General features: G+C 69.3%; 108 protein-coding genes, 1 tRNA gene and 16 pseudogenes (1 of these 125 cut by a window edge). 72 read left to right on the forward strand and 53 right to left on the reverse strand.

The annotated features are described in order from the left end of the window. Positions 1 to 98 precede the first annotated feature (98 nt). The 5 genes and pseudogenes from ACZ32T_RS31535 to ACZ32T_RS31555 form a co-directional block, all read right to left on the reverse strand. Positions 99 to 619 (reverse strand): annotated as a pseudogene (locus tag ACZ32T_RS31535) (IS5 family transposase); the annotation flags it as partial. Between the two features lies 1 nt (position 620). Further along, positions 621 to 1,123 (reverse strand): annotated as a pseudogene (locus ACZ32T_RS31540) (IS5 family transposase); the annotation flags it as partial. A gap of 65 nt (positions 1,124 to 1,188) precedes the next feature. Beyond that, a pseudogene (locus ACZ32T_RS31545) lies at positions 1,189 to 1,924 on the reverse strand (IS5 family transposase). Beyond that, complete coding sequence (locus tag ACZ32T_RS31550) at positions 1,867 to 2,814, reverse strand: DUF3626 domain-containing protein (RefSeq protein ID WP_467370495.1); 948 nt, start codon at positions 2,812 to 2,814, stop codon at positions 1,867 to 1,869. The pseudogene ACZ32T_RS31545 and the gene ACZ32T_RS31550 overlap by 58 nt, the downstream one beginning before the upstream one ends. A gap of 250 nt (positions 2,815 to 3,064) precedes the next feature. Then, complete coding sequence (locus ACZ32T_RS31555; RefSeq protein ID WP_467370498.1) at positions 3,065 to 3,670, reverse strand: hypothetical protein; 606 nt, start codon at positions 3,668 to 3,670, stop codon at positions 3,065 to 3,067. Between the two features lie 166 nt (positions 3,671 to 3,836). Between ACZ32T_RS31555 and ACZ32T_RS31560 the strand changes: the two genes are divergently transcribed. After that, complete coding sequence (locus tag ACZ32T_RS31560; protein ID WP_467370500.1) at positions 3,837 to 5,078, forward strand: helix-turn-helix domain-containing protein; 1,242 nt, start codon at positions 3,837 to 3,839, stop codon at positions 5,076 to 5,078. 141 nt (positions 5,079 to 5,219) lie between these two features. Here the strand turns inward: ACZ32T_RS31560 and ACZ32T_RS31565 are convergent, their stop codons facing one another. From ACZ32T_RS31565 to ACZ32T_RS31580, 4 genes and pseudogenes are all read right to left on the reverse strand, one after another. Continuing rightward, the gene (locus tag ACZ32T_RS31565; RefSeq protein WP_467370740.1) at positions 5,220 to 5,462 is read right to left on the reverse strand and encodes a hypothetical protein; all 243 of its coding nucleotides are present in this window, start codon (positions 5,460 to 5,462) and stop codon (positions 5,220 to 5,222) included. 61 nt (positions 5,463 to 5,523) lie between these two features. Beyond that, positions 5,524 to 5,790: pseudogene (locus ACZ32T_RS31570) on the reverse strand (SCO4402 family protein); the annotation flags it as partial. Next, positions 5,733 to 6,164 (reverse strand): annotated as a pseudogene (locus tag ACZ32T_RS31575) (transposase); the annotation flags it as partial. The pseudogenes ACZ32T_RS31570 and ACZ32T_RS31575, both read right to left, overlap by 58 nt. A 605-nt stretch (positions 6,165 to 6,769) precedes the next feature. After that, complete coding sequence (locus tag ACZ32T_RS31580; RefSeq protein WP_467370503.1) at positions 6,770 to 6,901, reverse strand: hypothetical protein; 132 nt, start codon at positions 6,899 to 6,901, stop codon at positions 6,770 to 6,772. A 252-nt stretch (positions 6,902 to 7,153) separates the two neighbouring features. On the opposite strand from ACZ32T_RS31580, the pseudogene ACZ32T_RS31585 reads away from it, so the two are divergent. The 6 genes and pseudogenes from ACZ32T_RS31585 to ACZ32T_RS31610 form a co-directional block, all read left to right on the forward strand. Further along, positions 7,154 to 7,522: pseudogene (locus ACZ32T_RS31585) on the forward strand (IS5 family transposase); the annotation flags it as partial. A gap of 2 nt (positions 7,523 to 7,524) precedes the next feature. Further along, positions 7,525 to 7,974, forward strand: coding sequence for a hypothetical protein (locus ACZ32T_RS31590; RefSeq protein ID WP_467370505.1), 450 nt, complete (start codon positions 7,525 to 7,527; stop codon positions 7,972 to 7,974). A 753-nt stretch (positions 7,975 to 8,727) separates the two neighbouring features. Next, positions 8,728 to 9,126: pseudogene (locus ACZ32T_RS31595) on the forward strand (SAM-dependent methyltransferase); the annotation flags it as partial. A gap of 68 nt (positions 9,127 to 9,194) precedes the next feature. Then, a complete protein-coding gene (locus tag ACZ32T_RS31600; protein WP_467370742.1) occupies positions 9,195 to 9,497 on the forward strand; it encodes a hypothetical protein in 303 nt (100 codons plus the stop codon). Between the two features lie 678 nt (positions 9,498 to 10,175). Further along, on the forward strand, positions 10,176 to 11,231 hold the full coding sequence (rsgA, locus tag ACZ32T_RS31605) for a ribosome small subunit-dependent GTPase A (RefSeq protein ID WP_467370717.1): 1,056 nt from the start codon (positions 10,176 to 10,178) through the stop codon (positions 11,229 to 11,231). Positions 11,232 to 11,248: 17 nt separating this feature from the next. Beyond that, positions 11,249 to 11,995: an SAM-dependent methyltransferase gene (locus ACZ32T_RS31610; RefSeq protein ID WP_467370508.1), complete on the forward strand. Its 747-nt coding sequence runs from the start codon at positions 11,249 to 11,251 to the stop codon at positions 11,993 to 11,995. Positions 11,996 to 12,474: 479 nt separating this feature from the next. On the opposite strand, the pseudogene ACZ32T_RS31615 reads toward ACZ32T_RS31610, so the two are convergent. After that, positions 12,475 to 12,820, reverse strand: a pseudogene (locus ACZ32T_RS31615) (helix-turn-helix domain-containing protein); the annotation flags it as partial. 134 nt (positions 12,821 to 12,954) lie between these two features. On the opposite strand from ACZ32T_RS31615, the gene ACZ32T_RS31620 reads away from it, so the two are divergent. From ACZ32T_RS31620 to ACZ32T_RS31630, 3 genes and pseudogenes are all read left to right on the forward strand, one after another. After that, the gene (locus ACZ32T_RS31620; protein ID WP_467370510.1) at positions 12,955 to 13,221 is read left to right on the forward strand and encodes an Atu4866 domain-containing protein; all 267 of its coding nucleotides are present in this window, start codon (positions 12,955 to 12,957) and stop codon (positions 13,219 to 13,221) included. A gap of 112 nt (positions 13,222 to 13,333) precedes the next feature. Further along, a complete protein-coding gene (locus ACZ32T_RS31625) occupies positions 13,334 to 14,092 on the forward strand; it encodes an SDR family NAD(P)-dependent oxidoreductase (protein WP_467370512.1) in 759 nt (252 codons plus the stop codon). 147 nt (positions 14,093 to 14,239) lie between these two features. Beyond that, positions 14,240 to 14,733 (forward strand): annotated as a pseudogene (locus ACZ32T_RS31630) (SDR family NAD(P)-dependent oxidoreductase); the annotation flags it as partial. Between the two features lie 144 nt (positions 14,734 to 14,877). Here ACZ32T_RS31630 and ACZ32T_RS31635 read toward each other — a convergent pair. The 4 genes and pseudogenes from ACZ32T_RS31635 to ACZ32T_RS31650 form a co-directional block, all read right to left on the reverse strand. Beyond that, positions 14,878 to 15,603: an SMI1/KNR4 family protein gene (locus ACZ32T_RS31635; RefSeq protein ID WP_467370514.1), complete on the reverse strand. Its 726-nt coding sequence runs from the start codon at positions 15,601 to 15,603 to the stop codon at positions 14,878 to 14,880. A 199-nt stretch (positions 15,604 to 15,802) separates the two neighbouring features. After that, positions 15,803 to 16,030: a hypothetical protein gene (locus ACZ32T_RS31640; RefSeq protein ID WP_467370516.1), complete on the reverse strand. Its 228-nt coding sequence runs from the start codon at positions 16,028 to 16,030 to the stop codon at positions 15,803 to 15,805. Beyond that, positions 15,994 to 16,434, reverse strand: a complete 441-nt coding sequence (locus tag ACZ32T_RS31645; RefSeq protein WP_467370518.1) for a DUF4241 domain-containing protein — start codon at positions 16,432 to 16,434, stop codon at positions 15,994 to 15,996. The genes ACZ32T_RS31640 and ACZ32T_RS31645 overlap by 37 nt, the downstream gene beginning before the upstream one ends. A 995-nt stretch (positions 16,435 to 17,429) precedes the next feature. After that, positions 17,430 to 17,576 (reverse strand): annotated as a pseudogene (locus ACZ32T_RS31650) (IS30 family transposase); the annotation flags it as partial. 639 nt (positions 17,577 to 18,215) lie between these two features. Here ACZ32T_RS31650 and ACZ32T_RS31655 point away from each other — a divergent pair. Continuing rightward, the gene (locus ACZ32T_RS31655) at positions 18,216 to 18,602 is read left to right on the forward strand and encodes an SdpI family protein (protein WP_467370520.1); all 387 of its coding nucleotides are present in this window, start codon (positions 18,216 to 18,218) and stop codon (positions 18,600 to 18,602) included. Between the two features lie 18 nt (positions 18,603 to 18,620). Beyond that, positions 18,621 to 18,923: a hypothetical protein gene (locus ACZ32T_RS31660; RefSeq protein WP_467370523.1), complete on the forward strand. Its 303-nt coding sequence runs from the start codon at positions 18,621 to 18,623 to the stop codon at positions 18,921 to 18,923. 143 nt (positions 18,924 to 19,066) lie between these two features. Here ACZ32T_RS31660 and ACZ32T_RS31665 read toward each other — a convergent pair whose 3' ends face one another. Then, on the reverse strand, positions 19,067 to 19,414 hold the full coding sequence (locus ACZ32T_RS31665) for a hypothetical protein (RefSeq protein WP_467370526.1): 348 nt from the start codon (positions 19,412 to 19,414) through the stop codon (positions 19,067 to 19,069). Positions 19,415 to 19,502: 88 nt separating this feature from the next. Further along, positions 19,503 to 20,189: pseudogene (locus tag ACZ32T_RS31670) on the reverse strand (GmrSD restriction endonuclease domain-containing protein). A 502-nt stretch (positions 20,190 to 20,691) separates the two neighbouring features. On the opposite strand from ACZ32T_RS31670, the gene ACZ32T_RS31675 reads away from it, so the two are divergent. From ACZ32T_RS31675 to ACZ32T_RS31685, 3 genes and pseudogenes are all read left to right on the forward strand, one after another. Then, complete coding sequence (locus tag ACZ32T_RS31675) at positions 20,692 to 22,083, forward strand: cytochrome P450 (RefSeq protein WP_467370720.1); 1,392 nt, start codon at positions 20,692 to 20,694, stop codon at positions 22,081 to 22,083. A gap of 790 nt (positions 22,084 to 22,873) precedes the next feature. Next, a complete protein-coding gene (locus tag ACZ32T_RS31680; RefSeq protein ID WP_467370528.1) occupies positions 22,874 to 23,374 on the forward strand; it encodes a transposase in 501 nt (166 codons plus the stop codon). A 189-nt stretch (positions 23,375 to 23,563) separates the two neighbouring features. Continuing rightward, a pseudogene (locus ACZ32T_RS31685) lies at positions 23,564 to 24,516 on the forward strand (IS630 family transposase); the annotation flags it as partial. A gap of 61 nt (positions 24,517 to 24,577) precedes the next feature. On the opposite strand, the gene ACZ32T_RS31690 reads toward ACZ32T_RS31685, so the two are convergent. Next, positions 24,578 to 25,012: a MarR family winged helix-turn-helix transcriptional regulator gene (locus ACZ32T_RS31690; RefSeq protein WP_467273281.1), complete on the reverse strand. Its 435-nt coding sequence runs from the start codon at positions 25,010 to 25,012 to the stop codon at positions 24,578 to 24,580. 106 nt (positions 25,013 to 25,118) lie between these two features. On the opposite strand from ACZ32T_RS31690, the gene ACZ32T_RS31695 reads away from it, so the two are divergent. Continuing rightward, a complete protein-coding gene (locus tag ACZ32T_RS31695) occupies positions 25,119 to 26,033 on the forward strand; it encodes an alpha/beta hydrolase (RefSeq protein ID WP_467370530.1) in 915 nt (304 codons plus the stop codon). Between the two features lie 232 nt (positions 26,034 to 26,265). Here the strand turns inward: ACZ32T_RS31695 and ACZ32T_RS31700 are convergent, their stop codons facing one another. Next, on the reverse strand, positions 26,266 to 26,898 hold the full coding sequence (locus ACZ32T_RS31700) for a TetR/AcrR family transcriptional regulator (RefSeq protein ID WP_467370533.1): 633 nt from the start codon (positions 26,896 to 26,898) through the stop codon (positions 26,266 to 26,268). Positions 26,899 to 26,950: 52 nt separating this feature from the next. On the opposite strand from ACZ32T_RS31700, the gene ACZ32T_RS31705 reads away from it, so the two are divergent. Beyond that, on the forward strand, positions 26,951 to 27,715 hold the full coding sequence (locus ACZ32T_RS31705) for an SDR family oxidoreductase (RefSeq protein WP_467370535.1): 765 nt from the start codon (positions 26,951 to 26,953) through the stop codon (positions 27,713 to 27,715). A gap of 979 nt (positions 27,716 to 28,694) precedes the next feature. Here ACZ32T_RS31705 and ACZ32T_RS31710 read toward each other — a convergent pair. Next, the gene (locus ACZ32T_RS31710) at positions 28,695 to 28,997 is read right to left on the reverse strand and encodes a hypothetical protein (RefSeq protein WP_467273276.1); all 303 of its coding nucleotides are present in this window, start codon (positions 28,995 to 28,997) and stop codon (positions 28,695 to 28,697) included. Between the two features lie 21 nt (positions 28,998 to 29,018). Between ACZ32T_RS31710 and ACZ32T_RS31715 the strand changes: the two genes are divergently transcribed. After that, positions 29,019 to 29,219, forward strand: coding sequence for a hypothetical protein (locus tag ACZ32T_RS31715; RefSeq protein WP_467273275.1), 201 nt, complete (start codon positions 29,019 to 29,021; stop codon positions 29,217 to 29,219). A 209-nt stretch (positions 29,220 to 29,428) separates the two neighbouring features. Here ACZ32T_RS31715 and ACZ32T_RS31720 read toward each other — a convergent pair whose 3' ends face one another. Both ACZ32T_RS31720 and ACZ32T_RS31725 read right to left on the reverse strand, forming a co-directional pair. Beyond that, a complete protein-coding gene (locus ACZ32T_RS31720) occupies positions 29,429 to 30,031 on the reverse strand; it encodes a hypothetical protein (protein WP_467370537.1) in 603 nt (200 codons plus the stop codon). An 844-nt stretch (positions 30,032 to 30,875) separates the two neighbouring features. Beyond that, positions 30,876 to 31,451, reverse strand: a complete 576-nt coding sequence (locus tag ACZ32T_RS31725) for a helix-turn-helix domain-containing protein (RefSeq protein WP_467273273.1) — start codon at positions 31,449 to 31,451, stop codon at positions 30,876 to 30,878. Positions 31,452 to 31,569: 118 nt separating this feature from the next. Here ACZ32T_RS31725 and ACZ32T_RS31730 point away from each other — a divergent pair, with 118 nt between their 5' ends. Beyond that, positions 31,570 to 32,406, forward strand: coding sequence for an EamA family transporter (locus ACZ32T_RS31730; RefSeq protein ID WP_467370539.1), 837 nt, complete (start codon positions 31,570 to 31,572; stop codon positions 32,404 to 32,406). A gap of 125 nt (positions 32,407 to 32,531) precedes the next feature. Next, positions 32,532 to 32,951 (forward strand): annotated as a pseudogene (locus ACZ32T_RS31735) (IS110 family transposase); the annotation flags it as partial. A gap of 83 nt (positions 32,952 to 33,034) precedes the next feature. Here ACZ32T_RS31735 and arsB read toward each other — a convergent pair. After that, positions 33,035 to 34,147, reverse strand: coding sequence for an ACR3 family arsenite efflux transporter (gene arsB / locus ACZ32T_RS31740; RefSeq protein ID WP_467273271.1), 1,113 nt, complete (start codon positions 34,145 to 34,147; stop codon positions 33,035 to 33,037). After that, positions 34,144 to 34,452, reverse strand: a complete 309-nt coding sequence (locus ACZ32T_RS31745) for an ArsR/SmtB family transcription factor (protein ID WP_467273270.1) — start codon at positions 34,450 to 34,452, stop codon at positions 34,144 to 34,146. The genes arsB and ACZ32T_RS31745 overlap by 4 nt, the downstream gene beginning before the upstream one ends. Positions 34,453 to 34,547: 95 nt before the next feature. Here ACZ32T_RS31745 and ACZ32T_RS31750 point away from each other — a divergent pair, with 95 nt between their 5' ends. The 6 genes from ACZ32T_RS31750 to ACZ32T_RS31775 all read left to right on the forward strand — a co-directional run bounded on the left by ACZ32T_RS31750 (position 34,548) and on the right by ACZ32T_RS31775 (position 38,070). Then, entirely contained in the window at positions 34,548 to 34,961 is a 414-nt protein-coding gene (locus tag ACZ32T_RS31750) for an arsenate reductase ArsC (protein WP_467273269.1), read from the forward strand. Positions 34,962 to 35,096: 135 nt separating this feature from the next. Next, complete coding sequence (locus tag ACZ32T_RS31755) at positions 35,097 to 35,501, forward strand: DUF6153 family protein (RefSeq protein WP_467370541.1); 405 nt, start codon at positions 35,097 to 35,099, stop codon at positions 35,499 to 35,501. Positions 35,502 to 35,622: 121 nt separating this feature from the next. Beyond that, positions 35,623 to 36,243, forward strand: a complete 621-nt coding sequence (locus ACZ32T_RS31760) for a DUF305 domain-containing protein (RefSeq protein WP_467370543.1) — start codon at positions 35,623 to 35,625, stop codon at positions 36,241 to 36,243. Between the two features lie 149 nt (positions 36,244 to 36,392). Beyond that, positions 36,393 to 36,929, forward strand: a complete 537-nt coding sequence (locus ACZ32T_RS31765; protein WP_467273266.1) for a DUF4396 domain-containing protein — start codon at positions 36,393 to 36,395, stop codon at positions 36,927 to 36,929. 191 nt (positions 36,930 to 37,120) lie between these two features. Continuing rightward, positions 37,121 to 37,660, forward strand: a complete 540-nt coding sequence (locus ACZ32T_RS31770; protein WP_467370723.1) for a TetR/AcrR family transcriptional regulator — start codon at positions 37,121 to 37,123, stop codon at positions 37,658 to 37,660. After that, positions 37,657 to 38,070: a DUF6069 family protein gene (locus tag ACZ32T_RS31775; RefSeq protein WP_467370545.1), complete on the forward strand. Its 414-nt coding sequence runs from the start codon at positions 37,657 to 37,659 to the stop codon at positions 38,068 to 38,070. The genes ACZ32T_RS31770 and ACZ32T_RS31775 overlap by 4 nt, the downstream gene beginning before the upstream one ends. 156 nt (positions 38,071 to 38,226) lie before the next feature. Here ACZ32T_RS31775 and ACZ32T_RS31780 read toward each other — a convergent pair whose 3' ends face one another. Beyond that, positions 38,227 to 38,511: a hypothetical protein gene (locus tag ACZ32T_RS31780; protein WP_467370547.1), complete on the reverse strand. Its 285-nt coding sequence runs from the start codon at positions 38,509 to 38,511 to the stop codon at positions 38,227 to 38,229. A gap of 573 nt (positions 38,512 to 39,084) precedes the next feature. Between ACZ32T_RS31780 and ACZ32T_RS31785 the strand changes: the two are divergent. Next, a pseudogene (locus tag ACZ32T_RS31785) lies at positions 39,085 to 39,312 on the forward strand (MFS transporter); the annotation flags it as partial. A gap of 85 nt (positions 39,313 to 39,397) precedes the next feature. Here the strand turns inward: ACZ32T_RS31785 and ACZ32T_RS31790 are convergent. Beyond that, entirely contained in the window at positions 39,398 to 40,237 is an 840-nt protein-coding gene (locus tag ACZ32T_RS31790; protein ID WP_467370549.1) for a helix-turn-helix transcriptional regulator, read from the reverse strand. Between the two features lie 182 nt (positions 40,238 to 40,419). Between ACZ32T_RS31790 and ACZ32T_RS31795 the strand changes: the two genes are divergently transcribed. Further along, positions 40,420 to 40,656 carry an Atu4866 domain-containing protein gene (locus ACZ32T_RS31795; protein ID WP_467274116.1) on the forward strand — a complete coding sequence of 79 codons (237 nt, stop codon included), beginning with the start codon at positions 40,420 to 40,422 and terminating at the stop codon, positions 40,654 to 40,656. After that, positions 40,653 to 41,513, forward strand: a complete 861-nt coding sequence (locus ACZ32T_RS31800) for an oxidoreductase (protein ID WP_467274113.1) — start codon at positions 40,653 to 40,655, stop codon at positions 41,511 to 41,513. The genes ACZ32T_RS31795 and ACZ32T_RS31800 overlap by 4 nt, the downstream gene beginning before the upstream one ends. 149 nt (positions 41,514 to 41,662) lie before the next feature. On the opposite strand, the gene ACZ32T_RS31805 is transcribed toward ACZ32T_RS31800, so the two are convergent. The 3 genes from ACZ32T_RS31805 to ACZ32T_RS31815 all read right to left on the reverse strand — a co-directional run bounded on the left by ACZ32T_RS31805 (position 41,663) and on the right by ACZ32T_RS31815 (position 43,428). After that, positions 41,663 to 42,544 carry an SDR family NAD(P)-dependent oxidoreductase gene (locus ACZ32T_RS31805; protein ID WP_467370552.1) on the reverse strand — a complete coding sequence of 294 codons (882 nt, stop codon included), beginning with the start codon at positions 42,542 to 42,544 and terminating at the stop codon, positions 41,663 to 41,665. Further along, entirely contained in the window at positions 42,541 to 43,014 is a 474-nt protein-coding gene (locus tag ACZ32T_RS31810) for a MarR family winged helix-turn-helix transcriptional regulator (RefSeq protein ID WP_467274109.1), read from the reverse strand. The genes ACZ32T_RS31805 and ACZ32T_RS31810 overlap by 4 nt, the downstream gene beginning before the upstream one ends. Positions 43,015 to 43,107: 93 nt before the next feature. Further along, the gene (locus ACZ32T_RS31815; protein WP_467370726.1) at positions 43,108 to 43,428 is read right to left on the reverse strand and encodes an SDR family oxidoreductase; all 321 of its coding nucleotides are present in this window, start codon (positions 43,426 to 43,428) and stop codon (positions 43,108 to 43,110) included. 406 nt (positions 43,429 to 43,834) lie between these two features. Here ACZ32T_RS31815 and ACZ32T_RS31820 point away from each other — a divergent pair, with 406 nt between their 5' ends. Both ACZ32T_RS31820 and ACZ32T_RS31825 read left to right on the forward strand, forming a co-directional pair. After that, positions 43,835 to 44,005: a hypothetical protein gene (locus ACZ32T_RS31820; protein ID WP_467274108.1), complete on the forward strand. Its 171-nt coding sequence runs from the start codon at positions 43,835 to 43,837 to the stop codon at positions 44,003 to 44,005. 2 nt (positions 44,006 to 44,007) lie between these two features. Then, entirely contained in the window at positions 44,008 to 44,685 is a 678-nt protein-coding gene (locus ACZ32T_RS31825; RefSeq protein WP_467370555.1) for a GAP family protein, read from the forward strand. Positions 44,686 to 44,782: 97 nt separating this feature from the next. Here the strand turns inward: ACZ32T_RS31825 and ACZ32T_RS31830 are convergent, their stop codons facing one another. Further along, positions 44,783 to 45,463 (reverse strand): TetR/AcrR family transcriptional regulator, encoded by a 681-nt coding sequence (locus ACZ32T_RS31830; protein WP_467370558.1) that lies wholly within the window; start codon positions 45,461 to 45,463, stop codon positions 44,783 to 44,785. Positions 45,464 to 45,555: 92 nt separating this feature from the next. On the opposite strand from ACZ32T_RS31830, the gene ACZ32T_RS31835 reads away from it, so the two are divergent. From ACZ32T_RS31835 to ACZ32T_RS31865, 7 genes are all read left to right on the forward strand, one after another. Next, positions 45,556 to 46,377, forward strand: coding sequence for an arylamine N-acetyltransferase family protein (locus ACZ32T_RS31835; RefSeq protein ID WP_467370728.1), 822 nt, complete (start codon positions 45,556 to 45,558; stop codon positions 46,375 to 46,377). Between the two features lie 780 nt (positions 46,378 to 47,157). Next, on the forward strand, positions 47,158 to 48,486 hold the full coding sequence (locus ACZ32T_RS31840) for a hemolysin family protein (protein ID WP_467370562.1): 1,329 nt from the start codon (positions 47,158 to 47,160) through the stop codon (positions 48,484 to 48,486). Next, entirely contained in the window at positions 48,483 to 49,502 is a 1,020-nt protein-coding gene (locus ACZ32T_RS31845; protein ID WP_467370565.1) for a hemolysin family protein, read from the forward strand. Before ACZ32T_RS31840 ends, ACZ32T_RS31845 begins: the two co-directional genes overlap by 4 nt. A 216-nt stretch (positions 49,503 to 49,718) precedes the next feature. Then, positions 49,719 to 50,060: a CU044_2847 family protein gene (locus ACZ32T_RS31850; protein ID WP_467274096.1), complete on the forward strand. Its 342-nt coding sequence runs from the start codon at positions 49,719 to 49,721 to the stop codon at positions 50,058 to 50,060. A 16-nt stretch (positions 50,061 to 50,076) separates the two neighbouring features. Further along, complete coding sequence (locus ACZ32T_RS31855; RefSeq protein ID WP_467370567.1) at positions 50,077 to 54,333, forward strand: nSTAND1 domain-containing NTPase; 4,257 nt, start codon at positions 50,077 to 50,079, stop codon at positions 54,331 to 54,333. 192 nt (positions 54,334 to 54,525) lie between these two features. After that, positions 54,526 to 55,431 (forward strand): NAD-dependent protein deacetylase, encoded by a 906-nt coding sequence (locus ACZ32T_RS31860; protein WP_467370569.1) that lies wholly within the window; start codon positions 54,526 to 54,528, stop codon positions 55,429 to 55,431. A gap of 231 nt (positions 55,432 to 55,662) precedes the next feature. Beyond that, a complete protein-coding gene (locus tag ACZ32T_RS31865; RefSeq protein ID WP_467370571.1) occupies positions 55,663 to 57,120 on the forward strand; it encodes an amino acid permease in 1,458 nt (485 codons plus the stop codon). A 189-nt stretch (positions 57,121 to 57,309) separates the two neighbouring features. Here ACZ32T_RS31865 and ACZ32T_RS31870 read toward each other — a convergent pair whose 3' ends face one another. Next, positions 57,310 to 57,732 (reverse strand): MarR family winged helix-turn-helix transcriptional regulator, encoded by a 423-nt coding sequence (locus tag ACZ32T_RS31870; RefSeq protein WP_467274088.1) that lies wholly within the window; start codon positions 57,730 to 57,732, stop codon positions 57,310 to 57,312. Between the two features lie 164 nt (positions 57,733 to 57,896). Between ACZ32T_RS31870 and eno the strand changes: the two genes are divergently transcribed. The 3 genes from eno (at position 57,897) to ACZ32T_RS31885 (ending at position 61,592) form a co-directional block, all read left to right on the forward strand. Beyond that, positions 57,897 to 59,198 (forward strand): phosphopyruvate hydratase, encoded by a 1,302-nt coding sequence (gene eno / locus ACZ32T_RS31875; RefSeq protein WP_467370574.1) that lies wholly within the window; start codon positions 57,897 to 57,899, stop codon positions 59,196 to 59,198. Positions 59,199 to 59,397: 199 nt separating this feature from the next. Then, positions 59,398 to 60,009 carry a TetR/AcrR family transcriptional regulator gene (locus tag ACZ32T_RS31880; protein WP_467274084.1) on the forward strand — a complete coding sequence of 204 codons (612 nt, stop codon included), beginning with the start codon at positions 59,398 to 59,400 and terminating at the stop codon, positions 60,007 to 60,009. Positions 60,010 to 60,095: 86 nt separating this feature from the next. Then, positions 60,096 to 61,592, forward strand: a complete 1,497-nt coding sequence (locus ACZ32T_RS31885; protein WP_467370576.1) for an FAD-dependent monooxygenase — start codon at positions 60,096 to 60,098, stop codon at positions 61,590 to 61,592. On the opposite strand, the gene ACZ32T_RS31890 is transcribed toward ACZ32T_RS31885, so the two are convergent. Together ACZ32T_RS31890 and ACZ32T_RS31895 are read right to left on the reverse strand one after the other, a co-directional pair. Next, positions 61,540 to 62,166, reverse strand: coding sequence for a GNAT family N-acetyltransferase (locus tag ACZ32T_RS31890; protein ID WP_467274080.1), 627 nt, complete (start codon positions 62,164 to 62,166; stop codon positions 61,540 to 61,542). The genes ACZ32T_RS31885 and ACZ32T_RS31890 overlap by 53 nt on opposite strands. Before the next feature lie 484 nt (positions 62,167 to 62,650). After that, entirely contained in the window at positions 62,651 to 63,229 is a 579-nt protein-coding gene (locus ACZ32T_RS31895; RefSeq protein WP_467370578.1) for a dihydrofolate reductase family protein, read from the reverse strand. Positions 63,230 to 63,490: 261 nt separating this feature from the next. On the opposite strand from ACZ32T_RS31895, the gene ACZ32T_RS31900 reads away from it, so the two are divergent. Beyond that, complete coding sequence (locus ACZ32T_RS31900) at positions 63,491 to 65,752, forward strand: FUSC family protein (protein ID WP_467370580.1); 2,262 nt, start codon at positions 63,491 to 63,493, stop codon at positions 65,750 to 65,752. Between the two features lie 64 nt (positions 65,753 to 65,816). Here ACZ32T_RS31900 and ACZ32T_RS31905 read toward each other — a convergent pair whose 3' ends face one another. Continuing rightward, positions 65,817 to 66,458, reverse strand: coding sequence for a secreted protein/lipoprotein (locus tag ACZ32T_RS31905; RefSeq protein ID WP_467370583.1), 642 nt, complete (start codon positions 66,456 to 66,458; stop codon positions 65,817 to 65,819). A 183-nt stretch (positions 66,459 to 66,641) separates the two neighbouring features. Between ACZ32T_RS31905 and thpR the strand changes: the two genes are divergently transcribed. Together thpR and ACZ32T_RS31915 are read left to right on the forward strand one after the other, a co-directional pair. After that, entirely contained in the window at positions 66,642 to 67,250 is a 609-nt protein-coding gene (thpR, locus tag ACZ32T_RS31910; RefSeq protein WP_467274075.1) for an RNA 2',3'-cyclic phosphodiesterase, read from the forward strand. 179 nt (positions 67,251 to 67,429) lie between these two features. Further along, positions 67,430 to 67,621 carry a DUF2795 domain-containing protein gene (locus ACZ32T_RS31915; protein WP_356710776.1) on the forward strand — a complete coding sequence of 64 codons (192 nt, stop codon included), beginning with the start codon at positions 67,430 to 67,432 and terminating at the stop codon, positions 67,619 to 67,621. A gap of 181 nt (positions 67,622 to 67,802) precedes the next feature. Here ACZ32T_RS31915 and ACZ32T_RS31920 read toward each other — a convergent pair whose 3' ends face one another. Together ACZ32T_RS31920 and ACZ32T_RS31925 are read right to left on the reverse strand one after the other, a co-directional pair. Continuing rightward, entirely contained in the window at positions 67,803 to 68,306 is a 504-nt protein-coding gene (locus tag ACZ32T_RS31920; RefSeq protein ID WP_467370586.1) for a metallophosphoesterase family protein, read from the reverse strand. Between the two features lie 23 nt (positions 68,307 to 68,329). Then, positions 68,330 to 69,988: a catalase gene (locus ACZ32T_RS31925; RefSeq protein WP_467370588.1), complete on the reverse strand. Its 1,659-nt coding sequence runs from the start codon at positions 69,986 to 69,988 to the stop codon at positions 68,330 to 68,332. 181 nt (positions 69,989 to 70,169) lie between these two features. Here ACZ32T_RS31925 and yhfZ point away from each other — a divergent pair, with 181 nt between their 5' ends. The 8 genes from yhfZ to ACZ32T_RS31965 all read left to right on the forward strand — a co-directional run bounded on the left by yhfZ (position 70,170) and on the right by ACZ32T_RS31965 (position 77,921). Continuing rightward, positions 70,170 to 71,108: a GntR family transcriptional regulator YhfZ gene (gene yhfZ / locus ACZ32T_RS31930; protein ID WP_467370590.1), complete on the forward strand. Its 939-nt coding sequence runs from the start codon at positions 70,170 to 70,172 to the stop codon at positions 71,106 to 71,108. Positions 71,109 to 71,206: 98 nt separating this feature from the next. After that, positions 71,207 to 71,599 (forward strand): transcriptional antiterminator, encoded by a 393-nt coding sequence (locus ACZ32T_RS31935; protein ID WP_467274205.1) that lies wholly within the window; start codon positions 71,207 to 71,209, stop codon positions 71,597 to 71,599. Positions 71,600 to 71,646: 47 nt separating this feature from the next. Then, a complete protein-coding gene (locus tag ACZ32T_RS31940; protein WP_467274206.1) occupies positions 71,647 to 72,003 on the forward strand; it encodes a DUF2620 domain-containing protein in 357 nt (118 codons plus the stop codon). Between the two features lie 42 nt (positions 72,004 to 72,045). After that, positions 72,046 to 73,380: a YhfT family protein gene (locus tag ACZ32T_RS31945; RefSeq protein WP_467370592.1), complete on the forward strand. Its 1,335-nt coding sequence runs from the start codon at positions 72,046 to 72,048 to the stop codon at positions 73,378 to 73,380. Positions 73,381 to 73,426: 46 nt separating this feature from the next. After that, entirely contained in the window at positions 73,427 to 74,383 is a 957-nt protein-coding gene (locus ACZ32T_RS31950) for a phosphotriesterase family protein (RefSeq protein WP_467370594.1), read from the forward strand. A gap of 1 nt (position 74,384) precedes the next feature. Continuing rightward, complete coding sequence (locus ACZ32T_RS31955) at positions 74,385 to 75,500, forward strand: aminotransferase class V-fold PLP-dependent enzyme (protein WP_467370595.1); 1,116 nt, start codon at positions 74,385 to 74,387, stop codon at positions 75,498 to 75,500. Between the two features lie 2 nt (positions 75,501 to 75,502). After that, positions 75,503 to 76,669 (forward strand): YhfX family PLP-dependent enzyme, encoded by a 1,167-nt coding sequence (locus ACZ32T_RS31960; protein WP_467274210.1) that lies wholly within the window; start codon positions 75,503 to 75,505, stop codon positions 76,667 to 76,669. Between the two features lie 10 nt (positions 76,670 to 76,679). Then, the gene (locus ACZ32T_RS31965; RefSeq protein ID WP_467274212.1) at positions 76,680 to 77,921 is read left to right on the forward strand and encodes a phosphopentomutase; all 1,242 of its coding nucleotides are present in this window, start codon (positions 76,680 to 76,682) and stop codon (positions 77,919 to 77,921) included. A gap of 101 nt (positions 77,922 to 78,022) precedes the next feature. Here ACZ32T_RS31965 and ACZ32T_RS31970 read toward each other — a convergent pair whose 3' ends face one another. Further along, positions 78,023 to 78,472 carry a spore-associated protein gene (locus ACZ32T_RS31970; RefSeq protein WP_467274214.1) on the reverse strand — a complete coding sequence of 150 codons (450 nt, stop codon included), beginning with the start codon at positions 78,470 to 78,472 and terminating at the stop codon, positions 78,023 to 78,025. A 262-nt stretch (positions 78,473 to 78,734) separates the two neighbouring features. On the opposite strand from ACZ32T_RS31970, the gene ACZ32T_RS31975 reads away from it, so the two are divergent. Further along, positions 78,735 to 79,283, forward strand: a complete 549-nt coding sequence (locus ACZ32T_RS31975; protein ID WP_467370597.1) for a tellurite resistance TerB family protein — start codon at positions 78,735 to 78,737, stop codon at positions 79,281 to 79,283. A gap of 204 nt (positions 79,284 to 79,487) precedes the next feature. On the opposite strand, the gene ACZ32T_RS31980 is transcribed toward ACZ32T_RS31975, so the two are convergent. Continuing rightward, positions 79,488 to 79,907, reverse strand: coding sequence for a thiol-disulfide oxidoreductase DCC family protein (locus ACZ32T_RS31980; protein ID WP_467274217.1), 420 nt, complete (start codon positions 79,905 to 79,907; stop codon positions 79,488 to 79,490). Between the two features lie 92 nt (positions 79,908 to 79,999). Next, positions 80,000 to 80,656, reverse strand: coding sequence for a class I SAM-dependent methyltransferase (locus tag ACZ32T_RS31985; protein ID WP_467370601.1), 657 nt, complete (start codon positions 80,654 to 80,656; stop codon positions 80,000 to 80,002). Between the two features lie 369 nt (positions 80,657 to 81,025). On the opposite strand from ACZ32T_RS31985, the gene bla reads away from it, so the two are divergent. Further along, a complete protein-coding gene (gene bla, locus ACZ32T_RS31990; RefSeq protein WP_467370603.1) occupies positions 81,026 to 81,955 on the forward strand; it encodes a class A beta-lactamase in 930 nt (309 codons plus the stop codon). 36 nt (positions 81,956 to 81,991) lie between these two features. Here bla and ACZ32T_RS31995 read toward each other — a convergent pair whose 3' ends face one another. After that, positions 81,992 to 82,378, reverse strand: coding sequence for a VOC family protein (locus ACZ32T_RS31995; protein WP_467370606.1), 387 nt, complete (start codon positions 82,376 to 82,378; stop codon positions 81,992 to 81,994). Between the two features lie 74 nt (positions 82,379 to 82,452). Continuing rightward, on the reverse strand, positions 82,453 to 83,388 hold the full coding sequence (gene hemC, locus ACZ32T_RS32000) for a hydroxymethylbilane synthase (RefSeq protein WP_467274225.1): 936 nt from the start codon (positions 83,386 to 83,388) through the stop codon (positions 82,453 to 82,455). Between the two features lie 397 nt (positions 83,389 to 83,785). On the opposite strand from hemC, the gene ACZ32T_RS32005 reads away from it, so the two are divergent. Continuing rightward, complete coding sequence (locus ACZ32T_RS32005) at positions 83,786 to 84,601, forward strand: SAM-dependent methyltransferase (protein WP_467274227.1); 816 nt, start codon at positions 83,786 to 83,788, stop codon at positions 84,599 to 84,601. A gap of 141 nt (positions 84,602 to 84,742) precedes the next feature. After that, positions 84,743 to 85,637, forward strand: a pseudogene (locus ACZ32T_RS32010) (aminoglycoside phosphotransferase family protein). Between the two features lie 18 nt (positions 85,638 to 85,655). On the opposite strand, the gene ACZ32T_RS32015 reads toward ACZ32T_RS32010, so the two are convergent. Both ACZ32T_RS32015 and ACZ32T_RS32020 read right to left on the reverse strand, forming a co-directional pair. After that, positions 85,656 to 86,600 (reverse strand): helix-turn-helix domain-containing protein, encoded by a 945-nt coding sequence (locus ACZ32T_RS32015; RefSeq protein ID WP_467274231.1) that lies wholly within the window; start codon positions 86,598 to 86,600, stop codon positions 85,656 to 85,658. Positions 86,601 to 86,709: 109 nt separating this feature from the next. Next, positions 86,710 to 86,946 carry a DUF397 domain-containing protein gene (locus ACZ32T_RS32020; RefSeq protein WP_356710816.1) on the reverse strand — a complete coding sequence of 79 codons (237 nt, stop codon included), beginning with the start codon at positions 86,944 to 86,946 and terminating at the stop codon, positions 86,710 to 86,712. Positions 86,947 to 87,147: 201 nt separating this feature from the next. Here ACZ32T_RS32020 and ACZ32T_RS32025 point away from each other — a divergent pair. Next, positions 87,148 to 87,621: pseudogene (locus tag ACZ32T_RS32025) on the forward strand (ATP-binding protein); the annotation flags it as partial. A 38-nt stretch (positions 87,622 to 87,659) separates the two neighbouring features. On the opposite strand, the gene ACZ32T_RS32030 reads toward ACZ32T_RS32025, so the two are convergent. Then, positions 87,660 to 88,292, reverse strand: coding sequence for an SGNH/GDSL hydrolase family protein (locus tag ACZ32T_RS32030; protein WP_467370609.1), 633 nt, complete (start codon positions 88,290 to 88,292; stop codon positions 87,660 to 87,662). A 110-nt stretch (positions 88,293 to 88,402) separates the two neighbouring features. Then, complete coding sequence (locus ACZ32T_RS32035) at positions 88,403 to 88,564, reverse strand: hypothetical protein (RefSeq protein WP_187327294.1); 162 nt, start codon at positions 88,562 to 88,564, stop codon at positions 88,403 to 88,405. 163 nt (positions 88,565 to 88,727) lie between these two features. Between ACZ32T_RS32035 and ACZ32T_RS32040 the strand changes: the two genes are divergently transcribed. Next, a tRNA-Trp gene (locus ACZ32T_RS32040) sits at positions 88,728 to 88,800 on the forward strand. Positions 88,801 to 88,847: 47 nt separating this feature from the next. Here ACZ32T_RS32040 and ACZ32T_RS32045 read toward each other — a convergent pair. Next, positions 88,848 to 89,258, reverse strand: coding sequence for an organic hydroperoxide resistance protein (locus ACZ32T_RS32045; RefSeq protein ID WP_467274235.1), 411 nt, complete (start codon positions 89,256 to 89,258; stop codon positions 88,848 to 88,850). Positions 89,259 to 89,368: 110 nt separating this feature from the next. Here ACZ32T_RS32045 and ACZ32T_RS32050 point away from each other — a divergent pair, with 110 nt between their 5' ends. The 3 genes from ACZ32T_RS32050 (at position 89,369) to ACZ32T_RS32060 (ending at position 91,834) form a co-directional block, all read left to right on the forward strand. Continuing rightward, on the forward strand, positions 89,369 to 89,848 hold the full coding sequence (locus ACZ32T_RS32050; RefSeq protein ID WP_467370612.1) for a MarR family winged helix-turn-helix transcriptional regulator: 480 nt from the start codon (positions 89,369 to 89,371) through the stop codon (positions 89,846 to 89,848). A 99-nt stretch (positions 89,849 to 89,947) separates the two neighbouring features. Further along, positions 89,948 to 90,781 (forward strand): PP2C family protein-serine/threonine phosphatase, encoded by an 834-nt coding sequence (locus ACZ32T_RS32055; protein WP_467274238.1) that lies wholly within the window; start codon positions 89,948 to 89,950, stop codon positions 90,779 to 90,781. 63 nt (positions 90,782 to 90,844) lie between these two features. Next, positions 90,845 to 91,834: an MASE1 domain-containing protein gene (locus ACZ32T_RS32060; protein WP_467274240.1), complete on the forward strand. Its 990-nt coding sequence runs from the start codon at positions 90,845 to 90,847 to the stop codon at positions 91,832 to 91,834. Positions 91,835 to 91,910: 76 nt separating this feature from the next. Here the strand turns inward: ACZ32T_RS32060 and ACZ32T_RS32065 are convergent, their stop codons facing one another. Beyond that, complete coding sequence (locus ACZ32T_RS32065; protein ID WP_467370616.1) at positions 91,911 to 93,200, reverse strand: FAD-binding protein; 1,290 nt, start codon at positions 93,198 to 93,200, stop codon at positions 91,911 to 91,913. Between the two features lie 658 nt (positions 93,201 to 93,858). On the opposite strand from ACZ32T_RS32065, the gene ACZ32T_RS32070 reads away from it, so the two are divergent. From ACZ32T_RS32070 to ACZ32T_RS32085, 4 genes are all read left to right on the forward strand, one after another. Beyond that, on the forward strand, positions 93,859 to 94,053 hold the full coding sequence (locus ACZ32T_RS32070) for an antitoxin (RefSeq protein ID WP_356710832.1): 195 nt from the start codon (positions 93,859 to 93,861) through the stop codon (positions 94,051 to 94,053). 206 nt (positions 94,054 to 94,259) lie between these two features. Beyond that, on the forward strand, positions 94,260 to 95,846 hold the full coding sequence (locus tag ACZ32T_RS32075) for a sigma-70 family RNA polymerase sigma factor (RefSeq protein ID WP_467370618.1): 1,587 nt from the start codon (positions 94,260 to 94,262) through the stop codon (positions 95,844 to 95,846). Positions 95,847 to 95,984: 138 nt separating this feature from the next. Further along, positions 95,985 to 97,814: an FUSC family protein gene (locus ACZ32T_RS32080; protein ID WP_467370621.1), complete on the forward strand. Its 1,830-nt coding sequence runs from the start codon at positions 95,985 to 95,987 to the stop codon at positions 97,812 to 97,814. A gap of 24 nt (positions 97,815 to 97,838) precedes the next feature. Then, the gene (locus tag ACZ32T_RS32085; RefSeq protein ID WP_467370624.1) at positions 97,839 to 98,216 is read left to right on the forward strand and encodes a VOC family protein; all 378 of its coding nucleotides are present in this window, start codon (positions 97,839 to 97,841) and stop codon (positions 98,214 to 98,216) included. A gap of 44 nt (positions 98,217 to 98,260) precedes the next feature. On the opposite strand, the gene ACZ32T_RS32090 is transcribed toward ACZ32T_RS32085, so the two are convergent. From ACZ32T_RS32090 to ACZ32T_RS32100, 3 genes are all read right to left on the reverse strand, one after another. Beyond that, positions 98,261 to 98,602, reverse strand: coding sequence for a hypothetical protein (locus ACZ32T_RS32090; RefSeq protein ID WP_467370627.1), 342 nt, complete (start codon positions 98,600 to 98,602; stop codon positions 98,261 to 98,263). Positions 98,603 to 98,637: 35 nt separating this feature from the next. Beyond that, a complete protein-coding gene (ctaD, locus tag ACZ32T_RS32095; RefSeq protein WP_467370630.1) occupies positions 98,638 to 100,368 on the reverse strand; it encodes an aa3-type cytochrome oxidase subunit I in 1,731 nt (576 codons plus the stop codon). A gap of 183 nt (positions 100,369 to 100,551) precedes the next feature. Beyond that, positions 100,552 to 101,103: a glycoside hydrolase family 25 protein gene (locus tag ACZ32T_RS32100; RefSeq protein WP_467274073.1), complete on the reverse strand. Its 552-nt coding sequence runs from the start codon at positions 101,101 to 101,103 to the stop codon at positions 100,552 to 100,554. Between the two features lie 191 nt (positions 101,104 to 101,294). Here ACZ32T_RS32100 and ACZ32T_RS32105 point away from each other — a divergent pair, with 191 nt between their 5' ends. Then, positions 101,295 to 101,954, forward strand: coding sequence for an NADPH-dependent F420 reductase (locus ACZ32T_RS32105; protein ID WP_467370634.1), 660 nt, complete (start codon positions 101,295 to 101,297; stop codon positions 101,952 to 101,954). 79 nt (positions 101,955 to 102,033) lie between these two features. Here the strand turns inward: ACZ32T_RS32105 and ACZ32T_RS32110 are convergent, their stop codons facing one another. Continuing rightward, positions 102,034 to 103,383 (reverse strand): radical SAM protein, encoded by a 1,350-nt coding sequence (locus ACZ32T_RS32110; RefSeq protein WP_467370637.1) that lies wholly within the window; start codon positions 103,381 to 103,383, stop codon positions 102,034 to 102,036. Positions 103,384 to 103,526: 143 nt separating this feature from the next. Between ACZ32T_RS32110 and ACZ32T_RS32115 the strand changes: the two genes are divergently transcribed. Beyond that, a complete protein-coding gene (locus tag ACZ32T_RS32115) occupies positions 103,527 to 104,072 on the forward strand; it encodes an SRPBCC family protein (protein WP_467370640.1) in 546 nt (181 codons plus the stop codon). Positions 104,073 to 104,135: 63 nt separating this feature from the next. Here the strand turns inward: ACZ32T_RS32115 and ACZ32T_RS32120 are convergent, their stop codons facing one another. After that, the gene (locus ACZ32T_RS32120) at positions 104,136 to 104,510 is read right to left on the reverse strand and encodes an STAS domain-containing protein (RefSeq protein WP_467274059.1); all 375 of its coding nucleotides are present in this window, start codon (positions 104,508 to 104,510) and stop codon (positions 104,136 to 104,138) included. A 336-nt stretch (positions 104,511 to 104,846) separates the two neighbouring features. On the opposite strand from ACZ32T_RS32120, the gene ACZ32T_RS32125 reads away from it, so the two are divergent. Continuing rightward, complete coding sequence (locus tag ACZ32T_RS32125; protein ID WP_467274057.1) at positions 104,847 to 105,338, forward strand: MarR family winged helix-turn-helix transcriptional regulator; 492 nt, start codon at positions 104,847 to 104,849, stop codon at positions 105,336 to 105,338. A gap of 36 nt (positions 105,339 to 105,374) precedes the next feature. Here the strand turns inward: ACZ32T_RS32125 and ACZ32T_RS32130 are convergent, their stop codons facing one another. Further along, entirely contained in the window at positions 105,375 to 106,562 is a 1,188-nt protein-coding gene (locus ACZ32T_RS32130; RefSeq protein ID WP_467370642.1) for a PP2C family protein-serine/threonine phosphatase, read from the reverse strand. Positions 106,563 to 106,825: 263 nt separating this feature from the next. Here ACZ32T_RS32130 and ACZ32T_RS32135 point away from each other — a divergent pair, with 263 nt between their 5' ends. Both ACZ32T_RS32135 and ACZ32T_RS32140 read left to right on the forward strand, forming a co-directional pair. Beyond that, complete coding sequence (locus ACZ32T_RS32135; RefSeq protein ID WP_467274054.1) at positions 106,826 to 107,710, forward strand: SigB/SigF/SigG family RNA polymerase sigma factor; 885 nt, start codon at positions 106,826 to 106,828, stop codon at positions 107,708 to 107,710. 111 nt (positions 107,711 to 107,821) lie between these two features. Further along, entirely contained in the window at positions 107,822 to 108,439 is a 618-nt protein-coding gene (locus ACZ32T_RS32140; protein WP_467274052.1) for a TOPRIM nucleotidyl transferase/hydrolase domain-containing protein, read from the forward strand. 52 nt (positions 108,440 to 108,491) lie between these two features. On the opposite strand, the gene ACZ32T_RS32145 is transcribed toward ACZ32T_RS32140, so the two are convergent. Then, positions 108,492 to 109,391: a pentapeptide repeat-containing protein gene (locus ACZ32T_RS32145; protein ID WP_467274050.1), complete on the reverse strand. Its 900-nt coding sequence runs from the start codon at positions 109,389 to 109,391 to the stop codon at positions 108,492 to 108,494. Between the two features lie 128 nt (positions 109,392 to 109,519). Here ACZ32T_RS32145 and ACZ32T_RS32150 point away from each other — a divergent pair, with 128 nt between their 5' ends. Together ACZ32T_RS32150 and ACZ32T_RS32155 are read left to right on the forward strand one after the other, a co-directional pair. Further along, on the forward strand, positions 109,520 to 110,005 hold the full coding sequence (locus ACZ32T_RS32150; RefSeq protein WP_467370644.1) for a hypothetical protein: 486 nt from the start codon (positions 109,520 to 109,522) through the stop codon (positions 110,003 to 110,005). Positions 110,006 to 110,091: 86 nt separating this feature from the next. Next, positions 110,092 to 110,203: the start of a hypothetical protein gene (locus ACZ32T_RS32155; RefSeq protein ID WP_362940567.1), read on the forward strand. 116 nt of this gene lie beyond the right edge of the window; 112 of the gene's 228 nt are visible here — the first part of the coding sequence; it begins with the start codon at positions 110,092 to 110,094; its stop codon lies off the right edge, out of view.

The following is a 110,203-nucleotide window of genomic DNA, read 5'->3' on the forward strand; positions in this document are numbered from 1 at the left end:
CCGCGAGCTGACGGGAGAATCCGCACCAACCTGGCGAATCGAAACGGACATGCCCGTCACACCAGCATGAACGTTGATCAGATGCCCTCTAAGAGGTCCTAACAAAGGCGTTGGACGTGGCGGTGAGTGATGAGGCAGGTGGCGAGGCCGAGAAAGGCTTCGTGAATGTCATCACGTCTCTCCCAGCGGATGCGGAGACGTCGGAAGCCGTGGAACCAGGCGATCGTGCGCTCGACAACCCAGCGGTGAACTCCGAGGCCAGAACCGTGCAGAACACCGCGTCGGGCGATGACCGGTTTGATGCCCCGAGCCCAGACCAGGCGGCGGTACTTGTCGTGGTCGTAGCCGCGGTCACCGAGCAGTACATCGGGCCGTCGACGTGGCCGCCCGACGAGCCCCGGGACCGACGGAATCTTGGCGAGCAACGGCATCAGCTGGGTGACGTCGTTGCGGTTTCCGCCGGTCAGGGACACCGCGAGCGGGATGCCCTGGCCGTCGACGAGGATGTGGTGCTTGCTGCCCGGCCGCGCGCGGTCGACCGGGCTGGGGCCGCTTTTGGGCCGCGCCGAGCGGCCCGGACGTGGGATGAGTCGATCACCGCCCGCGACCAGTCGAGCTGTTTCGGCGACGAGGTGGATCTTGGTGGTGAATCCGCCGCGGGAACGTCCCAGACGCTCGCCGATCTGACCACCTCCTCCAGACGGGCGGCCAGTTTCCGTAGTACCGGATCGACCTGGTTCGTCCCGTGTCCGGCCCCCTTTTGAGGAAGGGTGGCCGGGACCGCTTTCCTCGCGCCGGCGGCGTGCTGGTGGGCTCGAACCGCTGTCGAGTCCACCGCCACGTCCCAGTCGATCCCGCCCGCTGCGTCCTCGGCTGTCTGGATGCGAGACAGCAGCATCTGCCAGGTCCCATCCGCTGACCAGCGGCGATGTCGTTTGTAGACCGTCTCCCACGGCCCGAACCGCTCCGGCAGATCCCGCCACTGCACACCGGTCCGCACCCGGTAGAGCACCCCGTTGATGACCCGGCGGTGGTCGCTCCACCGACCACCACGCGCACCACCAGGAGGCAAGAACGACTCCAGCCGATCCCACTCCGCATTCGTCAGATCACCACGACCCATACAACCAGCCTGGCCCCGACACCCCAGCCCCGTCAGGAGATCCGAGAAACAGTGCCTAGACCATGTCAGTTGGTCAATCTCCGGTAGCAGATGAGGGTGGCGGCGGTGCAGACGACGGCACCCGTTTAGCCAGGCCACCGTCCGCTCCGCGGTCCAGCGGTGACGGCCGAGACGCTGGGAGGATTCGATGCCTCTGCGCGCGATGCGCGGCGTGATGTTCCGCGAAAGGAGCCGTTTCCGCAGGTGGTCGTAGTCGTAGCCCTTGGCTCCGTGCAGTTTGGCCGGACGGCGGCGGGACAGATGGGTGGTATGCCTCGGACGAGGGGTCGAGACCTCGGCTGTCGTGGGTGTTGGCGGCGGAGATGCCGATGGAGAGGGGCAGACCCGTCCGTTCTGTGATCAAGTGGCCTCGAGCCTTCTTGCCACGATCGACAGGATTCGGGCCTGTCAGCTCCCCCCTTTGAGAGCTCGCATGTTCACGGAGTCGATCGCGCACCTCGACCAGTCCAGCTCCCCGCGGGCGCCGAGCTCGTCCAGCACCAGGCGGTGGAGCTTCGCCCACACCCGCGCCGCGGTCCACTCGGAGAACCTCCGGTGGACCGTCTACCATGAGGCACCGAAGACGGGCGGCAGCTGCCGCCAAGTGCACCCTGACGTGGCGACGAAGATGATTGCGGCGAGCACAGCACGATCGTCGACCCGGCGACGGCCTCCGCCTCGCGGCCTCGTGGGGATTCGCGGTCTCACAGCCGGGAACAAGTCCCACAGCCCCTCCGGCACCAGCCCCTCAACGAAGGCCATCGAGTACAGCCCTCTCCATCGGTGCCGGAGCCACCGATCTGTCCGCAGCCTTCCAGGGGGGCCCCGAATCGCGCCAGGTAGTGCCACACTCTCTTGACCGCCTGGGGATCATAGAGGCCGGCACGCGCGGAGTCTCCGATGATCCGAGGATCGAGCATGCCGTCGACCGCGATCTGCGTGCCCAAGTCGATGTATTCCTGACCGCGGTAGTCAGAATGACATCGGAGTTCTTCAACCCCGAGGCGGAAGCCGGGGTGCCACTCCACCGGGCAGCCAAGACGCAGAGCCGCGACCTCGACCGTCGTGCCTCGGTAACAGGGATCCAGCACCAGCGCCTCCACATCGCATTGCAACTGAACCGAGCCGTGAACCTGCGCCTCGATGTAGTCGTCAAGCTCGTCCTGACGATCGGCGCAGGCAAGCTCGATAAGCCCCATGCGGGCTGCGACACCGAAATTCGACGGTTCGAGGTAACTGTCCGGGTAGCAGAACGTGCTCCGCGTCAGCGTCTGGGCCGTCAGCCGGAAGTGGGCCGAGCCGAACCGCAGTGCCCCGCCGACCGGCTTGCGGCGGAAGTTCAACGCCCCGTAAACAGGCCGCTCATGAGCGGTCGCTTCGTCGTACGCCCCGTCGAAGATCCGGCTCTCCCAGCGCCACCGGTCGCCGCCTGGATGCGCGGTCAGACCGCCGTTGCTGGTCCCCGTGACGAACTGCGGGTGGTAGACGCCGGCCTCGCCCATAGCGTCCAGGATCGGCTTGCCGTGCAGCAGACGGTCCGGGTGGAAGTTGAGGGTCACCCGCAATGCCGGGTCCATCGGAGGGCCCGACGCCAGTTCCGCGACATGCCGAAGGGCCCGTTCCTGTGCTGTCTGGGAGGCTGCAGAGCTCATCAGCACAGTGTTCCCCACCCTGATCAACCGGTGCACGCGGATTGTTCACCGACAGCCCGTTCCAGCGTGACGGAGCGTTGATTGATCACCAATCGAGACGATCTCATTTGGCGAGTCTGCGGTAGCAGATGAGGGTGCAGGCGATGGCAGTGAAGGCCAGGAAGCGGTCGCCGTCGGCGGAGCAGGTGGGCACGTCAGCGGCGCGCCCGGTTCCGGCCGCGCCGCTGACGAGCTGTGGTCAGCCCTCGGGTCAGTGGAGCTTGTCGACGGCGGTCTTCGTCGTGGTGCGGAAGGCGGTCAGCGGGGCGTCCTCGAGGTCGCCCATGTGGCCCCAACGGACGAGGGTGACGGTGCGGCCGTCGCGGCCGACGGAGAACAGGTGGATGTCGGAGATGCCGATCTGCGGGTCGGTGGTGTCCAGGCTGTAGACCCAGGCGCCCTCCTCGACGGCGAGCTTGCCGTGGGAGGCGCTGACGGCCTGCAGGCCCGGGTTCTGCTGCTCCAGCAGGGGGCCGCAGCCGGCGAGGGCCCCGCGGAGGGTGTCAACCAGCTTCACGGCGTCGGCCTCGGTGCGGGCGACGGTGGTGACCTGGACACCGTTGGTGTCGAGCTCGGTGCTGAACTCGCGGTAGCGGGTGTTCTGCGCCGGGATCTTGTACGGGGCGCAGAGGACGCCGCCGTTCTCCGGGACGCCGGTGAAGACCTGGGTGGCGGTCCACGACGTCGACGACGGCGGCATCTGGGAAGCGGCGAGGAAGGCGGGCTGGGCAGCGGCCTGCGCTGGGGCTGTGGCGAGGGCCGCGAGGCCCAGCGTGGCAGCGGCTGCGGTGGCAAGAGCGGTTCGGAGCTTGTTCATGGTGGTGGATCCCCGTCGGGTCGTTCGTTCGGTCAGTGCTCAACCAGCGTGGGGCCGGCGCCCGCCGGCTGCAACGATCACGCGCCCACCAGCCGTCCCGGAACCATTCCACCCCCGCTGACGTGCAAGGACGTGAAGGATGAAATGCAGGGTCGAGGGGGATGGAATGCCGAAGGACGCTGCCGTCGAGGAGTTCGCGGGGCTCGTGCGCGCGCTGAAGGCGCGGGACGGGAGAAGTTACGAGGCGCTGGGCCGGCGGCTGAGCGTCAGCGCGTCCACCCTCCACCGCTACTGCTCGGGCGCGACCGTCCCGGAGGAGTTCGCCGTGGTCGACCGCCTCGCCCTGCTGTGCGGGGCGGACGAGGAGGAACGGCGGGCCCTGGAGGCGGCCTGGACGAAGGCGGGCCGCGCCCGCCGTTCCTCCTCGTCCGCGCCCACGCCTGTGCCGGCCGTGTCGGCCGCGCCGGAATCGAACCCGGACCCGTCCGCGCCGGAACCGGGTCCCGGGCCCGCCCCGGACCCGACCGCCCCGGACCCGACCGCCCCGGACCCGACCGCGCCGGACCCGTCCGCCGCGGATCTGTCCGCGCCGGAGGCGCCCCGCGCCCGCCCCCGTCGTGGTGCCCCCGCTCCCCTCCTCCTCGCTGCCGCCGTCGCCCTCGTCGTGTTCGCCCTCGCCGCCGCCCTGCTCGGCCACCCCACCCGTACGGCTTCCGCCCCCGCTCCCGCTTCCACCGCTCCGGGGCAGACCGCGGCCCCCCTCCCCTTCATCTGGAGCATCGGTTCCCAGCTCTGGGAGGGCGGCTGCGGGCACACCTACCTCGTGGACCGGGCCCCCCGTGCGGTCGCCCCGCCGCCGGTCGCGGCCGACTCCGGGGCATGGGCCGGGACGCACGGTGCCGTGCACGGAAGGGAGGCGCTGGTGCGGATCACGGTCCAGGGCCGGTCGCCGTCCGACGCCGTCGTCCTCCATGCCCTGCACGTGCGCGTGGTCGACCGCGCCGCGCCGCTGCCGTGGAACGCGTACCGGATGGACAACGGCTGTGGCGGCGCCGTCACCCCGCGCCACTTCGCCGTGGACCTCGACCGGCCGCGCCCGCTCGCGAGGCCCGTCGACGGCCTTGACGCCTCCGGCGCCGAGGTCCGGAAGATCCCGGCCGTCTCGTTCCCGTACAAGGTCACCTCCGCCGACCCCGAGGAGCTGCTGGTCTCCGCGCGGACGGCGGGTTGCGACTGCCACTGGTACCTGGAGCTGGAGTGGAGCGCCGGGGGCCGTACGGGAACGGTGCGGATCACGGACAGCGGGAAGCCGTTCCGCACGAGCGGGACCAAGGGGAGGCCGGCGTACGTGCACAACTCCGCCGAAGGGCGCTGGATCACAGACTCGGACTCAGGACAGACCGGGTGACCGATGAGTAACTTCGACTGACATAGGCCGAGGCAAGCGAGGCCATCTCATTCGGCGAGTCTGCGGTAGCAGATGAGGGTGCAGGCGATGCTGGTGAAGGCCAGGAAGCCCACCGGTGCGGCCCTGGTCATCTGGCTGCGGTTATGACTCACCGTGCTGGTCATCCGTCCCGAACGCAACCGGCTCGGCGCCGAGCGGCCAGCGATAGCCGGCGTCATGCAGCTTCCTCAACGCCGAGTGATCATTGGACACCATCACCTGGGCCAACCGGGCTGCCGCGGCCACTACGGCAGACCAGCCTGGTGAGTCCAGATAGACCTCGTCGCAGGCAGCGGAGCCGATCGAGTCCTGCACCGCGTTGTAGGCGGTACCAAGACCTGCCATCAAGTTCAACCTCCGTCTCGCTGCGGAGACACTGCCCCAGCCAGGGCGACGGATTGTCCGCATCGCAGAAGTCGTCGAAAAGCACATGCACCGTGTAGTTGAGGTCTTCGAACTGACCCGGATCGAGCCACACCTCTCGCTGCCATGTCGGGCTCGCCAGCGCCACGACGGCAGGCACCACATGGAGACGGTAGTACGGCAGAGCAATACCGCGATCAATCACGAGCCAAGAATCGCATGATCGGCCGGACAGCTCCAAGCGGCAGATAGCTAGCCCACGGCATCGGTCACCGGAGCGCGCAGGCGCCGCCAGCAGATGAGTGCGCATCCGAGGGCGAGGAAGGCTTCGTGGATGTCGTCGCGGGTCTCCCAGCGGATCCGCAGGCGGCGGAACCAGTGCAGGTGTGCGAATGCGCGCTTCTCTACCCAGCGTTGGGTGCCCAGTCCCGAGCCTCATTCGATCCCGCGCCGGGCGATCACCGGCTTCACGCCAAGGTCCCAGACCAGGCGGCGCCACTTGTCGTGGTCGTTGCCGCGGTCACCCAGCACCACGTCCGGGCGGCGCCAGGGCCGGCCATGTTTGCCCCGCACAGACGGCACGGCCTGGAGGAGTGGGATCAGCTGGGTGACGTCGTTGCGGTTGCCGCCGGTCAGGGTGGAGGCGAGCGGAATGCCGGTGGCGTCAGAGATCACGTGATGCTGGAAGCGCTACTGGTCCTGTCGGGGACTGCCGAGGAGTTCCGCCCCTTCTACCGTCGCAGGGGCGGTCCCGCTGTGTGGCTTCTTGTACATGAAGTAGTAACGATTGGTCAACACTTTGGGCAGCAGTTGACGGTCTTGAGTGCCATGAATGTTCACGAGAGATGACGTCCTCCAGCAGTGGGTCTGACCGCAGTTCCGTGCAGGATCTTGGAGCGGCCTGACCCGGCAGTAGGGGCGAGCGGAAAACCTCGGCTTCCACATCTCCCCACGACTACTGTGCTGCTGGTAGATCGTTCCGCCCGACGAAGGGAACTGGGTTGTGCTGAGCCCTACGCACCCGCCGTAGGTACCTCTGGAAAGCCCAGAGGGCCTCACGGAGGCTCCTGATGTCCCGAACTGTCCGCACGACTCCCAGTCGGCTCCGCCGCCGTGAGGGCACGTCGGAGTCCACGTTTCTGTATGACCTGCGCTACGCGAACGCTGAACTGGCCCAAGCCGCCCGTGAAGGCCGTCGCCCTGCCCCGGCGAAGAAGCTGCGCCGGATCACCTCTTGGCAATGGATGGTGCTGTACTGCAGGAGGGGCTCGTTCTCCGGCGAGATCGCTTCAGTTGAGGGCCGCGCCCGGCTCCAGAGGCGTCTCGAGGCCCAGCGGATCCGCGGGCTGCACCGCGCTGGCCACGACCTTGACGACGCAGATATACCGCTGGTCCGCCACCGTCATGGTGTGCTCTGGCATGCCTGGTAGAGGCAAAGCACCCAGGGCTGACCGGTACTCACGAGCGCAGGAAGTGCCTACCGGCGACGGCCCTCTGCGCCGGAGGCGATGAGCGTGACGGCGGGTCAGTCCCGGGGTCTGCTCAACGAAGGTCTGCCGTCCACAGGAGGTGTCCGCGCAGATGAACCGGCGGACCTGCAGGCGCAACCACACGCCTTCCCGCGCTAGGCCGTGTGTCGAAAGTGGATCTTGAGGTGTGAATGATCACAGGTCATGGGTCGGGGAGATCTCACAGACGTGCAGTGGGCAGTGCTGGAGCCGCTGTTGCCGAAGGGTGCCAGGGCAGGGCGGCCGCCTGTCTGGCCTCGGCGGCAGCTGATCGGCGGCATACGGTTCCGGGTCCGAACCGGAATCCCATGGCGGGACATCCCTGCCGAATACGGACCTTGGAACCGGGTCTACGACCTGTTCCGTCGATGGCAGCGGAACGGCACCTGGCAGCAGATTCTCACCCGGCTCCAGTCCCTGGCCGATGTGAAGGGTGCGATCACGTGGGATCCGAGCGTCGACTCCACGGTCTGTCGCGCTCATCAGCAGGCAGTCGGGGCCCGCAAGCAGGGCGTCCCCTTGAAGGAGAAGCCTCCATGACGCGCATGACGCGTCTGACCGCCCGGCTTACTGCCCCCGCGCTCTCTCTGGGAAGTTGGGCGAGCGTTGGTGTACTGGCGCCTTCCGCGGCCTTCGCCGAGGCCGCCTGCGGTGGTTCCATCGATGACTGTAGGGACCTCGATGGGGCGAGCAGCCACAGCGGCACCATAACTCCCAGCGACGGGGGCAGCGGAGCGGCGGAGCGCACCGTTTCGCTGGAGGGTGATACTGCGTGGGTGCCCGGTCAGACCGACAAGGTCGCGTACAAGTTCACGGCCGGCGAGTTGACCTGGTACGTGGGCCACGACAACTACGGCGAGAACTACAGCCTCCGTTCGCCGGAGTGCGGGCAGGGAAACACGCGCGTCACCAGCGCACTGTATGAAGAGGGTGTGGGTGGCGCGGAGGGCGGCAGCAACGGGGAAGGCCGTCTCACCCGGGCATAGGCCCCGACGCCGCACGAGCGCGGTGCCTGTCCGTTCGGGCCCCGCACTGATGATCAGTGCGGGGCCCGAACGCGTCGCCATGACAACAACGCTGCTCCTCCCGAACAGGTCGGCATCGCCGTTCCTGTAACCGGGCGCCTGCTCGCCGGGCAATGTCAGAACGGCGGGACATCAGCTTCGGATGCGTCCAGGCGTAGAGCTGGTACCAGGTACGTATTCCAAGGCTGCGGTATTCGTACGTCAGCGGGGACGAATCACGAACGTAGACGTGTATGCGACGCGAGGCGGACCAAGCTGGCGCCCGGGGGCTGTCCCGCCGATGACGGTCCTGGGTAGGCCGGGAGATGCCGGGGTGTGGACGGCGGCCCGGGGTGGGCGTGCCGAATGTCGTTTGCGCGGCGGCAGGGTCGTGTCCAGCGTTACCGGCATGCGCCAGTAAGCCTGAAGTCCCTCATGCCACCAGCCGTTCGACGGCCCCTTCGCGATGTCCGACACCGGCGTCTGCAGGCCCGGACTGCATGGATCGGCATGTCTGGTGCCAGGCAGGTGCGCTCTCATCGTTCTTGATGACGAACTCCTTTCAGCGAACGTTCTCGACCCTTCCGAACCGGTACGGGCGTCGTCGCTGCCGTGCGCTTGAGATGCCGGTCTCCCATCACTTCGAGAGAACTGTGGAAGTACACCCATGTTCGACGAGCTGTCGTCACTCAACGCCCGTCCCGCCGTCTACTCGCAGGTCACGACCCCGGACCTGTGGACCGACACCCACATGTCCGCGCGCCTGCTCGCAGCGCACCTGGACCCGCACGTCGGCCTCTCCTCCTACCGGGAAAAGTACCTCGAAAGGTCGTCGCCTGGATCATCAGCCGCTTCGAAGTCCGGGCAGGTCTGCGCGTCGCCGATTTCGGGTGCGGCCCCGGCCTCTACACCACCCGCCTCGCCCGCACCGGGGCGGACGTCACCGGGCTGGATCTGTCCTCGCGCTCACTCGATCACGCCAGGTCACTCGCCCGCGTGGACGGACTGTCCGTCCGCCACCTGAAGCAGGACTACCTCTCCTATCAGGACGACGCACGGTACGACCTGATCATCATGGTGATGCGCGACTACTGCGCGCTGACCCCGGACGGGCGACGTCCCCTCCTGCGCACGGTCCGCGCACATCTCGACAGTGGTGGCTCCTTCGTCTTCGACGTCGACTCGAAGTCCGCGCTGCCGACGTGCGCGAGCAGGCGACCTACGCACCGTCCCTCATGGACGGATTCTGGTCCGACCAGCCCTACTTCGACTTCCACAACACCTACCGTTACGAGAGCGATGGGGTGTCACTGGACAAGTTCGAGATCTTCGAGGCCGAGCGGACGAGGGCCTACTTCAACTGGGTACGCTATTTCACCCCGGACGAACTGACCGGTGAACTGCGCGGCGCCGGCTTCGCCGACATCGAGATCCTCGGCGATCTCACCGGAGCCCCCTACAGCAACGAGGCACCACAGTTCGCCGCCATCGCGATCAACCGCTGATGGACGCTGTGGCACAGTCCGTGCCACAGCCGTAGGCCGACCCGTATCCCGCTCTCCAGCTGCCTGTCACGACGGGTGTCGGCGGCTGCGGACCCGTCTGCCAGCATCGATGACAGGGCCCCGCCCGGCTACGAGACGGGCGGGGCGGGTGCGAGCAGTCCGAAGGTGCGTGCACGATCGCCGAACGCGGCCGACGTGTCCGTAGTCGATTTGCGTCTCGCCTCCGCTCGAGCGGAGGCGAGAGGCAAGGTACTGGTTGCCCCGGCCGAGGCGTCTGCTCCTCTTCCGGGGAGTGGTGTCGAACAGCATGAGGACGTAGCGCGCTTCCGCTGTCGCCCGGCGGATGCCGTCGGTGATCTACGTCTCGAACGTGCCGCCCGAGTGGCGGCGATGTCCACGGAGGGTGCTACCGTGGGTGCCAGAGCGATGATCAGTTCGCTCACGGAGATCTAAGGAGGTGTGTTGATGACTGTCGTGGAGACCATCGCTGTGTGCGGTGCCCGGATCATCCTCACCTCCCGGGCCTCGTCCTGACCCTCGCCTGCCTTCCTCCTTCGTAGGGGTGTTTTCGGCATGCCTGTCGTCCGGCGGGGCCCCTGATCAAGGGTCTCCACCTTGTTTCATCAACCCACTTCATACCCACTTGCTCTCACGTCTCGTGAGCGCGTCCTGACTACTCTGGTCGACTACGGCTGGGACACCGAACGCGAGCGCTCCTTCGCCCCGTCGCGGGCCGATGGGCTGGTTCCGGGCCGCGTCGTGCGGGCCGAGCGCGGCCTGTGCGACGTCGTCGCCGAGACCGGACTCATCCGCGCGGTGCTCCTTCCCTCGTCGGGCACCGGTGACCGGCTGACGCCGTGCACCGGCGACTGGTTGGCCGTCCGGCCAGCCGGCGCGGCGACCTCCGCCACCGTGGTGGAGGTGCTGGAGCGCCGGACCACCGTGGTCCGCTCCACCGCCTCGCGCGCCTCCCGAGCCCAGGTCCTGGCCGCGAACGTCGACACCGTCGCGGTGGCCGTCTCCCTCGCCGACCCGCTCAAACTCGGGCGGGTCGAGCGGATGCTCACCCTGGCCTGGGACAGCGGAGCCACACCCGTGGTGGTGCTCACCAAGGCCGACCGGTCCACCGACCCCACCTCGGCGGCCGCCGAGGTGGCCGAGGCGGCCCCGGGGGTGGAGGTGCTGGTCACCAGCGCCGCCACCGGCGAGGGCTTGGACGTCCTGGCTGCCGTCCTGTCGGGCACGGTCGTCCTGCTCGGGCCCTCGGGCGCCGGTAAGTCCACCCTCGGCAACCGCCTGCTCGGCGAGGACCTACTGGCCACCGGCGCGGTGCGCGACAGCGACGGCAAGGGCCGGCACACCACCGCCTGGCGCGAACTGCTGCCGCTGCCCCACGGAGGAGTCCTGCTCGACACCCCGGGCCTGCGCGGCGTCGGCCTGCACGACGCCGACGACGGCCTGGAGCAGACCTTCGCCGAAATCACTGAGCTCGCGCTGGACTGCCGCTTCGCGGACTGCGCCAACACCACCGAGCCGGGCTGCGCGGTGCTGGCCGCCGTCGAGGACGGCCGTCTCACCCGGCGGCGCCTCGACAGCTACCACCGGCTGCAGCGCGAGAACGCCTATGCCGCCTCCCGCACCGACGCGCGACTGCGCGCCGAGCTGGAACGGCCGATGAAGCAGATCGCCCGCCAGGTGCGCGCCCTCAAGCAGTCCCCCCACTTCAAGGCATGACGAAAAGGACTAAGGTCATGGACCTTCCCCGCATGTACACCATCCGCGAGAGCGGCCACCGCATCCACAACCCGCTGACCGCCAACGAGTTCGCCACCCTTGGCGAGTCTCTCCGCCTCCCCGCCGGGACAAGGGTGCTCGACCTGGCCAGCGGCTCGGGCGAGATGCTGTGCACCTGGGCGCGCGACCTGGGCTTCACCGGCACCGGCGTCGACCTCAGCACGCTCTTCACCGAGCAGGCCAAGGCCCGCGCCGCCGAACTCGGCGTCGCCGACCAGGTCGACTTCATCCACGACGATGCCGCCGGCCATGTCGCCGACCAGCCGGTCGATCTGGCCGCCTGCGTCGGGGCCACCTGGATCGGCAACGGCGTCGCTGGAACGGCCGAGCTGCTGCAGCGCAGCCTTCGCCCGGGAGGAATGATGCTGATCGGCGAACCGTTCTGGCGGCGGACCCCTCCGGACGAGGAGACGGCCAAGGCATGTCTCGCCACCTCCATCGCCGACTTCCTGCTCCTCCCCGCTCTGATCGAGCAGTTTCAGGGACTCGGTTACGACGTCGTGGAAATGACGGTGGCCGAGCAGAACGGGTGGGACCGCTACTTCGCGGCCCAGTGGCTCACCATGCGCCGCTGGCTCGATGAGCATCCGGATGACGAATTCGCCCCCCAAGTCCGGGACGAGCTCACTACTGAGCCTGCCCGCTATGCCTGCTATGGGCGTGAATACCTGAACTGGGGCGTCTTTGCCCTCATGAAGCGCTGACACCCCGTCCCGTGCGGGTCCAGACGATATGACGTCTGGGCCCGCACGGGACACGTCGTCATCGCTTCGCTCAAGCCGACGGGATGTGCGGAACGCCAAGGACGGCCGCTGGGGACATCGGTCCATTCGTGCAGCCACATCTCTGCCACAGCCAGGTCCGTGGTCGACGGGCACAGCGTCCAGGGGGTTCCGAGCCGGGGGTCGGCGAACAGCACTTCCAAAACCTCGCGGCCGCCCCACGAACGGGTCGGCCAGCAGTTCCTGGCCATCGATCTGGAAAACGTCGAACGCGATGAAGTGCGCGGGCATCGCCGTGGCCAGAGGCTGAGCATTGCGGCCGGCTGTCGCGCGACGCTGCAGGGCGGTGAAGCTGAGCTGATGGCGCACTCGACCGCGTGCCCTGGCCTTGTAGTCCGCGCGGTCGAAGGCCGGAGGCCGCCCGCCAGCTATTCCCCGGCGCTTGCGGTGGCCGACCTGATCGGGTAGCTGTCCATCAGCTGTCGCAGCTCTGGGCTCACCTGCTCGGTGGCGTGGGCGGTGGGCCGGTCGTTAGGCGTGGCCCCGGCCAGCCGGTACAAGTGCACGCGGGCGTCCGTGTCGAATTGCAGTGCGCGGCTGAGTGCGTCGATCACCTGGGGTGAGGGGTTGCGCTCGCGGCCTTGTTCCAGGCGGGTGTAGTAGTCGGCGTTGACTCCGGCCAGGACGGCGACCTCCTCACGGCGCAGCCGGCGACCCGGCGGGGCCCGTAACTCGCCATGCCGACGGCCTCCGGCCGCAGGTGGCGCGGCGTGCGCGCAGGAAGTCTCCAAGGCGGTTGTCGTCCATGAGGCTAGGCGAAGGCTCGGTGTGCTGCCTGGGTGTGCCATGCCCAGACAGCACACGTCCTGGTTGACGGCCGGTGGCCTGCCCAGACTCGGTGGAGCGGAAGGGACCACATCGTTCGAGGAGAGGAGTCCGCCATGGCCGGGATCGTTGAAGGCGACCAGGTCGAGCTGGCCGGGGTGTGGGTTACCGCGGACGGTCACCTCCGGCAGAAGCTGCACCCGGACTGCCGGCACGGCGAAGCCCGCGGCGAGCAGTCCAGCGCGTACACCGGCCGGTACACGGTGGCCGGCTGCCACCTGGACTACGTCGACGACACCGGCTTCACCACCACGGGCGACATCCGGCAGGGAGTGCTCCATCACGAGCACCTCGTGCTCTACCGGGAGCAGAAGCAGCCATAGAGAAGGTCGGGCCGTAATCGGCCTGCTCCCGGGGTACGACTCCGCCGCCGGCGGACCAGGAAGTCCCGACACCCCAGTCGGTCAACATCAACAGGAGTTAAGGACCACATCCATGCCAGGACAACGGCTCGACGGCAAGGTCGCACTGATCACGGGCGCGAATGGCGGACTCGGCGCAGCGACTGCCGAGCTCTTCGCCGGCGAAGGCGCCCGGCTGGTGATCACCGATATCGCCGAACGCCCCCTGCAGGAGCTCTCCCACCGGATGAAGGCCCGCGGTGCGGAGGTCGTCGCTGCCCGCCTCGATGTCTCCTCCGCCCGGGAGTGGGACGAAGTGATCACCCTTGTACGCGACCGGTTCGGAACGCTGGACGTGCTCGTGAACCTCGCCGGCATCCTGGACTGGCCAGGTATCGAGGACACACGGGAAGAGGCGTGGGACCGCGTCATTGACGTGAACCAGAAAGGCACATGGCTCGGCATGCGGGCGGCGATGCCGCTCCTGCGTGCGAACGGCGACGCGTCGGTGATCAATACGTCGTCAGTCCTCGGCCTGGTGGGAAGCGGTGCGGCTGCGGCCTACCAGGCGTCCAAGGGGGCCGTGCGCCTGTTGAGCAAAACCGCCGCTGTCGAGTACGCCCGGCAGGGAATAAGGATCAACTCGGTGCATCCTGGGGTGATCGCCACGCCGATGATCCAGGACCTCCTGGACGAACAGGGCGACCATCAGCCGGACATCCAGCGCACCCCCATGCGCCGAGCCGGCCGGGCCGACGAAGTCGCTCGCGCGATCCTCTTCCTGGCCTGCGACGACTCCTCGTTCGTCACCGGCTCGGAGCTGGTGGTCGACGGCGGACTCACCGCACACTGAACAGCCCGGGTGTAGACGTCCACGGGGCCTGCCGTGAAAGCGTCAACGGCGCGGCCCACGGGGGCCGCGCATCGCACCACTGCACAGGCACTTCAGGTGCCCTCACCAGGGCCTTCACTCACACTCACCGTCTCCAGGGACCGCACCATGACACCTGCAACCCCATCCAACACAACGTCCGAATCCATCGAGTTCCCTGGGAAGATCGCTCTCGTCACCGGAGCCGCACGAGGAGTGGGCCGGGAGACCGTGGCGCTCCTCCACGCCCACGGCGCCCAGGTCGTCGCCCTCGACCTCCGCCCCGACGTTTCGAATCTGGAGCAGGAGTTTCCTGGTGTCGTCACCACAAACGGTGACATCACCCAGGAGGAGACCACCCACCGCGCGGTGGAAACGGCCTTGGACGCCTTCGGTGGACTGGACGTCCTCGTGAACAATGCCGGGCGCACCCAGAACAGTCCGTCACGGAAACCACGGCCGAGGACTGGGACGAAGTGATGGCGGTCAACGCCCGCGGCTCCTTCTTCCGCGCCCGCGAGGCATTCCGGGCCATGAAGAGCCGCCGCGGCGGCGCCATCGTCAGCACCGGCTCATACGTCCATCGCATCCGCCCCCTGCCTGAATCGAACAGCCAGCAGGCTGTACCGGCCTCCTACGGCCCCCGGCTAGACCGCTTGGCACCGTGAGGTGTCTACCGCCCGGCCACAACCCGCGCACGCGCCGAACAACAGTCCCTGGCCTGGCTCCAACCTGAGCGACTCGGCCGACCGAAGCCTCGGATGTGGTCAGCGATAGGCGTTGAGCCAGTCGCCCGGGATCATGTCTCTAACGCGGTCGAGGTCTTCTGCCGTCCGGCCGCGGGCCAGAATGGCCATGCCGTCGTCCCGCAGAAGGACGTCCTGCCCCAGGAACCACCGGATCGCGTGATCCTCCTCGCGGATCGGATACGCGGGGAACGGCAGCCGGACGGCGTTCTCCTCGAGCAGCTCGATGCTGTCGTCATCCGGGTCGAGGAAGTCGCAGAGCTCCTGATCCGCCTGCAGGGACTCGGAGAGCACGATCTCAACGAAGCAGAGGGAAAGACGCCCCAGCCAGTCCTCCCACCGCTCGGCGTTCTTGTCGGCAAGGTCAGGCCGTATGAACACCGCAGGGTCGTCATCCTGCAGACCGTCGAGGAGGATTCCCCAGGATGCCGCCCCCTGGTTCTCGTGACGGAAGACCAGGGCCTCCTTGACGTCATCCACATACAGCTCGGCCGGGCCCAGCAGCACATCGTGGTTGCTGGTGAGGTCTCGACGGCGCCCGAATAGCAGATACGCCTCACGCAACGCCGTCGGCAGCCGGACGCCCAGCCTTTCCTCGGCAGCGGCCAGATCAGCCTCCTCCCACCCGTCACCGGCCTCCAGGGCACCAGCCCAGTGGGCAGCGAAGCCCTGGATGAAGCTCCATGCACCACGACGGCCTTCGACGCCTCCGGCAAGAGACGCAGCAAGTTCGAACTCTTGTGTCACGTCAGGACGATATCCGTCCCGCTCATCGGGCCCCTCCACACCCAGACACGCCGACGAAGTGTTCTCGGAACTCGACAAGACTCTTGCCCCGCCTGATCAATATCTGTGGGCCGAACTCCGCATCAATCGTTCCCGCAGTAGCAGCGGGCAGCCACGTCCAGCTGCGCGACTTGCAGGACAGGGAGAGACGGCAGCGATGTCATGCTTTGGCATCGGGCATGCCGCTGGTGACGACGATCGCCGCCACGTCGCCGGTCTTCGTGCGGCCCAACCAGACGACGCCGCCCGACTCGGCCCCGAACGTGACGAGATCGGCCTGCTGCGAATCATCGCGTACCCGTTCGCACCCGTCGGCCAGCTGCTCGGTACCGCGCGGTGCAGGGACCCCGTCTACGAACGTGCGAAACGGTGCGGACAAGTCGTCCACGCGCTTGCGTCGGCGAAGCAGCCGACATTGGCATCGGAGAAGAAACAGGGCTCCTCGCCCGGCTGAAGCCGGGCGATGTCGCCCTCGACACTCAGGCCCATCTCCCGTCCGACGACAGGGTCGTCGCTGATACACAGGCGCGTCGCGGCGCACTCAACACCGTCGACGTGCTGGCCCATGAACTGGTACGGGCCCGCCGTCCACGCGATCTTCACCCCGTAGACGCCCGGGGGAATGCGCACCGTCAGTTCCCGCGGGGGCCTGGCCGGCAGCCCCCTCCTGTACTCCCAGACCTGGTCGTCGTGGCATGGCGCATCGACGACGAGGCGGCCGCTCGGTACGCGGATCGTCGTCAGCTCCTCGATGCCCGTCACGACTACCGGCATTGTCGGATCGTCGTACACCGTCCCCAGGTGAGCACCAGGCGAGAAAGCCGTCTCCAAGTACCAGGTGGCCTCGGGCCCGGCTGCCAGCCGCGCGTCCCCGACCCACCCCATGCCTCACTCCCTCCTCGCCGCCCGGCCGCGGTCAACCGAAAGCTACGTGGTCCCGCTTACATCGGCACTCCTTGCATTGTCGCGATCCGTGATCGCTCCCCAAGATCTGTGCCAGAACCCGAAAGTCGTGAACAGAGCCAGACGCCCCGGGGCGGGGCGCGACTCCGGTCACCCGGCGTGGAGTGACCGGCGTGGAGTCGCACCCTGGACAGATGAGCGCGCCGCCAGGGCGGGGTATTAATCTTCCTGACGTGGGTGGAACGGCAGACAGTTCCGCGAAAGCCTGATCCCTGTCGGGGATGACTTCTTCGAAGCTTCTAGACTCTGCGCTGTGGCCCAATGGCGGTGGATATTTGACATTGGCAGGGGACGGATCCATGCAAAACGGGAACCATCGAGCCGCTGAACTAATCCGCCGCGCGGACTACGGTAAAAGTACAGGGCTTGGAGGGATATCGTGAGACACGCCAATCCATATTAGGGGTCGCCAGGTGAATCGATGTACGGCGCAGCGAGTGATCGCGGATCTTTTGACGCAGGGATTCATTGACATTCGCGCAATTGCTCGAATCGATGCTATTCCAACTGCACGCGAAGATGGCGATACGGATCCTGAGGGTCGAATCTACATGATCGCTGACATCTGTCATGGATTCGCAAGTACGCTCGGCGGAAGTGTTTTTACTCGCCAGCGCCGTTCACGGCAGGCGCTGGCTTGGCGTTGGGGTGCACTGGGGGAACCCGGACGTCAGTGGGTCAGCTCAACGCTGGAGGAGCTGGGCCCCGACTATGTTCAGGTCCTGAAGAAGTGCACGACTGGGAGGTGAGAATTGGCCGGTCATTCGATTCACGATCGAATGACGGCGGTTTCTAGGGATCGCCGCAACACGTGGTCGGTTTGATCAGGCTGCTGGGAGTTCATGCAGGCGCTCGGCTGGAGTTTCACAGCCGAGCGATTCGCGTGGGTGGCCGTTGAGCTGGGCGGCGACGGCATCGAGGTGTTCGCGGGTGTGGACTGCGAGGTCGGTGCCCTCGGGGAAGTGTGGCCGGTCAGGCGGCTGCGGACGGCCATGGGGGTGTCGGCGACTGCCTAGCGGCTGGGCAGTTCACCGTACCCACCCACCTAACGGACGCGATCCGCTTCATCGGCAGGGGTGTCAGCCCATGTCCTTCCAGCCGAGCAGGTCCTCCCGCACGGTGTGTTCGCGCTGTCCGTCCGGATCCACTCCACTGGCACCCCTTCTGGTCCACCCCGCGCGGCCGCACGCCTGCGGCCCGGGTGGATCTGCGGCGGCGGACCGGTGGCGGCCGCCGGACGGAGGGCGTGGCGTGATGTGGCGGGCGCGCGCCGGCCCGGAAGACGGCTCCGGCGGCCGCGGGGCAGCCGGTCCGGAGCAGGAAGTCGGGGTCCACGCCCCACGGTGAGGCAGATGGAACCTCAGCGACCGCGCAAACCTCCCGAAATGCGCCACACATCAGTAGAGGATGTCTTGCATCGATCTTCAACCACCCAAAGCAATCACGTTACTATCGCAACACTACAATACCCCGCTTGAGGTCGGCTTATATGTGGGGAACGGGGGTGACTTTTGTGGCATGTTGACTGACAGGCGATTCAATTCCTGCCGGTTGAGGGGAGGCGCATCCGAACAGGGATCGCCGATATCTATGTTCTTGGAGGAAAAGCAATGGACCCGGTCGCGGGATTCGCTTTCGGCACGGGATTAGTGACACTGGGCGCGGTAATTCATTACATGAAGAACCAAGTTGCGAGCGGCAGCATCCAACGTAACTCTGCGATTGGAATTCGGACCAAGGCGACGATGTCCTCCGACCGCGCATGGCAATCAGGGCACGCCTCCGCGGCTCCGATGCTGACGGCAACCTTCCTGACCGCCTATGCCACAGGTGTCATTTCGTTGACACTCGGCCTGGCTTTCACGCTGAGTGATACCGTGAACGCGACTGTCATCATCGTTCCGTCGGCCGGGCTCGTAGGAGTTCTCGCACTCCTCACCGCAGCAGCGATCAAGGCGAATTCGGCTGCACATGCAGTCGGTCATTCAGACAGATAGCTCGGCTCAGGCGCCGGGGTGCCGTTGCTTCGCTTCTCCCTTCCCCCCGATCCCAGGGACACACGGCCGCGGATCTACGGGGCCGACCACGACGCCACCGCCGCCTACACCACCCACCCCGACCACGAACATGTCGAACTGGACGGCGGACCGCTGGACGGGCAACTGCTGGACGTCACCGGCCTCACCGCCGACGAACGCACAGTCGGCGCATACCTGATCACCTTGTACAGCGCATACGACCCCGGCGGACGAGCCTCTTACGCACCCACGTTCAGCCGCCCCGACGGCCCATGGGTCTGGGAAGGCGACGTGCCCTGACGATCGCAGCGCCCGTAACCGCTCCCTGGCACCACCCGTCACCAAGATTCAGGCGATGCTGATCCGCCTCCGCGCGCCGCTCGCCTTCCGAACGCCCCGCCGGTCTTCACGCGCGGGGCGTTCGACGTCCCTCACATGCGGGCTCATCGTCGTGAGGCGGCCCATTCGATGACGTCGCGGGTACGGCGCGGGTGATCGTGGAGGAGCGCGAGGATCGGGGCGGCGAATTCGAGGGCGGTCTCCGGGTCGTCATCACGCAGCCGGTGCCAGACGCTGTGCGCGTTGCGGATGATGCGCAGGGTGTCGATGGTTGGTCTCACGTCGACGGTGAGACGGAGCTCCGCCGTCTGGACCAGGAGTTCCAGGGTCTCGGCGGTGTAGGTGGTGCTGGGGTCGCTGACGGCTTGCCAGGCGCGCACAGTGAGCGCGGGGACGCCGCCTCCCCCACGGAGGTTGTTCTGCACGTCCACGACGTCCCGGCTTCGGCCCATGCCACACGCCTCTCAGGTAGAACTGAGCCAGGGAGCCTTCCGTTTCGGGTGCCGGCACTGTCGGCACCGGCATCCGGAACGGGGACGGCTACGGGGCGGAGTTATAGGAAACGATGCTGTCCTCGCAAGGCCCCTCGGCGAACATCTTCAGCGCCTCGAGCTCTGCAGCATCCGCGGCCAGCTGCCAGCACAGCTTGGTGGACACCCACTCCCCCGCATACCGGCACTGCGCCTCCGAAGCCGGCGGCAGCCACTCCGCCGGGTCCTGGTCTGACTTCTGACGGTACGTACGAGCGGTCACCGCGACCAGCGAGGTCGCCGCGCACGGTTCGTTCGCATAGGCCTCACGCCGGGCTGCCGTCCAGGCCCGAGGCACCGGAATCCCAGGCTTCAGCGAGGGGCACCACGTGGTCGATGTTCTGAGCGCCGGGGTCGGCAACCTCCGGACCGTCGTAGTACGAAAGCCAACTGCCCCCGGTCAGCTTGCACCCGGACGCCACCGCCGGCGCTGTGGTCGCCTCGGCGAGCAGGACCTCGTTGCGGGTGTTGCACCCATCGGCCAGATCGCCGGAGTTCCAGTGCTTGAAGGACGAGCGGGTGTATCCGGTGCGGTTCTCGTCCTTTACCGTGATCAGGCCGACGGTGTCGGCGAGCGTGGTCACCTCAGCAGCCCGCAGCCCCTTGGGAGCCTGGGCGGTTTGGGCGGGGGTGGAAGCGATGAGCGGGCTATCGCGATAGAAAGCGCGCCGAAGCCGCGCACAAGGTTCTTGATCACCCCCGCGTTCTACCGGCCATCCCCTTCCTGGTGGAGCCTCGGTAGCGATCTCTCACCCGCACGGGCGTCGACATTCACCGCAGGAACGATTCGCCGGCGTAACCGCCATGAACAGCAGAACCTCGGAAGGCTAACCGGCGGAGCCACGCACCAAGTCACCCTCTTCGTTTGTCATCCGGGGATGCACTGGGGCCAGACATCGGGTTGGTGAACGACGAGGGGCTACTGCCACGGTGCGCGACCCGACGACGACACCTCCAGCCAGCGGCGGCAATGAGCGCGCCGGCGCCTGCCACTCCAGGCCGGTCCCGGCCCAGGGCCCGGCGGTACTGGCACCGGGCGGGCCGGCTTCGCCGGTGTGGGTACAGGCCTCGCCGCCGGAAGTACTCCGCGACGGACAGGGCCGGCCAACCCGTGACCGCCCCCGGAATCGATCGTTGCCCACCCGTACTGGCGGCCGGAGCCGCGGAAGCCGACGAACGTGAACAGGACAGCGAAGCTGATGAGTGTGGACAGGACAGCATGCCCCGGACAACCGCCCGTGCCGCCCGACCCGGGAGTACTCGCCCACTCCCGCGCCCTGCGGTTCTGGCTGGACCCGGCCAACCTCGACCAAGCGGGCCCGGTCGTCCGGACCAGGACCGGCCCGACGACCGCCTACCAGGTCAACGACCCGGCGCTGCTGCGCAAGGTCGGCAGTGACGAGGACACCTTCCGGTTCTGGGGCCCGGACCCGAGCCTGCGCGACTTCGCAGAGAACGGGGTGGTCGGCCTCGAGGGAGCCGCCCACCGGGAGCGGCGCGCCGTGATGAGGCCCGCGTTCACCGCGTCCCGACTCAGCGCTCTCGGGCCCAGCGTCCAGGCCCGTACCCGGCGGCTTCTTGCTGACCTGCCCGCGGACCGACCGCTCGACATGCGGGTGGAGATGAGCCGGCTCGCCTGCGGCCTCCTCGTCAGCTGTGTCCTCAACAGCGAGCTCACTCCCGACACCCTGTCCAAGATCGCGGCCGCCCGCTCCACCGTGTCCGGCGGCATGTTCTGGCGCTACGCCCTCGCACCCTGGCCCTGGGTGCCCGTGCCACGGCGCCGCGCCTGCCGCCGCGCGCTCGCCGAACTGGACGAGGCCGTCTGCCAGGTGCGCGCCCGCCACCGGCCCGACCCGGACGGAAAAGACCTGCTTTCCTTGCTCGACGCTGCCGCTCCCGGGAATCCCCACGTGGTGCGGCGCGACATTCGCGCTCTGCTGATCGCGGGCATGGAGACCAGCGCCTCGACCCTCGCCTGGGCCTGCTACCGACTCGGCCGCCACCCGCACTACCAGCAGGCGCTCCGGGAAGAAGCCGACGCCGCGCCCGATGCGAGCCGCCTCCAAGCACACCAGCTCCCGCTCGCGACCGCCTTCGTGCAAGAAGTCACCCGCCTCCACGGCATCCCGTTCCTGGTCCGCCGTACCCGCCACCAGACCTGCCAAGGCGGTGTACGGATCCCGGCCGGAGCCGTGGTCACCCTGCCCCTGGGGGCACTGCGCCGCGACAGAAACCGCTATCCCGACCCGGATGTGTTCGACCCGCAGCGCTGGCTCCCCCACGCCGAGCCGCCACCGGCCCCCGCCGCGCTGCTCGCCTACGGCCTGGGCCCCCGGTACTGCCCCGGCGCAGCCGCGGCCGATGCCATGCTGCCCGTCGCTCTGGCGACCCTGGCCAGCTCGCGCACGCTGCGCCAGGCGCGGCCGGGCCGCAAGATCGGCGTGAGCCTGGAACTCACACCGTCGCCCAAGGGCCTGACCATGTACGCCCCACCATGGGAACCTCGACTCGCCGACACCAGGCCGACGCCCGGCACGAACATCCTTTCCGGTCCCGAGGTGACTTCCACCGAAAGTGGACACGCGTGACGCGCCCTCCTGCGCCCCGCCGCTCGTATATGCCGACTTCAGGAAGTGGCGCAGCGATTCCGGCGCGTTGTCGTCCGGAGCAGCGCCGGCTGCCGCGCGCAAGGCCGGACTGATGGACGGGTCGGCGAGGGCGCGTGTGAGGGCGACGCGGTCGTCCTCGGCCTGGGCGAGCCGCTGGAACCAGTCGGCGTGATCGCCCAGGCGGACGTAGCGCGCGCCCGCCGGCCGGTGGATCTGCTGCCTGACCGGGAGGCGTCCAGCCTGGCCGCATGGCTCGCGAAGCGACCCGGTATCGAGATCGCCTGCCGGGACCGCGCACCGTTCTTCGCGAAAGGAGCGACTACCGGGGCACCCCAGGCGACGCAGGTCGCCAACCGCTGGAATCTGTGGCACGACCTCGGGGAGGCCGCTGAGCAGGCTGTAGCCCGACACCGCCAGTGCCTTCGCGTCCTTGTCCCCGATCCCGAGGGGAAGGCCGACGAACCGGCGCCGCCCGAGGAGAAGGCGGACTCCCGGGCAGAGCGAGCGGTGCGCCAACCGCGTCCGAGCCAGACACGTTACGGTCCATGCCCTGCTGGAAGCCGGCCACAGCCGCCTTCCAGCGGGCGTCAGCTCCAGATGACCCACCGCACCGTCAAAAGCCTCGCCGACGCTGCGAAGCCAGAAGACCTTTCGAGGCCAGTGGCAGCACAACAGGACCTCAGTCCTCGACGAGTACAAGCCTTCCCTGGACGAACACTGGGACGAGGGCTGCACCAACGCCTGGAAGCTCTGGGAAGAGATCGCCCCCTTGGGCTATCGAGGCAGCTACGGCCGGGTCAGCGCCTACCTGCGACAGAAGCGCACCTCGCCACGGCCGGTCACCGCGCAACCGCCGGCACCCCGCGTGGTGACGAGATGGATCCTCAGCCGACCCGAGACGCTGACTCAGATCGAACAGCTCCGGCTCAAGGCCGTCCTGGCCAACTGCCCCGAACTCGACGCCCTGACCGGTCACGTCCGGTCCTTCGCCCAGATGCTCACCGAGCGCCAGGGCGAACGGCTGGCGCAGTGGCTCGACGCCATCCGTCAGGACGACCTGCCCAGCCTCCACACTCTCGCGGCCGGCATCGATCGAGACCGCGACGCGCTCATCGCCGGACTCACCCTGCCCTGGAGCTCCGGCATCGTTGAGGGACACCTCGACCGGATCAAGATGTCAAACGCCAGATGTTCGGATCGAGCCAGACAGTGCCATCGCCGAGTGGGACATGTACTTCGAGGAGCCCACGGCCGAGGCCCCGCCGCCTGAACAGGTCTACGCGTGGCGGCCGTGGCGGAGTGGGTCACCGCCCCGTTGAACGACGGCGCTGAGGTCTTCGCATTCCCGCAACGACTGACCCGGGCGTTGGCCAACGCGAGCTCCGCCGAACTGGAAGAGCTTGCAGGTCGCTGGACCACGCGGCTCTGGCCCGAGGACGGGTGAGCTTGTTCAGGCTGAGAGGACACCGTCCGCGACGTGATCCACCGGTTCAACGAGAGACCGGCCTGGCCTGCCTGGACTCTCGCTGGGCGGGGGCCGTTCCCGCCTGCTCATTCCTGATGACGAGGGCTTCGTCGTCCAGACGGCCACCACCCGCCCGACCAAGCTCGGCCAGCCCTTCAGCCGCTGGTCCATCCGTAGACTCGCAGCCTAGCTGTGGAAGGTGCACGGCCGTGTGATCCGGATCGGCCGCGAGGCGTTACGGTGCCTGCTCGCCCGCCGCGGCACACCTTCCAGCGCACCAAAAGCTGGAAGGAGTCGCCCGACCCCGAGCGCGACGCCAAGCTGGACCGCATCGAGGAGGTGCTGGAACGCTTCCCGCACCGCGTGTTCGCGTTCCACGAGTTCGGGCCGCTCGGCATCCGTCCCACCGCCGGGGCCGGGTGGGCTCCCGCCGGCCACCCCGAGCGTCACCCCGCGACCTACCACCGCACCCACGGGTGCGGTACTTCCACGGCTGCTAATCCGCCGGCGACGACCGCCTGTGGGGCGTCAACCGCCGCAAGAAGGGTGCGGTGAACACCCTGGCCGCACTGAGGTCGATCAGGGCCGCGCGCGTGGACGGCGCCCCGATCTACGCGTCATCCTGGACAACCTGTCCGCCCACAAAGGCGACAAGATCCGCCGCTGGGCGAAGAAGAACCGCGTCGAGCTGGGCTTCACCCTGGCCTACGCCTCCTGGGCCAGCCCGGTCGAAGCCCCTTCTCGGGCCACTGCGGCAGTTCACGATCGCCAGCTCCAACCACCGCAACCACAGCGTGCAGACTCGGGCCCTGCACGCCTACCTGCGCTGGCGAAACACCAACACCCGCCACGCCGACATCATCGCGGCGCAGCGTCGCGAACGTGCCCGCGCCCGAAGCGAGAAGGGCATCCGCTGGGGCGGAGGTCCCCTTGCCGTCGCAACCTGAACGATCTGACGAACCCCTGCGGTCGCGGCCCGAACGTGCAGCAGAGCACCGGACAGACGAATCACTCGCGCATAGGGCCTGACGCGGGCGAGGCAAGCATCGCTTCGAGGATGCGTTGCAGCTCGACACGGTCCTGGGGGGTGACCCTCGCCAACCTGCGGTCGTACTCCGCCGCGAGAGCTGCAAGTGCTCGATCGCGTGCTTGTGTGCCCTCAGCGGTCAGGACGAGCCGATGACGCCGCAAGTCCGCCTCGTCGATCTCGCGGCGGACAAAGCCCTTGGCCACAAGGTTGCGAACGTAGACCGTCACGCTCGCCTTGGGCAGCAGCAGCGCAGTCGCGATCTCAGCCGGGTACGGCGATGCCTCCACCTCGGCCAGGACGAAAAACTCCTTCGTCTCCAACCCGAGCTCGGCCAGCTGCCCCGTGCAGGCATCCATCACAACACCCAGTAGCCGCTGGTTCAGCGTCCACAGCTGCGCCCCGTCGACTGACATCGATCCTCCATTTCATGTAGTACAGTTTCGTATTAGTTCAAGAACGTACAAGATATTGTTTTGTACTGGATTTCTATGGAACAACAATCTCACGAGGAAGCCAGGCATGCTTCAGCACCTCACGATCCCGCGCGGTCCCATCAAGCTCGCCGCGGACCTCCACCTGCCCGACAACGCCGACAGAAGCGCACCGCTGCGCGGCGTGGTGCTCTCCACCCCAGGCAGCAGCGTGAAGGAGCAGATCGGCGCCAACTACGCCTCCCGCCTCGCCGCCCGCGGCATCGCGGCGCTCGTTTTCGATCCCGCCCATCAGGGCCGGAGCGGAGGCGAGCCCCGCGACCTCGAAGACCCCTACCGCCGAGGTGAGGACCTCTCCTACGCCATCGACGTGCTCACCACGACCCCCGGCATCGACCCGCAGCGCATCGGCGTCCTCGGCATCTGCGCCGGTGGAGGCTACGCCGTGCACACCGCCCGCACGGACCACCGCATCAAAGCGGTCGGCACGGTCGTCCCCGTCAACATCGGCGCCTCGTTCCGCAGCTTCCAGCCCGGTGGCCCGGCCGCAGCACTCGACGCCCTCGCGGACGCACGTACCGAAGAGGCCCGCTCGGGCGAGACGACCCGCGTAAACTGGCTGCCCGACACCCTCGAGGACGCCACGGCAGCGGGCCTGACCGACATCGACACCACTCAGGCCGTCACCTACTATCGCACCGAGCGCGGCGGTAACGAACACTCCACGAACCGGCGCCTCTTGCGCAGCGACCCCCTCCTGCTGGGCTACGACGCGTTCCACCTGGCCGATCAGCTCATGACCCAGCCACTCCAGGTCATCCTCGCCGGCCGCATCGGCAACACCGGCTCCTACGACACCGGCATGCAGCTGTGGAAGCTGGCCCCCAACCCCGTCGACCTCATGGTGATCGACGGCGCCGGCCACTACGAGATGTACGACGAACCCGAATACGTCGGCGCTGCCGTCGAACGACTCACCAGCTTCTACGCGAACACCCTGTAAGGCATCCGAACGGTGAACCTAGGCGGTCACAGCACTAGGCGGTGAGAGCGGCTGTCACGGCGTCTGGTAGGGGCGCGGTGCCGGTGCCCAGGTATCGGGTGCCGTTGCCGGGCCGGGGCCAGGCTGCGCCCCGAGGAAGGATACAGCGCCGGGTCCGTGTCGCTCGGTGGCTGCAGCCCCGTCAACAAGGGCGTCGGCCGATTCGGACCTGCCCCAGGGTTCGTGGGCCGCCTCAGTCCTTCCGGTGGGTGGCGACGGCGTCATCACCGAAGGATGCGGCGAGCGCCCGTGTGATCAGGTCGGGCAGCTTGGTGTGTCCGTCGTCTTCGGTCCAACGCGTCAGCGCCGTGTGCATCGCAGCCATGCAGGCGCTGGTCGCCGCCTGGGCGCGAAACGCGGCGTCGGGATCGGTCGCGTCATCCCCGAGGGCGTCGACGATGGCCTGTTGCAGCGCGTACTGGCTGTCCAGGTGCCGAGCCCGCAGCGCAGGCGTCGAGACCATGAGCCGGAGGCAGTCCAGCAGGAACCGCTCGTTCGCCCCTGATTCGTCCCCGTTGCCGCCGGTCAAGGCCGTGGCCGCGTCGATGAGCGCGCCGCCGACGCGGCGTACCAGAGGATGCGTCGCGGACGACGCGGCGACCTGCTCGGCGATGAGCTGGGCGGGCTGGTCAATAAGGACGAGGTCCTCCTTGGTGGGAAAGTGCCTGTACACGGTCATTGCCGAGACGCCGGCGGCCTCGGCGACGTCGGCCACCGTCACCGCGTCGTAGCCGTGATCGGTGAACAGCCGCACCGCGTGCGCTTGGACCAGGCGCCGCGTCTCGGATCGCCGTCGTTCCCGCAGGGTTGGTTGCCGCTCACTCATATGCTAGACACTACCATCATGTTAGTGACTAACACTTGGATGGGGTGAAGACATGGGCGATCTGACGGGCAGGACGGCTTTGGTGACGGGCGCGTCGCGCGGCATCGGGCAGACAATCGCCGCTCGGCTCGCAGCCGAAGGCGCCACGGTCATCGTGCACTTCGGCACGGATGAGAGCGGGGCGGCTGCGACTGTCGACGCGATGGAACGCGCCGGTGGGACCGCCTTCCCCGTCCGAGCCGAACTGGGCGTGGACGGCGACGTCGAGACACTTTTCGCCGGCGTGGAGGCCGGCTTGGCCGGTCGGCCGCTCGACATCCTGGTCAACAACGCGGCAGCCGCACCGGCCGGCCCGCTCGGCGTGACGACCCGGGCAGAGTTCGACCACTTGTTCGCGGTGAACGTGCGAGCGCCATACTTCATCATCGAGCGAGCGCTGTCTCTGTTGAGCGAGGGCGGCCGGATCGTCTCGGTCTCCTCGGTGGCGACCCGGATGGCCAACTCGGCCCAGACATCCTTCGCCATGACGAAGGGCGCGATCGAGACGATGACCAAAACCATCGCCGTCCAACTCGGCCCCCGAAGGATCACGGTGAACGCGGTCGCTCCTGGGGCCACCAGGACGGCGACCAACGGAGCTGTCTTCGACACGCCGGGCCTCACCGAACAGATATCCGGTATGACGGCACTCAACCGGCTGGGCGGGCCCGACGACGTAGCCGATGTGGTCGCCTTCCTCGCCTCCCACGCCGCCCGCTGGGTCACTGGTCAGATCATCGACGCGAGCGGTGGCCTGTTCCTCGGCCCACGCGTCTGACCAACGAGCGCTGAGCGACGGCGGCGCGTCGTGTAGCTCCACCTCCACGTGATGTTCCGGCTGTGCGGCATCCGGCCACGAAGCCGGCACAGGAAACCGTTCGGCGGGGCACCTCGGCCGGGGGCCGTGCTGCCCGAAGTCGTGAACTGCTCGATTTCTGCAGCGCTTCGAGTGCCGACCGATCCCGTGTACAGGTGCTGTCGCTTCTCAGGTTCTGGCTCAACTTCTGTGGTCTGTAACTCTGGGGCACCGATTGGTTCTCGAAGAAGGCTTCTTCCAGTGGCGGGATCAGGGGGTCAAGGAGGTTGCGGAGGCGAGTGATCTCCTGACGCCACTTCGACCAATTCGCAGCGTAGGCCCACTGTCCGGCAAGTTCAGACCGGTCGGAGGCCACTTGGTCCAAGGCGTCGACGGCGAGCATTCGAAGTACCGCGGGCAACTCCGGCACCGGCCCTGATGGGCCATAGTTCAACGACGACCAGGGCAGCGGCGGTCGGTATCGGAGAAGATGCGGGTCCCCCGCCTTGGGGCGGGCAGGCCCCGCAAGAAGCCGGAAAGGCTTGCTGCGGATAAGGCTTACAGCAACGGCCTCGTCCGCGACTACCTGCGGCGCCGCGGCGTCAGGCACACGATCCAGGAGAAGACTGACAGCCAGGACGCCCGACTCCGCAAAGGCTTAGGAGGCGGGCGGCCGCCCGCGTTCAACGAAGATCGTTACACGAAACGCAAGACCGTCGAGCGGGCCATCAACAAGCTCAAGCACGCAAGAGCCGTCGCCACTCGATACGACAAGCGCGGCTACCGTCTTCCTCGGCACCGTCACCGCCGCAGCCCTGGTCATCTGGCTCCGCACGTGATCGCCCGAACAAGTCCTGACCGCTGTCACATAGCGGCGCGCTTCCCGCAAAGGGGGCGCGCCGTTCCAGTCGCCTCAAGGAGCTCAGTTGCGGCGATCTGATGGCTGGAGGGCTGGTCAAGGTCAAGGCAGCAGGGGTCGGGTTGCGGCCCAGGTGACGAGTCGCTCGCGGACCGGGCCGGGCGCCAGGTAGCCGACCAGGCTTTCCATATGGGTCGTCAGGTTCTTGTATTGCCGCAGCTCGCGGATCTGCTCGGTGGGAAGGCCGCGCCAGCCCTCGGCGAGAACTGCAGCCTGTGGGGGTGTGGAGGGCAGTGCGTCGAGCGTGTCGGACGCAAGCGCCTCGGGACTCCAGTCGGGGTCCGCGTCCGCGGGGCCCAGCCGATCGATCACCCACATCCGGAGCATGAAGTCCTGCTGAGCCACGCGGGTAGGATGTCCCTCGGCGTGGTCGAGCATGCGTCGGTTCGCGAGCAGCGACAGTTTCGCCCACTGGCGACGGGTTTCCTGGGGATGGATGGAGTTGTAGGCCTGTCCCTGCGAGGCGACGCGTGCCGTCTCAAGTTGCTGGCCGCGAGCACCATGGATGAACGTCTGGAGCTGGTCGAGCGTCCACGTGCTCAGATCGTGGCCTGGTTCTTCTCGTAGTGCGTCGCTGCTCAGGATAACTGCTCCTGGTCGTAGGCATGGCATGCCGAGGCTGATGGTGGTTTTGGGGGACTGCCTGTCGATCTGGACGCGCTTGTCCTCGGCGCTGGCGAGGCGGACTGCCGGACGGGCGCGAGGGCAAGTTCACGGCTACGTCCGGTGACGCCGGCCCGGACGCGTAGAGATCCAGGGGAGCGGCCCTGCGCCATTCAGAGAGAAGAAGTGGGTGGCGGAGCCCAACCCCTGTGCGGGGTGGGCTCCGCCACCACCCTGGCGTACTTCACTCTGAGGGTCCGCTCCGGTCGGAACCCGGCATTGCCGGAGAACTGTGTGGCGAGATGACGAAGCGCGGCATAGGAGTCGTCGCGGTCCTCGTCGGGGCTGTCGCCCGACAGGAGGTACTCACACGGGTCGACGATCCACTGCTCACACAGGGCCGGCCCGTCATGGCCGACCTGAGCTTCCCAGCCGTCGAGCCCCGCGCGGACAAGGGTCAACAGCTCTGGCCAGTCGTCGCACGCGTGCTCTCCAGCGTCGCGGGCCTGCGCCATGGCGTAGCCCGACAGCTTCAACTGCTGTGCCAGAGCACGTACTCCTGCGACCATGCTGCGCTCCTCCACTGGAAGCTTGGCGAGGTCGACGTCTTCGAGGGCCTGGTGCACGACTTGGACTGCCCCGGAGAAGGCTCCGTCGTCGAGGTACAGGCGCTGGCCCTGATGGAAGCAGTCGGCAGCTTTGAGGGCCTGCTCGAACTCGTTCCGGATGCGCTGGTCACCGAAGAGATCAGCAACCCGGTCGGGGATCTTAAACATGCCTGTTCCGTTCGTTTGGCCCCACGCCGCTTACATGGTGAGCACATTGGGCGAGGGGCGCCCCACTCTGCCGTAGGCCCGTGAGCTCACCGACTCGCCGGACAACCTCGCGGGCCTGAGGCGCGAACATGTCCATACCCTAGAACAACACTCGGTCCGTCTGGGACGACGGTCTTCCCAGCTCGATGGCTTCGAGCCTGTCGCGCCGCGCAGTGGATACCGATCATCAGCCCGCTGGGACGGAACATGTGCTGTCCCGAGCGGTCGGACTCCGAGATCGCAGAAGGATCGCGGCGCGAGTCCATCGCGGTGTTGGCCGCGTGCCGAGTCATACCGAGCCGCAACGGGCCAACGCCGTTTGATGGGGCGAGGTCGAAGTCCATGCGGGCGTGATCCCGAACGGATCTGTCCGCGAGTGACGAAGGGGCATCCAGTCCCGGCGGGTCACAGAGTGTGAGGGCCCTACAGAAGTGGGACCAGAACCGAAAGCAGTGAACATAACCCGACCGTGGATCTGACTGCCTCCCACACCCGTGAACAACCGCCGGCACCATTCGTGAGTAAAAGCCGACGGTGGTGACGACGGCCGGCAGGAGGTCTTTGCCTGGTCCACTCTTACCTGCTCCGGCACTCCCCCGGCCTGGCCGTAGGGCTCGTCCCGCACCACGGCGGCGCGGAACACGGCCAGGACGGCGTGTGGCAGGGGTGACGGTGGTAGAAGGAGCGCCGGCGGGCCACTTGGGACGGAGAGCTCGCGGGCCGCGGTCGGCCTGTGCTCCGGGCGGGTGACGCGTCCGGAGCAAGGTTGCAGGCGAGCCCCGGGCAGGGCTGCTGGCCGCAGGTCTCAGGCGGGGCCGGGCGGTAGGTGGACGGTCATGATCAGGTGGCAGGTCTCGGTGCCCGCGCCACGGTAGGTGTGGGCGGTGTCGCCGTCGAAGGCGGCTGTCTGGCCGGCCTCGACAGGATGCTCGGTGCCGTCGACGACGAGCACCATCTGTCCGGCGGTGACGCTGACGCTCTCCGCGACGCCGGCCTGGTGGGGGTGGCTGGGGTATTCCTCGCCGGGCTCCAGTTTCCAGCGCCAGATCTCGACCGGGGCTGGTGTCGAGGTGGTCAGCATGAGCCGGGCTTCGCTGCCGTGTTCGCCCTTCCACAGCGGCATGACGGCGTCGGCCGTCACAACCCGGACGCGGCCTTCCGGCGGCCCTTCCATCAGTGCGGAAACCGAGATGCCCAGGGTGTCGGCAAGGCGGACCAGGGTGGCGAAGTTCGGGTTGCCCTGGGCCTTCTCCAGCCCGGCCAGGGCGCCCTTGCTGACCTTGGCGCGTCGGCAGAGTTCGTCCAGGGAGAGCCCGGCGCGGGTACGGGCTGTGCGGACGTTGTGCGCGAGCGTTCGCAGTGCTGCCTCAGTCTCGGCCATCTCGTCACCCTCCAGGGATGGGTCAGTGCAATGCACCGTACGGTCGTTTGGTTGACACCAGCCGGTCGATCCGTTGTACGGTGTAGTCGTTCCACTAATCGTAAGGGATGTCCCACCTGTGATCGCTCTGCTGCTGGCCCTGGGCAGCTCCCTGGCCTACGGATGCGCCGACTTCCTCGGCGGTCTCGGTGCCCGCAAGGCCCACGTCCTGCGCACCGTGATGATCGCCGCACCGGCCTCACTCACCGTCGAACTGCTCCTGTGGCCCTTCCTCGGAGCCTCCTTCGCCCCGGCCACCCTCGCCTGGGGCGCGGCGTCCGGCGTCGCGTCAGCCGCCGCGTTCGCTCTGCTCTACCGCACGCTCGCGATCGGCCCGATGAACGTCCTGTCGCCGGTGACCGCGCTGATCTCGGCGATGCTGCCGGTCGGTGTGGGGCTGGTACAGGGCGACCATCTGGGAGTGGCCGGGCTGACCGGCCTGCCGCTGGCACTGGCAGCCGTGGTGCTGGTCAGCGCCGGGCGCGGTGCGAAGTCGGCCCGCCCGTCTCGCCCCGCACTGATGGCGGCTCTCGGCGCGGGAGCCGCCATCGCCCTGCAGCTGATCTTCCTGCACCAGGCTCCCTCCGACAGCGGAGTCGGCCCGCTGGTCATCGGCCGCGCCGTGTCCTCCGCCGTCACCTTGGCCGCCGCCGCGGCGATGTACCGGCGACTGGGCCCGGAGAAGCCCGCGTACGCGATCTCGGCGGCGGCCGGCGTGCTGGACTCGGTGGCGAACCTGCTGTTCCTGCTCGCCGCCCGCAGCGGCGACCTGGCCGTCGTCGCCGTGATCACCGCCCTCTACCCCGCCGGCACCGTTCTGCTCGCCCGCTACGTCCTTGCCGAACGCATCCACCGCGGGCAGCTGCTCGGCCTGGGCACGGCTGCGGTTGCCGTCACCCTCCTCACTCTCACCTGAGCCCCCGCATCTCGCCAGGAAACGCCGACCGCATCACCCGCCCCAGCCCCTCGTTACCGTCCTGAGTGGCTCGCAATGGGGGCCTCCGGCCTTCGGGCCCGGCATGACTCCCCGTTCGGAGGGGCCTGCACGCGAGTGGCATCGACCTCTTCCCCGGCCTGGACTTCGGCAAGGGCGAGCACCACACCACCGCCGTCACCCCGGACGGCTAGAAAGCCTTCGACAAGCGGTTACCCAACACCGAGCCCAGGCTCCACGAGCTGTTCGCCAAGCTGCAGGCCAGGCGCGGAACGGTACTGATCGTGGTCGACCCGCCGGCCTCGATCGGCGTCCTGCCGCCGGCCGTTGCCCCGGGTTGCCGGTTCGCCTATCCGCCAGAGCTGACGATGCGGGGGATCGCCGACCTCTACCCGGGCGACGTCAGGACGGGCGCGAAGGACGCGTTCATCAGCGCCGACGCGGTCTGCGTGATGCCGCACACGCTGCGGGCAATCGACGGCGAGGACGAGACGATCGCTGAACTGGAGGCGGTCGCGGGGCTCGACGGCAAGGCCGGTCGTCGCGCACGGTGTCCTCGCGATGGGCGTCGACGCACGTCCCGTCGGCCGCCACCACTTCCTCCGCCGTGTCACAGGGCCGTGGTCACCTCACCGGCGGCGAACTTCCTTCGCCAGGCGAGCGCGACGTAGACCAGGCCGATCAGGACGGGCACCTCGATGAGCGGCCCGACCACACCGGACAGGGCCTGGCCCGAGGTGACGCCGAAGGTGGCGATGGCAACCGCGATGGCCAGCTCGAAGTTGTTGCCCGCCGCGGTGAACGCCAGGGTCGTGGTGCGGTCGTACGCAAGGCCGAGCCCCTTACCGAGAAGGAACGTGCCGAAGAACATGACCGCGAAGTAGACCAGCAGCGGCAGCGCGATCCGCACGACGTCCAACGGCTGCGAGGTGATCGTCTTCCCTTGCAGCGCGAACAGGACGACGATCGTGAACAGCAGTCCGTACAGCGCCCACGGCCCGATTCTCGGCAGGAACTTCGCCTCGTAATCACCGCGGCCCATCTTCTGCTCGCCGATGCGGCGGGTGAGGAACCCCGCGAGCAGGGGGATGCCGAGGAAGATGACGACGTTCAGCGCGATGTGCCAGACGGACACGTCCAGGCCCTGGCCGTCTCCGAGGTTCATCCAGCGGGGCAGCAGATCGAGGTAGAACCAGCCCAGCAGGCCGAACGCGAGGACCTGGAAGACAGAGTTCAGGGCGACGAGGACGGCTGCGGCTTCGCGGTCGCCGCAGGCGAGGTCGTTCCAGATGATGACCATGGCGATGCAACGGGCAAGGCCCACGATGATCAGGCCGGTGCGGTACTCGGGCAGATCGGGCAGGAAGATCCACGCCAGGGCGAACATCACCGCAGGGCCTACAGCCCAGTTGATGACCAGCGAGGAGATGAGCAGCTTGCGGTCGCTGGTCACGCGGTCGAGCCGGTCGTAGCGAACCTTGGCCAGGACCGGGTACATCATGATCAGCAGGCCCAGCGCGATCGGCAGGGAGATCCCGCCGATCTCGATCCTCGCCAGCGCGTCGTTCATCCCCGGGACCAGGCGGCCCAAGGCCAGACCGCCGGCCATGGCGAGCAGGATCCACACCGCGAGGTAACGGTCGAGGGTGGAAAGCTTCCTGACGATCGAGTCGTCCCCACCGTCGGCCGGAGCGGGAGAGGTGGCGGGCTCGGCGGAGGTCACGGGCAGGCCCTCTTGTTCCCGGAAGCGGCACGGGCGGAGTCGGCCAGTACGGCGAACTGCTCCGAGAGCCCGGCCAGGATTTCGGGCCTGAGCTTGTAGTAGGTGAAGCGGCCGCAGGGCTCGGTCTCCACCACGCCTGCTTCGCGCAGGACCTTCATGTGGTTGGACAGGTTGGTCTGCTTCGCGCCGGTCTCCTCGACCAGGTGCGTCGTGCAGAGCGTCTCGCGCGCCAGCAGGGTCACGATCTGGAGGCGAAGCGGATCGCCCAGCACCCGGAGCAAATCAGGATCGACTGAAGTCAGCATGCACTGATATTCTCACATCACCGCTCGCTGATACCAGCGGGGGCTGTAGTCATCGGCGGTGGAGTTCCGCCGCGAGACCAGAGAGAACGATCATCATGGCCGAGTCTTCCGGCAAGCCGTCCGTCCTGTTCGTCTGCGTCCACAACGCCGGCCGCTCCCAGATGGCCGCCGCCTGGCTCACCCACCTGGCCGGCGACCGTGTCGAGGTCCGCTCCGCCGGAACCGACCCCGGTGCCGCCGTCAACCCGGCCGCCGTCGAAGCCATGGCCGAGGTCGGCATCGACATCACCGCCGAGACTCCGAAGGTCCTCACCACCGACGCCGTCCGCGAGTCCGACATCTGTATCACCATGGGCTGCGGCGACACCTGCCCCGTCTTCCCCGGCAAGCGTTACCTCGACTGGCAACTGGACGACCCCGCCCACCAAGACATCGAAACCGTCCGCTCCATCCGCGCCGAGATCAAGGCCCTCGTCGAAAGCCTGATCGCCGAAGTCATCCCGTCGTAAGCGGCACGAGCGCCACGCCGGCACCGTCACTTTCAGCTCCGCCCCGGCACACCCGCACCGTCCGGCCACCACCACACACCGTGCGAACGGCGCGCGCCGGCGGCGCCGACGCCGGTCGGATCGTAGGCTGTCCGCATGACCAGCACGATGCAGCCGTCGAGTCGCCGCCCCGCCGGGCGCGGCTTCCTGCTGCTCGTACTGACGGTGCTTGCCGGCCTGCTGGCGATGCACGGACTTGGGCCGGGATCCGTCCCCGCGAACGCGTCGGCGGCCGCCGGCCACCGCGCCGTGGTGCCGGCACACGAGAAGGCCCGTCACCAGGTGGTCGAGGACTGCTCGCACAGCGACGGCGGAGCGAATCATCACGCCGACGCCACGTGCGCGGCGACCGGCGTCGGTGCACCGTACACACCTCCCGCCCCGGCCGCGGGACTCGCCGCAGGGCCCGGGGCCGTGGCACTGCCCGGCAGCGTGGCGGGCACGCCCGGCAGCGGCCGGGCACCGCCCGACCTCGCCGAACTGCAACTCCTCCGGATCTAGGCCGCCCACACGGCACCTCCTCGCCTGGCTCGGCCGGCAAGGAGGTGCCGCGCGTCGGCAAGCCCTCATTCCGTATCCGCGCCCCCCAGTTCAGGGCGGCGCACCAAGGAGTCGCACCACCATGCAGAAGAACCTCATCCGCCATATCGCCCTCGCCGCCGCGGGCGCCGCTCTACTCGCACTCACCGCGTGCGGGTCGAACCACGGCACCTCCGGCGGGCACGACGTGCACGGCTCGGCCTCCGCGTCCGCTGCCGCTTCCTCCGCCTCCCCGGGCCGGCACAATGCCGCCGATGTGGCGTTCGCCCAGGGGATGATCCCCCACCACCGTCAGGCCGTGGAGATGGCCGACCTCGCGCCTGGCAGGGCCCGGGCCGAGGTCAAGAAGCTCGCCGAGGAGATCAAGAAGGCGCAGGAACCGGAGATCAAGACGCTGTCGGGCTGGCTCACCTCCTGGGGTGAGCAGGTTCCCGCCGGGGGCGCCATGAGCCACTCGATGCACGGCACCGACGGCGGCATGATGACCGCCGAGGAGATGGACAGTCTGAAGCAGATGTCCGGCACGGCCTTCGACACCGCCTTCATGGAGATGATGATCAAGCACCATGAAGGTGCGGTGGCGATGGCGAAGACACAGAAAGCCGACGGCGCCTTCCCGGAGGCCACGGCAATGGCGAATGCCGTCATCACCTCACAGACCACCGAGATCGGCACGATGAACAGCCTGCTCGGCAAGAGCTGACCCGCCCCGAGAGGGGGTGTTCACAGGCCACACAGCTCGACACCCCCTCTCCCCCTCACGACGTACATACCCCCCTGGGGTATATACTTCTTCTGTGAGTCGGCGGGGGGGCGGGCCACACCGGACGAACGGGAACGGGGTTGACGCTCATGGACCACAGCACACACCACACCGGTACCGCTCACGACCATGCCACGCATCGGGCACCCGGAGGCCATGGGCACGAAAGCGCGTCCTGGGGGACGGCGGCGAAGGCAACGCTGCACTGCCTGACCGGCTGTGCCATCGGCGAGATCCTCGGCATGGTCATCGGTACCGCCCTGATATGGGGCAACATCCAGACGATGATTCTGGCGATCGCCCTGGCGTTCGTCTTCGGCTACTCCTTCACCCTCTTCGCGGTCCGGCGGGCCGGCCTGGGCTGGAAGAGTGCGGTCAAAGTCGCCCTGGCCGCGGACACCGTCTCGATCGCAGTGATGGAACTCGTCGACAACGGCATCATCGCCCTGGTCCCCGGAGCGATGGACGCCCACCTGTCGGACACGCTCTTCTGGACGGCCCTGCTGGGCGGCTTCGCCGTCGCCTTCGTGATCACGACGCCGGTCAACAAATGGATGATCGGCCGCGGCAAAGGCCACGCCGTAGTCCACACCTACCACGTCAACGCGAAGGCGGGCTCCGAGTAGCCCAGCCGGAGTCGAGGACCCTGGCGGACCTCTCACCGACCAGGAGTGAACGGGGCGGATCATAGGAGTGAGGACTCACTCATTGACGGAGTGAGTCCTCACTCCGTATGCTCGCGGTTATGACAGCACCTGAGAAGAACCAGACCACCCGCCGTCGCGCCCCTGGTATGTCGCCGGAGCGGCGCCGCGAAATGATCATTCAGACAGCGATCCCGCTGATCTCGGAGTACGGCGCCGCAGTGACAACCGCGAAGGTCGCCCGCGCCGCGGGCATCGGCGAGGGCACGATCTTCCGGGTCTTCGCCGACAAGGACGAACTGCTGCAGGCTTGCGTGGCCGAGGCGCTCTCCCCCGAGCACGCGGTCCGGGAGCTCGACGCGATCGACGTGTCCCAGCCGCTGTCCGGCAGGCTCGCGGAGGCGGCCGAGGCGCTGCAGGCACACATGTCCAGGATGGGCGCGATCCTCGGCTCACTCGGGCATCGCGGCGGTAAGCACCCCGGCACGGTACGCGGCGCGGGCCGTGACGAGTCGACGACCCGCATCCGCGCGGCCCTCGTGGATCTGCTGGAACCCGACCAGGCCGCCTTGCGCCGGCCGCCGGAGCAGATCGCGGCCCTCTTCTTCGGGCTGCTCTTCACCCAGCCGCGTACGGACGACGAACCCGACCTGACGCCGCAGGAGCTGGTGGAGGTCTTCCTGCACGGGGCGCTCTCGGGGGAGGCCAAGTGAGCGTGCGTAGAGGGCGTCTGGGGGTCACGGCCCTGGCCGTTCTGGCCCCCGTCCTGGTGTGGCTGGTCGCGGATCCACTGCTGGGGCACCGACTGCGGATCACCGACGGCGAAGAGACGCTGGACATCGGCACAGTGCCCGTGGCGGTCGCCGCACTTCTCGCGTCGCTCTCCGGCTGGGCTCTACTGGCCTCCCTTGAGCGGTTCGGGGTGCGGCGCGCTCGCGCCATCTGGACCGGGGCTGCCGGCGTCGTACTGGCCATGTCCTTCCTGCCGTTCACCGGCGGCGGCATGGACGACGGCACCCGGGTCTCCCTCGCTCTGATGCACCTGGTGGTGGCGGTGGTGCTGATCCCGGGGCTGGTCGGCAGGCCCCCCGGGGCGGTGCCCGGCACCGCCAGGACCTCGTAGCGCCTGCTCCTTGAGCCGATGGATTTCAGTCGCCCATCACTGCCGTGACTGCGTGTCCGTGCCGAAGGCGTAAGCCGCCGGATCCTTCTGGGTCCACGCGTGGACTTCTCCTCGGTCCCGGACCGGAATGCAGCCCGGACAGGGTTCGGCGACGGCTCAGAGGTATGCCGACAGCGCGGTGAGTTCGACAGACAACCCGAGAGTCCCCCAGAGGAGGATGTCACCAACTGGCCGGACCGGACGTCCTGCGTCTGCGCGCAGTACGGTCACGTGGACGGCGAAGGAGGCCGGCGCCGAAGCGGCCCACAGAGCACCAGCACCCGCAAACAGCAGCCCGTCCATGACAAGTCGCCGCCACTCGTGGATCCCGCTCTGCGACATGCGGACCAGGGTGAGCAGGCCGGTTGCGGGCAGAAGCCCCAGCGCGCTGCTGACCGCCACCCACCGCCACCTTCTCCCCTGCCCCGAGCGCCGTCCGAACCAATGCCCCAGGGCCACAGTCGGCAGGATGTACGCGGCGGTCAGCAGCGCGCTCACAGCCAAGAGCACCGGCAGCCCGACCGTTAGCGTGAGAGGCAGCAGCGCACCTCCCGCCGGGAGAGCGGCGAACCTGCCGGTCCACGCCGGTGCCAACGCGGTAATGACCACACAGCACAGCCATCGATACCGACGACGGCGCTGCCCCCGCCCGGTCGGCTTCACGTCCGCCTGACAACTGCGCCATCTCGGCCTCCGAACTGGCCCCGCCCACGCAAGTCGCGCCGCGAGCATCGCCGGGCACTCAGCCGCCACCCCAGGGCCGATACTGAACGCGTTCAATGGCAAATCGGACCGCCGGTGTGAGGCCCGGCCCGAGGACCTCGGACGTGCGGCTGGGCGGCTACATCTCCTGGCATCCCCGCGTCTCGGCGTTCTGAGGGAACGCTTCGTCGCCCGGAGGTGAGCGTACTGGTTGTCGCCTCACCCACTCCCCCACCGTGCTGACGCTCGTGAGGACGTAGCTGGGGCCGGCAGCTGGTCGCCACGCTGGTGCTTGCGCCGCCCTACGACGTCGACACCACCAAGTGGTGGGACCTGCCCTCCTCACTCCTCGCCCTCGTGGTTCTGGTGGGCCTCGTGATCGCTGTCAAGGAAACCGCGAAGACGGAATCCGCGCCCTTACCCGTCATTTGCGCCGTCCTCGCCGCTGTTGTCGGCGGGTGGGCCTTCGCCCGGAGGCAGCGCCGCCTGCCCTACCCCCTACGGCCGACGAGGTCTGACCGTCGAGCAGGGAAGCGGGGGCCACGGAGACGGCGGCCGTGCACAAGGTTCTGCTCCACCGGGGGTGTTACTCCGGGGCGGACTCCCGGTGGCGGGTGGCGTGCAGGCTTCCGAGCAGGGAGAGCGCCTGGGCACTCGGGCTTGCCGGTGCGGCGTGGTAGATCACCAGCTGCTGGCCAGGCGCTCCGCGGACGTCGAAGGTCTGGTAGGTGAGGTCGAGGTGCCCGACGTCGGGGTGGAGCAACTCCTTGCCGGCACGGGACTTCCCGTGCACGGTGTGCGAGGACCACAGGGCGGCGAACTCCTCACTTTCCTCGGTCAGGGTGCCCACGAGGTCGTGCAGGCGTGCATAGTGCGGGTCAAGACCCGTGGCGTGGCGCAGTCCGGCGACGACCGCCTTCGCTGCCCGTTCCCACTGGGTGAAGAAGCTCCGGGCAGCGGGGTCGAGGAAGGTCATTCGGGCCATGTTGTCCACGTTCTCGAACGGTGAGAACAGGGCGTCTGCCAGCGCGTTCGAGGCGAGGAAATCGTTGGCCGGGTTCAGGACGAACGCCGCGGCGTCGGGGTATCCGTCCAGCAGCTGCCGCAGCGCGGTACTCACCGCTTCTCGCGGCTGCGGCCGCTCCCCCTCCGGAGCGGTCCCCGCCAGTCGGAACATGTGCTCCCGCTCTGCGTCGCCCATCAGCAGCGCGCTGCCGATCGCTTCGAGGATCTGCGGGGACGGGCTGCGCTCGCGGCCTTGTTCGAGGCGGGCGTAGTAGTCGCTGTTCATGCCGGCGAGAACAGCGACCTCCTCCCGCCGCAGCCCCGCGACCCGGCGGGCGCCGTAGGAGGCGAGCCCGACGTCATCGGGGCTCAGGCGGGCGCGGTGAGCGCGCAGAAAATCTCCGAGATCGTTACTGGTCACCCCTTCAGCCTAAGCAGCAGCTTCTCGGCCTGCCTGGGTGCGCCGCACCCAGGCACGACTCGTCCTGGCTCTCTCCTCCGGAACCGACCAGGGTCGGTGGTCCACCCGCGAACAGCAAGGAACGCAACGTGAGCAACCACTCGAGCCCGCCACAGGAAGCCGGCGGGCGACGGACAATCGACATGGACGTGGTCGGGATGTGGGTGACCGCGGATGGACATATCCGCCAGGAACTGCGCGCGGACGGCCGGTACGACGAAGCGCGCGGCACCCACCGCAGCGCCTACACCGGCCGCTACACGGTCACCGGCAACCACCTCGACTACGTCGACGACACCGGCTTCTCCGCCACCGGCGACATCCGCGACGGCGTTCTCTTCCATGAACACCTCGTCCTCTACAAGGAGGACCAGGCATGACGCCCACCGCCCAGACCTTTCTGATCACCGGTGTCAGCAGCGGCCTCGGCCGCGCCTTCGCCACGGGCGCCCTGGACGCCGGCCACACCGTCGTCGGCACCGTCCGCAAGAGCGCCGACGCGTCCGCCTTCGCCGCCCTTCACTCCGAGCGCGCCCACGCCCGCGTCCTCGACGTCACCGACGACGAAGCCGTGCCCGCCGTCGTCGGTGAGATCGAGAGGGCCGTCGGCCCCGTCGACGTGCTGATCGCGAACGCCGGCTACGGCCTGGAAGGAACCTTCGAGGAGACGCCCCTGGCCGACCTGCGCGCCCAGTTCGACGTCAACGTCTTCGGCGCCGCAGCAACCGTCCAGGCCGTCCTGCCTTTCATGCGCGAGCGCCGCCGCGGACACATCCTGGCCGTCACCTCCATGGGCGGCCTGGCCGGCTTCCCCGGCGTCTCCGCCTACTGCGGCAGCAAGTACGCCCTCGAAGGCATCCTCGAAGCCGTCGGCAAGGAAGTCGCCCCTTTCGGCATCCATGTCACCGCCGTCGAGCCCGGCTCCTTCCGCACCGACTGGGCGGGGCGCTCGATGATCCGCGCACCACGCAGTATCTCCGACTACGACGCCCTCTTCGAACCCATTCGCGCGGCCCGCCAACAGGCAAGCGGCCGGCAACTCGGCGACCCGGCCCGAGCGGCCGCCGCCGTCCTGCACATCCTCGGCACACCGGATCCGCCCGCTCACCTCGTCCTCGGCTCCGACGCACTGCGCCTGGTCCGCGCCGGACGCGACGCCGTCGACAACGACCTCAAGACATGGGAAGACCTCGCCCGCTCGACCGACTTCCCTCAGGAGACGAAGACGGACGAGTAGACGCCCCGCCCGGTGCGGAAACAGTCCGCCGCCCGACGACGGCCTCGCACCGGCAACAGCCGCGGCGCCGGGCGGGACCTGTTCGAAGTGCCAGGGAGCACGGCCGGGCTCCTCGAGACCCCGGCGTCGGCACCGGTCGGGGGCCGGACCTACCTCGTAAGGGGCTCCACACCGAGGAGGGCTGCGGTTCTGGCGTAGACGGTGCGGGCGAGAGCGTCGTTCAGGGCCAGGCGCGAAGGGGTGTCCGGCTGGGACCGGCTGAAGAAGCCACCACTGGGGCGCGGTGCGGGCGAGGCGCCGGCGAGCCAGACCGGGGTCTGCACCCCTTCGTCCGGGTCGATGGCGAACGGACGGAACAGCGGGGCGGTCAGCCGCATGAGGCCGCCGGCGTTCCTGTTCATCGCGGTGCCCTTGACCATGCCGGGATTGGCGTTGTAGAGGCTCATGCCGTCAGGCAGGCGGCGTGCGAGTTCCCGGGCGGCCAGGAGGCTGACGAGCTTGCTCGTCGCGTAGACGTTGATCTGGTTGTAGAAACGTCTTCTCCACGATGTTCCCGCGACATCCGGGTCGGTGGCATCGAGCCTGCCGCGCTTTTCCACGAACGAGGACAGGTTGATGATCCGGGCTTCGCGCGTGAGTACTCCTTCGTCAAGGAGGGCGTGGGTGAGCAGGAAGGGTGCGTGGTGATTGAGCGCATGGGTGCGTTCCACGCCGTCCGGTGTCTGCTCGTACCGGGGGAACGCCGCTCCCGCGTTGTTGATGAGGACGTCCACCGCGTGTCTGTCGGCGGCCAACTCCTCCGCAAGTGCCCGTACCTGCGACCACTGTTCCAGATCAGCGGTGTACGTCCTCGGCGACGCCGCGCCACCGCCCGCCGGGGCCAGACCGCGCAGGCTGTCGGCGGCGGCTCGGGTGCGCGTCGCGTCCCGGCCGACGAGGACGACGCTCCGACCGGCCTCGACCAGACGGCGTGCTGCCACCAGACCCAGGCCCGAGGCTCCGCCGGTGATGACCGCGGTCCCGCTGCTCATTGCTGCTCCTCATTCACGGTGTCCTTGACGCCCGCAGCCTCACCGGTCCTGCGGGGGCCGTCGATCACTTCGCGGAGAAGCGTGTGCAGGCTCAGCCTGCTCTCGCGGTCCAGGCGGGCGAAGGGTGAGTGCTCGGTGGTGTGCCGGATGACGCGATCGCGCAGCGCGCATCCCTCGGGGGTGAGCTGGATGACCTTCGCACGGCGGTCGGTGGGGTGGGGCACACGGCGGACCAGGCCGCGCTTCTCCAGCCGGTCAATCATCGCTGTGGCAGTTGAGGCGTCGCACTGCAAGAGGTCTGCCAGACGGCGCGCGGTCATCTCCCGCCCGCGACTCAGTCTCCACAGCGCATCGGCCTGAGTGTCTGTCAGCCCCACTTCCCGGGACAGCTCCTTGAGCTCGGCATGCACCTGGATGCGGATCGCGAACAGGTAGTCGTAAAGCTCTTCGGTCAGCTGCCGGTCATCCATGACCACACAGTACATGGATATCCCAATCATTGGAAAGTCCATGTATACGCGGAGCCCGGCGCGAGACCGGTACGCCCGCTGGATGACGGGCGGCTACCTGGCGGCGCAGCCGCCGTCGACAGGCAGGGCGATGCCGGTTGCGCAGCTCGCACCCGAGCTGCACAACCGCAGGACCACCTGAGCGATCTCGTCGGCCTGGCCGGGACACACGGCGTCGATCCGCACGCTGCGGGCGCCGCGTTCAAGGGCGGTGCTCTCGGCCAGGCGGATCACACCGTGTTCGGTCGCGTGGCAGGCGGCACGGCCCGAGTTGCCCACGAGGCCGCCGAGGGAGGAGTAGTTGACGTTCCCGCCGCTGCCCTGATCACGCATGTGGCGCAGTTGGCGCTTCGCACTCGCCCGGATTCCGCGCAGGCTGGCGGCCTGGACGCGGTCGAACCGGCATCATGCCCCTGCTCATGGACGCCGCTGACGAGAGCGCCGAGCCGGCGACCTGCCCCTCATCGAACGCGTCGCAGACCAGGGCGAGGGCCCGGTGGCCGGAGTCGGTGATGCTCCTCCGCGGCTGCACTGACGGCCGTCCCGTCGATGCGGGCAAGGCCGACGGCCGCACCGTCGGCGAATGCGCCCTCTGCGCCGGCCACCCCGAGCCGGAGACGCGATGCCTGCGGCCCGCCTTACGGCATGTCCACATTTGCACATCTATGATCACTTAGAAGGCGTAAGAGAGTTTTTTCCATTCTGGGGGCTTTGCGTGAGCAGTGAGCATCTGCACGCCGTGCGGCCGACGGCGGTGGGGGGCCGAGTGTCCGGTCATCCGATGCCGGAGAACCACCGGACGACGTCCGTCCAGGCGGGGGACCCTGCCGACCACCGGTATGTGGGCGGGTTCGGTACGTTCCGGCACTCGGTCATCATCCACACCTGCGGGCCGGACGTGTCAGAGCTGAACGGCACCTGGCGGCTGCCGGGCCCGAACGTGGGAGGCTGATCGTGGGAGATGCAATCGGACAGATGCTCGCCCCGGCCGTCGGGATCGCCATCAGCCCGGTGCCGATCATCGCGGTCGTACTGATGCTGGCGACACCGCGCGGGCGTGCGAACGGCGTCGCCTTCACCGCCGCCTGGGTGGTGACTCTGGCAGCGCTGAGCACAGTCGTCGTCCTGCTCGGCTCCGGCGCCGGTGCGCACGAGGACGGCGGGACGGCTTCCTGGGTGTACTGGGTGAAGCTGCTGGCCGGTGTGCTCTTCGTACTGCTGGGCCTGAAGCAGTGGAAGGGTCGGCCGCGCGAGGGGCAGGAGGCCGAACTCCCCGGGTGGATGAAGGCCGTCGACACCATCTCCCCGGGTAAGGCGGCGGGTCTGGCCGCCGTACTGTCCGGACTGAACCCGAAGAACCTGGTACTGGCCGTGGGCGGCGCTGTATCCATCGCGAGCAGCTCCGCCTCAGGGGGCGGCAAGACCGTCGCCATCACGCTGTTCGTACTGATCGCCTCGCTGTGCGCGCTGCTGCCGCTCGGTGTCTACCTGACCGGCGGGAAGAAGGCGGCACGGATCCTGGAGTCGTGGAAGGGGTGGATGGCCGCGCACAACAGCGCCATCATGACCGTCCTGCTGATGGTGCTGGGAGCCAAGTTCGTCGGCGACGCGGTCAGCGGCCTCGCCGCATGACCACTTCCGTGCCGTCGGGGGGACTGCCCCTACCGGAAAGTCTGGCTGCGCGTCGGCCGACCGTCCCGGGGTGCGCCGCGGCCCCTGATCACCTCGGTCACCGGAACACATCGGTCTCGGCCGTCTGGTAGTTGCCCGGATCGAGATCGGCGGTACTGATCCCCTGGCCGGGCAGCTGCTGGGTATCGCCGCGGGCTCGCAGAGTGTCGAGCATGAGAACCAGAGAGCGATCCGCGCTGCGCTGGGCGAGTTCGGCGCTCAGGCCGGGGATCGGCCGCAGCAACAGGGCGATCAACAGCGCCAGGTCACCGGTGTCCACGTCCGGACGCATGTCGCCGTCCGACTGGGCGCGACGGACGAGTCGGTCGAGGATCTTCAGAAGGATCTGGCGCAGTCGGCGGTTCTCGGGGTCCTCCTGGAGGTCGGCCCAGGCGCTGGCGAACCAGACCGACAGCCAGGTCGCCAACCGCAGTTCGGCGCCGGCCTGATGAACGAACCGCGTCAGCGCTCGCCAGGCATCGGGCTCTTCGTCCTCTGACGTGCGAGCGATGGCGACCACGCGGTGAAGGCCGTCCGACGCCACCGCGCTGATCAGCGCCTGCCGGTCCGGGAAGCGACGGTAGAGGGTGCCGGTCCCGACGCAGGCGCGACGGGCCACCTCTTCCGCCGGCACGTCGGGCCCCTTCTCGGCGAAGAGCACCCGGGCCGCCTCGATGATCTGTTCACGGTTGAGCCGGGCATCGGCACGCAGCTCTCGCCCGGAAGTCGAAGATGTCACGCCAGCACTATATGTGAGCGGGCATCCTCCATATACTATACCTAAGTGGCGGATCATCTATCAGATAAGGGTCTGGAATGACTCTCCATGCGATGTTGCACCGGATCGGGCACCGAGGCCGCGTGACGCCCGACCGAGAGACACTCTTTGCCTTGCACCGGTCCTGGCGGCGCATGGTGCCGTACGAGAACATCGACATCCAGCTCGGCCGGCCGGTCAGCCTCGATCCCGACGCATTGACCGACAAGCTCGTACGGCGGCGGCGCGGCGGCTATTGCTATGAACAGAACGCGGGCCTCGCCATGTTGCTGCGCCTGGTCGGGTTCGAGGTGTCGATGGTTGAGAGCGGCGTCATGCTCCAGGCTCGCGGGGATGCGATGTGGGGCAACCACAATGCGCTGATCATCGACCTCGACGGCAGGCGATGGGTTGCTGACGCCGGCATCGGAGACGGGTTCACAGAACCGCTGCAACTGCGTGAAGGCGCCCACAGACAAGGGCAGTTCACCTACCGGCTGGAGCGACTGACCTCGGACACCTGGCGCTTCCACCACCACCCGGGCGCGACGATCGCCTCCTACGACTTCCGCCTCCAGCCCCGCGAGCCTGCCGATTTCGCCGCCCGCTCGCACGAGCTCTCCACGGCTGCGGGATCGCCCTACGTCACCACGTTGATCGCCGCACGGCCCGTCGACGGGTGCACGTCACTGCTGCTGTCGCGTACGGTGCGGCAGTACAGCGCCGATGGCAGGAGTTCACGGGTCATCAGGGACGTGGACGAGTTCGCCACAACGCTCTCCGAGAACTTCCTCATACCGCTCGACGACATCGGGCCGGAGGGCGTCGCCCGACTGTGGGAGAAGGCAGTCGCCCAGGACGACCTCCGGCAGACACGCGCCCGGGAGGCCGGCTGACGGCGTTCAGCCCGTCCGAGGCGGCGCGTCGGGCACCGGCGTCACGACTTGCGCCCGCCATCGCACGCTTCTGCCGGGCCCCGCTGCAGGGCCGCCGCCTGTCCCCTCAGCCCTCTTCGCCCACCACGCCCGGACCGGTGGTGGCCATCACCGGGGTGGCGCCGGCCGTGATCACCCTCCTGGTGCGCGTAGCCGCCGTACGGTTCGTCATGGCCGGGTGAACCGTGGGCCGTACGGGAGGACCGGTCCTCGACGAGTCGGCGAATCCAGTCGTCGACCTCGGTGTTCCACCCCAGCGACCAGTTCCGGAGCGATCTGCTCGATGGAAGCCCACACCCCCGCCCGGCAGCACCGGTCCCGGATCCGGGACCGTGTCCACCGACGGGCCCCCGACCCCGAGCGACCCGCACGGTCGTGCGCAGTCATCGCGGCGCCGACTTCGTCATTCTCCGTATGAGGTGTGGGACCTTTCCGGGTCTCCTCGTATGCTCTACAGGCATGTAGAGCACAGAGGTGGGGCAGCCCGCACAGACCGCACTCCTGAAGCCTTGACGGGGGTTGACCAAAAGGAGTCCCACCGGGGGGCCCCAGGTCGCCCGACAAGACAACTTTGCGAATCCTTTACCATTGGGTCGGACAAGCTGACCTCCCTGCAGCCGCACCGGACCCCTGATCCACCGAGCCAAGAAGGAGCAACAGAACCGCAATGGGTGAACCTCCCAGTAGCAGCCGTGCCCCTGACCGCCTGCCGCTTTCGAGCCAGGAGCCGAGGCGGGCACGGTGACCGAAGTACTCCTGCTTCTCCTGGCCCTCGCCCTCACGCTGGCCTGCGCCGTGTTCGTCGCGGCCGAGTTCTCCCTGACCACCGTCGAGCGCGGCGAGCTGGAACAGGCCGCCGGGGCCGGTGAGCGCGGTGCGGCGAGCGCGTTGAAGGCTGCCAAGCGGCTGACCTTCCAGCTTTCCGGCGCACAGCTGGGTATCACGGTCACCTCGCTGGTCATCGGCATGCTCGCCGAACCATCGCTCGCCGCCCTTCTGCGCGGACCGCTCGAAGCCGCCGGCCTGCCGGACGGGGCGGTCTCCACCGTCGCGACGCTGCTCGGCGTGACCCTGGCGACCGTCGTCCTGATGGTCGTCGGTGAACTGGTCCCGAAGAACTGGGCGATCTCCAGCCCGCTCGCCGTGGCGAAGGTCGTAGCGGGCCCGCAGCAGGGCTTCACCGCCGTCTTCGCTCCTTTGATCCGGCATCTGAACAACACCGCGAACCGTGCGGTACGGCGCTTCGGCCTGGAGCCCCAGGAAGAACTGGCCTCCGCTCGCAGCCCGGAAGAGCTGGTCGCCCTCGCCCAGCATTCCGCACGGGAAGGCGCGATGGAGAAGGACTCCGTCGAACTGTTCGTACGGACCCTGCACCTGGGTGAACTGATCGCCGAGAACGTCATGACCCCCCGCGTGGACGTCCAGGCCCTCGAAGCCCACTCCACCGCGACGGACGCCGCGAACCTCGCCCTGACCACCGGCCTGTCCAGGTTCCCCGTCTACCGCGACAGCCTGGACGAGGTCGTCGGCACTGTCCACATCCGCGACGTGCTCGCCCTGGACGAGGCCGAGCGGGACCACACGTCCGTGACGGATCTGGCGACGGAGCCGCTGCTGGTGCCCGCCTCTCTGCCCGTGGACCGTCTACTGCGGCGTCTGCGGGCGAGCCGGACCATGGCCGTGGTGATCGACGAGTACGGAGGTACCGCGGGTGTCGCCACGGTGGAAGACATCGTCGAGGAGGTCGTCGGCGAAGTACGCGACGAGCACGACCCACTCGAACGGCCCGATCTGATTCCCCTGGATCCGTCCCCCGACGGCCGCCCTGCGTGGGAGGCCGACGGCAGCATCCGCGTGGACCAGCTCGAAGAGATCGGTCTCGGCGTCCCCGAGGGCCCCTACGAGACCCTGGCCGGGCTGATCGCGACCCAGCTGGAGCGCCTCCCGCTGCCCACGGATCATGTCGAGACCGACGGGTGGCGGTTCGACGTGCTCCATGTCGAGCACCACCGCGCCGACCGCGTCCGCGTCACCGGCCCCGCCCAGCAGAGCACGGAGGAAGCCCGATGACCGCCATCCAGTTGCTGATCGGCGCGCTGACGCTCCTGACCAACGCGTTCTTCGTCGGAGCCGAATTCGCCCTGATCTCCGTACGGCGCAGCCAGATCGAGCCCGCGGCCCTCAAGGGCAACTCTCGTGCCGATTCCACCCTGTGGGGCCTACAGCACCTCTCCGCCGTCATGGCCACAGCGCAGCTCGGCATCACCATCTCCTCGCTGGTCCTCGGCGCGGTCGCCGAGCCGGCCATCGCCCACCTGCTGGAGCCGCCGTTCGAAGCGGCCGGTGTACCCGAGGCGCTCATCCACCCCATCGCCTTCGTGATCGCGCTCACGGCGGCGACGTACCTGCACATGCTGATCGGCGAGATGATCCCCAAGAACATCGCGCTCGCAGCCCCGGCCCCGACAGCCCTGCTGCTGGGTCCCCCGCTGGTGGCCCTCACACGCGCGCTGCGGCCGGTCATCTTCGGCATCAACGCGTTCGCCAACGGCATCCTCCGCCTGCTGAAGGTGGAGCCCAAGGGTGAGGTCACCTCCGTCTTCACCGACGACGAACTCGTCCGACTCGTCAAGGACTCCAGCGAGGCAGGACTCCTGGCTCCCGCAGACGGCGAACGCCTGCAGGACGCACTGGAGTTGGGCACCCGCCCGGTAGGGAAGGTGCTGGTACCCCTGAGGAGCGCCGTCACCGTGGATCACCAGGTCACCCCCAGGCAGCTGGAGCGCACTGCCGCGGCCAGCGGCTACTCCCGCCTCCCTGTGACCGGCCCCGACGACGAGGTACTCGGCTATCTGCACATCAAGGATGCTCTCGGCCTCGCCGAGCGCTCGCGGCCCTTCCCACGCAGCTCCTTCCACCCGATCGTCCGGGTCGAGATCGACACGCCGCTCGACGACACCATGACGGCGATGCGAGCCGCAGGCACGCATCTGGCGGCCGTCACCGGCGACGAGGGCACCGTCCTCGGGTTCGTGACCATGGAAGACGTCCTCGAAGAACTCGTCGGCCGCGCTCCCCTCTCGTGAGGACGTGAAAGAAGGGCACAGCACTCGCCTCATCAGGAGATCGTCGCGGACGCCGAAGCTCCGTGATGCCCGCCTCCGAGACCGGTCTCAGCTACCACTCTTCGCCAACTGAGCATATTTCAGACGTAGTTGCCGCTCCGTGGCCTTGACTCCCTGCTTCTGGTGCTGTCAGCTCATGTCGTACGAGCGGACGGCGGTGACAGGGGGGCGCGAGCGATGGCCGAGGTGACGGTGCAGGTCCCGACGGGACGGCCGGGCGAGGAGCCGATCCTGGTACGGATCAGGGAGCCCGAGGAAGCGGTCACCCGGGTCGGACGCGGGGCACGGGCCGCGGTTCAGGCGTCGCGCACACTCGACCAGATGCTGGACGCGGTGCGGCCCGTGGCGGAGAGCTTCGTGTCCCGTTTCACCCAGATGGACAACCCGCCGGACGACATCGGCCTGGAGTTCGGCATCTCTCTCACCGCGGGTGCCGATGTCGTCATCGCGACAACAGGGACCGAGGCGAACTTCACGGTCACCCTGAGCTGGTCGGGTGCCTCGCGTCGGGTCGGCTGAAAGAGAGCACCGAGCCATGACCGAGCGGTCCCCCTCCCATGACGAGATCGCCGAGGAGTCGCTCACCGCCGCCACGGTGAGGATCACCGGTCCGGCCGGCGTCACAGGTGTCGGTGTACTGATCGCCCCGCAACTGGTGCTGACCTGCGCCCATGTCGTGACCGACGCAGCCGGGCTGGCGCGCGGGCATTCCGAGCAGCCACAGACCACGCTGGACGTCCGGCTGCTGCACACCCCCGGTGGCACGGAGGCCGTCACAGCGCGGATACGGAACTGGGTGCCTGAACACCCGGACGGCCGCGGAGACCTCGCGGTGCTCCTGCTCGACGCTGCCCTGACCGGTGCGCGGCCGGTCGTCATGGCCGATCCTCCCTCGGCCTTCGGTCACCGGGCCGTCGTCTTCGGGCTGCCGGACGACGTGGCGGAAGGCGGCTGGCACACTGCCGTGCTGCGCGGCCGCACCGGCGTCGGCTGGCTGCAGATGTCCCCGGACGGCGCATCGGACCCGATCCGTCCGGGCTTCAGCGGCGCGGCCGTGTGGGACAAGGTGACGGGCAGCGTGGTGGGCATCGTCACCGCGACCGCCTCCAAGGCACGTGGGCAGAACTTCTGCATCCCGACACGCACCGTCACCGAGCAGATCCCCGCGCTCGCCGGGCTGCTGGCCCCGCGGTGTCCGTTCCCCGGCCTGCACGCGTTCACCGAGCACGACAGGCGGCACTTCTTCGGCAGGGACGCCGATGTCGCAGCGGTGCTCGGGCTGCTGGGGGGCCACGACGGGCCGACGGGCTGCGTCACCCTGACCGGTCCCTCGGGATCCGGCAAGTCCTCCGTGCTCATGGCCGGTGTCGTGCCGCGCCTCAGGGAACAGGGCGTCGAGGTCGTCCTGCTGCGCGCCGCGTCCGGGCAACGGCTCCCCGTCCGCACTCCGCCTGCGGACGCCGGGCAGCGGCGTGTGGTCGTGGCCGTCGACCAGGCCGAAGCGCTGCTGACCCTGCCGGACGACGAGCTGCGCCAGACCGTCGGCCTTCTCCTGGAGGCGGCGGCGCGCCCTGGCACGGGCGTCCTCACGGTGGTTCGCTCCGATTTCCAGGACGCGATGCTCAGCCATCCGGAGCTGGGCCGACTCGTCGGCGGGGCGCCCGCCCACCAACTGGGGCCGATGCCCGCACAGGAGCTCGCCAACGCGGTCGTGCGGCCGCTGGAGGGGATACCTGGCGTCGAATACAGCGCCGGTCTGGCGGCGCGGATCGTCCAGGACGCGGTGGGGCGGCCAGGGGCTCTGCCGCTGCTCGGGTTCCTTCTGGAGTCGCTCTGGGAGCAGCGTCGTGGCGGACGTCTCCGGTTCGACGCCTACGAGCGCCTCGGCGGCGTCGGCCGCGCACTCGGCGAGCGGGCGGACATGGCCTGGCATGAGGTGCAGGGGGCACACCCCGCACCGGCCGCGGGGAGTCTGCTGCGTGCGCTGGTGCGGATCCCGCCCGGGACGAGGACGCCACTGCGGGCGCGGCTGCTCCGCCGCGATGCGGGCGAGGAACGGTGGACGATCGCCCGCGCGCTTGCCGAGTCACGCATCCTCGTGCTGGGCGTGGACGAGACGGGGCACGAGACGGTGGAGCTGGCGCACGAGGCGCTGATCGAACAGTGGCGGCCCCTGGCCGAGGTGCTCGCCGACGACCGTGCCTTCCTGGAGTGGCTCGGCACGTTGCGCTTCGACGGGCAGCGCTGGCGGGAGGAGGGCAGGCCCGATGGCCATCTGCTGGAGGATCCGGCCCTGGCCCTGGCCGAGCAGCGGCTCGCGGAACGCGGGGACGAACTCACGACGGACGACCGCACCTTCATCCGGTGCAGTGCGGAACTGCGCGATCGCAGACGCCAGGAGACCGAGCGGAGCGCGGCCCGTGCCCGTCGGGTGCGGCTCCTCACCGCGATGGTCGCCGTCGTCTCCTCCCTGGCGCTGATCGTGGGGTCGTTCCTGTATCGGGGCATGGTGGCGGAGCAGCGGCGCCTCACCTCCGACCGGCTGGCGCAGCAGGCTGCCGCGCTGGACAGCGTGTCTCTCACGGCCTCGTCGCTGTTCGCCGTCGCGGCCTTCGACACCGAGGACCGCCAGACGGCCCGCTCGACGCTGATGGCCCAGTACCTGCGGCTGAAGGACGTGGAGAACGTCGTCATGGAAGGCCGGTCCGACGTCGAGGACATCTCCTCGACCGGGTCCGGTGAGCAGTTGTACTCCCTGCTGGACAGCGGCGACGTCGTCCAGCTTGACCTGCGCAAGGCGGATGCCGAGCGGCCCGAGCCGCGGCAGCGGACGCGTACGGGCGACAACGCGCGCTTCGCCGTCTCACCGAACGGCCTTGTCATGGCACGTTCGAGTGGGTGGGGTGTCATCTCCCTGGGGATACGCGCCTCCGAGGAGGCCGCATTCGATCCCGAGGCGAAGGTGCGGTTTGTCTCGCTACGAGGGACCGAGGACGCGCGGCGGAATCCGCGCCCGGCGAGCGACCTCCGCTTCGACGCCGGCGGGGACCGCGTCCTCGCGACGATTCGCCGGGAGGGGGTGCTGGTGTGGGATACCGGCGACGGCAGTCGCGTCGGCCGGACGCTCACCCCGCCGAAGGGCTGGGACGCGGTCGAGGCGTGGTTCGGGGCGGGCGACACGGTGGTTGCCCGTATCGTGCCCGCCGGAGCGGACCGGGACGACGCGTCGGGCCGCCTGCTGGCCTGGGACAGAGCGACGGGTGAGCCGAGTCGCCCCTGGGGCGAGCGGGCGGCCGCTTCAGCGACCGTCAGCGGTGACGGCCGGACCTTGGTGACCTGCACCGCGGAGGGAGCTCTCGAAGTATGGCGACTAGGCCGCCAACCGCGCCGGGCAAAGACCTACCACACCAGCACGGCGGTGCAGCTCTGCCCGCTCCACGTCCCCCGGCTCGACGCGACGGGCCGCTATCTCGTCAAGCCGGTGGGACGGATGGGCGGCGATCTCGGCCGCATGCGGTTCCTCGTCGTCGACCTGGAGAAAGGATGGCCGGGCACCTTCGACGTGCCGTCCACCGCACCGGAAGACATCAACCTCACCCGTGGGAGGGCCTTTCCGGCGGTGGCCCTCGCCGGTCCTCCGAACGATCTGCGGGCCGCCGTCGCGGTCGGCGGCAGTATCGTCACCGTACGCGTCCGCCCCCCGGACTCCTTCGACGTCAACGTTCTGCTCGGCGGTTTCCGCACCGCGGACGGGGAACACCAACGCCTCGCGGTGGTCGACGCCAGGGGCGACGCTCTGCAGATGTGGGATCTCAAGACCCGCAAGCTGATGGGCTACGCCAAGTCACCTGAGCCTCTGGCCCGCTTCTACACCGCTTTCAGTCCTGGCGGGTCCCGCATGCTCACCGTGACGGCGGACCAGCGCAGCGTACTCGTCTGGCGGCTCACCGAAGCCCCGTCCGGGGGCGACGCCACACACACTCTGGCCGTGGAACACGTGCTGGAGCTGCCGTCCCCACCTGACCTCACGGCCCAGGGACCCGATCCACTGACCGGGCTCACCCCATCCTGGATCAACACCACATTCGCCGACGACAAGCACGCCGTGATCTCGGGGCTGTCCTACATGTCGCGCTGGAACCTCGACACGGGTGAGCAGGACGGCAAAACGTACCGGCCCTCGCAGCAGGAGAAGCCGGCGCTGGCCATGGCGGCGGCGGGCACCTGGGGCGGCGTCCTGCCGGGCACCCGCAAGGCGGTCGTGCGGACCGTCGACGGAGTCGGCACGTGGGACTTCGAAACCGGCGAGTACACCCGGTGGATCGAGCGGAAGGAGCAGGACGAGTCGATCCGCGGTCTTCTCGTCTCTCCTGACGGCAAGCGGCTCACGGTGCACTACGCCGGCGGATCCGTCCGGCTCTGGGACATCGAGCGCAAGGAGTGGGACGACAGGCTCACCGATGACGGTGTCCACGCGCTGGGCCGCAACCTCGACGAGAAGGGCGATGTACTGCACACCACCACCCGGGCCGGCGAGCAGGTGGTCCGGGACACCCGGGACAAGACCGTGCTGTACCGCTACTGGGCGCATTACGACACCACACTCTCGCCGAACTCCACAGGAGAGCGGATCACCATGGTCGAGGGGTCCCGCTCCTTCACGGTTCCCCTCGATGCCGACAAGTCGATCAAGCGGCTCTGCGCACTCGCCCAGCGGGGACCCACCAAGGGGGAAAGGGACCGGGCCGGCGACAGCGACGAGTTCGACCACGCCTGCCGGCCCGGGTCGTGAATGCCCCGGCTGTCGCGGCCCACGGCGTTGCGCCGACCGCCGCGGCTGCCACTCGGCCGGATCCCGCCTTCCGCTCCATGAACCGGAAGGTGGGTGCCGGCTCGGACGTGTGGTCCGTCGCGGCGGCGCCGTGCGACTCAGCGGTGGGAGCGGGGCGGCGGGTGGTCGGCGCCTGTTCCGTACCCTGGGGGCATGCGTATGCGCCCCACTCTGAGCTGGACCCCTGACCAGGACCTGCCGCCGGGCACCACGGATCTGGGTCCGGTCACGGACATGGTGGACCGGGGCGGCGTCCTGGTGCTCAGCGGGGCGGGCATCTCCACGGAGTCGGGCATCCCCGACTACCGGGGCGAGGGCGGAAGCCTGAGCCGGCACACCCCGATGACCTACCAGGACTTCACCGCCGGCACCCAGGCCCGGCGCCGGTACTGGGCGCGCAGCCACCTCGGCTGGCAGACGTTCCGCCGCGCCCGCCCCAACGCAGGGCACCGGGCCGTGGCCGCTTTCGGGAGGCACGGCCGGCTCTCGGGGCTGATCACCCAGAACGTCGACAGCCTGCACCAGGCCGCCGGCAGCGAGGGTGTCGTGGATCTCCACGGAAGCCTGGACCGGGTGGTCTGCCTTTCCTGCGGCACCTACAGTCCGCGCGGTGAGCTCGCCCAGCGGCTCGAGGCGGCCAATGCCGGGTTCAGGCCGGTTGCCTCGACGATCAACCCGGACGGTGACGCCGACCTCACCGACGAACAGGTCGGCGACTTCCGTGTGGTGCCCTGCGCGGTCTGCGGCGGCATCCTCAAGCCGGACGTGGTGTTCTTCGGCGAGTCCGTGCCCCCGCAGCGGGTTGAGCACTGCCGGGAAATGGTCCATGAGGCGGGCTCGCTGCTGGTCCTCGGCTCCTCGTTGACCGTGATGTCCGGGCTTCGGTTCGTCCGCCAGGCGGCTCGGACCGGGAAGCCGGTGCTGATCGTCAACCAGGACGCCACCCGGGGCGACTCCCTCGCCGTCACCCGCATCGCCCTCCCGCTGGGAACGGCACTCACCACCGTGGCCGCCCGGCTCGGCATCTCCGTCGACGAGGAGACAACGGGGCTTGTGTGAAGCGGGGGCGGCCCGTGCGGGGCTCAGGCCCCCTCACTCCCCCACGGTTGAGGCTCGCTTACTTTACTGGGCCGAAACCTCTGGAATACCTCAGATTTGTTTTCGTCAGGTACTGCACACTGCCAGAATCACAGGGTTCCTGATCATGCGCCTTCGAGCCATCGCCGGGCGCCTCCCCCACGGGCCCGGCCGGGACCGGCCATCTCCCCCTCACAAAGGCGAACCCCTTCCATGAGTGACGGCAGCATCGCAGCAGCCGGTCAGCCCGCCGCCGGGACACCGGCGAGCTCCCCCCACGTGGACGCCGGCGACGCCGGTTACAGCAAGGACCTCAAATCCCGCCACATCAACATGATCGCCATCGGCGGAGCGATCGGCACCGGGCTCTTCCTGGGCGCGGGAGGGCGTCTCGCGGACGCGGGCCCCTCGCTCGCCATCGCCTACGCCGTCTGCGGTGTCTTCGCGTTCTTCGTCGTACGGGCGCTGGGTGAGCTGATCCTCTACCGCCCGTCGTCCGGCGCCTTCGTCTCCTACGCCCGTGAGTTCATGGGCGAGAAGGGCGCCTTCGCGGCCGGCTGGCTGTACTTCCTCAACTGGTCCACCACCGCGATCGCGGACATCACCGCGGCGGCGACGTACGCCCACTTCTGGGGCATGTTCAGTGACGTGCCTCAGTGGGTCCTCGCGTTGACCGCCCTCGCCGTGGTGCTCGCGGCCAACCTCATCTCGGTGAAGTACTTCGGCGAGATGGAGTTCTGGTTCGCGATCATCAAGGTGGCGGCCCTGGTCGCCTTCATGCTGGTCGGCATCTTCCTGGTCGTCACCCGGCATCCGGTGGACGGCCACACCCCGGGCCTGTCCACCGTCTCGGACACCGGCGTCTTCCCCGTCGGCATGCTGCCGATGCTTCTCGTGATCCAGGGTGTCGTCTTCGCCTACGCGTCCGTCGAGCTGTGCGGTGTCGCAGCCGGTGAGACCGAGAATCCCGAGAAGATCATGCCTCGTGCGATCAACTCCATCATGTGGCGAGTCGGACTGTTCTACGTCGGCTCGGTGGTGCTGCTCGCGCTGCTGCTGCCCTACACCGCCTACTCCGGGGACCAGAGCCCGTTCGTCACCGTGATGGACAAGCTCGGCGTTCCCGGTGCGGCCGGTGTGATGAACCTGGTGGTGCTGACCGCCGCACTGTCCAGCCTGAACTCCGGCCTCTACTCCACCGGCCGCATCCTGCGCTCCATGGCGCTGTCGGGTTCCGCCCCCCGCTTCACCGGTCTGATGAACAAGGGGCAGGTCCCCTACGGAGGCATTCTGCTGACGGCGGGCTTCGGGGTGCTGGGCGTCGGGCTGAACTACGTGGTGCCCGGCCAGGCTTTCGAGATCGTGCTCAACTTCGCGTCCATCGGGATTCTCGGGACGTGGGGCATGATCATGCTCTGTTCCCTGGTCTTCTGGCACCGCTCGCAGGACGGCCGGGTCACGAGGCCCGCCTACCGCCTGCCGTGGGCTCCGTACACCCAGATCGTCACCCTGTTGTTCCTCGGCTGTGTGGCCTTCCTGATGTGGTGGGGCGGCGGGGTCGGCCGGACGACCGTGATGTTCCTGCCGCTGATCGCGGCGGCGCTGGTCGGCGGCTGGTTCGTCGTCCGCGGCCGGGTGCGCGAGATGGCACGAGCCGGACAGGAAGCCTGAGCTCCTCACGCCGGCCGGAGACTTCCCTTCCGCCCGGTGAAACGGTTGTGGCCCCTGCCTCCGGGTGGGGGCCACACGCCGTTCTGTCGCTTTCCACCGCTCTCCGTGCGCCGGCCGAAGTCCTCGTTCCGCATGTGCTCGGACATCCGGCCGATGCGGCGAAGGGGTGTGCGGACGCGTGTCGGGCCGCTAGCGCGTGGCGAGCCGCTCCAGCAAGGCCGCACTCCGCGCCAGCAACTCTCGCTCCTCTTCCGTGAGTTCGGCCTCGATGGCCTGTGCGAGCCATCCGGCCCTGCGGCCGCGCTCCGCGTCGAGTGCGGCGCGGCCCGCGTCCGACAGCTCGACCAGCGACTTACGGCCGTCCGTGGGATGCGCGCGACGCGTGATCAGGTTCTGTTCCATGAGCAGCCCCACCGCCCGGGCCATCGACTGGGGGCGTACGCGCTGGTCGGCGGCGAGGTCACTGGTGGTCATGGCACCGTCACGGTCGAGTACGCCGAGCACGGCGACCTGGCCCAGCGGGATGCGGTCCTCGTGTTTGACGCGTCGGGTGAGCTTGCCCATCGCCGTGCGCAGTTCGGCGGCGATGGCGGCGGCTTCCGAGGTGGGCATAGGGCACTTTACCCCGCTGGTCAGCGCAGTTGTGCGCGCTGACCTGCACAGCAGTGCTGTACAGCCAAACTGAGCAGCATAGCTGTAGGGTTTGGCCTTGTCGGGCTCAGCGCCAGCGCTGTCGCAGCCAGGGCCACGGCACATGACAACGGGGAGGAACTCCCATGTCCGCGAAAGCAGTCGCCGACACCACCATCGAGACCGTCACCGCCCGCCGGATCATCGACAGCCGGGGCAATCCCACGGTCGAGGTCGATGTCGTCCTGGCGGGTGGTTCCCTGGGGCGCGCGGCCGTCCCCTCCGGCGCCTCCACCGGCACCCGGGAGGCCGTGGAACTGCGCGACGGGGACGCCACGCGCTGGCACGGCAAGGGGGTCGACCGAGCGGTGGCCCACGTCAACGGGGAGATCGCGGCGTCGGTCTGCGGCCGGGACGGCGCGGACCAGTCGGGTCTGGACGCCGCCCTGGTCGCCCTCGACGGCACCACCACGAAGTCCAGGCTCGGCGCCAACGCGATCCTCGGCGTCTCCCTCGCCGCCGCGAAGGCTGCTGCGGCGGCCCACCGCCTACCCCTCTACCGTTACCTCGGTGGCGCCGACGCCACCCTCCTGCCTCTGCCGATGATGAACATCGTCAACGGCGGCGCCCACGCCGACAACCCGCTGGATTTCCAGGAGTTCATGATCGCCCCCGTGGGCGCGGAGACCTTCGCCGAGGCCGTCCGCATGGGCAGCGAGGTCTTCCACACCCTGCGTCGCGATCTGCTGGCCGCCGGGCACTCCACGGCCGTGGGCGACGAGGGCGGCTTCGCGCCCGCGCTGCGCACCGCCGAGGAAGCGCTCGACTTCGTGATGAGCGCCATCGAGCGCACCGGTTACCGCCCAGGCGCGGACATCGGCCTGCTCATGGACCCGGCGTCGTCGGAGTTCTTCCGCGACGGCGTGTACGACTACGCGGGCGAGGGGGCGCGTCGCACTCCCTCCGAGAACGCCGACTACCTGGCCGAGCTCATCGACGCCTACCCGGTCGTCTCCATCGAGGACCCGATGGCGGAGAACGATCTGGACGGCTGGCGCGAGCTGACCGCCCGCGTGGGCGACCGTTGCCAGCTCGTCGGCGACGACGTGTTCTGCACCGACGAGAGGCTGCTGCGCGAGGGCATCCGCACCGGTGTCGGCAACTCGGTCCTGGTCAAGGTCAATCAGATCGGGACGCTGAGCGAGGCGCTGGCCACGGTGGGCGCGGCCCACCAGGCGGGCTGGACAGCCGTCATGTCGCACCGATCGGGCGAGACGGAGGACACCACCATCGCGGATCTGGCGGTGGCGACCGGATGCGGTCAGATCAAGACCGGCTCGCTCTCCCGCTCGGACCGCACGGCGAAGTACAACCAGCTCATCCGGATCGAAGAGGAACTGGGAGATTCGGCGCGTTACGCGGGCCGCTCCGCGCTGCGGCAGGCGTGAACAGCAGACAGAGGTGAGCAAGCGCGGCCCCCGATCACGATCGGGGGCCGCTCGCGTGCAGCGGACCGGCCGACGCCTGCGCACAGGCGGCCATGCGACGGCTCCGCCTTCCGCTGTCCGACGGACCCGGCAAGACGCCGACTTTACGTGCGTGGCCCGCAATATTGCGCGGCACGCAGTTTTTGCTACCCTGGTTGACGTGAGTGGTCTTCGAGAGCGAAAGAAGGAAGCCACGCGGGCAGCCCTGAGCTGGGCCGCGATCAGGCTGACCGTCGAGCGCGGGTTGAACGCGGTCAAGGTCGAGGACATCGCCGGGGCGGTGGGCGTCTCTCCACGTACGTTCAACAACTACTTCTCCAGCAAGGCAGAAGCGATCGCGTTCCGCTACCTCGAGCGCTCCTTGCGGGTCGCTGCCGATCTGCGCGAGGGCCCGCCCGATGAGCCTTTGTGGGAGGCGATCACCCGTGCCGCGCTGCGGCAGCTGGAGCCGGGCCCGGAAGTGCGGCAGATGCCGCCGCAGGAGCCCGCCGACTGGGTCGCCGGCCTGCGGGTGATGCTGGCCGAGCCGGTGCTGCAGGCCGAGATGCTGCGGGCGGGCAAGATCGCGGAGAAGGAGCTCGCCGCGGCGATCGCCGACCGCACGGGCACCGATCCCGTGTCCGATCTCTATCCCCGCCTGGCAGCCGCGAGCGTGATGGCGGCCAACGGCGTCGCGACCGAACTGTTCGTACAGGGCGGTGCGCAGGAGCCGATGGAGGTCCTGCTGCCCAGGGCTCTCGACATGCTGGCCGCAGGGCTCCCCACCCCGTAGCCCTTCGCCTTCCCCCCGCAGCCGGGCGTGCCCCTACCGCCCCGTGCCCTTTTCTGCCCTCGTCTGCCCTGAAACGGAAGATTCCCATGTTTGACGTAGTCATCGTCGGCGGTGGTCCGAACGGCCTGATGCTCGCCTGCGAGCTGGCGTTGGCCGGAGTGCGTCCGGTCGTGCTCGAGCGTCTCGACGGGCCGAAGACCGAGCCCCGGGCGAACGGCCTGGTCGGTCAGATAGTCCGCATGCTCGATCGCCGTGGTCTGTATGCACGCATCAGCGGTTCAGGCGAGCCGCCCCGGCCGGCGCCCCGCTACATGTTCGGCGCCTTCGCGCTGGAGCTCGCGGGCCTCGGGAACAACCCCGTGAGCGTGCTCCCGGCCCCCCAGGAACAGATCGAGAAGGTCCTCTCCGAACGCGCTGTGGAGCTCGGCGTTATCCTCCGCAGGGGGCAGGAGGTGGCCGGTCTGCTCCAGACCGACGACCAGGTCGAGGTCACGCTGACGGGCGGTGAGACTCTCAGCGCCCGTTACCTGGTGGGAGCTGACGGAGGGCACAGCCTCGTACGGCGTCTGTCGGGAATCGGCTTCCCCGGTGTGACCGACGACGACTTCGTCAACCGGTCCGCGCACGTGTCCGTGGCGGACACGCACGTGGACGCGGACGGCGGCCTGGTCGTCCCCGGCTACGGCACCCTGCCGCCCCTGCTGTACGTGCGCACGGAGCGCGGCACGATCGTGTGGGGGCGACTGCCCGGCCGTGCGCCCGTACTTCACACCACGGAAACCGGCTCACCGGTCGAGCACAGCACACCCATGTACTTCGAGGAGATACTGGCGAGCGCCGAGCGGGTGCTGGGCGTCCCTGTGCCGGTAGGGCCGCCCGAGGGTGACGGGCCGCGCCTGCTCCGCCGTCTCGTCGGCGGTAACACCCGGCTGGCCGAGCGTTACCGGGACGGCCGGGTACTGCTGCTGGGTGACGCGGCACACGTGCACTCGGCGATCGGTGGCCCGGGCCTCAACCTCGGACTCCAGGACGCGGTCAACCTCGGTTGGAAGCTGGCCGCCACGGTGCGGGGGTGGGCCCCCGGGGATCTCCTCGACACGTATGACCAGGAACGTCGTCCCGTCGCAGAACGCGTCGTGTCCTCGACCCTGGCACAGTCGGCGCTGATGCGTCCGGGCCCCGAGGTCACCGCCCTGCGGTCCGTCTTCGGTGAGCTGCTCGCCTCACCCGGAGGCACCGAACGCATCGCCCACCTGCTCGCCGGGACCACCGAGGGTTTCGCGCCCGACCTCGAGGTGCACACCGGTGCGGGCACCCGTCGGCTGGCGGAGCTGACGGCCACCGGCCGTCCGTTGCTGCTGGACCTCGGCGGGGGCTTCGCCGAGGCCGCGAGACTGTGGCGCGACCGGGTGGATATCGTGAGCGGCAGGGCGGAGGGGACGGATGCGACCGGGCTGCTGTTGCGGCCCGACTGCCACATCGCGTGGACCGGTCACGACGCGGACGACGTCAGCGCTTTGCGTGCCGCGCTCAACCGGTGGTTCGGCGCACCACTGCGTGATGTGCGCGAGTCGGTGTGCTGACGTCTGAGACCGCAAGGGCCCGACCTCCACCGGACGGAGGGGACGAGGACCGCACGCCGAACCACTGTTCGGCCCCGTACTCCTCGAAGCACTCCACCTCGGTGAACCCCAGTCTGGCCGCGAGGCGCATCGAGCGGTCGTTGGCGGTCTGGGTGCAGAGCACCACCGGCTCGCCGGGGAGTATGCCGGCGAACCAGTCGAGCGCCGCTGCGCACGCCTCGACGGCGTACCCATGGCCCCACGCTTCCGGCAGAAAGGTGTAACCGAGCTCGGCTTCCCCGGCGTCGGGAAGGACATGCCCGGGACGTTCGGCCTCGCGCCTGTCGAGCGCGACCATCCCGATCATCGCTCCGTCGAGGTCGACCACGAAAAGGCCGGGGCGCCGGCCGGGCACCTCGGGCACCGCGCGTTCGAGCTCTTCGCGCGGACGTGGGCCACCGAGGTAGAGGCGCACCTCCGGCGAGGAGAACAGCTCGATGAACGCCGCTCGGTCGCGGGCCTCGGACTCGCGGAGCACAAGCCGTGCGGTCCTTATGGGGGTGGGTGGCCAGGCGACGGGTCCGAGTCCGGTCATGGCGGGCAACCTATCTCACGCCTCGGGGTCGTGGCCGGGGTCCGAGTCCGCCGCAGGCGCGGAGGCAAGCGATGTGCCGCACCCGTCGCGTGTCCTGGTCAGTGGTCGAATCGAGGTAGGCGGTCTTGAGGCGGTCGTGCCACGGGTCGAGGTACGCACCCGTCTCGCGGCGCAGGAAGGACCTGCTCGCCCACGGGATGGCCCTCCGGCAGGCGCAGGGAGCTGCGCTGCTCGAAGCCCTCCAGGCGTTCGGTCAGGCCGAGCTTCACGGCCGCGGATCCGTCGCCGTCCAGGACCACGAGCGGGCCGTGCTGAAACCGCGGGTCCGGTGCGGGCTCGGCCGTCCGGGCCGACGGGCGGGGCGCTGCCGCCACGGGGCGGGATGGGATGGGCGTTCGGACGGCGCCGGCCCAGGCCGGGGCGGTTCAACCCCTTCGAAGGTGGCGGCCAGGGGGGCCGGCGGGCGTGGTGGTCCTTCCTACGGCTACCCGGGGCTCTGCGAACGAGCTGCGCGGTAGCGGAGGTAGACGACCTTCGAGCTGAAGGTGCGGGTCTCCATGAGCTCGAGATCGACCCGTTTCTCGCTACGGGGAAAGAACGGAATGCCACCCCCGACCAGGACCGGGTAGACCATGATCCGGTACTCGTCGATCAGACCCGAGGCGGCAGCCTCGGCGGCCAGGGTCGCGCCGCCGATCGCGATGTCGCCCTTCCCCGGCTCGGCCCGCAGCCGTTCGATCTCCTGCGCCAGGCCGCCGGAGGCGAGGCGGGCATGACCCTGCACCGTCGACAGCGTGGTGGAGAACACCACCTTGGGGAGCGGATTCCAGAGGGCGGCCCATTCGAGCATCGAGTCGTCGAGCGACGGGTCCTCGTCGGCGGTCTCCCAGTACAGCATCGTCTCGTACAGCCGTCGCCCCATCAGATGGACGCCGACCTCCCGGATGTCGTCGATCCAGAAGCGGAAGACCTCCTCGTCGGGTCCCGTCCAGTCGAAGTCGCCGTCCGGCCCGACGATGTAGCCGTCAAGTGAGACGTTCATCGAATACGTCACGCTTCGCATCAGCAGTCCTCCTCGGTAGCGGTTCGACAGTACGACCGCCGGATGCCGTAGGGCGTTCGCGGCTCGCGGAATCTCCTGGGCCGGGGTCACCGGACGAGAACACCGGGCGTCGTTTCGTGCCGGCGGCCCGGCCGCCCGTCCCCGGCGAAGGTGTTCGCGGGGGTGTGCCGCCGGGCCAGGGAGGACCGTTCGTCCTCGGGTTCCCTGCCGTGCAATGCTGAAGGCACGTGGGACCACGACGGGCAGCGGAGAAAGTGCAGGGTGAGGGCAGTGCGGCGGGGCGGGGCCAGGTTGTGGGATCGGTTCGCGGCGTCCGATCCGGGGCTGCTGCGACTCACGGCGGGGCTGCGGACCGTCTCTGCGATCGCCCTCACCCTGGTGGTTCTGGCCCTGCTGGGCACCGGCGTCAACCACTTGGTCGCCGGTGCGATGACGGCGATGACCGCCACCTTCGCCGTCAAGGACAAGCTGGTGCGCGACCAGGCGGTCACGCTCGCTCTCGGTCTGCCGGTGTCACTCGGCGCCATGTCGCTGGGCGCGCTGCTGACTTCGCGGGTCGTCGCAGGCGACCTGTTCTTCATCGCCCTCATCTTCGGTGCCGTCTACTGCCGCCGGTTCGGCGAGCGTGCCACGGCACTTGGTCTCATCGGCTTCCAGGTCTACTTCCTCTCGCTGTTCGTCGGTGCATCGACGACTGCTCTGCCGGAGCTCTGTCTGGCTCTTGCCATCGGATTCGGCTGCAGCGCGGTGGTGCGGTTCGGTGTCGTCCCGGAAACGCCCCAACGCGTCCTGGCCCGGCTGCGCGACGCGTTCCGGACGCGGCTGGCCCAGCTCGTCTCCGTGCAGATCGAGCTCCTCGACGCCGGTCCGGAGCAGCTGGAGAAGGTGCTAGACGACTTGCGGCGGCGCACCGCGCGGCTGCATGAAACCGCTCTGCTGATCCAGGGACGCCTGGAGGAGGGAACTTCGGACGCGGACAAGGCGGCGTTGCTGCAACGCCGGGTGGCGGACGCCGAGATCGCCACGGAACGGCTGGGGATGCTGCTGTTGAACGCCCGCAGCGTCGAGCGCGCCGACACCCTGACCCTGCATCTGCCGCACGCGCCCGTGCCGCTCACCGGGGACTGGAGGCCGGCTGAGGACGACGCGACCATCGCCCTGCGCCGGGACCTCAAGGCGCTTCACCTCCTGGTGAGCCGTCCGTCGGCGCGCGACAGCGGCACGGCGGTGGCCCACATCCGTAACAGGCTGCTCGGCTACCGCGACGAGGAGAGGCTTCCCTCGGCTCCGTCGGGCATCCAGGACGCCTTCCGGGGTATCGGTGAGGCCGCCCGGTCCGTCCTGGGTCTGCGACTCGCGCTCGACGGGCCTCAGGACGAGTCGGACGACTCTCCGGCCACCACCCGATCGCGTGAGGAGTTCGACGCGGAGGACATCGCGCTGGCCTCCTCCGAGACGCCGGAGAAGGAGGACCGTACCGGGTTGCAGCGTCCTACCACGAGGGCGGCCTTCCAGGTGTCGGTGGGCTCGGTGCTGGCCATGGTCGGCGGTGAGTTCCTGTCCTCCCAGCGTTGGTACTGGGCCGTGCTCACGTGCTGGGTGGTCTTTCTCAACACCGCTTCCACCGGTGAGATCCTGGTCAAGGGATACCGGCGGCTCCTGGGCACCCTGCTGGGCGCGGTCGCGGGTGTCGCCCTGGCGGGGCTGGTCGGGGGCCACACGTGGGTCTCGTTCGCGCTGGTCCTCGCCTTCATCTTCGCGATGTTCTTCACGGCTCCGCTGTCGTACGCGGTCATGTCCTTCTTCGTCACGGCCATGCTGGGCCTGTTGTACACCTTGCTGAACTCGTACAGCTTCGACGTGTTGGTGCTCCGCATCGAGGAGACCGCGATCGGCGCGGCGTGCGGCGTCATCGCCGCTGTCCTGGTGCTGCCGGTGCGCACCGACCGCCGTACCGACGAACTGCTGGGCACAGTCCTGGAACGGCTGGGTGATGTCGCGTCCGCAGCGGTGGAGCAGCTCAGCGGTGGCCCTGCGTCCGATCTGCTCGGCAAGGCGCGCAGCCTGGACACGGCACTGGACGAACTGCGCGATTCGACCAACCCGTTGACCTACCCGATCACTCCGCTGCGTGGCCGCCGCCGGACCGTCCGCTATCTGGTGGCGCTCCTGGAGACGTGTGCGTATCACGCCCGTTCGCTGGCGGCGACGGCGGAACTCGTGCCGCACAGCAAGACTGTCGCGGCCGATCCGCGGCTCCACCGGGCGGGGCAGCGGATCGCCCATAACATCGAGGTACTCGGCGCCTACGTCGAGGACGAGGGCGCCAGGGGCGAGATCGAGTCCGGTGCCAGCATCGCCTCCACGCTGCGGGACGACGGGTCCGGCACGCAGCCGTCGGGGACGGTGACCTTCCGGGTGCTGCGTCACCTGCAGCGTCTTGACGAGGGTGTGGTGGGGCTCGCCCGCCCCCTGGACGTTCCGGTGGCCGACCGTGCCGAGTCGAAGGCCGTACGCGGCTGAGGGTTCCACCGGTCTCTTCACGTCGTGGCGAGGCCGTTGCCCTTGAGGCGCGACGGCTGGGCGATCAATTGGCCGACAGGCCCTGGCACGGGCTGGTCCTGTGGGGGGTGTACTCGGTGACCGTCCACCGCTCCCCGTTCGTCCGCTCCAACTTCGCCGTGACGGCGTACCTGACCCGCAGGCCGGGCGGCGACGGGATCCGCCAGCCGGTCGTCGTGTCGAGGGTCTGCCAGTCCGACGCGTCCGCGCAGTCCTTCACCGTCACCGTTGGCGGCTGGGCGCCGGCGAGCACGGTGGCGCGCGGCTCGTGACGGAGGTCGCCACGCATAGCCGTGTGCTCCTTCTTCATGCGGGCCAGGTCCGCCTCGAACGCGGCCCACACGTCGGGCGAGGTGTACCGCTTCAGGTCCGTCCCGGCGGCCGAGGCAGCCCGGTACGCCGTGATCTGCTCCGTCCACATCAGGCCGTAGGCCTCCAGCGCGTCGGTCTCGGTCACCCCGTCAGCCGTGGCGCTCGGCGAGAAGGAGTGCGCGGCTTCGGGCGCCGGTGCGGCGGACATGGCCGTCGTGGGCGTGTCCGCGGGCGGTTTCGCGTCGCTCCCGTCATCACCGCCGCCTCCGCAGCCGGTCAGGACGAGAACGAACGTCGCGGCGCCGCACCGGCGCGCGATACCCGCCCGGGAGTACCTCTGCCGAGCCGTCACCATCTGCGCTCCTGGTTCGCCGTGCGATGTCGATCAGCGGCTCAACGACGTACCGCCTCCAGGGGTCACCACCGCCGGGCCTCGCGTCACCGAACGGCGTACCGCGGATCGGTGGCGGGTGCGTCGTCCACATGAACGAGGGCCCGGGCCGGAGCCCGGCCGACCGGATGCTGTACGAAGAACCGTGTGAACGAACAGACCCAGCCGACGACCGTGCGCGTGTTCATCGCCCTCGCCCCGCCCGACCACGCGAAGGAGGAACTGGCCCAGGAACTGCGCCCGGCGTACGACACGCACCCTCACATGCGATGGAATCGCGTCGAGGACTGGCACATCACACTGGCCTTCCTGGGAGAGCTTCCGGTCGAGACCGTTCCGCTCCTGCGCCGGCCGCTGGCTCTCCTCGCGGCGGACCGCCGGCCGCCCCGGCTGGCCCTGCGCGGCAGCGGTACGTTCGACGACCGGGTGCTGTGGAGCGGAATCGACGGAGACCTCGACACACTGCGGTTGCTTGCCGCCGATGTGCGTACGGCGGTGAAGGGGGCGGGAGTCGCTTTCGAGGACCGGCCTCTTCGCCCCCATCTGACTTTGGCCCGTGCCCGCCGGGGAGACCGGACCTCGGCGGCAGAGATCGCTGAAGCCGTCGCCGGTTTCACCGGCAGTGACTGGCCTGCCGAACGTCTGCATCTGGTCGGCAGCAACGCCGGCCGAAGCCGTGGGCCGATCCACTACCGGGACATCGAGGCCTGGGCTCTCGGCGGCGGGAACCGAACTGGAGCCACCGGATTTCGGTAGGCGCACGCCGGACGGCCCCTGAAAGCGGTGTCGCCCGGGGCCGGGAACGGGGGCGCAACCGCTCTCCGAACGGCTGTACCGATCACCGGTGACAACTCCGCTTACCGGCCCGTACTCCATTGCCGTGACATATCTGGAAGCCGGTGTCAGCCTCCGGCCGGCAGGCTACGCATCCGTCCATGACCGTGAACCCCATCGAACTGCAGAAGTGCCTCGGCGGCGTGAACTACCCGGCCCCGAAGCAGGAAATCATCGACCAGGCACAGCGGCACGGGGCCGACCAGAACATCATGGACGCGCTCGGCGGCATCCCCGACAAGGAGTACGACTCTCCGGCCGCGGTGAACAAGGAGGTCGGCAGCGGCTCCTGACCTCAAGGGCCTCATTCGCCTGAGATGCCCGCGTGCTGTGAAGCTGGTGCTGCGCCCCGGACGGCCACAAGAGGCCGTCCGGGGCGCAGCCGTTGCGGAGGAACGTCGCGGGCGGGGCCGGCGTGAGGAGCCCGCCGAAGGGGCTGGGGCGGCGTGCGGACCTGGCCCGCCGAGTTGTATGTCAGGTGCGCGGCGGGAGGCGGTGGAGGCGTACCTCGGCGAGCTCGCCCCCCGACACCCGGGCCGTCATGTAGGTGCACGAGGGCTGCCGACGCCTGTCGGTCGGTGAACCAGGGTTGAGGAGTCGCAGTCCGCCGGGTGCGACGGTGTCCCACGGGATATGGCTGTGACCGAACACCAGGACGTCGAGGTCGGGGAAGCGGGCCGCGCAGCGTCGTTCGCGGCCCTGCGACGCTCCTGTCTCATGGACGACACCGAGGCGGAGCCCGTCGAGCTCCGCGCGCGCCACCTCGTCCAGCCGGGTTCTCAGCTCCGGCCCGTCGTTGTTGCCGAACACTCCCACGAGGCGCCGCGCGTGGGACTCGAAAAGGTCCAGAGTCGCCGCGTCCACCCAGTCCCCCGCGTGAACGACGACATCGGCCGCGTCCAGCGCCGCGAGAAGGGGACCGGGCAGTTCCCTGGCCCGCTTGGGCACGTGTGTGTCCGATGTCAGCAACAGGCGCACATCCAGACCTTCCGTACGTCGGCTCAGCGGCTGACGACGTGCCGCTCGTCGGGCACACAGTGTGTCATCGTCAGGCCTTCCACCTCGCGCGGTGGATTCTTGCCGAGGTTGGCGAGGCGCTCGCGCTCGTCGTCCGAGAGGTCCTGGCTCGCCAGCGGCTGCAGCCCCGCGACGTCCTCGGGACCGATTCCGAGCCCTTCCCCGACCCGCAGCCCCAAGTCGTTCTCGACGAGGAGGAAGTGCCAGACCATCCGTTCCTGCACCGGCCGGGCGCACTGCGAGAGCATGTCGATGAAGTTCGCCACCAGGTCGTCCCGCTCCCAGTCCTCCAGGAGCCGGTACCGCTGGCCCGCCTGCAGGTAGTCGTTCGTCCGGGAAATCCGCTTGCGGGTGAGCCGGCCCCGGATCTCGGGTCCCTGCTCGTCGTGCGTCGGGTACTGCCCTTCGCGCAGGCCGCCGGTGATGGAGGGCTCGTAGTTCACTTCGGGGTTCTTGCCCTGGTGGCCGTTGTCGTACGCCATCAGCCCGTCGCGCTGGTTGGTGGCCACGTGCGCGTTCTTGGCCTGGTTGACCGGCAGCTGCAGATAGTTCGGTCCCACCCTGTAGCGCTGGGTGTCGCTGTAGGAAAAGGTCCGTCCGACGAGCATCTTGTCGTCGGAGAAGTCCAGTCCGTCGACGAGCACTCCCGTGCCGAACGAGGCCTGCTCGTTGTCGGCGAAGTAGTTGTCCGGCGTCCGGTTCAGGACCATCCGGCCGACCGGCTTCGGCGGGAAGTCCTGCTCGGGCCAGGTCTTGGTGTCGTCCAGAGGGTCGAAGTCCAGCTCGGGGTGCTCGTCGTCCGACATCATCTGGACCACCAGTTCCCACTCGGGGTAGTCCCCGCGCGCGATGGCCTCGTACAGATCCTTCGTCGCGTGCCCCAACTCCTGGGCCTGTACGTTCGCCGCGTCCTGGGCGGTCATGCTGCGTACACCCTGCTTGGGAAGCCAGTGGTATTTGACCAGCACGGACTTCCCCTCGGCGTTCACCCACTTGTACGTGTTGACGCCGAAACCCTGCATGTGGCGGTAGTCGGCGGGGATGCCGCGCGGACTGAAGAGGTTGACGAGCATGTGCATGCTCTCGGGGGTCTGCGACATGAAGTCGAAGATCCGGCCCGGCTTCTGCTCGTGGGAGACAGGGTCGGGCTTGAGCGCGTGGATGACGTCCGGGAACTTGATCGCGTCCCGGATGAAGAAGACCCCGAGGTTGTTGCCCACGAGGTCCCAGTTGCCGTCCTCGGTGTAGAACTTCACCGCGAAACCGCGTGGGTCCCGGGCCGCCTCGGAGGAGTCACGCCCGCCGATGACCGTCGAGAAGCGGACCGCCACATCGGTGCGCTTGCCCTCCGTCTGGAAGAGCTTGGCCCGCGTGTGGCGGGAGATGGGCTCGTCGCCCCACTTGCCGTACGCCTCGAAGTATCCGTACGTCGTCACGCCCCGAGCGTGTACGACGCGCTCGGGGATGCGCTCCCGGTCGAAGTGGCTGATCTTCTCCAGGAACTGGTAGTTCTCCAGGGTGGCCGGACCCCTGGCGCCCACCGTCCGCTGGTTCTGGTTGTCGTAGACGGAGTGGCCTTGCCGGTTGGTGAGTACCGGGCGGTCGTCCTCGTGGCCGGCACCTGAGTTCGCTACGTCTGTCACAGCCAACACCTCCTCTTCGCTGTCCCTGGTACGCCGCGGCGCCGAGCGCACGCTCTTCCGCAGGCGGATCTCCGAGCTCATGCTCCTGCCACCTCCCCACCCTCACCACCGCAGCGGGGCGAATGGATCAGCTCACAGCCACTCCTTGTCAATATCCAGAATCCTGTTTACTGTTTCACTTGTGAACGACCTGGACGCCCGCTTCCTCACCCGTAACGGCCTCGCCGCCAGGCAGCTCGCCGCCGTGCTCCTGCATCACGAGCCGGACACCCGCCTGCCCCGGGTGAGGGACTTCGCGGAGCAGCTGGGCTGCGGCAACGGCACGGTCCAGGCGGCCCTCCAGCTGCTGGAGCAGTCGGGAGCCATCTCCACCACCGCGCGCGGCCACCTCGGCACGTTCCTCGTCCGGTCCGATCGCACCATCCTGTGGCGGCTGTCGGGCCTCGGCACCCTGCTCGCCGCCATGCCGCTCCCCTACTCGCGGCGGTACGAAGGTCTGGCGACCGGGCTGCGCGGCGCCTTCGAGCAGGCGGGCGCCCCGTTCGCGGTCACGTTCATGCGGGGCGCCGGCGCCCGGACCGCGGCGTTGCTGGAAGGCAAGGTCGATCTGGTCGTGCTGTCGCGTTTCGCCGCCGACCGGCTGACCGCGGAGCACCCGGTGGAGCTGGTGGCCGACCTCGGACCGGCCACCTACGTCGGGGCGCACGGCATGCTCGTGCGGCGGGGCACCGATCTGGAGGCGTCAGGCCTGCGGGTCGCCATCGACCACACCTCGGAGGATCTGCGGATGCTCGTGGAGCGCGTCTTCGCCGGCCGGGAGGACATCGTGTGGCGGGAGACCTCGTACATGCAGCTGCCCGACCTGTTCTCCCGCGACGAGGTGGACGCGACCGTATGGAATCTCGACGAGGCCCAGGACCGGATCGGCCCCGGCGTCGAAGTGCTTCCGCTCGGGGACGAGGTCACGCGTGAGCTGGCGCTGCGCAACTCCAGTGCCGCGGTGATCTGCCGGACGGACGGGGCGCAGGCGCTGGCCGCGGTCCGCGCGTCGCTCGATCTGCCTCTGGTGAAGCGACTGCAGGGCGAGGTCCTGAGGGGGGAGCGCGTGCCCTCGTACTGACCGGTGGAGGGAGGGGTGACCGGTGTCTCATTTCTCCGGGGCGTCGGCCGTCCTCAAAATACAAAATCCTGGTTACTGTTGATTTTAGGAGGATCACCATGGACGACCAGCTCGCACTGCGGCTCCAGCTCTTCCGCGAAGGCGGTCAGGTCAGGCCTGAGGTGGCTGATTTCGTCACCGCCGAGCTGACTTCCCTGGAGTCCGAGGGCCTGACCGTCACCGAAGCGACAGCCGGGATGCTCACCAGCCATCTGATGATGGCCCTCGGCCGGCTCCTGGACGGTGAGCCGGTCGAGCAGTTCCTCACCGACGACCAGGTCGCCGCAGAGCTCGCCGGGCATCCCGGCGCGGTGGCCCGCGCCCGCGCCGTCTCGGTCCGTGCCGAGAGGCAGCTGGGGGCGGCGCTCCCCGACTCCGAGGTCAACTTCCTCGGCATGCACCTGGCCGTCCTGGCCCAGCAGCCCCCGTCCGGGCCGGCCGCGGCCGGCTGACCGGGCCTCTCGTTCCGCAACCAACCGCTACAGAGAGAAGAGCAGTGATGACGAAGATCCTCACGGGTGGAGTCGGCAAGGTCGAGGTCACCCAGGCCATCGGCGGGCTCGGCATCGACGGCCTCGACATCGTCCCCTCCAGCGACATGGACGCAGCGATGAAACTCCGGATGGGGCAGGCCGACTACTACCTGGGCACCTGTCACACGGGAGCGGGCGCCTCGTTGGGCGTGCTCGTCGGTCTCATGGGCAGCGCGGCATGCCACACCTTCGGTCGGAGCGTACCCACCGAGGAGGAGATCGCCGCTCTGCTCGACGACGGCAAGAAGGTCTTCGGCTTCTCGATGGACCAGATCGACGCCATCGCCCCCCTCATGGCACGCGCCATCGCCGCCCGCGGCTGACATCAGCCTCTTCGCATCATCCCGGGCACCAAGGAGTGACTCGTGAGCACCACACTCGCCGCCGGTACCAGCCTCGACTTCACACTGGCCCAGCAACTGACCGTGATCGCCCTCTGCGCGCTGACGGCCTACATCTCGCACATGGCCCTGGCCGTCTTCAACGACGGGGTACGTCCCTTCCTTCTCGACTTCATCCAGGGACGCACCACCCGCAGCGCGACGACCGCCGTCTCCTTCGGTCTCTCCGCGGGGTTCATCTTCGGGCTCGGTGCCCCGATGGCGTTGTCCACCGGTGTCCTGAATCCGTGGCTGGTCTTCCTGCCCACCGACATCCTCGGAATGCTGGCGCCCAGGAAATGGCTCGCCCCGATCCTGGGTGCCGCCTGGGGAGCCGTCGTCGTGTTCGGGCTGAACGGCGCCAACAACGTGGCTCACGATCTCCCCGTCGACTTCCTGACCGCGATGCAGCAGATGTCGACGCCGATCCTGTTCCTCTTCACCCTGTTTCCGGTGCTCGCCATCACCAAGCAGTTCGGCCGCAGGTGGGGAGGTGTCGCCGGAGTCCTCGAACTGGTCCTCGTCGTCATGACCATGAAGCTGTGGCCGAACATGTTCGCCGGTGCGCTGGCCATGGCGGCCGGTGTGCTGATGCTCATCGGGCTGGCGGTCTCCAAGGACGTCAGGCAGCGCCGGGCCGACCGGACGTCGGGCGTCGTGGAGGACATCCCCCAGGACGACCCGATGGCGTCGCTCTTCAGCGCCAGCGCCGCACGTCTGCGCAGGTATCTGCCGCTGTTCATGGTGCTCGGGGCCGGGGTCTGTGTGCTCGCACAGATGCACATATTCGGCGGTGGCGAGGCGACCAGCTTCCTGATCGCGAAGGGGCAGTACTCCGAGGCCGCGCAGGTCGACTTCTACCGGGTGTTCGGCTTCATCCCGCTGATCGCGACGACCGCGCTGGCCTCCGGCGCCTACGGGATCGCCGGATTCACGCTGGTGTATCCGATCGGCTATCTCATGCCGAACCCGTTCGTGGCGGCAGTGGTCGGTGCACTCGTGTTCGCCGTCGAGGTGCTGGCGCTCTCCTGGATCGGCAGGCTCCTCGGCAAGCTGCCCAGCGTCCGGGACTCCTCCGAACATCTGCGCAGCGCCATCGGGGACGCCCTCCAGCTCGCAATCCTGTTCGGTTCACTGATGGCTGCGAACGCCATGGGGGGCGGGCTCGGCATCCTCGTCGTCGGCGGTCTCTACCTGCTCAACGAGGCGATGGGCCGGCCGGTGGTGAGGATGGCCGCCGCTCCGGCGGCCGTGATCGTCGGCGGGATCCTCCTCAACGTCCTGTACTGGCTCGACCTGTTCACGCCGCTGCAGGGCTGACCACTTCACGGACAGGACCGGCCCGTACGCGAAAGAAGGCTCCACGATGAACCGCCCCGCACCCCGCACCCTGCGCACCGTCACCGGAGAGCTGTCCGCCACCTCCGTGCGCGGTCCCGTTCTGGCCCACGAGCACCTGGCACTCGACCTGGACCGCCAGGGTGACGGCGCGGCCGTCCTTCGTCCGGAGCGGCACGCGAGGGCCGTGACCGCTGAACTCGCCGCCCTGCGGAAGGAGTGCGGGCTCTCCCTCGTCATCGAGCTGACCTGCCGGGGCATGGGCCGCGACGTCGGTGCCCTGAGCAGGATCTCGCGGGACTCCCAGGTCGCCGTCGTCGCCTCGACCGGCTGGTACTACGAGCCGTTCCACACGCCGGAGATCGAGGCCGGCACCGTGGAACAGCTGACCGGCGTCCTCGTCCGCGAGATCGAGGACGGCATCGGGACGACCGGTGTCCGGCCCGGTGTCCTCGGTGAGATCGGCAGCCATGGCGACGTACCGACCGCTCCCGAGGCCAAGGTCCTCCGGGCGGGCGCGCGGGCCGCGCTCGCCACGGGCCTCTCCCTCGCCACGCACGCGCAGCTCGGCCGGGGCGGACTCGCCCAGGTGGAGATCCTCACCGGTGAGGGCCTGCCCGCAGACCGGATCAGTGTCGGTCATCAGGATCTTCTCGATGACCCTGGTGTCCACCGGGAGCTCGCGGCGCGAGGGGCGTACGTCGCCTTCGACACCGTGGGCAAGTCGTCGTACCGGAGTGACCGGGACCGGCTCGCTCTGCTGCTCGGCCTGTTGGAGGCCGGGCACGCCGACCGCGTCCTGCTCAGCTGTGACATCTCCCGCCACGGCTACCTCGTGGAGGAGGGAGGCCAGGGCTACGGCCACCTCTTCGCGAGTTTTCTGCCCCGGCTCCGGGCGGCGGGGGCCGACGACGCCCTGGTCGACCTGCTGACCCGCCGCAATCCGCTGCGCTTCCTGACCGGCGCGAGCGAGGAGGACAACTGACATGAGCCCCGTACTCCCCCCGACCTTCCCGCTTGCGACCGTCGCCCTGGACGACGCCGTGGCGATGCAGTTCCGGCTGCTGGAGGCCACCGCCGCCCACTTCGAAGGCGATCAGCTCTTCTCGTCGGACGCCGGAGTCGTCCCCGGACTCGGGCGTCCCCGCGCCACCGCACGTGTCGAGGCGGTGCTCGCGGACTTCTTCGGGGCCGAGGACGCCGCCTTCGTACAGGGCGCGGGCACCGGCGCGATCCGGGCCGCCCTCAATGCCGCCGTCCGGGCCGGAGACCCGCTGCTCATCCACCGGGCGCCGGTCTACCGCACCACCGAGGTCACCCTTCGGGGCATCGGGGTGCGGACGGTCGAGGTGGACTACAACGACCCGTCCGCCCTCCACGAGGCCCTCGCGTCCGGACGGGTCCGGTGGGCGTACGTCCAGCACACCAGGCAGCGGCTCGCCGATTCCTACGATCCCGCCGAGGTCCTCGCGGCGTGCCGGGCGGGCGGGGTCCGCACGATCGTCGACGACAACTACGCCGTCATGCGCGCCCCGGCGGCCGGGGTGGAACTGGGCGCCGACGCCTCCTGCTTCTCGCTCTTCAAGCTGCACGGGCCCGAGGGTGTCGGCCTGGTCGTCGGCGCCCGGGACCTCGTCGCGCACATCCGCCGTGACAACTACTCCGGCGGCGGGCAGGTCCAGGGCCACCAGGCACTCGACGCGCTGCGTGCCCTCACCCACGTACCCGTCATGTGGTCCGTGCAGTCGCGCGTCGGCGCCGAGGTCGCGGAACGTCTGGCGGCCGGAGAGGTGGACGGTGTGGCCGAGGTGCGCATCGCCAACGCCCAGGACCGATGCCTGCTCGTCCGTCTCGACCGGCCCGTCGCCCGGGAGCTGCCCTCGGTGGCCGCCCGCTTCGGAGCCGCCCCGTATCCCGTGGGCTCCAACTCCCGATACGAGATCGCCCCCCTCTTCTACCGCATGTCCAGCTCATCGCTGGACGACTCCCCCGGGCTGGCCGACTGGACCGTACGCATCAACCCGATGCGGGCGGGCGCGGACCTCGTCGTCGGCATCCTGCGGAGTGCGCTCGCCGCCCTGGACGACCCGAAGGACGACTGACCGTGTTTCTCGACACCCTGCTCACACGTAACCCCGGGCTCGTCGACGCCGCGGCCGCGCTGCACCGGGAGGGCGTGATCCCCCCGGACACGTACGTCATGGACCTGGACGCCGTCGAGGCGAACGCCGCTCTGCTGGCAGCCGAGGCCGGACGCCTCGGCGTCGGGCTCTGGTTCGTCGTCAAGCAGCTCGGCCGCAACCCCGAACTCATCCGGGCCGTCGCCCGCCACATCCCCCGCTCCGCCGCCATCGACCCGGCCGAGGCCCGTACGCTGCTGGCTGCCGGAGCACGCCCCGGCAACGTCGGGCACCTCGTCCAGATTCCCCGGCGTACCTTGCCCGAGGTGCTGGCCCGGCGCCCCGAGACGGTCACCGTCTTCGACCTGGCCAACGCCCGTGCCGTTTCCGAAGCGGCGCGCGAACTGGGCTTCGTCCAGGACGTCCTGGTCCGGATCGAGGGCGCCGACGGCCACGTCTACCCCGGCCAGGAGGGCGGCGTCCCGCTCGCCCGGCTGGATGACTTCGCGAAGGCCGCCGAGGCCCTGGACGGCATCCGGATCGGGGGCGTCACCGCCTTCCCCTGTGTCCTGTGTGATCCGTCGACGGGCCGGCCGGCCCCCACGCCCAACTTCGGCCTGGCCCTCGAGGCCCGCGAACTCCTCGCCGCACGGGGACACCATGACCTCAGGCTCAGCGCGCCCAGCGCCACCTCGATGGCCTCGCTCCCGCTGCTCGCCGAACTGGGCGCCACCCACGGCGAACCGGGCCACGCCCTCACCGGCACCACCCCGCTGCACGCCCTCGATCCGGACCAGCCCGAGAAGCCCGCGTACGTGTACGTCAGCGAGGTCGCCCACACGCTCGACGACGGGCGCCCGGCGGTGTTCGGAGGCGGCTTCTACGCCCGCTCCCAGGTCCGCGGCGCTCTCCTGCCCCGTACCGGCACACGGCTGGGCGTGCAGACCGCTCCCACCGAGAACATCGACTACTACAGGCTGCTCGACGCACCCGCCGACGGGGCCGAGGTCCGCCTCGGTGACACCGTGCTCTTCGCCTTCCGCACCCAGATCTTCGTCACCCGTTCGACCGTCGCCGTCGTCTCGGGAGTCGCCTCAGGCTCCCCTCGGCTGAACGGCCTGTACGACGCCCAGGGCCGCGCCCTGCAGTAAGGAGCAACCCATGGCCAAGACCGTCATCGTCGTCATCGACGGGTTCGGGGTCGGCGCCATGCCCGACGCGGGTACCCTGCGTCCGGGCGATCTCACCGCCGACACCTGCGGGCACGTCCTCGACCACGCCCGCACCGCCTTCGGCCGGCCGCTGCGTCTGCCGGTGCTCGGGGCCCTGGGCCTCGGGCTGGTCCATCCCCATCCCGGCCTGGCACGCCGTACCCATCTGCCGGTCGCCGCGGGCAGGGCGGCACTCGGCTACCCGGGCGCGGACACCTTCGCGGGTCACCAGACCATGATGGGGGCCGACTTCAGCCGGGTGACGGTGGCACGACTCGCCGATCATCTCGACGAGGTGACCCGTGCACTCCGGGCCGCCGGCCACCGGGCGGAACCCGTCGAGGGGAAACCCCTGCTCCTTGTCGACGGCGCCGTTCTGGTCCATGACAACCTCGAGGCCGATCCCGGGATCAACTGGAACGCGTCCGGCAGCCTCGACGACCTCTCCTTCGACGGGCCCGGCGGGATCCTCGCCATCGCCCGTGCGGTGCGCTCCGTCGCTCCGGTGGCACGCGTCATCGCGGTCGGGGGGCGTGCGGACGGCCCTCTCCCCTCCTTCGTCCGCCCCGGCGGCGGGGGGACGGTCGGGCTCGACACCCCGGCCACCGGCTTCTACCGCAACGGCGGCCTTCAGGTGCAGCACCTGGGCGCCCCGCTCGATCACACCCGCCAGCTTCCCGACCTCGCGGCCCGGTCCGGCATCCCGGTCACGCTCGTGGGGAAGGCCGCCGACATCCTGGTGTGCGAGACGGCCGGACGTCATCCGGCCGTGGCCACCGACGAGGTCCTGTCCCACACCCTGGAAGCGGTACGCGCGGGAGGCGACGCGCTCGTGGTGGCCAATGTGCAGGAGACGGATCTGGCAGGGCATCAGCAGGACGCCGGACGGTACGGGCGTCTGCTGGAGCAGGTGGACGCCGGGCTCGCCGCTCTGACCGCACTGCTCGCGGAGCCCGGCGACCGGCTGATCGTCACCGGTGACCACGGCAACGACCCCACGATCGGCCATGCGCACCACACCCGGGAGTACGTGCCGGTCCTGATCCACCGGCCCGGCACGGAAGGGGTCGAACTGCTGCCGGACGCGCACAGCCTGGCGGACGTCGGCGCCACCGCGGCGGCGTCGCTGGCGCTGGACCCGGAGGAACTGGCCGGCGGCACGCCTCTGCACGCCGGCCGCTGTGCGGCCTGAAGGGACCTGTCTCACATGCGTGGGCGGGCCCGGCAGATGCTCCCTGCCGGGCCCGCCGCCGCTCGGGGCACGGACCTGCGCCCCGTCCTCACGAGGCGGGGTCAGCGGATCTCGGTGACCCGCTGCTCCTTACGTGCGGCGCAGTTGGAGTTCTCCACCGACACGTACACGTTGTTGATGTGACCACCCCAGCTCACGCAGTAGCCCTTGCCGTACACGTAGCCCGGCCCCGCGTACGACGTGAAGTTGCCGTCGTCCCCGGCCCACGCGTCGGTGGCGGGGACGTAGATGTACGCGGACATGGCCGTGGCCGTCCCGGGGTTGGCCCGGATGGTCGCGACGCAGTTCTGGCCGTTGGAGGAGTTGTACGTCAGGTAGACGGTGCCCAGTGAGCCGACGGGCACGGAGTTCACGGTCTTGTAGGCCTTGCCGCAGACCCCCTGCGGCGTGACGTTCGGTGCGGCGGAGGCCGTCGTGCTCAGCGCGACCGTGCCGCCCACCGCCAGCGCGGTGACGGCTCCGACAGCCGCGACATTGCGTACGATTCTCATATTTCCCCCTTGTGTCCCCGAGAGCGTTTTACTCCCACTTGATGTGACTCTCGAGCGGTACAGATGGTTGCACCGAATCCGCGAGGATGCAGGTGTCCGCAGCCCTCTCGGACGGGGCGCGCTTCATCACCGCCCCCTCGGGGGCGGTCGCGCCCCGATCGATTCGCCATTTTGCGGAACCTTTACCCGTGACCGGCCGTTTGACCGAGTGAGCGCACGGGCTCGTGACCGACAACTCAGATCGAAGACCGAGGTGACCTCGATGGCAGTGTGGGACCAACTCAAGAATCAGGCCAAGAATCTGCAGCAGTCCCAGGGAGCGCGCGGGTCGACGCCAGGAAGAAGCGGCGGGCAGGGGTCCGGTGGTGGTTCACGCGCCCAGTTGGTCGGCACGCTGAAGTCGCAGTTGGCTTCCCTCAAGACGGAGCTCAAGAGCGGTGGCTTCCGGGACGCGAGCATGGCGATGTGCGCACTCGTCGCGGCCGCCGACGGGCATGTGGATCCTGCGGAGCGTCAGCACGTGGAGTCGATGATCCTCGGCAACGACGTCCTGCAGAACTTCCCGCCGGAGCAGTTGCGCCAGCGCTTCAACAAGCATGTGGACCAGCTCACGCTCAACTTCCAGCAGGGCAAGGCCGACGCCATGCAGGAGATCGTGAAGACCTCCAAGAAGCCGACCGAGGCAAGGGCCGTGCTCCAGACGGGCATCGTCATCGCCGGTTCCGACGGCAACTTCTCGCAGGCCGAGCACATGATTCTCCGAGAGGCCTGCACGGCGTTGGGACTGTCCCCGGCAGAGTTCCAGCTCTGAACCTGCCGGGCGGCGGACCTGCCCGCCCGGACAGCGCCACAGCCTGATCCGTCCGGCAGCAGGCAAGCGCCGCCGGACGGACAGGCCGGACGTCGGGCAGGCGCGCCGGCGGATTCCTCTGTGCGGGCGCGGAGCGGGCGTCAACCCGCCCTCCGGACAGGTCCGCCACGTTTCGTCGGGCGCTCAGCGCCCGGAGCCCGAAGCTCAGCGCCCCGGGTCCGACGCGCCTGGGGTCCCGTTGCGCGGCCGACGGTCTGCGGGGAGGGCGCAGGCCGGCGTCCCGCCCGGCATCCGCTCGCGGTTGTTCGCGACGAGCCGGTAGACACCGTGCGCGATCCAGCGGACGGGGGGCAGGGTCAGCAGCGCCCCCATCACAGCCCAGCCGCTCCCCGCGTTCAGCAGCATCTTGGCGACCGCCTGCGCGCCACCGTGGATCACTCCGGAGGGCGTGAGCCACAACAGTTCGTACTCTGCCCGCTCTCGGGTCGAGCCCAGGGAGTCAAGATCCGCGAACTGCCAGGGAGTGATCTCACAACTGGGCCGGATGTGCCGTTCGGCGAACATCACGGAAGAGGTACAGAAAGCGCAGTCTCCGTCGTAGATGAGCACAGGTCGCGTTCGCATGGCCTCATCATGCCCCACATGATCCTCGGCGGAGCACTCGCCCGGTCGCGCTGCCTGCCCGCGAGAACGCGGAGACGGCCGCCCGCGAGATGCTACGGCTCCTGGCGCCGGCGCGCGAGGTGGACGGTGATGTCTGCGGCGACCTCGACCGTCTCCGGCAGGACGCGCATGACCCTGCTGAACACCTGCTGCTGCTCCGCGGCCGGCAGGACGAGATAGGCCGAGACGGTCGAGAGCTGGCCCACGTAGTCGGAAGCGCTCATGGTCAAGCGTCGTTCGATCACGGACTGTTGGACGTCGGTGAACCATCGGGACCGTTGGAGCTCGGTGCCTGGCCACTGCATGGCATGACCTGCCGGGGTTCCGTCCGGTGACGGAACCGCGTCACTCTCCAGGAACGGCGCCCGTGCCGCTCGCACGGCTTCCTCCACAGCCTGATCGGCCGGCTGGATCGGCCCGCCGAACGAGGCGAACACCGCCCCCGGCTCCAACAGCCCCGCCACACGCGGCCACCGGCCCTCCGGATCCGTCCAGTGCAGCGCGGCCGCAGCATAGACAAGCTCGTACGTCCTGCCCGGTCGCAGGTCCTCGAACGCGGATCGCACCGTCCTGACGCTCGCCGGCACGTGCTTGCGCAACTCGGCGAGCATGGCGGCGTCCGGCTCGGTCGCGGTGACCTCGACCCCGTGGCTAGCGAACAGGCGCGTCGCTTTTCCCGTCCCGGCACCGATTTCGAGAGCGGTACGCACCGGCTGCCCCGCATATGCCATCACCCTCTCGAACAGGTCTCGTGAGTATCCCGGCCTGAACCGTTCGTACGCTTGTGCCGTTGCTCCGAAGCTCAGTGCGCGACCAGACATGCAGCGCACCCTGCCACGGTTGCTCCTCGGGCAGAACTCCCGTCACGACACGGCTGCGGCGTGCCCCCGCCTGCCGATCAGGTCCGGCCGGAACACGACACGGACGGCATACCGGTGGCGAACGCAAGCGCCCGCCCTACTCTGGAACGCCAGAACGCTGTCGGCTGCGACCTTGCGCCCCGGACCGCCCGCATCGTCCGGGGCGGCCCGCGGACGGTTGCCCGCCAGCTCCCTCGGAGTCAGGAAGTCGCCACCCTCGTGCCCACCCCCCTCCCCCGCCGCGCCGCGCTCTCCGCCCTGACCGGCCTTGCAGCCCTTCCCCTCTCCGGGTGTGGCGCATCACCGCCGACTGCCGCTCCACCGGCGCCCTCCGCGACAGTGCCCTCGCGATCCGACGGGGCAGCACACAGAGCAGAGCCCGCGCTCCAGAAACTGGAACGGAAGTTCGATGCCCGGGTGGGTGTGTACGCGATCGACACCGGTAGTGGTCTGTCCGTCACACACCGGCCGGACGAGCGTTTCGCCTACGCCTCGACCTGCAAGGCGCTGCTCGCGGGAGCGTTGCTGGACAAGTACACCCTCGAGCGGCTCGAACGGCGCGTGCGGTACGGCCCTGGCGATCTCGTCGCCAACTCCCCGGTCACCGAGCGGCACGTGGACACGGGGCTGACCTTGCGCGAACTGTGCGACGCAGCCGTCCGCTACAGCGACAACGCCGCGGCCAATCTCCTCTTCCACGAGCTCGGTGGCCCCCGTGGGCTGCGGGACGCCCTCGTCGCTCTCGGCGACCGCACCACCCGGTGCGACCGCTACGAACCCGATCTCAGCGAGGCCGCGCCCGGTGATCCCCGTGACACCAGCACTCCTCGTGCCCTTGCCGCCGATCTGCGGGCTTATGTGCTCGGGGGCGCTCTGGGCTCGGAAAAGCGGGCCGTACTGACCGACTGGCTCAAGCGGAACACCACCGGCGACGCACTCATCCGCGCCGGCGCCCCGGACGGCTGGGTGGTGGCCGACAAGACCGGCACGGGCGGCTACGGCACCCGTAACGACATCGCCGTCCTCTGGCCGCCGGAATCCGCTCCGGTCGTCCTGGCCGTGCTGACCCGTGGCGACGCCCGCGGCGCCGAACCGCAGGACACACTCGTCGCGCAGGCGGCCCGTGTCGCCCTCGCTGCCTTCGCCTGAGGACAGCCTCGTCAGGGGCAGCCGCCCTCGCGGCGGTCAGGGACGGTAGCGGAGGGGGTGATCGGCGGGTACCTCGGTCAGCACGATGCGGTGGCCGTCCGGGTCGGCGATCCACATCTCGATCAGCCCCCAGGGTTCATGGAGAGGCGGGCGCAGGACGACCGCCCCGCGGGCCGCCACTTCCTCGTGTGCCGCCGCGCAGTCAGCGACCTGCATCCAGAGCCGCACCGACTCGGTCGGGGGTGTCTCGGAACGGCCCGACACCTCGAGGAAGCCCCCGCCGAGGAAATACACCGTTCCACGGTCCGGTCCGGTGCCGAACTCTCTGTAGACGGGGAGCCCGAGGGTCCGCCCGTAGAAATCGCGGGAGGCCTCCGGGTCGCCGGGCCTCAGCAATACCCTGCTGCTCAGTACATGCACCATGGTCACGACCCTACGCGGACTGTGCGGGGGGAGCAGCCTCTCGCCCCCCTGCCGGGCCGTGCCCAGACGCGAGTTCAGTGGGCGATGGTGTCGATCAGCTCGCGTGCTCCTTGGCGCAGCAGGGCGACGGCCACGGAGGTGCCGAGGGTGGCGGGGTCGAGAGGACCAGCCCATTCGTGTGCGTTGAGAACCGTCTTGCCGTCGGGGGTGAACACGCAGGCGCGCAGCGAGAGATCTCCGTTGCGGTGAGCCGTGGCGTACCCCGCGATCGGGGAGTTGCAGTGCCCTTGCAGGACATGGAGGAACATGCGCTCGGCTGTGATCTCCCGGTAGGTACCCGGGTGGTTGAGCCCGCTGACGGCATCGATCGCCGCCGTGTCGTCCTCGCGGCACTGCAGGGCCAGGACGCCCGCGCCGATGGGCGGGCACATCGTCTCCGGTGCGAGGATGTCGCTGATCACGTCGGGGCGGCCGATGCGGTGGAGACCCGCGACGGCCAGGAGCAGGGCGTCGGCCTCTCCGGCGGCGAGTTTCGCGAGCCGCCGGTTGGCGTTGCCTCGGAACGGAACGCAATTCAAGTGGGGGTGGGAAGCCGCGAGTTGCGCGGTCCGGCGGACGGATGAGGTACCGACACGAGCGCCGTCCGGAAGTTGGTCGAGCGTGAGCCCGTCCGGGTGTACGAGGGCGTCGCGGATGTCGTCGCGCTCGAGGAACGCGGCGAAGGTCGTGCCCGCGGGCAGCGGCCGGTCGGCCGGGATGTCCTTGACACAGTGGACGGCCAGGTCAGCCTCCCCGGCGAGCAGGGCGGCGTCCACCTCTTTGGTGAAGGCTCCCTTCCCCTCGACCATCGAGAGATCGCCCATCCATTTGTCACCCGTCGTCCTGACGGGGACGACCTCGGTGACGATGCCGGGATTACGGGCCGCGAGTTCGGCCCGGACGCGCTCGACCTGGGCCAGGGCCATGGGGGAGTCGCGCGAGACGATGCGGATCAGCTCAGGGGCGGACATGGCTCTCACGATAGACCGCCGGGCGCGGGCGGCGGCCCCTCGACGCGGTCCCGGCACCTGTTCCGGACGACCCCGGCGGAGACAGGCGAACCGGGTCGGCGTCGATTTCCGGCCGCATTGGAATGGCCTCCCGTGCAACTCGCGCACGGTTTCCACACATCGACCGAATGCGGCAATAGGCCATCCAGCAGCAAGACTTGACAGACAGCCGCTCCGAAGGGGCCGTACCCGCGGGTCCGCATCCGGGAATGCCTCCCTCTCCCCCAGGCCTCATCTGGCTGATTCGAAACCCTGCGGCCTTGCCTCACTCCCCCGAGGACTGTCAGCTATCCGGCGAGATCCTTAGCATGACCCCTCACAGACACCGAATTCTCTCTCCGAGAACCGCGAGGGCTGGATGAGCAACGGGGACACCTCCATTCCGAAGAACATCGACGTGAACGTGCCGAGCGTCGCACGGATGTACGACTACTACCTGGGTGGCAAGGACAACTACCCTGCGGACCGGGTGGCATCCGAACAACTGCTGGTGCAAGTTCCGAGCACCAAGGTCTTGGCGGTGAACAACCGGAGGTTCCTGAGGCGTGTCGTGCACCACCTCGCCTCCGAGTACGGAATTCGCCAGTTCATCGACCACGGATCCGGCCTGCCGACCCAGGACAACGTCCATCAGGTCGCCCAGCTCGTGGACCCCGATGCCAGGATCGTCTACATCGACAACGACCCCATCGTCCTCGCGCACGGCAAGGCGATACTCGAGGAGAACGACAGGACCGCGGTCATCCAGGCGGACATGCGGGACACCGAGGGGATCTTCGCCCACCCGGAGGTGAACCGGCTCATCGACCTCGACGAACCGGTGGCCGCGCTGTTCGTGTCAGTGATGCACTGCATTCCCGACCAGGACGATCCCGCGGGTCTCGTACGCCGGGTGGCGGACCGTCTCGCTCCAGGAAGTTTCCTGGTGGTGTGTCAGCTCGTGAGTGAGGACAAGGCCATCCGTGACTTCGTCACGGACTTCATGGCGAAGAGCACGGGCAACCAGTGGGGGCGGGTGCGCCGCGAGGCCGATGTGCACACGTTCCTGGAGGGCCTGGACGTGCTGGACCCCGGGCTGGTGGAGGTGTCGACGTGGCGTCCCGATTCGGATCTGGCGCCGAAGCAGGAGACCCAGGAGTGGATCGAGTTCGGGGGCGTCGGCCGCAAGTGGTGAGGGATCGGTGCTGACGAGTCCGGCGCTCGGCGTCTTCCCGCTGCGGTGGGACCGGCCTCGGCATCACGGCCGGTCCGCGGCGCGCTGTCATGCCCGTCTGCCCGGCCGGACGGCCGGGGCCGGCCTCAAGCGCCGGCCGCGGTGACCGGGCAGGCCTCGGGCGCCCGCCCGCCGATCGACGCCACGCTCGCCAGGCGACTGGTCGACACGCAGTTCCCGCAGTGGACGCGCCTGCCTCTCGAGGTGCTCGACCCGGCCGGGTCGGACCATGTGATCTACCGGCTGGGCGAAGAGCTGTCCGTTCGGCTGCCCCGCCACGCCGGAGCGATCGGGCAGGCAAGGAAGGAAGCGGAGTGGCTGCCGGCTCGCTCCGCATCTGCCCCTGGCCGTCCCCGTTCCGGTAGCGGTGGGCGAACCCGGCTCGGGTTATCCATGGCCGTGGGCGGTGTCCCGCTGGCTGGACGGCGAGGTCGCGACGGTGGAGGCGCTGGCCGGCTCCTCCGGGACCGCCGTCCGGCTCGCGGGGTTCCTGACCGCCCTCCAGCGGTTCGCCCCCGAGGACCTGCCGGTCGGGCACGCCCGCGGGGACCTGACCGCCGAGTCCCTGCGCGACCGGGACCGCTCGACCCGGGAGGCGATCGCGGAGGTCGGTGACGCGTTCGATGGCGTGGCCATGACCGGCCTGTGGGACGCCGCGCTGAACGCCCCGGGGTGGAACCGGCCTCCGGTCTGGTTCCACGGCGACTTCCACACCGGCAACCTGCTGACCGTCGGCGGCCGCCTGAGCGCGGTCATCGACTTCGGCGGGCTCGGCATCGGCGACCCTGCCTGCGACCTGACCATCGCGTTCACCCTGATGTCGGCCGGGAGCAGGGCTGCCTTCCGGGCGGCGCTCGGCGTGGACGACGACACCTGGGCACGGGGACGCGGATGGGCCCTGACCACCGCCCTGAACGCCTACACCTCCTACGCCGCGTCCGATCCACGGGTTGCCGCGCAGACGACCCGGCAGATCAACGAGGCCCTGACCGGCTGAGCCCCCGTGGGAGGGCGGTCACCCAGCAGGACCGCCGCCCGAGGGCCGGCCGCCGGAGCTGTAGCGCTCGAGCGCCAGCCTCAGAAGGCCCTTGCTCTCGGCCGGGCTCGGCGACTGGGCGCTGAGCGAGTCCAGGATCCAGCGGTACTCGTCCGTGCTCTCCGGCTTGTTCACGGACGTGGCGTTGGTCAGGTGTTCGATGTACGCCACGTCGGGGAGCCCGTCCACCGCGAACCGCAGATAGGTGATGCCGTTGCCGGGAGACGTATGGGCGGTCACGTCGAACGGGGCGACCTGCACGATGACGTGAGGAAGCTCAGTCATCTCCAGCAGATGGGCGAGCTGTTCGCGCATCACCCGGGTGCCGCCCGTCGGACGCATCAGCACGGCCTCGTCCAGCAGCACCCAGAGCTTCGGCGCATCCCGCCGCTGCAGCAACTGCTGCCGTCTGAGCCTCAGCTCGACTCTGCGGCGGGTGATCTCCTCCGATTCGAGAGCGTGGCCGGAACGCACCACGGCATAGGCGTAGTCGGCGGTCTGGAGCAGCCCCGGGATGTAATGCCCCTCGTACGTACGGATCGACGCGGCGGCCTCCTCCAGACCGACCAGGGGCTCGAACCAGTCCGGCAGCACGTCGGCGTAGTTGCGCCACCATCCGCGCTGTCCGGCCCTTCGGACCAGGTCGATGAACTCGGCCGTCATGGCTGGGTCGGTCACACCGTAGAGCGTGAGGAGGTCGGCGGCGTCGCGTTCCTTGCACGGGGAGTGCCCGGTCTCCATCCGGCTGATCTTCGCGGTCGAGCACCGGATCCGCTCCGCGGCGACTTCAGGGGTGATGCCCGCCTCGCCGCGCATCCGCCGCAACTGCGCGCCCAGTACCAGGCGCAGGGCCGTGGGACTCGCCCCCGTCGCCGGGGTGAGCGTCGGCCTCCGTGACGGCTGAAGCTGTTCGATGCCGGGCATGGGGACTCCTGAGGACGGGCGTCGTGATGCCAGTCTGCCATCAGGAGCCCCGCCATGGCCCGGCCGATTGCGAGAGTGCCGTAATTCTTCAGCCCGCGCTGACGCGGATTCAGCCCGTCATGGTGTCGAAGTCGCCGTCCCTGACGCCCGCGAGGAACGCTCGTACCTCGTCTCCCGTGTACACGAGGGCGGGCCCTTCGGGGTGCCGGGAGTTGCGTACGGCCACCGCTCCGCCGGGCAGCAGCGCCATCTCGACACAGTTCCCGCTGGGATTGCTGTGATGGCTCTTCTTCCACTCCACGCCGGTCAGGGAGTTGGCGGGAACGCCGTTGTCGATGTGCTGCATGCGGTCCGTCCTTTTCGTTGCGCTGACACGTCCTGGTGTGTCACCAGGGCCCGCGCCGGGTGAACAGGTGTCCCTGGCTCACACCCCCGGGTGCAATTCCGGATGCAATTGCACAGCGGGTGCGGACGGCGAGGATACTAGTGGTCATCCGGCCCCGACGGCACCATTGCGCCGGGCTTCGACGGAGGGTTGTCAGCGCTCATGCACGCGGAGAACACACGACGTCACCGCGCGGCAGCGCCCGTGCCCGGGCCCGCGGCGAGCGGCGCGGACCCGCACGAGGAGCTGGCGCGGGACCTCGGTATCGGGGACCCGGGATTCGCCACACGTGGCCTGGGGGCGGGCGCGGAGAGCCTGCGGCTGGCGCGTGCGTTCGTCCGCGACGCTCTCGAACAATGGGGCCTGGGCTCCTGCGCCGACGAGGTCACCCTCGTCGCGGGCGAGTTGGCGAGCAACGCCGTCTGTCACGGACTGCTGCCCGACGAGCGGTCGACGGCCCGGCTCGGCCTCGCGTGCCAGGACGGGACGCTGGTCTGCGCGGTCAACGACCCCAGCCCCGAGGTGCCCGTACTGCGCCCGGAGGACGAGTCCTTCGAGCGTGGCCGGGGTCTGCGCATCATCGACGCGTTGAGCACTTCCTGGGGCTGGTCACGGTGCGCCGGGGCCGGCAAGACCGTCTGGGCCAGGGTTCCGTTACTCCGGCCCCCGGCGGGCTACATCCCTGCCAGTGACGTCCAGGCCGCCGCCAGGACCGAATGCCCGAGCGGGGTCGGGTGGACTCCGTCGCCCGCGATGCACTCGGCGCCGCCGGCGGTGCGCGCCGCCTGGTTGAGCAGGCCGTCCGCCGCCAGCAGCGCGGCGTCGAACTCCTCGGACAGCCTGCGGACCGTCTGAATCCTCGGGTCGAGGTCCTCTCGCCAGGCCCACTGCTCCTCCTGCACCGGCACGAGGAAGGGCTCGATGAGGATCAGCTGGGCGTCCGACTCCTCCCGGGCCTGGGTGAGGATGGCGCGGTAGTCGCGCTCGAACACGCTCACCGGGGTGACGGTGCCGTAGAAGTAGCGGCGGTAGGTCTCGTTCACGCCGATCAGGACCGACACCACGTCCGGCTCGAGGTCCAGGGCGTCCTCACGCCAGCGGGCGCGCAGATCCGAGACGCAGTCGCCCGCGACGCCCCGGTTGACGAACGTGATGTCACTGCCCGGAAGCGCGGACCGCACATGTTCGGCGGCCGTCCGGACGTAGCCGTTACCCAGGGGACAGTCCCGTTCCACCAGCCGTCCCGCGTCGGTGATGCTGTCACCCTGGAACAGGACGGTTGCCGCGCGGTGCAGGCTGATGGTCACGCGGGCTCCGGGGGGTGAGGATGCGGCGGTCGACGGAGATGATCCTGCCCACGGAGATCCCGCTTGATCCGGACCCGGCCAGCCGTTACCCGGCGTGGCCCGGACCGGACTCAGCGGGCTGCGGCCGGAGCACGCACCGCGCTGAAGTCGAGCGCGCTCTCGACCTCGAGCAGCGTCTCCTCGGCCACCCGCCGCACCTCGGCCGGAACGTCGCCCTGTTCCTCCACCAGACCGGCGTAGATCGGTGCGTCGGATGCCTCTGCGAAACTCACGTGAACTGCCTATCGCTCGGTTATGCCCGCCAATCAGCGGAAACGGGAGCCGAGTGTACGCGTTCACCTCCGGGTGCCGGGGGGCGGACCCCGGGAACGGGCCTGGGCCACCGTAAAACCGGTTGTCTGCTGCGGGGAGCGGCTGCGACGCTGATCACGCCGAGGGGGTGTGGCTCAGAGGCCAGAGCGCCGGTCTCCAAAACCGGATGCCGCAGGTTCGACTCCTGTCTCCCCTGCTCGAGAAAGTCTCCCCGCCCGATGACGGACGGGGAGACGTTTTCCACTATTCGATGACGAGTTCGACGTCGATGTTGCCGCGCGTGGCCTTGGAGTAGGGGCAGTACGCGTGCGTCGCCTCGACCAGGCGCCGGCCGGTCTCGCCCTCGAGTGACTCAGGCAGTTCGACGCGCATGACGACCGCGAGCCCGAAGCCTGAATCGTCCTTGCCGATCGATACCTCGGCCGTCACGGAGACGTCCTGGGTGTCGACCTTCATCTCGCGGGCGACCGAGCTCATCGCGCTGGCGAAGCATGCGGCGTATCCGGCGGCGAAGAGCTGCTCAGGGTTGGTTCCCGCTCCGTTGCCCCCGAGGGCCGGAGGCAGGGCGAGCGCGAGGTCGATCTGTCCGTCGGAGCTCACCGCCCGGCCTTCACGGCCGTTGGCGGTGGCGGCAGCGGTGTACAGCGCGTCCATGGGGTGACCTTCTCTCGTGCGACGGTGGCCGAGGTCCGGCCACCCCGTAAGAATGACACGCAATTCAATTGCGCACAACTTAATGACGGACGGCAAGCTACTCTGGACTCATGACGCCACCACCGACCCCCGCACCCCGACTGGCCGATCTGCCGGACACGGAACTCCTCAAGCTGGACCACCAGGTCTGCTTCTCGCTGCAGGCGGCCTCCCGCGCCTTCGGTGGCGTCTACCGGGAAGCACTCAAGGACCTCGGCCTCACCTACCCGCAGTACCTGGCCCTGATGGTTCTCTGGGAGCACGGCCCGCTCCCGGTCAAGACCATCGGTGAGCGGCTGCACCTTGACTCCGGCACGCTGTCGCCGCTGTTGAAGAGGCTGGAATCAGCCGGTCTCGTCAGGCGGGAGCGCAGCCCGGAGGACGAGCGGTCGGTCACGGTCCACCTCACCGGCGCCGGGACGGATCTGCGCGAGCGCGCACTGCCCGTCCCCCGTTCGATCCTCAAGGCCACGGGCATGTCGGTCCAGGAGGTGCTGGCCCTGCAGGAGACCCTGGGGCGGCTTACCGCCTCCCTCGGCCGGGCAGGCTGACCGGGGGCCCCGGGCGCCCGGCGGCGAAGCCGCACCAGCGCTCGCAGGAGTTCCGACGCCGAAATAGGATGCAGGAACGATCGCAACGCGGAGCGGCCCATGAACCGGCGTCGAACTCCCCGGTCGGCGAGCGCCGAGGACCTGCTCAGCACATTGCAGCACCTGACCGCCCGTGCCCGGGAAGAGGTGGAGCTGCATCAGGCCCGCGTCGAGCTGGCCCAGGCCCTGCAGCGCAAGATGCTGCCCGCGACGCTGCCCGTCTTCCCCGGACTGCAGACGGCGGCTCGGTATGCCCCCGCCCGGGACGGGCTGGACATCGGCGGCGACTGGTACGACGGCTTCGTCCTGCCGGACGGGTCGCTCGGGCTCGCCATCGGCGATGTCCAGGGACACGACGTGGAAGCCGCGGCCTTCATGGGGCAGATCCGCATAGCCATGCGCGCCATCGCCAGTTCGGCGGCCGATCCCGGTGAGGTGATGCGCCGCACCAACGATCTGATCCTGTCGATGGATTCGGCGCTCTTCGCCACCTGCTCGTTCCTCCGGCTGGACCCGGAGACGCGGGAACTACGCAGTGCACGCGCGGGCCACGTCGCATCCGTGTGGGCGACGTCCGACGGACGTTCGGGCATCACAGCCGACGCCGGCGGGCTCCCGCTCGGCATCGCCCTGCGCCAGCACTACCCCGTCACCCGGCGCGATCTGGATGCCGACGGGGTCTTCGTCCTGCTCACCGACGGAGTCATCGAAGGCCCCTCCCTGTCGATCGACGACGGCCTCGACAGGATCAGGCGCCTGGTCAGCGCCCACGTCGGCGCCGACGCCGAGGAACTGGCGGACCGGGTGCTCCAGGCCGCGGTGTTCACGGGCCATGAGGACGACGCGGCCGTGCTCGTGCTGCGTCACGATCGCCCCTCCCCGGGCCCCGGGTGAGCAGGTCCCACACCCGTGCGTGTCACAACGGCCCGCCGTCACGGGCGGTGTCTTATGAGATGCGTGATCCCCAGCGAGAAGACCCGACGCCGAGCCGTGATCGTTCTGCAGATGCTGGGCATCGCCGCCGCTTACTACGCGTCCGGGCAGCTCGGTCTCCTCAGAGAGATCGAGGTGGAGGGCTCGGTCGTCACCCCCCTGTGGCCGCCCTCCGGAATCGCCCTCGCCGCCCTGCTGTACCTGGGGCCACGGATCTGGCCCGGGATCGCCCTCGGGGCTCTGCTCACCGTCATCTCCATGAGCGACGGGTTCACCTTCTGGGGCCTGGCCGTCACCGCGGGCAGCGCCCTGGCCCCGCTGTGCTCCTATCTGGCCCTGCGCGTGGTGGGGTTCCGTACGGAGCTGGACCGCCTGCGCGACGGCCTCGCCCTCGTCTTTCTGGGAGCACTGGGCGGCATGCTCATCAGCGCCACCGTGGGCAGCGGGGTCCAGTTGCTGAGCGGGGGGCTGTCCGCGTCTCGGTTCTGGCCGGTCTGGTCAGCCTGGTGGGCGGGAGACGCGATGGGCGTACTCATGGTCACGCCTCTGCTGCTCGTCCTGCGCAAGGTACGCCTGCCCAGGACGGACGACCGGTGGGCGGAGGCCGTGGCGCTCGCCGTGATCACGGTGGTGGCGACGACCGTGGCGACCAGAAGCTCGCTGTCCATGATCTATCTCCTCTTCCCGGTACTCGTCTGGGCGGCGCTCCGCTTCCAGCTGGCCGGCAGCGCCCCATGTGCCTTCCTGATGTCCGTCATGGCGGTCATCGCCGGAACCGGGGGGATCGGACCGTTCACCGGCCACTCGGTGCTCGAGGTCATGCTCAACCTCTGCGTCCTCAACGGCTGTGTGGCGCTCACAGGATTGCTGCTCGCGGCGATCGTGACCGAGCACAACAACATCCGCCACGAGACGGAGCTCGCCTGCGAGGAGCTGGCCGCTCTCGTGGAGGAGCTCGCACCGGGTCCGTCACCCGGGCGTCGGGCCGGCGGTCCGCCGCCCGACCGGAGTTAGGTTCCCGCGCCCGGATCAGGCCGGACCTATGGACGGGCCTGACCGGGCGTGACCCGGACGCGCGGAGTCCCGGGCCTCAGGCGGTACGGGGGAAATGGTCAGCCAGGAAGCCGTTGCGGAACGTGCCGGCGGGGTCGAGCCGCTCGGTCAGCCGCTCGAAGTCGGCGTAGTGGCCGTACAGCTCGCGGAGCGCCGCCGGCGGGGTGGTGAAGACCTTGCCCCAGTGCGGCCTGGCCCCGAAGGGGGCGAGGGCCTCCTCGATGACCCCGAGGACGGGCGTGACAGCGGCGGTGTCGGGCACCCAGGTGAAGTGGAACGCCACGGAGTCCCTCCCCTGTGCGGGGCTCAGCCACAGGTCGTCGGCCGCCACCGTGCGGATCTCACCGATCTGGAGGAGCGGCGCGAACTGCTGCCGGACCCGGTCGAGGGCCTCGTAGGCCGCCACCGCGTCGTGCCGGGCGACGAAGTACTCCGACTGGAGTTCCTCCCCGTTGCTCGGCGTGAATTCCAGCCGGAAGTGAGGGAGCCTGGCGTGCCAGGGGCCCGGGACGCCCTGCTGCTGCGTGCAGTGTTCCGCCGCCACACCGGGGACCGGGTGCCTCGCCCCCTCCGCGAGCGTCGCGCCGAGCCACCGGGGCGGGGCGGTGCGGGGGCCGTCGTCGCCGACACGCCGCTTGAGCCACACCTGGTCGACCGGGCCGCCGTGCCAGCCGGTGAAGAGGCTCACGCTGTACGCCTCGGACATCACCTCGTCGAACCCGCCGAGCAACTGCTCCTGCGGAAGTCCTTCGTACACCCACTGCTGGATGTCGAACGCGGGCACGAGGTCCAGGGTCAGCCGGGTCACCACTCCGAGTGCGCCGAGGGAGACCACGGCGCCGTCGAAGTCCGCGTCACCCCGCTCCAGTGACAGGATGCCGCCGCCGTCGGTGACGAGCTCGAGCGCCCTGACGGCGCCCGGCAGGGAACGGTTTCCCACGCCTGAGCCGTGGGTGCCTGTGGCACACGCTCCCGCCACGGAGATATGGGGCAGCGAGCCCAGATTGTGCAGGGCGAACCCGCTGCGGTGCAGGGTTCCGGTCAGCTCCCCGAATCGCAGGCCGGCGCTCACCGTCGCGGTACGGGCCTCCCGGTCGATCTCGATGGAGCGGGGCAGGCCCGCGACGGATATCAGGGTGCCGTCGGTGTCGGCGACAGCATTGAAGGAGTGCCCGGTGCCCAGCGCCCGGACGGCCGTCCCCGCGGACACGAGGTCCTGGAGTCCGGCCACGGAGGTGGGTGTGTGCAGTCGCTCCGCACCGAAGGTGATGTTGCCCGCCCAGTTCGTCCGGCGGGCGGACGGGGCGTACGCCGAATGGTCGATCATGTCTCCGGAGCTTACGCTCCGCCCGCCCCGGGCTCAGGGCTTGCGTCCCGCACCGCTGGCGGCGGGGCCCGGGGGTGCGGCCGGCCCGTCCGGACCGGCGGTTCATCGTCCTGCTGGTGTTCGGTGCCGTCCGCGAGGGCCGCGCAGCCTCCGGCGTGGACTCCTCGATCAGAGGGAGGGCCAGAGCCCACTGGTCCTCCTCGTCGGACAGCCGCCCCACGGATCATCTCCCCCACCTCGGCGTCCGTGGGTAGTTGTCCTCGCCTCCGAGCAGGTAGTTCCAGACGCCGAGTGCGGCACATCGGTCCTGAGCCGGTCGGCCGGTGGCTGTCGGTCAAGGCTCATGTCGAAGCCTCACACACCGCGATGGCGACGGACGCACGTCCGGGCACGCCTCCGGGCTCAGTACGGCAGGGGCCGTCCGGACGGTGTTCGCAGGTCGAGCGGGGGCGGCCCCGTGGGGGGCTGCGGACGGCGGACGATCTGGATGCGGCCCACGGCCACCACCTCCTCCTGGTAACCCGGTATCTGCCCACCCAGCCGCCCTTCACACGTCGGTGGGCCCTCGGGCCCCGTCCGGCGGCGTTCGCGGATGCGGACCCGGCGATGTGCGGCGACCCTTGACGAGTGGGGGAAGCCGACACGAGGAGGATCCGCCATGTCCGCGCTGGACAAGATCAAGAAGATGCTGAAGGGCCACGAGGACCAGGCCGGAAAGGGCGTCGACAAGGCCGGAGACATGATCGACGACCGGACGCAGGGCAAGTACGGCAAGCATGTCGACACCGGCCAGGACAAGCTGAAGCAGCAGTTCGGCGCTGACCGCGACCAGGACAACCCGCCCCGCTCCTGACGGCAACGCGCCGGGCTCGCCGTCCGGCCCGCATCCCGGTGCCCGCCCGGTGACGGCTCACTCCGTCCCCGGGCCGGGCACGCGGCGTGTGCGGTTTCCGGGGCGGATATCGAGCACCTGACCGGATTCCTGTTATCGTCCCCGCCGCACGGCGTCTCCCGAGTGTGGGAAGTGACGGAACAGGATCCCGGAAGAGTGAGCACAGCATGGGCGAGGCAGGCGAGACGGCGCTGATCAAGGCCGCGCAGAAGGGCGACCCCGAGGCGCAGGATCGGCTCGTCGCGTCCTACCTGCCGTTGGTCTACAACATCGTCGGCCGGGCGCTGAACGGGCACGCGGACGTCGACGACGTGGTCCAGGACAGCGTGCTGCGTATGCTGCGCGGCCTGCCCTCACTGCGTACCCCGAAGAGTTTCCGGTCCTGGTTCGTGGCCATCATCATGAACGAGATACGCGGGCACCGGCGTGCGCGCGGGACCGGGGAGATATCCGCGGACCGGATGGACGGCGCGTACGACGTCGTCGATCCCGCCGCCGACTTCGTCGAGCTGACGATCGTCCGGCTCGGTCTCACGGGCCAGCGCCGGGAGGCCGCCGAGGCCACCAGGTGGCTCGACGACGACGACCGCGAGCTGGTGTCGCTGTGGTGGCTGGAGACGGCCGGGGAGCTGTCCAGGGCGGAGGTCGCGAGCGCCCTCGACCTGTCTCCCCAGCACACCGCGGTGCGTGTCCAGCGGATGAAGGAGCGGCTGGAGGCCTCCCGCGTGGTGGTACGCGCGCTGGCGGCGGACCCTCGCTGTGTGCTGCTCGAAGACCTGACGGCCCACTGGGACGGGGTGCCGTCCGCGCTGTGGCGCAAGCGCCTGGCGCGCCACGCGCGGGAGTGCACGGTGTGCGCCGGGCACCGGTCGGGGCTGGTCCCGGCGGAGGGTCTGCTGGTGGGCCTGGCTCTCGTCCCCGTGGCGGCGTCCGCAGGCGGCCGGGCGGCGGAATTCGCGCCGACGGCGTTCCTGTCCGCGGCAGCCGCCGCGTCAGGGCCGGGACGTGCCGAGCGCCGGCGGGACGGCGTGAGACGGCGCCGGCGCACCACGGCCCTCGCCGGTCTGGCCGCGGTCGCGGTACTGGGAGGCGGAGGGGCCGTCGTCCAGCTCCACACGGACGACGAGGGCGAGGAACCTGCGACCGCCATGACTCCGCTCATCGGTCCCTCGGCATCCGTGACCACGCCGTCGTCGTCGCCCTCCTCCCCCGCGCCCTCGCCCTCCTCCGCGTCGCCGTCACCTTCGGCGACCGCGTCTCCGTCCGCGTCGAGGAGCCGGAGCGCCACCCCCACTCCTGAGAAGACGCAGAAGCCGCGCACTCCCTCATCCGAGCCGGCTCCGGCCTCTACGCCGAAGGTCTCGTCGGCCCCGTCGGTGGCCGATGAGGTCATCGCCCTGGTCAACAGCGAGCGGGCGAAGGAGGGGTGTGCCCCGGTGGGCGGCAACAGCCTGCTGGCGAAAGCCGCTTCTCGTCACTCGGCGGACATGGTGGCACGGGACTACTTCTCCCACACCTCTCCGGACGGCACGGACCCCGGCGCGCGCATCACCGCCGCCGGGTACCGGTGGAGCACGTACGGCGAGAACATAGCGAAGGGCCAGCCGACCGCCGCGGCGGTGATGGACTCCTGGATGAACAGTTCCGGCCACCGGGCGAACATCCTCAACTGCGCCTTCAAGGAGATCGGAATCGGCAGGGAGGAGTCGTCCGGCGGCCCCGTGTGGACCCAGAACTTCGGCGCCGCCCTCTGACACCCCCGGTCCCGAACACCGTCATGTCACGGAAACGGGCAGGTAGCACGCTCTCCACGTAAGGGATCTACGCTGGGCACGAGCCCAGGCCGAAGGCGTCCGCAGGCGATCTCGTCCTCCCACGCGGACAGGAGCACGGTGCCCACGCCTTCTCTTCTTGCCGGCCGGCTTCCCCCTTGGCTCGCCCATGTGCTGCGCGCCCAGCGCGGACCGGTGCCGTGGAGCGCGGTACTGCGCGGAGCGCTGGCCGTCCTGCCGTTGCTCGTGTCGGTCCTCGCGGAACGGCCGACCGCCGGAATTCCCGCCGCTCTCGGCGCGATGCTGGCCGGCATCAACGACCGGCCCGGCAGCCGCCGCTCCTCCGTCGCCCGGCTCGGATTCCCCGCCCTTGCCGGGGCAGCGGGTCTGCTGCTCGGCTCGGTGATCACGGCGGCAGTCGGCGACGGCCGGTCCCTGGTCGTTCTGCCGCTTCTGTTCGGGCTGCTGGGTCTGGTCGCGGGAGCGGTCAGCTCCACGGGGCCCGTCGCTTCCGCGTGCGGCACGCAGGTGCTGGTCGCGGTCGTGATCGGGGCCGGCATGCCGTCGCCCGAGCCCGGCCCGGTGCGCGCTCTGCTGTTCCTCGCCGGTGCGGGGTGGCTCCTCCTGCTCCGGCTGGTCCTTCCGTCGCCGGGCAGCATCGGCAGGGGGCCGTACCGGCTCGACGGGGAGCGGGAGGCGGTCGCCGCGGTGTACGAGGCGGTGGCCGGACTCCTGCGGGCCGCGGGCGGCCCGCAGGCCCGCGCGGGGCGCGCAGCGTTGAGTGCCGCGCTCGACCGGGCCCAGGACGCGTTGTCCGGGCCACGGCTGCGGCGTTATGCGAGCTCCGCGGCGGAGCGCCGGCTGCACGCCCGGTACGCGGCGGTGTTTCCGCTGGCCGAGGCGGCGACCGCGCTGGCGTGGGCCGGGGCCCCGGTGCCGGAGAGGATCGTGGAGGGCCCCCTCAGGCTGGCGGCCGCGGTGCGGATCGGCGGCCCGTGCGGACCGTTGGCGGCTCCGGCCCGTACGGATGCCGGGCTGCGGGCCCTGGACGACGCCCTGCTGCGGGCCGCGGCGGCCTTCGACCGCCCCGTCGGCGCGCCGCCGGGGCGGCGGGGAGCACGCTCTCATGTGTCCGTCCTGCGCGGCGCGTGGAGTGCGGCGGGCCGTGAGTACGGTCTGCGGGTCGCCGTGTGCTGCGCGACGAGCACGGTCGTCGCGCAGTGGCTGCACCACGACCACTGGTACTGGCTGCCCGCCACCACGGTGTTCCTCGTCAAGCCCGATCTCGGACCGCTGGTCTCGCGCGTGGTGTGCCGGGCCGTGGGTACGGTCGTGGGCGCCGTGGTCTTCGGTGGCGCGGTCCTGCCGGCGTCGGGTCCGTACCCTCTAGTCGTGGCGGTCGCGCTCTGTGGTGCGCTGCTTCCTGTGGCCACCCGGCACTTCGCCGTGCAGACGGCGGTGGTCACCGTTCTCGTGCTGTCCCTCGTCGTGCTGGGAGGTGAACCGCCCGCCTCGTGGGGGCGGGTGGTGGAGTCGCTCCTCGCCTGCGCGACGGTGCTGCTCGTCGGGCACCTCCCGCTGCCGGGCCGGCGTGGCCACGCCGTACGGGCCGCTCTCGACACGGCGGTGGACGCGGCGCACCGCTATCTGGGGCATGTCATGGCCCGGGAGGACCGCGCCGGCAGGGCGGCACTGCGCCGGGACGCCTATCGGTCGCTGGCGGCGGCCCGTGCGGCGATCGAGCTGTCGGCAGCCGAACTCCCACCGGCGGCCCGGTACTCGGCCGGGTCCGAGGGTGTGGCCGGCGCCCTGGAAAGGCTTATCGACACCACGACGGCGTGTGCGGTGCAGTTTGAGCACCCGGCCGACGAACTGCCCTCGCCCCATTCCGAACTGCTCGCCGAGCACCTCTCCGAGCTCGACCGGGCATGGGCGGTCCCGGCCCGGTGAGCACGGCTTCCTAGGATGCTGCGCATGATCGCTGTATTGCAGTGTGTGGTGCTGGACTGTCCCGATCCGGCGCGCCTGGCCCGGTTCTACGCGGCCGTGTCCGGCGGGGAGGCCGACCGGCCCGACGAGCGGTGGGCCTTGGGCGAGGACTGGGCGACGGTACACACTCCGGCCGGGCTCGTGTTCTGCTTCCAGCGGGTCGATGAGTACCTGCCTCCGAGGTGGCCGGACCCCGCTCACCCACAGCAGTCCCATCTGGACTTCGGTGTCCCGGATCTGGACCGTGCGCAGCAGCAGGTGCTCGCGCTGGGTGCGACCCTGCTGGATCGAGGGGGCGACGCACGTGGCTGGCGTGTGTTCGCGGATCCGGCCGGGCACCCCTTCTGCCTGGTGCGCCACTGACCCGGGGCGCCTGAAGCGTGGGCACAGGCGCCCCGGGGCCAGGGTCAGCGGCCGATCAGTGTCAGGGCGCCGCAGGTGCCGCCCACCGTGCCGACGGCCAGGACGGTCAACGCGACGCAGCGAGCCCTGAGCCGGTCGTAGCGCGCGGAGTACTCACCCCGGAGTTCGTGGGCACGGCCCGCGATCCGTGTGAGCGTCTCCCGGCATGCCTCGATCCTGTCCGCCACGTAGACGCGCTCGACGTCCTCCCGCTGGGCGGTGGTGAGCCAGGGCAGGGCGTCGGTGAAGCGTCGGGCCTGTCGGCGGGCCTCCTCGACCTCGGCGTTCAAGAGCAGGTAGCCCTCCACCTGAGCCAGGCCCCGGGCGCTCTCCTTGTCCGGCTTCACGCGGTCCTCCTCTCCTCGGCCCGTCGCTCCGGAGGCTAGGCCTGCTTGTCTCCGGGAGCCACGGTGACGGATTCGTGGGGACGGTTGGCGGTGTCCTCGAGCGCACGGACCGCGGGATAGTGCAGGTCGAACGCCGGCGACTCGGAGCGGATCCGCGGGAGCGTCAGGAAGTTGTGCCGCGGGGGCGGGCACGACGTCGCCCATTCGAGCGAACGGCCGTAACCCCAGGGGTCGTCGACCTCGATCTTCTTGCCGTACTTCGCGGTCTTCCAGACGTTGTACAGGAACGGAAGCATCGACAGTCCGAGCACGAACGAGGAGATCGTCGAGACCGCGTTGAGTGCGGTGAAGCCGTCGGCCGCGAGGTAGTCCGCGTAGCGGCGCGGCATGCCCTCGGCACCGAGCCAGTGCTGCACCAGGAAGGTGCCGTGGAAGCCGATGAACAGCGTCCAGAAGGTCATCTTCCCGAGCCGCTCGTCCAGCATCTTGCCGGTGAACTTCGGCCACCAGAAGTGGAAGCCGGCGAACATCGCGAAGACCACGGTGCCGAAGACGACGTAGTGGAAGTGCGCGACGACGAAGTACGAGTCGGAGACATGGAAGTCCAGCGGCGGCGATGCCAGGATCACGCCGGTCAGACCACCGAAGAGGAAGGTGACCAGAAAGCCGACCGACCAGAGCATCGGTGTCTCGAACGACAACGACCCCTTCCACATCGTGCCGATCCAGTTGAAGAACTTCACACCGGTCGGCACCGCGATGAGGAACGTCATGAAGGAGAAGAACGGCAACAGCACGCCGCCCGTCACATACATGTGGTGCGCCCACACCGTCACCGAAAGACCGGCGATGGCGATCGTCGCAGCGATCAGGCCGACGTAACCGAAGATCGGCTTGCGGCTGAACACCGGAATGATCTCGGAGACGATCCCGAAGAACGGCAGGGCGATGATGTACACCTCTGGATGGCCGAAGAACCAGAAGAGGTGTTGCCAGAGCAGTGCCCCGCCGTTGGCCGCATCGAAGATGTGTGCGCCGAATTTACGGTCGGCCTCCAGCGCGAGCAGGGCGGCGGCCAGGACCGGGAAGGCCAGCAGGACCAGGACACCGGTCAGCAGGACGTTCCAGGTGAAGATCGGCATGCGGAACATCGTCATGCCGGGGGCGCGCATGCAGATGATCGTGGTGATGAAGTTGACCGAACCGAGGATCGTGCCGAAGCCGGAGAAGGCCAGACCCATGATCCACAGGTCCGCGCCGATACCTGGTGTACGCACCGAATCGGTGAGCGGGGTGTAGGCGAACCAGCCGAAGTCGGCCGCACCCTGCGGGGTGAGGAAGCCGGCCACGGCGATCAGCGAGCCGAAGAGGTACAGCCAGTACGCCAGCATGTTCAGCCGCGGGAACGCCACGTCGGGCGCGCCGATCTGCAGCGGCATGATCCAGTTCGCGAAGCCTGCGAACAGCGGCGTCGCGAACATCAGCAGCATGATCGTGCCGTGCATCGTGAACGCCTGGTTGTACTGCTCGTTGGACACGATCTGCGTGCCGGGGTGGGCCAGCTCGGCGCGCATGACGAGCGCCAGGACGCCTCCGAGGAGGAAGAACAGGAACGACGTGCTCAGGTAGAGCGTGCCGATGGTCTTGTGGTCGGTGGTGGTCAGCCATCTGATGACCACGTTCCCCGGCTGCCGACGGCGGACAGGCAGCTCGTCCTGGTAGGCGGGATCGGCTTCCGCCGATACTGCGGGGCCCCTCGTCGTCACTGCGGCACTCCTTCGGTCGACGGCCGGTTGCGGACTCGGCGACCAGGATGGACTCCCCGCGGGAGTACCGCAGGTCATCTCCGTGCGCACTGCACCAGCGGCTGGCAAAGGACACTCCACTGGCCGACAGCCACGAACCGTATGTTGACGAGCGCGCCGTCGTTCCCAGGGGCGCGGTTCCGCTCAGGCCGTGGCCCAGTCGCGCATCGCCTTCCGCGAGGGGAAGTCGGCGACGTTCTTGTCGAGCGGGTCGTCGGTGTACTGGTGGATGCGCCACTCCGCTTCGATCCGTGGTGCGGCCGCCTTGCCGTAGTCGGCGATCCAGAGTCCGTCGCCGGCGTACGAGCTCGTGTCGTGGTTGATCCAGAAGGAGCGGTTGCAGTACAGGAGCACACGGTGGCGGGGCCTCAGCCTCTTCACCTCCCGGATGAAACGGTCCTTGTCCGCGCTGCTCGCGCGTGTGCCCTCCCCTGTCTGCTCCCAGTCGACGGCGAGGAGGTCGCCTTCCTTCTCCGGCGTCCTGTCGAGGAAGTAGTCAGCCTGCTCCTTCGCGTTTCCGGGCCAGAGGAAGTGGTAGAAGCCGACGACACAATCGGCGTCCCGGGCGCGTTTCACCTGGCTCTTCAGTCTCGGATTGACATAGGAGCGGCCTTCGGTCGACTTGACGAAGACGAAGTCCGAGCCGTCCGTGTCGTAGTCCGTCTGAAAGGCGCTGACATCTACGCCGTGCAGCACGGGCACCACCTCCAAGTGGGGCATTGTGGTTCCGTTTCTCTCTCCCATACGTGCCCATCCGGAGCGCTCTCATCCGTCACCCGGGTGCTGAACCGATTCGGCACGCCCGGAATAGCGTCGGTGCCCCCGGGGTTGGTGAACCGGCGAGACCCTCGCACTCCAGGCACTCGGCATCGGAAGGTCGGATTTCCATGAAGATCGGCATCATCGGGGCGGGCAACATCGGCGGCAACCTCACCCGGCGTCTCACCGCACTCGGACACGACGTGTCCGTCGCGAATTCCCGGGGGCCCGAGACGCTCAAGGACCTCGCCGAGGAAACAGGTGCCACAGCGGTCACGGCGGCCGAGGCGGCGCGGGGAGCACGGATCGTCGTGGTGACCGTTCCGCTCAAGTCGGTTCCGGACCTGCCGGCGGGCATCCTCGACGGAGCGACCGACGATGTCGCCGTCATCGACACGGGCAACTACTACCCGCAGCAGCGTGACGGACGTATCGCGGCCATCGAGGACGGGCTCACGGAGAGCCGGTGGACCGAGAAGCAGATCGGCCACCCGGTCATCAAGGCGTTCAACGGCACATACGCCCAGGACATCCTCGACAGGGGACGGCCCCAGGGCACGCCCGGCCGGAAGGCCCTGCCCGTGGCCGGCGACGACCCGGCGGCCAAGCAGGCGGTCCGGGACCTGATCGACCAGCTGGGCTTCGACACCGTGGACGCGGGCGGCCTGGACGAGTCGTGGCGCCAGCAGCCGGGAACACCCGTCTACGGCAATCGGGGAGACGCCGACGCCATCACGACGGCGCTGGCGGACGCCTCTCCGGAACGCACCGCGGAGTGGCGGGCCTGACCACCGCGAGCCCGTCCTCGCCACGTCGCCCGCCTGCCGGTGCGGGGCGCGGCGCGGATGTCGGGTCTCGGGCGTCGGATCAATTCCCGGAAGGCAGACTGTCCATGAACGAGCTGACCGAGAACACGGCCCGACCGGCGCCCGCGGGACCGTATCCGGGCGGCGAGGACAGGCCGTACTCCTCCATGGTCGAGCGGTAGGCGTCGAGCAGCCTGATGTGGTACTCGAGCGGCGCGCCGTCCGGGTTGGTCTTTCCCAGGGGTGTGGTGGGCTCCGGGCACCAGGTGGTGAAGCGCGGGGTGATGCCGTGCGACATGAAGAAGCGGAGACCCTCGGTGGTCGAGGCGATGGCCTCGTCCACGGTCGTGAAACCGAAGGGCTCGGCCATCTCCACGCCTGCGACGAAGTTGGGGATCACGTTGCGCGCGCCGAAGACATCCGCGGAGTCGAGGATGCGCCGGTGCCATTCGTCCCGGCCCACGTAGCGTTCCTTGCCCGGGCAGTACAGCTCGAAGAGACGCCGGTCCCACACCTCGTAGTTGGGGTGGTAGATCTGCACGCCGTAGTCGTGGAAACGCTGGACGTCGGCCTTGGGCAGGGCCTGGGCGACGACTTTGCCGGTCCACCGGCCGGGGAAGCGCTCCTCGATCGCCTTGGCGTACTGTCCGTAGAAGTCGGCCTCGTCGCGGCCCTGGATGTGGGAGGTGATCGCCCCACCGGTGAGCGTGTAGGCGGTGGTCGTCCGCGCGGTGTCGTGGCGGTCGATGATCGCCAGGGCCTCCAGCACCTCCTCGACGTCCTTCACCCCGGTGTAGGGGCGGCCCGCCGCTTTGTGCTGGCGCCAGTTGTGGTTGATGTCGCAGTACTGGCACTCCTCCTTGGCGCCGAAGTACTGGCAGACCCGGAAGACCGTGAGGTAGACCAGATAGCCCCACTGGATGGTGGGCGCCACCTCCATCACGGACTTTCCGTTGGCGAGGGTGTGGCGGTAGTAGTCCGGCATCGGGGGCAGGCCCACGTCGGAGATGCGGACCCCGTCCAGATAGAGCCCCAGGACCCCGTCGGGTCCGGCTGCCACGCGGTACGGAGAGGCGGGGTTGACCCGCACCGACACCACCGTTCGGCGGAGGTCGTAGGGGCCGCCGGTGAGCACGATCTCCTCGGGCGGGCGGCGCAGTGCGGCGGCTCCCAGCTCGGGCAGGGTGCTGTGGTCGAAGGAGAAGATGAAGTACGACTTGGGTTTGATGTCCCCGTGCTCGTTGTCGCTGAGCGCGGATTCGTCGAACGCCACGCCGCCGCGCAGCAGATCCTCCTTGAGGACAGCTTCTCTCGGCACATGGGGGAACCGCTCCATGAGCTGCTCCACCAGACGCGTCCGGTCGCCGGTGACGGCCGTGCGGATGGTGCCGGGTTCGCTCGGGCTTGGCATGTGCGGGCTCCTCGGGTCCGGTGTCCTGGACGCTGTTGCGTGTACGCCACACTGTCCAACGAACCAGCGTCTCCAAGCGTTCGCTGATGATCCGTCCGGTTCGGGTGCGACGACCCGGCCGCCGAGGACCAGGAGTACCTCTCATGCCCCGCACCATGTCCGTGTCGGACAGCATCCTGATCCGGGCGTCACCGTCGGCCGTGTACGAACAACTGAGCGATCCCACGGCGATGGGACGGTGGAGTCCGGAGAACCGTGGCGCCCGGGTGCTCGGGAGCCGCCGGGGAGCACATGTCGGCATGGTCTTCGAGGGCCGCAACAAGCGCGGGTCCTTCCGCTGGACGACCAGGTGCACGGTGACGGCCGCCGATCCGGGCGAGCGGTTCGCCTTCCGTGTGCACGCGATCGGGCTGCGGCGTCCGCGGCTGCCGGGTGCGATCGCGCTGTGGGAATACCGCTTCGAAGCGGTCGACGGCTCCACCCGGGTCACCGAGACCTGGACCGACAACCGGCGGGCGTGGCCCGACTTCCTCGCCGACGCCTTCGACCGGGTGGCGACGCGGGGGCACACGTTCGCCGAGTTCCAGCGGGGAAACATTCGTACGACGCTGGAGCGCCTCAAAGCGGTGATGGAGCAGGGGGACGCGGTGCGGCCCGGCCTCGTGGAGGACGGTCCGCGCCAGGGGTGAGACGCCGGCGCCGTCCGGGGGGGGAGCGCACCGGACGGACGTGCCGGCGGGGCTCGGCGGCCCTCAGGGTGTTTCGCCGGGCATCACGATGCGGGTCAGCGCCTCGGCCGTGGTGGGGGCCGTCGGTATGAGAACACCGACGCCCGTGAGGTCCAGCAGCCTCACGAGGTGTGACGGCGCGGCGGCCAGGCACAGTGAGCCGTGCCGGTCCTTCGCATACCGGAGGATGCCGATCATCGTGTTGAGGCCGGAGGAGTCGCAGAACTCCACGGGCTCCAGATCGAGCACCACATGAGGTGTCCCCTGTCTGATCAGCTCCATGGCCCTGGTCCGCAGGGCCGGAGCACTGTCCACGTCGATCTCCCCGGCGACGGTGAGGACTGCCACGCTCCCCGCCGGATACCGGACGGTGAGCTCGAGGGTCTGGCTGTGCGTCATGGGTGTCAGTACTCCAGGCCGTGAGCGGGCCGCCACCGTAGGCGGGAGCGGCGAGGACCCGCTGAAGATCGCAGAGATCGGATGTCAACCACAGAACCGTACCCCATGACAACTGTTGTCGCGAGGAAACTGTTTCCGTGAGGAAATCGATCGTGCTGCCGGTGGCGACCTCGGAGGCCTGCGGCAGACAGGGGTACGATATTCAGGGCCACGCGCGTGTCCCTGAACCTTTTTCTCCTGGCTTTCCCATACGAGCGCATCGAATGCCCGGCTCGTTTGCTCGGTCCGGTGGCCAGACGGACGAGTGAGGCGATGCCGGATCGGAGTGTCATCAATATGGGCCTGAACCCCGAAGCCGACCAGCGGTCCCGGGATGCGGCCCGTGAGGGTTCCGAGTTCGTCGAACTCCTCGAGGTCCTCTGGGAGCACGGACGTGAGGCCGCGCCGACGGGCCCGGTCTCTCCTTCCCAGCTTCGCGTGCTGTACACGCTGGACCGCGAGGAGGGCATCAATCTGCGGATGCTCGCCGAAGCCCTGGGATCGGCCTCCCCCTCGGTCAGCAGGCTGTGCGACCGACTGCAGGCCACGGGATTCGTGGAGCGCGCCCCCAGCCCGGTGAGCCGCCGGGAGCTGGAGCTCCGGCTGACCAGCCACGGCAAGGCGTACCTCGTCGAATTGCGTACGCGCAGGGAGGAGGTGTTGATGTCCACGATCGACGCCATGCCGGCCAAGGCGCGGCGTTCGCTCCTCGAAGGGCTCAGGGCCTTCCGCAACGCGGCCTCGGGGCAGGACAGCGGCAGTGCGAGACCCCTGCGGTCGACCGGGTAGGAACCGGCCGACCGCTCTTCGGCCCGAAGGCGTCGGTCACGCGGGCGTTTCACCCGCGGCGGACTGCCGGCCGAACCAGTCCAGGCAGACCACGAGGGCGTCGTCGTCGAGCGGTGTGGCCCCTCGGTAGTCCCGCAGATCGCGGAGCACCGCCAGCGGCACCTGCTCGGACGGCAGGAAGCGGTGCGCGGACAGCGAGCGGGCGAGGGCACGCTGCCCGTAGCGCTCCCCCGCCGCCGACGCGGTCTCGTAGACACCGTCGCTGCCGATCAGCAGCCGGTCGCCGGGTTCCACGCGCAGGTGCTCCGCGACGTACTCCGTCTCCTCGAACATGCCCAGGGGGAGCTGCGCGTCGAAGTCGAGGGACTCGACGGCGCGACCCCTGAGCCGCCACATCCGGGGGGACCCCGCGTCCACGGCCTCCACCTCCCCCGTCGCCAGGTCGAAGCGGAGCAGCAGGACCGACGCGTGCAGCGCGCCGCGATGCTGGGCGTAGACGGCCTGATCGGCGAGGCTGGCCTGGCCCGGGAGGTCGAGGCCGGCGCGCCGGGCGTTGCGCAGCGCGTTGACGACGAGGTTGGTCAGCAGGGCCGCCTCCATCCCCTTGCCCATGCCGTTGGTGACGGTGAGCGTGAGGTGATGGGCGGAGACCGACCAGTCGAAGTTGTCGCCGAAGATCGCGTACGCGGGTTCAAGATGAGCGCCCAGCGCGAATTCGGGGCGGGAGACGGAGCGGCCGGGCAGCAGTTGCCACTGCATCTCGGCCGCCAGGGTCAGCCGGGTGGCACGGCGGGCCAGCAGGTAGAGATCGGTGTCCCGTTCGGCGACCAGGATCTCGTGGCCGAGCGCTTCGCAGATCTGCTGCATCCCCGCCAGGCCCGTCTGCGTGCAGCTGCTCTCCGGTGCCGTGACGGTGAGGACGCCGAGCCGGTCGCCCCGGACGGTCACAGGCAGGTGTGCGGTCGTCGCTCCAGGCGTGGTCAGGGGCTCCACGAACGGTTCCTGGGCCCCGAAGGCGCGCCCCTGCGGACTGTCATGGATGGGCACCGGCTCGGCGAGCGGCGCCTCCGACACCACCTGGAGCGTGGTCATGCCGTAGTCGGCGAGCCGCAGTTCCACACTCTGTACGTCGCACTGCTCCCGCAGAGCCGCCGTGACGACGTCGAGGAGCAGATGGGGTGCGGCCTTGCGCAGCTCCCGCTCGACGGCAGCGAATCTGTCCACGTGATCCTGTTTCTCATCGTGCTGCGCCGAGACCCGGACCGTCTGTGGGCCCCGGCCGTCGGCCTCCAGCGTACGGGTCCTGTACCCGATCCAGCGCGGCGCGCCCTGCAGGTCGCACCGGTGGCCGGCATGCTCATCTTACGATGTCCAGGGACAACAGTTTCCACACAGCAAGAAAATTCGTGTTCCTCGGGCATAGGCCCATCGGGGCGGGGCAGGGGCTGGTCAGAAAGTGCGTCAGAACCAGGGAGGGTGGGAACGCAGTGATTCCTGAAAAGACTGCCGGAACCGTATCGGCTGACGAGACGTCGGCTACGGAGGCTTCGCGGGGGCGCGTCGGTGAGCTGCCCTGGATCGAGGACGCGGGCAAGGTGGCCCCCAAGGACGCCCGTGCCCTGTCGACCCTGTTCTTCGAGCAGTTGCGGGTCCTCGAGGAGGGCACGCACGAGTACCAGTACGCGCGCAACACCCTCATCGAGATGAACATCTCCCTGGTCCGGTTCGCCGCGCGGCGCTTCCGCAACCGGGGCAGTGGCGACATGGAGGACATCACCCAGGTCGGCACGATCGGCCTCATCAAGGCCATCGACCGGTTCGAGCTCTCCCGGGAGGTCGAGTTCGCCACCTTCGCCGTCCCCTACATCGTCGGCGAGATCAAGCGTTTCTTCCGCGACACCACCTGGGCCGTCCATGTCCCCCGGCGTCTGCAGGAACTCCGCGTCGATCTGGCGAAGGCGAAGGACGAACTCTCCACACACCTGGACCGTGACCCCACGGCCAGGGAACTGGCCGACTTCATGGACCTCACGGAGGACGAGGTCATCGAGGGCATCATCGCCTCGAACGGCTACACCGCGGGCTCCCTGGACCTGCCGACCGACGGCGGTGAGACCACGGGCAAGGCGTCGCGTACGTTCGCCGACATCCTGGGCGAGCCGGACTCGGCCATGGAGACGGTGGAGAACCTGCATGCCCTGGCCCCGCTCCTGGGTGAACTCGACGAGCGCGAGCGCCGCATCATCGAGATGCGCTTCGGTCAGGAGATGACGCAGTCGCAGATAGGCGCCGAACTGGACGTCTCCCAGATGCACGTCTCCCGTCTCCTCACGCGCACACTGAGCAAGCTCCGCGCCGGAATGCTTGCCTGACCGCCTGACCGCCTGTCTCGCCGGGCGGTCTCGGTGACGAGAACGCCGCGCCTGCCGTCCGGGGTCGAATATCCGGTGCCGTTCCGGGCGGGGGACGTGCAGACTCGCTCCATGACGGACATGCGCGCATTCCGCGACGCGGTGAGCGACTGGGCGGCCGGAGGGTCCGGTGAACCGGCGAGCGGCCTGGCGGCCCGACTGGGGCTGCGGACGGCGGTGCTGCTGGAAGGACCGAGCGACCTCGCGGCAGTCGAAGCACTGGCCGCACGGCGTGGCCGGGATCTCGCCGCCGAAGGGGTGTGCGTCGTACCGATGGGCGGGGCCATGAGCATCGGCCGCTACGCGGGGCTCCTCGGGCCGCCCGGTCTCGGTCTGCGCCTGCGAGGGCTGTGCGACGAGCGGGAGCAGCGCTTCTACGACCGTGGGCTGCGGCGGGCTAGGGCTCCGCACGGGGGCTTCTACGTGTGCGTGGCGGACCTGGAGGACGAGCTCATCCGCGCGCTGGGCACGGCGCGGGTCGAGGAGGTCATCCGGGCCGAGGGCGATCTGCGGGCCTGGCAGACCTTCTTGCGGCAGCCCGCACAGCACGGCCGGTCCCGGCAGCAGCAGTTGCGGCGTTTCCTGGGCACGAAGAAGGGCCGCAAGATCCGGTACGGCCGCCTCCTGGTGGAGCCGCTCGGCCCCGAAGAGGTACCGGCGCCGCTCGACGACCTCGTCAGAAGTCTGTGACCCTCTCCCGCCCGCGTGAACCCGCGCTCGCGCACCGGGACCGGGACCCCCCTCACGTAGGGCGACGAGTCCGCCGGCCGGCCCGGGGGGCCGGGGCGCTCCCGGCACTGCCCGCCGGCCAGTGGGAAGGCCTGGCCAGGGAGCCCGGGATCTTCGTGGCGGCGTTGCCCCGCGCCGCGTTCAGCTGTGCCTGGGTGAGGAAGAGGGCGCCGCTGAGGTCGGCGTCGGAGAGGTCGGCGTCCCGGAAGTCGGCGCCGATGACCTCCGCTCGGCGGAGGTCGGCTCCACGCAGGTCGGCCGCGATGAGGTACGCCCCTCTCAGTTCGGCGCCACGCAGATCGGCGCCCCTGAGCCGGGCGCCGATGAGGTCGGCACCTCGCCGGCTGCGCTTCTCGCGCCCGGGGACCGTGGCGCGTTCGAGCTCTCCGGCGCGCACGAGCAGGGCCGCCACCCCCTCCCGGTGTGCGGAGACGTCGAGTTCCGCGAGCTCTTCGGCGGGCAGCCGGGTGAGGCGGTCGGTCGTGGCGAGGGCCTCACGGAGGTCCCCGTACAGCTTCGCGGCGGCGGGCAGGGTGAGCGCTTCGGTGAGATACCAGAGCAGTTCGTGGAGCTGCCTCATCACCGGGAAGACCTGGAACATCTGCCCGGCGGTGTCCGCGGCCGTCCGCCAGTCCCGGCCGGCATAGGTCTCCTGGGACACCTTCTGGCCCGCACCGAAGCAGTCGTACACGGTGCAGCCGGAAAAGCCTTCGGGCCGCAGCCGGGTGTGTATGCCGCAGCGGAAGTCGTCCGCCAGGTTGGGGCAGGGGGTCCCCGCCTCCTTGTTGATCGCGAAGTCCGCCGATGCGGTGAGCGTCAGCGCGACGCAGCAGAGGCCGAAGCAGTTCGCGCAGTCCGCGCGCAGGGCGGCGCGTTCGGTGACGGGTGCGGCTGTCGGATCGTCGTCGGGCACGTGCCTGCTTCCTCCGGTGAGCGGTTTCCGCCAAGCTTACGGGCGTACGGGATTCCGGCGGCGCGTGCTCTGTCGGTGCAGCGGCGCACACTTGGCGACACGGCTCGGCACCGGCGAGGGGACAGGACATGAGCGCGTCGCAGGGACAGGAGAGAGGGTTCGAGCCCGCCACGGGCGACGGCCCCGAGGCCGGCGGGACCCCGGGCGGGCGCGCCAGGGAGGTGCGGACCGCCTTCGAGGGACTGCTCCAGATCAGGCGGCTGACCGGTGCCGGGGCAGCGGACCCCGAAAATGTGCCGGCCCCCTGGGAGCTGCACCGGCCCCTGCGGGCCGTGGCGTTGGCGCTGGAGGCCGCAGGCATACCCGCGTCGGCGGTCGGCCCGTCCGGTGAGCGGTCGGCCGTGGGCTACCGCGTGAGCGAGGGCGAGACGTCCGGCTCGGTGCGCGTCGAATGGGCCGGCCCCCCGGGAAGCGGCGCTGCGCACGACGAGGAGGAGGCGCTGGCCGGGTGCGCCACCGTGCTGCGACGGCTGGGATGGACGGCCCTGCTCTACCGCGGGCCGCGCAGACGGCGCTTCCTGGAGGTCGAACCACCGACCGCGGCCCGGTCCTGATGCCTCTCCACAGCGGGCGCGAGGGCGTTGTCAGACCCATGAGGGATGCTTGACGGTCCGACACCTTCTGACCGGGAGATGCTGAGATGCACGAAGCCGAAATCGCCGCGGCCCAGGCGTATGTCCGTTTACTGGCCGCCACGCGCGCCGCGCTCGCCGACCCGGCCGACGCCCCTCTGTACATGCCGCTGCTCGCCT

The sequence above is a fragment of the Streptomyces sp. NPDC023573 genome, assembly GCF_055559735.1.

Excerpts from the sequence above, each read along its gene's own strand:
- ACZ32T_RS31550 (WP_467370495.1), bottom strand. The coding sequence starts at position 2,814 with ATGAGCTCTGCAGCCTCCCAGACAGCACAGGAACGGGCCCTTCGGCAT.
- ACZ32T_RS31555 (WP_467370498.1), bottom strand. The coding sequence starts at position 3,670 with ATGAACAAGCTCCGAACCGCTCTTGCCACCGCAGCCGCTGCCACGCTG.
- ACZ32T_RS31560 (WP_467370500.1), top strand. The coding sequence starts at position 3,837 with ATGCCGAAGGACGCTGCCGTCGAGGAGTTCGCGGGGCTCGTGCGCGCG.
- ACZ32T_RS31565 (WP_467370740.1), bottom strand. The coding sequence starts at position 5,462 with ATGGCAGGTCTTGGTACCGCCTACAACGCGGTGCAGGACTCGATCGGC.
- ACZ32T_RS31580 (WP_467370503.1), bottom strand. The coding sequence starts at position 6,901 with ATGCCAGAGCACACCATGACGGTGGCGGACCAGCGGTATATCTGCGTC.
- ACZ32T_RS31590 (WP_467370505.1), top strand. The coding sequence starts at position 7,525 with ATGACGCGCATGACGCGTCTGACCGCCCGGCTTACTGCCCCCGCGCTC.
- ACZ32T_RS31610 (WP_467370508.1), top strand. The coding sequence starts at position 11,249 with ATGGACCTTCCCCGCATGTACACCATCCGCGAGAGCGGCCACCGCATC.
- ACZ32T_RS31620 (WP_467370510.1), top strand. The coding sequence starts at position 12,955 with ATGGCCGGGATCGTTGAAGGCGACCAGGTCGAGCTGGCCGGGGTGTGG.
- ACZ32T_RS31625 (WP_467370512.1), top strand. The coding sequence starts at position 13,334 with ATGCCAGGACAACGGCTCGACGGCAAGGTCGCACTGATCACGGGCGCG.
- ACZ32T_RS31655 (WP_467370520.1), top strand. The coding sequence starts at position 18,216 with ATGGACCCGGTCGCGGGATTCGCTTTCGGCACGGGATTAGTGACACTG.
- ACZ32T_RS31665 (WP_467370526.1), bottom strand. The coding sequence starts at position 19,414 with ATGGGCCGAAGCCGGGACGTCGTGGACGTGCAGAACAACCTCCGTGGG.
- ACZ32T_RS31675 (WP_467370720.1), top strand. The coding sequence starts at position 20,692 with ATGAGTGTGGACAGGACAGCATGCCCCGGACAACCGCCCGTGCCGCCC.
- ACZ32T_RS31690 (WP_467273281.1), bottom strand. The coding sequence starts at position 25,012 with ATGTCAGTCGACGGGGCGCAGCTGTGGACGCTGAACCAGCGGCTACTG.
- ACZ32T_RS31695 (WP_467370530.1), top strand. The coding sequence starts at position 25,119 with ATGCTTCAGCACCTCACGATCCCGCGCGGTCCCATCAAGCTCGCCGCG.
- ACZ32T_RS31700 (WP_467370533.1), bottom strand. The coding sequence starts at position 26,898 with ATGAGTGAGCGGCAACCAACCCTGCGGGAACGACGGCGATCCGAGACG.
- ACZ32T_RS31705 (WP_467370535.1), top strand. The coding sequence starts at position 26,951 with ATGGGCGATCTGACGGGCAGGACGGCTTTGGTGACGGGCGCGTCGCGC.
- ACZ32T_RS31720 (WP_467370537.1), bottom strand. The coding sequence starts at position 30,031 with ATGTTTAAGATCCCCGACCGGGTTGCTGATCTCTTCGGTGACCAGCGC.
- ACZ32T_RS31725 (WP_467273273.1), bottom strand. The coding sequence starts at position 31,451 with ATGGCCGAGACTGAGGCAGCACTGCGAACGCTCGCGCACAACGTCCGC.
- ACZ32T_RS31745 (WP_467273270.1), bottom strand. The coding sequence starts at position 34,452 with ATGCTGACTTCAGTCGATCCTGATTTGCTCCGGGTGCTGGGCGATCCG.
- ACZ32T_RS31750 (WP_467273269.1), top strand. The coding sequence starts at position 34,548 with ATGGCCGAGTCTTCCGGCAAGCCGTCCGTCCTGTTCGTCTGCGTCCAC.
- ACZ32T_RS31755 (WP_467370541.1), top strand. The coding sequence starts at position 35,097 with ATGACCAGCACGATGCAGCCGTCGAGTCGCCGCCCCGCCGGGCGCGGC.
- ACZ32T_RS31760 (WP_467370543.1), top strand. The coding sequence starts at position 35,623 with ATGCAGAAGAACCTCATCCGCCATATCGCCCTCGCCGCCGCGGGCGCC.
- ACZ32T_RS31765 (WP_467273266.1), top strand. The coding sequence starts at position 36,393 with ATGGACCACAGCACACACCACACCGGTACCGCTCACGACCATGCCACG.
- ACZ32T_RS31770 (WP_467370723.1), top strand. The coding sequence starts at position 37,121 with ATGATCATTCAGACAGCGATCCCGCTGATCTCGGAGTACGGCGCCGCA.
- ACZ32T_RS31795 (WP_467274116.1), top strand. The coding sequence starts at position 40,420 with ATGGACGTGGTCGGGATGTGGGTGACCGCGGATGGACATATCCGCCAG.
- ACZ32T_RS31800 (WP_467274113.1), top strand. The coding sequence starts at position 40,653 with ATGACGCCCACCGCCCAGACCTTTCTGATCACCGGTGTCAGCAGCGGC.
- ACZ32T_RS31805 (WP_467370552.1), bottom strand. The coding sequence starts at position 42,544 with ATGAGCAGCGGGACCGCGGTCATCACCGGCGGAGCCTCGGGCCTGGGT.
- ACZ32T_RS31810 (WP_467274109.1), bottom strand. The coding sequence starts at position 43,014 with ATGGATGACCGGCAGCTGACCGAAGAGCTTTACGACTACCTGTTCGCG.
- ACZ32T_RS31820 (WP_467274108.1), top strand. The coding sequence starts at position 43,835 with ATGCCGGAGAACCACCGGACGACGTCCGTCCAGGCGGGGGACCCTGCC.
- ACZ32T_RS31835 (WP_467370728.1), top strand. The coding sequence starts at position 45,556 with ATGTTGCACCGGATCGGGCACCGAGGCCGCGTGACGCCCGACCGAGAG.
- ACZ32T_RS31845 (WP_467370565.1), top strand. The coding sequence starts at position 48,483 with ATGACCGCCATCCAGTTGCTGATCGGCGCGCTGACGCTCCTGACCAAC.
- ACZ32T_RS31850 (WP_467274096.1), top strand. The coding sequence starts at position 49,719 with ATGGCCGAGGTGACGGTGCAGGTCCCGACGGGACGGCCGGGCGAGGAG.
- ACZ32T_RS31855 (WP_467370567.1), top strand. The coding sequence starts at position 50,077 with ATGACCGAGCGGTCCCCCTCCCATGACGAGATCGCCGAGGAGTCGCTC.
- ACZ32T_RS31860 (WP_467370569.1), top strand. The coding sequence starts at position 54,526 with ATGCGTATGCGCCCCACTCTGAGCTGGACCCCTGACCAGGACCTGCCG.
- ACZ32T_RS31865 (WP_467370571.1), top strand. The coding sequence starts at position 55,663 with ATGAGTGACGGCAGCATCGCAGCAGCCGGTCAGCCCGCCGCCGGGACA.
- ACZ32T_RS31870 (WP_467274088.1), bottom strand. The coding sequence starts at position 57,732 with ATGCCCACCTCGGAAGCCGCCGCCATCGCCGCCGAACTGCGCACGGCG.
- eno (WP_467370574.1), top strand. The coding sequence starts at position 57,897 with ATGTCCGCGAAAGCAGTCGCCGACACCACCATCGAGACCGTCACCGCC.
- ACZ32T_RS31885 (WP_467370576.1), top strand. The coding sequence starts at position 60,096 with ATGTTTGACGTAGTCATCGTCGGCGGTGGTCCGAACGGCCTGATGCTC.
- ACZ32T_RS31890 (WP_467274080.1), bottom strand. The coding sequence starts at position 62,166 with ATGACCGGACTCGGACCCGTCGCCTGGCCACCCACCCCCATAAGGACC.
- ACZ32T_RS31895 (WP_467370578.1), bottom strand. The coding sequence starts at position 63,229 with ATGCGAAGCGTGACGTATTCGATGAACGTCTCACTTGACGGCTACATC.
- ACZ32T_RS31905 (WP_467370583.1), bottom strand. The coding sequence starts at position 66,458 with ATGGTGACGGCTCGGCAGAGGTACTCCCGGGCGGGTATCGCGCGCCGG.
- ACZ32T_RS31915 (WP_356710776.1), top strand. The coding sequence starts at position 67,430 with ATGACCGTGAACCCCATCGAACTGCAGAAGTGCCTCGGCGGCGTGAAC.
- ACZ32T_RS31935 (WP_467274205.1), top strand. The coding sequence starts at position 71,207 with ATGGACGACCAGCTCGCACTGCGGCTCCAGCTCTTCCGCGAAGGCGGT.
- ACZ32T_RS31940 (WP_467274206.1), top strand. The coding sequence starts at position 71,647 with ATGACGAAGATCCTCACGGGTGGAGTCGGCAAGGTCGAGGTCACCCAG.
- ACZ32T_RS31950 (WP_467370594.1), top strand. The coding sequence starts at position 73,427 with ATGAACCGCCCCGCACCCCGCACCCTGCGCACCGTCACCGGAGAGCTG.
- ACZ32T_RS31955 (WP_467370595.1), top strand. The coding sequence starts at position 74,385 with ATGAGCCCCGTACTCCCCCCGACCTTCCCGCTTGCGACCGTCGCCCTG.
- ACZ32T_RS31965 (WP_467274212.1), top strand. The coding sequence starts at position 76,680 with ATGGCCAAGACCGTCATCGTCGTCATCGACGGGTTCGGGGTCGGCGCC.
- ACZ32T_RS31970 (WP_467274214.1), bottom strand. The coding sequence starts at position 78,472 with ATGAGAATCGTACGCAATGTCGCGGCTGTCGGAGCCGTCACCGCGCTG.
- ACZ32T_RS31975 (WP_467370597.1), top strand. The coding sequence starts at position 78,735 with ATGGCAGTGTGGGACCAACTCAAGAATCAGGCCAAGAATCTGCAGCAG.
- ACZ32T_RS31980 (WP_467274217.1), bottom strand. The coding sequence starts at position 79,907 with ATGCGAACGCGACCTGTGCTCATCTACGACGGAGACTGCGCTTTCTGT.
- ACZ32T_RS31995 (WP_467370606.1), bottom strand. The coding sequence starts at position 82,378 with ATGGTGCATGTACTGAGCAGCAGGGTATTGCTGAGGCCCGGCGACCCG.
- hemC (WP_467274225.1), bottom strand. The coding sequence starts at position 83,388 with ATGTCCGCCCCTGAGCTGATCCGCATCGTCTCGCGCGACTCCCCCATG.
- ACZ32T_RS32005 (WP_467274227.1), top strand. The coding sequence starts at position 83,786 with ATGAGCAACGGGGACACCTCCATTCCGAAGAACATCGACGTGAACGTG.
- ACZ32T_RS32015 (WP_467274231.1), bottom strand. The coding sequence starts at position 86,600 with ATGCCCGGCATCGAACAGCTTCAGCCGTCACGGAGGCCGACGCTCACC.
- ACZ32T_RS32020 (WP_356710816.1), bottom strand. The coding sequence starts at position 86,946 with ATGCAGCACATCGACAACGGCGTTCCCGCCAACTCCCTGACCGGCGTG.
- ACZ32T_RS32045 (WP_467274235.1), bottom strand. The coding sequence starts at position 89,258 with ATGGACGCGCTGTACACCGCTGCCGCCACCGCCAACGGCCGTGAAGGC.
- ACZ32T_RS32050 (WP_467370612.1), top strand. The coding sequence starts at position 89,369 with ATGACGCCACCACCGACCCCCGCACCCCGACTGGCCGATCTGCCGGAC.
- ACZ32T_RS32055 (WP_467274238.1), top strand. The coding sequence starts at position 89,948 with ATGAACCGGCGTCGAACTCCCCGGTCGGCGAGCGCCGAGGACCTGCTC.
- ACZ32T_RS32065 (WP_467370616.1), bottom strand. The coding sequence starts at position 93,200 with ATGATCGACCATTCGGCGTACGCCCCGTCCGCCCGCCGGACGAACTGG.
- ACZ32T_RS32070 (WP_356710832.1), top strand. The coding sequence starts at position 93,859 with ATGTCCGCGCTGGACAAGATCAAGAAGATGCTGAAGGGCCACGAGGAC.
- ACZ32T_RS32075 (WP_467370618.1), top strand. The coding sequence starts at position 94,260 with ATGGGCGAGGCAGGCGAGACGGCGCTGATCAAGGCCGCGCAGAAGGGC.
- ACZ32T_RS32085 (WP_467370624.1), top strand. The coding sequence starts at position 97,839 with ATGATCGCTGTATTGCAGTGTGTGGTGCTGGACTGTCCCGATCCGGCG.
- ACZ32T_RS32105 (WP_467370634.1), top strand. The coding sequence starts at position 101,295 with ATGAAGATCGGCATCATCGGGGCGGGCAACATCGGCGGCAACCTCACC.
- ACZ32T_RS32110 (WP_467370637.1), bottom strand. The coding sequence starts at position 103,383 with ATGCCAAGCCCGAGCGAACCCGGCACCATCCGCACGGCCGTCACCGGC.
- ACZ32T_RS32115 (WP_467370640.1), top strand. The coding sequence starts at position 103,527 with ATGCCCCGCACCATGTCCGTGTCGGACAGCATCCTGATCCGGGCGTCA.
- ACZ32T_RS32120 (WP_467274059.1), bottom strand. The coding sequence starts at position 104,510 with ATGACGCACAGCCAGACCCTCGAGCTCACCGTCCGGTATCCGGCGGGG.
- ACZ32T_RS32125 (WP_467274057.1), top strand. The coding sequence starts at position 104,847 with ATGGGCCTGAACCCCGAAGCCGACCAGCGGTCCCGGGATGCGGCCCGT.
- ACZ32T_RS32140 (WP_467274052.1), top strand. The coding sequence starts at position 107,822 with ATGACGGACATGCGCGCATTCCGCGACGCGGTGAGCGACTGGGCGGCC.
- ACZ32T_RS32150 (WP_467370644.1), top strand. The coding sequence starts at position 109,520 with ATGAGCGCGTCGCAGGGACAGGAGAGAGGGTTCGAGCCCGCCACGGGC.